The organism is Streptomyces sp. NPDC058239 (assembly GCF_042882185.1).
GTDB lineage: Bacteria > Actinomycetota > Actinomycetes > Streptomycetales > Streptomycetaceae > Streptomyces.
Genome location: NZ_JBHVWS010000017.1, coordinates 1 through 115,111, shown reverse-complemented (window position 1 = coordinate 115,111; position 115,111 = coordinate 1). Strand labels below are relative to the sequence as shown.

The 115,111-nt window shown below is 69.8% G+C and carries 98 protein-coding genes, 1 pseudogene and 1 riboswitch (1 of these 100 cut by a window edge); of the genes and pseudogenes, 29 read left to right on the top strand and 70 right to left on the bottom strand.

The window, feature by feature from the left end; translation table 11 throughout:
- From ACFVYE_RS20140 to ACFVYE_RS20130, 3 genes are all read right to left on the bottom strand, one after another.
- A protein-coding gene (locus ACFVYE_RS20140) for an ABC transporter ATP-binding protein (protein ID WP_383972939.1) crosses the window boundary here: on the bottom strand, positions 1-857 show its 5' portion. It extends 190 nt beyond the left edge of the window; the window shows 857 of its 1,047 coding nt (coding positions 1-857); the start codon lies at positions 855-857; the stop codon falls past the left edge of the window.
- A 20-nt stretch (positions 858-877) separates the two neighbouring features.
- Positions 878-2,551, bottom strand: coding sequence for an ABC transporter substrate-binding protein (locus ACFVYE_RS20135; protein ID WP_389606658.1), 1,674 nt, complete (start codon positions 2,549-2,551; stop codon positions 878-880).
- A 129-nt stretch (positions 2,552-2,680) separates the two neighbouring features.
- Complete coding sequence (locus tag ACFVYE_RS20130; protein WP_383972943.1) at positions 2,681-3,655, bottom strand: LacI family DNA-binding transcriptional regulator; 975 nt, start codon at positions 3,653-3,655, stop codon at positions 2,681-2,683.
- Positions 3,656-3,934: 279 nt separating this feature from the next.
- Here ACFVYE_RS20130 and ACFVYE_RS20125 point away from each other — a divergent pair, with 279 nt between their 5' ends.
- Positions 3,935-5,803, top strand: coding sequence for a lectin (locus ACFVYE_RS20125; RefSeq protein ID WP_389606656.1), 1,869 nt, complete (start codon positions 3,935-3,937; stop codon positions 5,801-5,803).
- Positions 5,804-5,873: 70 nt separating this feature from the next.
- Here ACFVYE_RS20125 and cimA read toward each other — a convergent pair whose 3' ends face one another.
- The 7 genes from cimA to ACFVYE_RS20090 all read right to left on the bottom strand — a co-directional run bounded on the left by cimA (position 5,874) and on the right by ACFVYE_RS20090 (position 14,152).
- A complete protein-coding gene (gene cimA, locus ACFVYE_RS20120) occupies positions 5,874-7,481 on the bottom strand; it encodes a citramalate synthase (protein WP_383976204.1) in 1,608 nt (535 codons plus the stop codon).
- 278 nt (positions 7,482-7,759) lie between these two features.
- Positions 7,760-9,100 carry an MFS transporter gene (locus ACFVYE_RS20115; RefSeq protein WP_389606654.1) on the bottom strand — a complete coding sequence of 447 codons (1,341 nt, stop codon included), beginning with the start codon at positions 9,098-9,100 and terminating at the stop codon, positions 7,760-7,762.
- A gap of 81 nt (positions 9,101-9,181) precedes the next feature.
- On the bottom strand, positions 9,182-9,808 hold the full coding sequence (locus ACFVYE_RS20110; protein ID WP_389606652.1) for a TetR/AcrR family transcriptional regulator: 627 nt from the start codon (positions 9,806-9,808) through the stop codon (positions 9,182-9,184).
- Positions 9,809-9,811: 3 nt separating this feature from the next.
- Positions 9,812-10,825 carry an agmatine/peptidylarginine deiminase gene (locus ACFVYE_RS20105; protein WP_383976198.1) on the bottom strand — a complete coding sequence of 338 codons (1,014 nt, stop codon included), beginning with the start codon at positions 10,823-10,825 and terminating at the stop codon, positions 9,812-9,814.
- A gap of 19 nt (positions 10,826-10,844) precedes the next feature.
- A complete protein-coding gene (locus tag ACFVYE_RS20100; protein WP_383976196.1) occupies positions 10,845-12,533 on the bottom strand; it encodes an urease subunit alpha in 1,689 nt (562 codons plus the stop codon).
- Positions 12,530-13,210, bottom strand: a complete 681-nt coding sequence (ureA, locus tag ACFVYE_RS20095; protein WP_266357642.1) for an urease subunit gamma — start codon at positions 13,208-13,210, stop codon at positions 12,530-12,532. Before ureA ends, ACFVYE_RS20100 begins: the two co-directional genes overlap by 4 nt.
- A gap of 240 nt (positions 13,211-13,450) precedes the next feature.
- Entirely contained in the window at positions 13,451-14,152 is a 702-nt protein-coding gene (locus tag ACFVYE_RS20090) for a TetR/AcrR family transcriptional regulator C-terminal domain-containing protein (RefSeq protein WP_383976194.1), read from the bottom strand.
- Between the two features lie 289 nt (positions 14,153-14,441).
- On the opposite strand from ACFVYE_RS20090, the gene ACFVYE_RS20085 reads away from it, so the two are divergent.
- Positions 14,442-15,731 (top strand): MFS transporter, encoded by a 1,290-nt coding sequence (locus ACFVYE_RS20085; protein WP_383976192.1) that lies wholly within the window; start codon positions 14,442-14,444, stop codon positions 15,729-15,731.
- A 93-nt stretch (positions 15,732-15,824) separates the two neighbouring features.
- Positions 15,825-17,579, top strand: a complete 1,755-nt coding sequence (locus ACFVYE_RS20080; protein ID WP_383976190.1) for a glycoside hydrolase family 3 protein — start codon at positions 15,825-15,827, stop codon at positions 17,577-17,579.
- A 302-nt stretch (positions 17,580-17,881) separates the two neighbouring features.
- Here the strand turns inward: ACFVYE_RS20080 and ACFVYE_RS20075 are convergent, their stop codons facing one another.
- Both ACFVYE_RS20075 and ACFVYE_RS20070 read right to left on the bottom strand, forming a co-directional pair.
- A complete protein-coding gene (locus ACFVYE_RS20075; protein WP_383976188.1) occupies positions 17,882-18,970 on the bottom strand; it encodes a branched-chain amino acid aminotransferase in 1,089 nt (362 codons plus the stop codon).
- A gap of 240 nt (positions 18,971-19,210) precedes the next feature.
- Entirely contained in the window at positions 19,211-20,254 is a 1,044-nt protein-coding gene (locus tag ACFVYE_RS20070; protein ID WP_383969154.1) for a 3-isopropylmalate dehydrogenase, read from the bottom strand.
- Between the two features lie 129 nt (positions 20,255-20,383).
- On the opposite strand from ACFVYE_RS20070, the gene ACFVYE_RS20065 reads away from it, so the two are divergent.
- The gene (locus tag ACFVYE_RS20065; RefSeq protein ID WP_389606647.1) at positions 20,384-21,958 is read left to right on the top strand and encodes a purple acid phosphatase family protein; all 1,575 of its coding nucleotides are present in this window, start codon (positions 20,384-20,386) and stop codon (positions 21,956-21,958) included.
- A 6-nt stretch (positions 21,959-21,964) separates the two neighbouring features.
- On the opposite strand, the gene ACFVYE_RS20060 is transcribed toward ACFVYE_RS20065, so the two are convergent.
- From ACFVYE_RS20060 to ACFVYE_RS20050, 3 genes and pseudogenes are all read right to left on the bottom strand, one after another.
- A complete protein-coding gene (locus ACFVYE_RS20060; protein ID WP_093772350.1) occupies positions 21,965-22,093 on the bottom strand; it encodes a hypothetical protein in 129 nt (42 codons plus the stop codon).
- 215 nt (positions 22,094-22,308) lie between these two features.
- Positions 22,309-22,676 (bottom strand): annotated as a pseudogene (locus tag ACFVYE_RS20055) (LysR substrate-binding domain-containing protein); the annotation flags it as partial.
- Positions 22,677-22,706: 30 nt separating this feature from the next.
- Positions 22,707-23,252 carry a GNAT family N-acetyltransferase gene (locus ACFVYE_RS20050; RefSeq protein ID WP_383969158.1) on the bottom strand — a complete coding sequence of 182 codons (546 nt, stop codon included), beginning with the start codon at positions 23,250-23,252 and terminating at the stop codon, positions 22,707-22,709.
- A gap of 100 nt (positions 23,253-23,352) precedes the next feature.
- Between ACFVYE_RS20050 and ACFVYE_RS20045 the strand changes: the two genes are divergently transcribed.
- From ACFVYE_RS20045 to ACFVYE_RS20025, 5 genes are all read left to right on the top strand, one after another.
- On the top strand, positions 23,353-23,925 hold the full coding sequence (locus tag ACFVYE_RS20045) for a CDP-alcohol phosphatidyltransferase family protein (RefSeq protein WP_383969161.1): 573 nt from the start codon (positions 23,353-23,355) through the stop codon (positions 23,923-23,925).
- Positions 23,922-24,782 (top strand): phosphatidate cytidylyltransferase, encoded by an 861-nt coding sequence (locus ACFVYE_RS20040; RefSeq protein WP_383969164.1) that lies wholly within the window; start codon positions 23,922-23,924, stop codon positions 24,780-24,782. The genes ACFVYE_RS20045 and ACFVYE_RS20040 overlap by 4 nt, the downstream gene beginning before the upstream one ends.
- Entirely contained in the window at positions 24,779-25,987 is a 1,209-nt protein-coding gene (locus tag ACFVYE_RS20035) for a lysophospholipid acyltransferase family protein (RefSeq protein ID WP_389606644.1), read from the top strand. Before ACFVYE_RS20040 ends, ACFVYE_RS20035 begins: the two co-directional genes overlap by 4 nt.
- A 166-nt stretch (positions 25,988-26,153) precedes the next feature.
- A complete protein-coding gene (locus tag ACFVYE_RS20030) occupies positions 26,154-28,058 on the top strand; it encodes a glycoside hydrolase family 97 catalytic domain-containing protein (RefSeq protein ID WP_389606642.1) in 1,905 nt (634 codons plus the stop codon).
- Positions 28,059-28,183: 125 nt separating this feature from the next.
- On the top strand, positions 28,184-28,654 hold the full coding sequence (locus ACFVYE_RS20025; RefSeq protein ID WP_383969173.1) for a hypothetical protein: 471 nt from the start codon (positions 28,184-28,186) through the stop codon (positions 28,652-28,654).
- A 101-nt stretch (positions 28,655-28,755) separates the two neighbouring features.
- On the opposite strand, the gene pruA is transcribed toward ACFVYE_RS20025, so the two are convergent.
- Both pruA and ACFVYE_RS20015 read right to left on the bottom strand, forming a co-directional pair.
- On the bottom strand, positions 28,756-30,387 hold the full coding sequence (pruA, locus tag ACFVYE_RS20020) for an L-glutamate gamma-semialdehyde dehydrogenase (protein ID WP_383969176.1): 1,632 nt from the start codon (positions 30,385-30,387) through the stop codon (positions 28,756-28,758).
- A gap of 47 nt (positions 30,388-30,434) precedes the next feature.
- Positions 30,435-31,361: a proline dehydrogenase family protein gene (locus tag ACFVYE_RS20015; protein WP_383969178.1), complete on the bottom strand. Its 927-nt coding sequence runs from the start codon at positions 31,359-31,361 to the stop codon at positions 30,435-30,437.
- A gap of 179 nt (positions 31,362-31,540) precedes the next feature.
- On the opposite strand from ACFVYE_RS20015, the gene ACFVYE_RS20010 reads away from it, so the two are divergent.
- Positions 31,541-32,683 (top strand): PucR family transcriptional regulator, encoded by a 1,143-nt coding sequence (locus ACFVYE_RS20010; RefSeq protein ID WP_383969181.1) that lies wholly within the window; start codon positions 31,541-31,543, stop codon positions 32,681-32,683.
- Positions 32,684-32,818: 135 nt separating this feature from the next.
- Here the strand turns inward: ACFVYE_RS20010 and ACFVYE_RS20005 are convergent, their stop codons facing one another.
- The 7 genes from ACFVYE_RS20005 to ACFVYE_RS19975 form a co-directional block, all read right to left on the bottom strand.
- Positions 32,819-33,409 carry a TetR/AcrR family transcriptional regulator gene (locus ACFVYE_RS20005; protein ID WP_383969184.1) on the bottom strand — a complete coding sequence of 197 codons (591 nt, stop codon included), beginning with the start codon at positions 33,407-33,409 and terminating at the stop codon, positions 32,819-32,821.
- 77 nt (positions 33,410-33,486) lie between these two features.
- Positions 33,487-35,079: a phosphoglycerate dehydrogenase gene (serA, locus tag ACFVYE_RS20000; RefSeq protein ID WP_383969187.1), complete on the bottom strand. Its 1,593-nt coding sequence runs from the start codon at positions 35,077-35,079 to the stop codon at positions 33,487-33,489.
- Positions 35,080-35,354: 275 nt separating this feature from the next.
- Positions 35,355-36,356, bottom strand: coding sequence for a ketol-acid reductoisomerase (ilvC, locus tag ACFVYE_RS19995; RefSeq protein WP_037690024.1), 1,002 nt, complete (start codon positions 36,354-36,356; stop codon positions 35,355-35,357).
- Between the two features lie 100 nt (positions 36,357-36,456).
- Positions 36,457-36,984: an acetolactate synthase small subunit gene (ilvN, locus tag ACFVYE_RS19990; protein ID WP_018102507.1), complete on the bottom strand. Its 528-nt coding sequence runs from the start codon at positions 36,982-36,984 to the stop codon at positions 36,457-36,459.
- Between the two features lie 22 nt (positions 36,985-37,006).
- Complete coding sequence (locus tag ACFVYE_RS19985; RefSeq protein WP_389606637.1) at positions 37,007-38,857, bottom strand: acetolactate synthase large subunit; 1,851 nt, start codon at positions 38,855-38,857, stop codon at positions 37,007-37,009.
- 222 nt (positions 38,858-39,079) lie between these two features.
- Positions 39,080-41,917 (bottom strand): putative bifunctional diguanylate cyclase/phosphodiesterase, encoded by a 2,838-nt coding sequence (locus ACFVYE_RS19980; RefSeq protein WP_389606635.1) that lies wholly within the window; start codon positions 41,915-41,917, stop codon positions 39,080-39,082.
- Between the two features lie 491 nt (positions 41,918-42,408).
- Entirely contained in the window at positions 42,409-43,359 is a 951-nt protein-coding gene (locus tag ACFVYE_RS19975) for a 2-hydroxyacid dehydrogenase (protein WP_389606633.1), read from the bottom strand.
- Positions 43,360-43,528: 169 nt separating this feature from the next.
- Between ACFVYE_RS19975 and ACFVYE_RS19970 the strand changes: the two genes are divergently transcribed.
- From ACFVYE_RS19970 to ACFVYE_RS19960, 3 genes are all read left to right on the top strand, one after another.
- Positions 43,529-44,485, top strand: a complete 957-nt coding sequence (locus tag ACFVYE_RS19970) for an aldo/keto reductase (protein ID WP_383969213.1) — start codon at positions 43,529-43,531, stop codon at positions 44,483-44,485.
- Positions 44,486-44,677: 192 nt separating this feature from the next.
- The gene (locus ACFVYE_RS19965; protein ID WP_389606698.1) at positions 44,678-45,838 is read left to right on the top strand and encodes a PQQ-dependent sugar dehydrogenase; all 1,161 of its coding nucleotides are present in this window, start codon (positions 44,678-44,680) and stop codon (positions 45,836-45,838) included.
- 31 nt (positions 45,839-45,869) lie between these two features.
- On the top strand, positions 45,870-46,166 hold the full coding sequence (locus ACFVYE_RS19960; protein ID WP_383969219.1) for a DUF6191 domain-containing protein: 297 nt from the start codon (positions 45,870-45,872) through the stop codon (positions 46,164-46,166).
- 21 nt (positions 46,167-46,187) lie between these two features.
- Here ACFVYE_RS19960 and ACFVYE_RS19955 read toward each other — a convergent pair whose 3' ends face one another.
- From ACFVYE_RS19955 to ACFVYE_RS19875, 17 genes are all read right to left on the bottom strand, one after another.
- Positions 46,188-49,346 (bottom strand): AAA family ATPase, encoded by a 3,159-nt coding sequence (locus tag ACFVYE_RS19955; RefSeq protein ID WP_389606631.1) that lies wholly within the window; start codon positions 49,344-49,346, stop codon positions 46,188-46,190.
- 69 nt (positions 49,347-49,415) lie between these two features.
- Entirely contained in the window at positions 49,416-49,601 is a 186-nt protein-coding gene (locus ACFVYE_RS19950) for a hypothetical protein (protein ID WP_383969202.1), read from the bottom strand.
- Positions 49,602-49,812: 211 nt separating this feature from the next.
- Positions 49,813-50,484 carry a hypothetical protein gene (locus ACFVYE_RS19945; protein ID WP_383969205.1) on the bottom strand — a complete coding sequence of 224 codons (672 nt, stop codon included), beginning with the start codon at positions 50,482-50,484 and terminating at the stop codon, positions 49,813-49,815.
- Positions 50,485-50,557: 73 nt separating this feature from the next.
- Positions 50,558-51,112, bottom strand: a complete 555-nt coding sequence (locus ACFVYE_RS19940; protein ID WP_383969222.1) for a GNAT family N-acetyltransferase — start codon at positions 51,110-51,112, stop codon at positions 50,558-50,560.
- The gene (locus ACFVYE_RS19935; RefSeq protein WP_389606629.1) at positions 51,112-53,358 is read right to left on the bottom strand and encodes an MMPL family transporter; all 2,247 of its coding nucleotides are present in this window, start codon (positions 53,356-53,358) and stop codon (positions 51,112-51,114) included. The genes ACFVYE_RS19940 and ACFVYE_RS19935 overlap by 1 nt, the downstream gene beginning before the upstream one ends.
- A gap of 184 nt (positions 53,359-53,542) precedes the next feature.
- Positions 53,543-55,018: a hypothetical protein gene (locus ACFVYE_RS19930; protein ID WP_389606627.1), complete on the bottom strand. Its 1,476-nt coding sequence runs from the start codon at positions 55,016-55,018 to the stop codon at positions 53,543-53,545.
- Positions 55,019-55,102: 84 nt separating this feature from the next.
- Positions 55,103-57,229 (bottom strand): phosphocholine-specific phospholipase C, encoded by a 2,127-nt coding sequence (locus ACFVYE_RS19925; RefSeq protein ID WP_389606625.1) that lies wholly within the window; start codon positions 57,227-57,229, stop codon positions 55,103-55,105.
- A 132-nt stretch (positions 57,230-57,361) separates the two neighbouring features.
- The gene (locus ACFVYE_RS19920; RefSeq protein WP_389606695.1) at positions 57,362-58,621 is read right to left on the bottom strand and encodes an SLC13 family permease; all 1,260 of its coding nucleotides are present in this window, start codon (positions 58,619-58,621) and stop codon (positions 57,362-57,364) included.
- Positions 58,622-58,720: 99 nt separating this feature from the next.
- Positions 58,721-60,229 (bottom strand): Asp-tRNA(Asn)/Glu-tRNA(Gln) amidotransferase subunit GatB, encoded by a 1,509-nt coding sequence (gene gatB / locus ACFVYE_RS19915; protein WP_383966378.1) that lies wholly within the window; start codon positions 60,227-60,229, stop codon positions 58,721-58,723.
- Between the two features lie 15 nt (positions 60,230-60,244).
- On the bottom strand, positions 60,245-60,484 hold the full coding sequence (locus ACFVYE_RS19910; RefSeq protein WP_266357685.1) for a hypothetical protein: 240 nt from the start codon (positions 60,482-60,484) through the stop codon (positions 60,245-60,247).
- The gene (gatA, locus tag ACFVYE_RS19905; protein WP_383966381.1) at positions 60,481-61,983 is read right to left on the bottom strand and encodes an Asp-tRNA(Asn)/Glu-tRNA(Gln) amidotransferase subunit GatA; all 1,503 of its coding nucleotides are present in this window, start codon (positions 61,981-61,983) and stop codon (positions 60,481-60,483) included. The genes ACFVYE_RS19910 and gatA overlap by 4 nt, the downstream gene beginning before the upstream one ends.
- Positions 61,984-61,988: 5 nt before the next feature.
- Positions 61,989-62,285 carry an Asp-tRNA(Asn)/Glu-tRNA(Gln) amidotransferase subunit GatC gene (gene gatC / locus ACFVYE_RS19900; RefSeq protein ID WP_015036350.1) on the bottom strand — a complete coding sequence of 99 codons (297 nt, stop codon included), beginning with the start codon at positions 62,283-62,285 and terminating at the stop codon, positions 61,989-61,991.
- A 199-nt stretch (positions 62,286-62,484) separates the two neighbouring features.
- The gene (locus tag ACFVYE_RS19895) at positions 62,485-64,647 is read right to left on the bottom strand and encodes a putative bifunctional diguanylate cyclase/phosphodiesterase (protein ID WP_389606622.1); all 2,163 of its coding nucleotides are present in this window, start codon (positions 64,645-64,647) and stop codon (positions 62,485-62,487) included.
- 357 nt (positions 64,648-65,004) lie between these two features.
- Positions 65,005-67,197 carry an NAD-dependent DNA ligase LigA gene (gene ligA / locus ACFVYE_RS19890; RefSeq protein ID WP_383966482.1) on the bottom strand — a complete coding sequence of 731 codons (2,193 nt, stop codon included), beginning with the start codon at positions 67,195-67,197 and terminating at the stop codon, positions 65,005-65,007.
- A 33-nt stretch (positions 67,198-67,230) separates the two neighbouring features.
- Complete coding sequence (locus tag ACFVYE_RS19885) at positions 67,231-68,256, bottom strand: methionine synthase (protein ID WP_383966387.1); 1,026 nt, start codon at positions 68,254-68,256, stop codon at positions 67,231-67,233.
- Between the two features lie 47 nt (positions 68,257-68,303).
- Positions 68,304-68,993 (bottom strand): SDR family oxidoreductase, encoded by a 690-nt coding sequence (locus tag ACFVYE_RS19880; protein WP_383966390.1) that lies wholly within the window; start codon positions 68,991-68,993, stop codon positions 68,304-68,306.
- A 33-nt stretch (positions 68,994-69,026) separates the two neighbouring features.
- Positions 69,027-69,566 carry a TIGR00730 family Rossman fold protein gene (locus ACFVYE_RS19875; protein ID WP_383966393.1) on the bottom strand — a complete coding sequence of 180 codons (540 nt, stop codon included), beginning with the start codon at positions 69,564-69,566 and terminating at the stop codon, positions 69,027-69,029.
- Between the two features lie 111 nt (positions 69,567-69,677).
- Between ACFVYE_RS19875 and ACFVYE_RS19870 the strand changes: the two genes are divergently transcribed.
- Together ACFVYE_RS19870 and ACFVYE_RS19865 are read left to right on the top strand one after the other, a co-directional pair.
- Entirely contained in the window at positions 69,678-70,013 is a 336-nt protein-coding gene (locus ACFVYE_RS19870) for a DUF427 domain-containing protein (RefSeq protein ID WP_114246801.1), read from the top strand.
- Between the two features lie 95 nt (positions 70,014-70,108).
- Positions 70,109-70,909 carry an alpha/beta fold hydrolase gene (locus ACFVYE_RS19865; RefSeq protein ID WP_389606619.1) on the top strand — a complete coding sequence of 267 codons (801 nt, stop codon included), beginning with the start codon at positions 70,109-70,111 and terminating at the stop codon, positions 70,907-70,909.
- A 109-nt stretch (positions 70,910-71,018) separates the two neighbouring features.
- On the opposite strand, the gene ACFVYE_RS19860 is transcribed toward ACFVYE_RS19865, so the two are convergent.
- Both ACFVYE_RS19860 and ACFVYE_RS19855 read right to left on the bottom strand, forming a co-directional pair.
- Positions 71,019-71,909, bottom strand: a complete 891-nt coding sequence (locus tag ACFVYE_RS19860) for a PhzF family phenazine biosynthesis protein (RefSeq protein WP_389606617.1) — start codon at positions 71,907-71,909, stop codon at positions 71,019-71,021.
- Between the two features lie 104 nt (positions 71,910-72,013).
- Complete coding sequence (locus ACFVYE_RS19855) at positions 72,014-73,552, bottom strand: MFS transporter (RefSeq protein WP_389606615.1); 1,539 nt, start codon at positions 73,550-73,552, stop codon at positions 72,014-72,016.
- 64 nt (positions 73,553-73,616) lie between these two features.
- Here ACFVYE_RS19855 and ACFVYE_RS19850 point away from each other — a divergent pair, with 64 nt between their 5' ends.
- A complete protein-coding gene (locus ACFVYE_RS19850; protein WP_383966405.1) occupies positions 73,617-74,414 on the top strand; it encodes an ArsR/SmtB family transcription factor in 798 nt (265 codons plus the stop codon).
- Positions 74,415-74,650: 236 nt separating this feature from the next.
- Here the strand turns inward: ACFVYE_RS19850 and ACFVYE_RS19845 are convergent, their stop codons facing one another.
- The 3 genes from ACFVYE_RS19845 to ACFVYE_RS19835 form a co-directional block, all read right to left on the bottom strand.
- Positions 74,651-75,385, bottom strand: coding sequence for a M48 family metallopeptidase (locus ACFVYE_RS19845; protein WP_389606612.1), 735 nt, complete (start codon positions 75,383-75,385; stop codon positions 74,651-74,653).
- A 49-nt stretch (positions 75,386-75,434) separates the two neighbouring features.
- Positions 75,435-78,989: a type I restriction endonuclease subunit R gene (locus ACFVYE_RS19840; protein WP_389606610.1), complete on the bottom strand. Its 3,555-nt coding sequence runs from the start codon at positions 78,987-78,989 to the stop codon at positions 75,435-75,437.
- 131 nt (positions 78,990-79,120) lie between these two features.
- On the bottom strand, positions 79,121-79,597 hold the full coding sequence (locus ACFVYE_RS19835) for an ATP-binding protein (protein WP_389606608.1): 477 nt from the start codon (positions 79,595-79,597) through the stop codon (positions 79,121-79,123).
- Positions 79,598-79,896: 299 nt separating this feature from the next.
- On the opposite strand from ACFVYE_RS19835, the gene ACFVYE_RS19830 reads away from it, so the two are divergent.
- Entirely contained in the window at positions 79,897-80,751 is an 855-nt protein-coding gene (locus tag ACFVYE_RS19830; protein ID WP_389606606.1) for a helix-turn-helix domain-containing protein, read from the top strand.
- A 12-nt stretch (positions 80,752-80,763) separates the two neighbouring features.
- Positions 80,764-80,964, top strand: coding sequence for a DUF397 domain-containing protein (locus ACFVYE_RS19825; RefSeq protein WP_389606693.1), 201 nt, complete (start codon positions 80,764-80,766; stop codon positions 80,962-80,964).
- Positions 80,965-81,003: 39 nt separating this feature from the next.
- Here ACFVYE_RS19825 and ACFVYE_RS19820 read toward each other — a convergent pair whose 3' ends face one another.
- The 5 genes from ACFVYE_RS19820 to mnmA all read right to left on the bottom strand — a co-directional run bounded on the left by ACFVYE_RS19820 (position 81,004) and on the right by mnmA (position 88,246).
- Positions 81,004-82,221 carry a restriction endonuclease subunit S gene (locus ACFVYE_RS19820; RefSeq protein WP_389606604.1) on the bottom strand — a complete coding sequence of 406 codons (1,218 nt, stop codon included), beginning with the start codon at positions 82,219-82,221 and terminating at the stop codon, positions 81,004-81,006.
- On the bottom strand, positions 82,211-84,802 hold the full coding sequence (locus tag ACFVYE_RS19815; protein WP_389606602.1) for an N-6 DNA methylase: 2,592 nt from the start codon (positions 84,800-84,802) through the stop codon (positions 82,211-82,213). Before ACFVYE_RS19815 ends, ACFVYE_RS19820 begins: the two co-directional genes overlap by 11 nt.
- 106 nt (positions 84,803-84,908) lie before the next feature.
- Complete coding sequence (locus ACFVYE_RS19810) at positions 84,909-85,739, bottom strand: RloB family protein (protein WP_389606600.1); 831 nt, start codon at positions 85,737-85,739, stop codon at positions 84,909-84,911.
- Positions 85,736-87,004, bottom strand: coding sequence for an ATP/GTP-binding protein (locus ACFVYE_RS19805; protein ID WP_389606598.1), 1,269 nt, complete (start codon positions 87,002-87,004; stop codon positions 85,736-85,738). Before ACFVYE_RS19805 ends, ACFVYE_RS19810 begins: the two co-directional genes overlap by 4 nt.
- Positions 87,005-87,115: 111 nt before the next feature.
- Positions 87,116-88,246 (bottom strand): tRNA 2-thiouridine(34) synthase MnmA, encoded by a 1,131-nt coding sequence (gene mnmA, locus ACFVYE_RS19800; RefSeq protein WP_389606596.1) that lies wholly within the window; start codon positions 88,244-88,246, stop codon positions 87,116-87,118.
- 61 nt (positions 88,247-88,307) lie between these two features.
- On the opposite strand from mnmA, the gene ACFVYE_RS19795 reads away from it, so the two are divergent.
- Positions 88,308-88,988, top strand: a complete 681-nt coding sequence (locus ACFVYE_RS19795) for an N-acetylmuramoyl-L-alanine amidase (protein ID WP_383966414.1) — start codon at positions 88,308-88,310, stop codon at positions 88,986-88,988.
- Positions 88,989-89,024: 36 nt separating this feature from the next.
- Here the strand turns inward: ACFVYE_RS19795 and ACFVYE_RS19790 are convergent, their stop codons facing one another.
- The 3 genes from ACFVYE_RS19790 to ACFVYE_RS19780 form a co-directional block, all read right to left on the bottom strand.
- Positions 89,025-90,194, bottom strand: a complete 1,170-nt coding sequence (locus ACFVYE_RS19790) for a cysteine desulfurase family protein (protein WP_389606594.1) — start codon at positions 90,192-90,194, stop codon at positions 89,025-89,027.
- 182 nt (positions 90,195-90,376) lie between these two features.
- Positions 90,377-90,757: a DUF4190 domain-containing protein gene (locus ACFVYE_RS19785; protein WP_389606592.1), complete on the bottom strand. Its 381-nt coding sequence runs from the start codon at positions 90,755-90,757 to the stop codon at positions 90,377-90,379.
- A gap of 61 nt (positions 90,758-90,818) precedes the next feature.
- Positions 90,819-90,980 (bottom strand): hypothetical protein, encoded by a 162-nt coding sequence (locus tag ACFVYE_RS19780; RefSeq protein ID WP_382942338.1) that lies wholly within the window; start codon positions 90,978-90,980, stop codon positions 90,819-90,821.
- 117 nt (positions 90,981-91,097) lie between these two features.
- On the opposite strand from ACFVYE_RS19780, the gene ACFVYE_RS19775 reads away from it, so the two are divergent.
- Positions 91,098-91,730 carry a TetR family transcriptional regulator gene (locus ACFVYE_RS19775; protein WP_383966422.1) on the top strand — a complete coding sequence of 211 codons (633 nt, stop codon included), beginning with the start codon at positions 91,098-91,100 and terminating at the stop codon, positions 91,728-91,730.
- 15 nt (positions 91,731-91,745) lie between these two features.
- Here the strand turns inward: ACFVYE_RS19775 and ACFVYE_RS19770 are convergent, their stop codons facing one another.
- The 11 genes from ACFVYE_RS19770 to ACFVYE_RS19720 form a co-directional block, all read right to left on the bottom strand.
- On the bottom strand, positions 91,746-92,777 hold the full coding sequence (locus ACFVYE_RS19770; RefSeq protein ID WP_389606589.1) for a helix-turn-helix transcriptional regulator: 1,032 nt from the start codon (positions 92,775-92,777) through the stop codon (positions 91,746-91,748).
- 52 nt (positions 92,778-92,829) lie between these two features.
- A complete protein-coding gene (locus ACFVYE_RS19765) occupies positions 92,830-93,696 on the bottom strand; it encodes a thioesterase family protein (protein WP_389606587.1) in 867 nt (288 codons plus the stop codon).
- A 220-nt stretch (positions 93,697-93,916) separates the two neighbouring features.
- The gene (locus ACFVYE_RS19760; RefSeq protein ID WP_383966431.1) at positions 93,917-94,588 is read right to left on the bottom strand and encodes a trimeric intracellular cation channel family protein; all 672 of its coding nucleotides are present in this window, start codon (positions 94,586-94,588) and stop codon (positions 93,917-93,919) included.
- Between the two features lie 18 nt (positions 94,589-94,606).
- On the bottom strand, positions 94,607-95,791 hold the full coding sequence (locus ACFVYE_RS19755; protein ID WP_383966484.1) for an ABC transporter ATP-binding protein: 1,185 nt from the start codon (positions 95,789-95,791) through the stop codon (positions 94,607-94,609).
- Positions 95,792-95,826: 35 nt separating this feature from the next.
- Positions 95,827-96,927 carry an ABC transporter ATP-binding protein gene (locus tag ACFVYE_RS19750; RefSeq protein WP_329835414.1) on the bottom strand — a complete coding sequence of 367 codons (1,101 nt, stop codon included), beginning with the start codon at positions 96,925-96,927 and terminating at the stop codon, positions 95,827-95,829.
- Positions 96,924-97,925 carry an ABC transporter permease gene (locus tag ACFVYE_RS19745; RefSeq protein ID WP_383966487.1) on the bottom strand — a complete coding sequence of 334 codons (1,002 nt, stop codon included), beginning with the start codon at positions 97,923-97,925 and terminating at the stop codon, positions 96,924-96,926. Before ACFVYE_RS19745 ends, ACFVYE_RS19750 begins: the two co-directional genes overlap by 4 nt.
- A 144-nt stretch (positions 97,926-98,069) precedes the next feature.
- Positions 98,070-99,845: an ABC transporter substrate-binding protein gene (locus tag ACFVYE_RS19740; RefSeq protein WP_389606584.1), complete on the bottom strand. Its 1,776-nt coding sequence runs from the start codon at positions 99,843-99,845 to the stop codon at positions 98,070-98,072.
- Between the two features lie 95 nt (positions 99,846-99,940).
- Positions 99,941-100,945 carry an ABC transporter permease gene (locus ACFVYE_RS19735; RefSeq protein WP_383966437.1) on the bottom strand — a complete coding sequence of 335 codons (1,005 nt, stop codon included), beginning with the start codon at positions 100,943-100,945 and terminating at the stop codon, positions 99,941-99,943.
- Between the two features lie 450 nt (positions 100,946-101,395).
- Positions 101,396-102,178 carry an enhanced serine sensitivity protein SseB C-terminal domain-containing protein gene (locus ACFVYE_RS19730; protein ID WP_383966440.1) on the bottom strand — a complete coding sequence of 261 codons (783 nt, stop codon included), beginning with the start codon at positions 102,176-102,178 and terminating at the stop codon, positions 101,396-101,398.
- A 180-nt stretch (positions 102,179-102,358) separates the two neighbouring features.
- Positions 102,359-103,129, bottom strand: a complete 771-nt coding sequence (locus tag ACFVYE_RS19725) for an enhanced serine sensitivity protein SseB (RefSeq protein WP_383966443.1) — start codon at positions 103,127-103,129, stop codon at positions 102,359-102,361.
- A gap of 82 nt (positions 103,130-103,211) precedes the next feature.
- Positions 103,212-103,889, bottom strand: coding sequence for an AAA family ATPase (locus ACFVYE_RS19720; RefSeq protein ID WP_383966446.1), 678 nt, complete (start codon positions 103,887-103,889; stop codon positions 103,212-103,214).
- 159 nt (positions 103,890-104,048) lie between these two features.
- A riboswitch (glycine riboswitch) is annotated at positions 104,049-104,146 on the top strand.
- 140 nt (positions 104,147-104,286) lie between these two features.
- Between ACFVYE_RS19720 and gcvT the strand changes: the two genes are divergently transcribed.
- From gcvT to ACFVYE_RS19700, 4 genes are all read left to right on the top strand, one after another.
- Positions 104,287-105,402: a glycine cleavage system aminomethyltransferase GcvT gene (gene gcvT / locus ACFVYE_RS19715; RefSeq protein WP_383966449.1), complete on the top strand. Its 1,116-nt coding sequence runs from the start codon at positions 104,287-104,289 to the stop codon at positions 105,400-105,402.
- A gap of 91 nt (positions 105,403-105,493) precedes the next feature.
- Positions 105,494-105,871, top strand: coding sequence for a glycine cleavage system protein GcvH (gcvH, locus tag ACFVYE_RS19710; RefSeq protein WP_327272806.1), 378 nt, complete (start codon positions 105,494-105,496; stop codon positions 105,869-105,871).
- Positions 105,872-105,890: 19 nt separating this feature from the next.
- Positions 105,891-107,150 carry a serine hydroxymethyltransferase gene (glyA, locus tag ACFVYE_RS19705; protein WP_383966453.1) on the top strand — a complete coding sequence of 420 codons (1,260 nt, stop codon included), beginning with the start codon at positions 105,891-105,893 and terminating at the stop codon, positions 107,148-107,150.
- 183 nt (positions 107,151-107,333) lie between these two features.
- Positions 107,334-108,716 (top strand): L-serine ammonia-lyase, encoded by a 1,383-nt coding sequence (locus ACFVYE_RS19700; RefSeq protein WP_383966456.1) that lies wholly within the window; start codon positions 107,334-107,336, stop codon positions 108,714-108,716.
- A 68-nt stretch (positions 108,717-108,784) separates the two neighbouring features.
- On the opposite strand, the gene ACFVYE_RS19695 is transcribed toward ACFVYE_RS19700, so the two are convergent.
- The 4 genes from ACFVYE_RS19695 to ACFVYE_RS19680 all read right to left on the bottom strand — a co-directional run bounded on the left by ACFVYE_RS19695 (position 108,785) and on the right by ACFVYE_RS19680 (position 111,653).
- Entirely contained in the window at positions 108,785-110,569 is a 1,785-nt protein-coding gene (locus ACFVYE_RS19695) for a protein kinase (protein ID WP_389606579.1), read from the bottom strand.
- 198 nt (positions 110,570-110,767) lie between these two features.
- The gene (locus ACFVYE_RS19690; RefSeq protein WP_383966462.1) at positions 110,768-111,151 is read right to left on the bottom strand and encodes a hypothetical protein; all 384 of its coding nucleotides are present in this window, start codon (positions 111,149-111,151) and stop codon (positions 110,768-110,770) included.
- Positions 111,148-111,432, bottom strand: a complete 285-nt coding sequence (locus ACFVYE_RS19685) for a hypothetical protein (RefSeq protein ID WP_383966465.1) — start codon at positions 111,430-111,432, stop codon at positions 111,148-111,150. Before ACFVYE_RS19685 ends, ACFVYE_RS19690 begins: the two co-directional genes overlap by 4 nt.
- Entirely contained in the window at positions 111,429-111,653 is a 225-nt protein-coding gene (locus ACFVYE_RS19680; RefSeq protein WP_389606577.1) for a hypothetical protein, read from the bottom strand. Before ACFVYE_RS19680 ends, ACFVYE_RS19685 begins: the two co-directional genes overlap by 4 nt.
- Before the next feature lie 169 nt (positions 111,654-111,822).
- Between ACFVYE_RS19680 and ACFVYE_RS19675 the strand changes: the two genes are divergently transcribed.
- Positions 111,823-112,665, top strand: a complete 843-nt coding sequence (locus ACFVYE_RS19675; RefSeq protein WP_383966471.1) for a helix-turn-helix domain-containing protein — start codon at positions 111,823-111,825, stop codon at positions 112,663-112,665.
- Positions 112,647-112,934, top strand: a complete 288-nt coding sequence (locus ACFVYE_RS19670; RefSeq protein ID WP_383966474.1) for a DUF397 domain-containing protein — start codon at positions 112,647-112,649, stop codon at positions 112,932-112,934. Before ACFVYE_RS19675 ends, ACFVYE_RS19670 begins: the two co-directional genes overlap by 19 nt.
- A gap of 149 nt (positions 112,935-113,083) precedes the next feature.
- On the opposite strand, the gene ACFVYE_RS19665 is transcribed toward ACFVYE_RS19670, so the two are convergent.
- Positions 113,084-113,509, bottom strand: coding sequence for a hypothetical protein (locus ACFVYE_RS19665; protein ID WP_383966476.1), 426 nt, complete (start codon positions 113,507-113,509; stop codon positions 113,084-113,086).
- Between the two features lie 405 nt (positions 113,510-113,914).
- On the opposite strand from ACFVYE_RS19665, the gene ACFVYE_RS19660 reads away from it, so the two are divergent.
- From ACFVYE_RS19660 to ACFVYE_RS19650, 3 genes are all read left to right on the top strand, one after another.
- Positions 113,915-114,247, top strand: a complete 333-nt coding sequence (locus ACFVYE_RS19660) for a hypothetical protein (RefSeq protein ID WP_114245911.1) — start codon at positions 113,915-113,917, stop codon at positions 114,245-114,247.
- Between the two features lie 21 nt (positions 114,248-114,268).
- A complete protein-coding gene (locus ACFVYE_RS19655; RefSeq protein WP_383965359.1) occupies positions 114,269-114,580 on the top strand; it encodes a pore-forming ESAT-6 family protein in 312 nt (103 codons plus the stop codon).
- Positions 114,581-114,644: 64 nt separating this feature from the next.
- Positions 114,645-115,049 carry a DUF6507 family protein gene (locus ACFVYE_RS19650; protein ID WP_389606573.1) on the top strand — a complete coding sequence of 135 codons (405 nt, stop codon included), beginning with the start codon at positions 114,645-114,647 and terminating at the stop codon, positions 115,047-115,049.
- The last annotated feature ends 62 nt before the right edge of the window (positions 115,050-115,111 follow it).

Here is a 115,111-nt window from a genome sequence, read left to right as displayed (position 1 = left end):
CCACTGCCGGTCTCCTCCTGTTCCTCCTCGGCGACCACCCGGTCCGGGTCGGGTGCCGAGGCGATGAGCAGCTGCGTATAGGGGTGGGCGGGGCGTTGGGTGACGGTCTCGCTGTCGCCGCCCTCGACGATCCTCCCCGCGTACATCACGAGAGTGGTGTCCGCGAAGTACCGGGCGGACGCGATGTCGTGGGTGATGTAGAGGATCGCCAGATGGAGGCGTTCCTTGAGGTCCCGCAGCAGGTTGAGGACGCCGAGCCGGATGGAGACGTCGAGCATCGAGACGGGCTCGTCGGCCAGGAGGACCTTCGGGTCGGCGCCGAGCGCACGGGCGATGGCGACGCGCTGGCGCTGGCCACCGGAGAGCTCGTGCGGGAACTTGTCGAGGTACTGCGCGGCAGGGGTGAGCTGCACCCGCTCCAGCAGTGCGGCGAGCTCGGTCCCGGTCGCCTCCCGCCCGTGGATCTTCAGTGACCGGGTGAGGTGGTAGCGCACGGTGTGCACCGGGTTGAGCGAGGCGAACGGGTCCTGGAAGATCAGCTGGACCTGTCGGACGTAACTGCGGAAGGACCGGCCACGGCCTGCCTTCACCGCCTTGCCCTCCAGCTGGATCTCGCCGTCGGTGAGCGGATACAGCTGGGAGAGCAGTCGGGCGACGGTGGATTTCCCGGAGCCGGACTCCCCTACCAGGGCCGTGACGGTGGAGCGCCGCAGTTGCAGCGAGACGTCGTCGACGGCGTGGACGGTGCGGCGATGGCGTGCGACGAGATCGCGGCCGGTGCGGCGGACGGGGAAGTGCTTGGTGACTCCGCGTGCTTCGAGCACGATGTCGTCGGTCTGATCGGTGGTGGTGGTCATGGCCGGTCCGTTTCCCCGTACTACTTGGAGGGCTTGAGCTTCAGCACGATCTGCAGCACGGAGGGCTGGGTGTGCTGCGGCGGGGCGTACGGGTCGGCCTCGGTGGGCCAGCCCACCCAGTTCTTCGTGGAGTACTCGGCTCCGATGGGAGCGGCGGCCGTCGGAATCATCGGCGCCTGCTCGACCATGATCTTCTGGAGCTTGTTCATGGCCGCGGTGCGGGTGGCCTCCTCGGTGGCATTGGCGAAGTCCTTGAGCGCCTGGGTCGCCTCGGGGCTCTTGAAGCGGCCGAAGTTTCCTGTCTGGGAGGCCTTGCCGATGGGCTGGAGGATCGCGCCGTCCATGATGTTCTGGTACATGTCGTACGGGGTCGCACCGCTGTTGGTCCAGTGCAGGGTGGCGTCGAAGTTGCCGTTGGCGACGTCCGCGCCCCAGGCCTCGGCGGTCTGCGTCTTGACCTTCGCCTCGATACCGAGCTGCTTGATGTTGTCCTTGATGATGGAGAGTCCGGTGATGTAGTCGTTCCAGCCGGCCGGGTCGGTGAAGGTGAGCTTGACCGGCTTGCCGCTCGGGTCCTTCAGCACCCCGCCGGAGAGCTTGAACCCGGCGTCGTCGAGAACCTTCTTGGCACCGGCCACATCGGGCGCGGTCGTGGCGCTCTTGTACTCGGGCGCCAGGAACGAGTCACCGGCGGGCAGCGGGATACCGGTCGGGTTGGTGATCTCCGGGTAGAGCGTCGCCTCGGCCTGGGTGTAGATCGCCTTGCGGTCGACGACCATCGCCATGGCCTTGCGCAGCGCCGGGTTGTCGAACGGCTTGCGGGCGGTGTTGAACCACAGTCCGTGGATGCCGAGGCCCGACGGGAACCACAGCTTGTGGTTCTTGGGGTCCTTGTTGATGAACAGCTGCTTGTAGTTCGGCATGAAGACGAACGACCACTCGAGCTTGCCGCTCGCCAGCGCCGTGGTCGCCGCGCTGTTGTCGTTGTACGCGCTGTACCGCAGCTCCTTGACCTTCGTCGCGCCCTTCCAGTACGTGGGCGTGGCGGTCAGCGTGGTGGTCTGCGGGGTGAACGTCTTGAGCTTGTACGGGCCGGAGCCGATCGGGTTCCGGTTGGGCCAGGTCTCCGGGTCCTTGACGCCTTCCCAGATGTGCTTGGGCACGATGAAGGTCTGGATGATCTTGTTCTGGTTGACGTACTGGGAGTTCTTGAAGGTCAGGACGACCTTCTTGCCCTCGACGGCCACCCCGTCGAAGGGGATGCCGTTCCAGTTGAGCGCCGAGTGCGTCTTCAGCAGGTTGAACGTGTAGGCGACGTCATCGGCGGTCAGCGGCTTGCCGTCGGCCCACTTGGCCTTGGGGTCGAGGCTGAAGGTGACCTTGGTGAAGTTGTCCTCCCACTTCCAGTCGGTCGCCAGCCACGGCTCCGCCTTGTCCGCGGGCTTGATCTGGTTCGTCATGGCCAGCGGCTCGTAGACCATGTAGCGGTAGCCGAGCGTGGCGCTCGCCGAGGTGTTCAGGAACGGGTTGCTGTTGTTGGTCTGCGGTCCGTCCGGCTTGCCCAGGGTCAGCACGCCGGAGGCGCCGCCCCCCTTGTTGGCACCCGAGTTGGCGGACGAGCAACCGGCGGCGAGCGCGACCACGGCGGTAGCGAGTGAGAGCGCTCTCAGCGTGGCATGACGTCGTACGGACATGGCGACTCCATGAGGGACTGCGGGTCTGGGAGATCCGGAAAGTGGGCAGCGCTCGGCGCGCCGGGTACAGGCGGTACGGGGCGGTGCTGGTGGTGCGGGACGCAGGCGGCCGGAGAACCGGCCGGACTGCTACGGCGCCGAGTGGCGCACGACCAGTTCGGTGGGCAGTACGACCGGTGCATCGGGTACGGCCGTGCCGCCGAGGTGGGAGAGCAGCAGCCGCGCGGCCGTCTCACCCATCTGCCGGGTGGGCTGGCGCACGGTGGTCAGCGGCGGTTCGGTGTGCTCGGCCATCGGGATGTCGTCGAAGCCGACCACTGCGATATCGTCCGGTACGGCCCGCCCGGCCGCGCGCAACGCCCGCAGCACGCCCGCCGCGCTGATGTCGTTGTGCGCGAAGACCGAGTCGAACTCGGCACCGGACGCCAGGAGTTGCTCCACGGCCAGCCGGCCGCTGCGTTCGGTGAAATCCCCGTGGACGACGAGATCGGTAGGCAGGACCGTACGGAATCCGTTCAGCCGGTCGCGCACGCAGCCGAAGTTCTGGGGGCCGGTGATGACCATGGGTCTGGTGCGTCCGGCGGCCAGCAGATGGCGGGCGGCGGACGCGCCTCCTTCGTGGTTGGTGGTCACGACGGAGGGGAATTCGGGGTGGTGGCCGCGGTCGTCGATGAGCACGATCGGCAGACCGCCGCGGTGCAGTGCGGTCAGGTGGTCGAGGGTGTTCTCGGGTTCGACGACCACCAGCCCGTCGAAGGCGCGTGCCGACACCTGGCTGGTGAAGCGCTCCACGGACTCGGCTCCACGGTTGCAGGTGAAGAGCAGCAGCCCGTAGTCGGCGGCCTCGACCGTGTCGACGACCCCCTGCAGCACTTCACCCATCCACGGCCAGGTGAGCGAGGGCACCAGCATCCCGACCGTACGGCTGCTGCCGCGGGCCAGACCGACGGCGCCCGAGCTGGGCACATAGCCGAGCTGTGCGATCACTTCACGAACACGGGCGGCCGTGGAACCGTCCACTTCGCCCTTGGCGTTGACGACCCGGGACACGGTCGTCTTGCTGACGCCGGCCTCGCGGGCGACATCGGCGATGGTGACACGCATCGGGGGCCTCCAGGACAAGGCATGACGGGGAACTGAAACCGGTACCGCAACCGGTTCCGGAACCGGTACCGGCGTTGCGGCGTGAGTTAACCGCGCTGGAACACTGCCGTCAATACTTCACACCGACATTGGTCCGGACCCATTTTCCGTGCAGGCGGGCCGCGTTGTGTGTTCAGCTTCTGAACGCACACCCTCTTGACGTGGCCACGTAAGAGCAGTTCACTCACGCCTCGTTCGCCGGCAACTCCCCCACGCCACTGCCGAGGAAGGCATCAGCCCATGATCAGATCAGGAAGAGCGGCCCGAGCTCTGCTCGCCGCCGTGCTCGCCACGGCCGGTCTCACCGGGCTCTCGTCCGGTACGGCCCAGGCCGCCGGCGAGACCGTGAACATCGCGCTGACCACCACCGACGACTCCGGCGGCCGCCATGTCACACGCGGTCTCGAAGCCCAGGCCCCGGTCGCCTTCGGCGCCGGGAACGGCGGCAGCGGTACGAACATCACGGTCGACGAGAACACCCGCTACCAGACCTTCACCGGCGGCGGCGCCTCGTTCACGGACACGGCCGCGTACCTGATGAAGAGCAGCGGGGCGCTCACCCAGGCGACCCGCGACGCCACGATGAGGAAGCTGTTCTCCCCCACCGACGGCATCGGGCTCTCTTTCGTACGCAATCCGATGGGCGGCTCGGACCTGGCGAGGTACGGCTACACCTACGACGACGTACCGGCCGGCCAGAGCGACCCCGCTCTTTCCGACTTCTCGATCGCACACGATCTGGAGGACGTGCTCCCGCTCACCAGACAGGCCAAGCAGCTCAACCCGGCGCTGACGACGGTGGCTTCGCCGTGGACGGCCCCGGCCTGGATGAAGGACAGCGGCCAGCTGAACGGCGGCTGGCTGAAGGCGGAGAACTACGGCACCTACGCCGACTACTTCGTGAAGTACCTCCAGGCCTACCGGGACCAGGGCGTTCCGGTCGACTACGTCACCGCGCAGAACGAGCCGACCTGCTGTTCCGGCTATCCGTCGATGAGCTGGAACGGCTCGGGGCTCGCGTACTTCACCAAGAGCGAGCTGCTGCCGAAGCTCCAGTCCGCGGGGCTCGCGACCAAGGTCCTGGCCCACGACTGGAACTGGGACACGTACGACGCGTACGCGGCGGCCACCGTGGACGACCCGGCCGTGCGCAACCATCCGAACTTCGGCGGGGTCGCCTGGCACGGCTACGGCGGTGACGTCGCCAAGCAGACCGCGGTGCACAACCAGTACCCGTCGATGGACGCCTTCCAGACCGAGCACTCCGGCGGCACCTGGATCGCCGACCAGCAGCGCGAGGACATGCTCAACATCATCGACTACACCCGTAACTGGGCGAAGTCGGTGACCAAGTGGTCCCTCGCCGTGGACCAGAACCGCGGCCCGCACAACGGCGGCTGCGGCACCTGCGACGGCCTGATCACCGTGCACAATGGGGACAGCAGGAACGGCCAGGTCGACTACAACATCGAGTACTACACGATGGGCCATCTGACGAAGTTCGTACGTCCCGGCGCCGCCCGGATCTCCTCGACGGCCAGCTCCACCGTGCCCAATGTCGCCTGGCGCAACCCGGACGGCTCCAAGGCGCTGATCGCGTACAACGGCTCCACCTCGGCCCAGCAGATCACGGTCAACTGGGGCGGCCAGAAGTTCGGTTACTCGCTTCCGCCCCGTACCTCGGCGACCTTCACCTGGTCGGGAACCCAGTCCGGATCCGGTGGAACCTCGGGCATCCTCTCCGGCCCGGCGGGCAAGTGCCTGGACGCGGCAGGTGGCAGCAGCGCCGACGGCACGGCCGTCCAGCTCTGGGACTGCAACGGCTCGGCGGCCCAGCGCTGGACGGTGGCGGCGGACGGTTCCATCCAGGTGCTCGGTGCCTGTCTGGACGTGACGTCGGGCTCGACGGCGAACGGAGCGAAGGTCCAGCTGTACACCTGCAACGGTTCGTCGGCGCAGCGCTGGACGTACAACTCGTCCACGGGTGACATCGTCGACACGGCCGCGGACAAGTGCCTGGACATCACCGACCAGTCGACGGCGAACGGAGCCCGCGCCCAGATCTGGACGTGCACGGGGGCGGCCAACCAGAAGTGGCACCTGCAGTAGCCGTCGTTTCTTCCTCGATCGCCGGACGGGCTCGCTTTCGAGCCCGTCCGGCGATCGAGGACCGACCGCGTTACTCCGTCGGCTCGATCCCGGCCCGCAGCAACCCGTACGTGTAAGCGTCCTCCAGCGCCTGCCAGGACGCCGCGATGACGTTCTCCGCGACGCCGACCGTCGCCCAGTCGCCGGTGCCGTCGCCCGTGGTGATGAGGACTCGGGTGGTGGACTCGGTGCCGGTGCGGCCTTCGAGGATGCGGACCTTGTAGTCGACCAGTTCCAGCTTGGCGAGCTGCGGGTAGATCCGCTCCAGCGCGACGCGCAGCGCCCGGTCGAGTGCGTTGACCGGGCCGTTGCCCTCGGCGGTGGCGACGATGCGCTCGCCCTTGGCCCAGAGCTTCACGGTCGCCTCGTTGGCGTGCGTGCCGTCGGGGCGGTCCTCGACGATGGCGCGCCAGGACTCGGTGCGGAAGTAGCGGCGTGCCCGGCCCTCGGCCTCGGCGCGCAGCAGCAGTTCGAAGGAGGCGTCGGCGGCCTCGTACGTGTAGCCCTTGAGCTCGCGCTCCTTGACGCGCTCGACGACCCGGCCGACGAGTTCGCGGTCGCCGCCGAGGTCGATGCCGAGCTCCTTGCCCTTGAGCTCGATGGAGGCGCGGCCCGCCATGTCGGAGACGAGCATCCGCATGGTGTTGCCGACCAGCGCGGGGTCGATGTGCTGGTACAGGTCGGGGTCGACCTTGATCGCGGAGGCGTGCAGTCCGGCCTTGTGGGCGAAGGCGGAAACACCCACATAGGGCTGGTGGGTGGAGGGCGTCAGGTTGACGACCTCGGCGATCGCGTGCGAGACGCGGGTCATGTCGGCGAGTGCGCCCTCGGGCAGGACGGTCTTGCCGTACTTGAGCTCCAGGGCGGCGACGACGGGGAAGAGGTTGGCGTTGCCGACCCGCTCGCCGTAGCCGTTGGCGGTGCACTGGACGTGGGTGGCGCCCGCGTCGACGGCGGCGAGGGTGTTGGCGACGGCGCAGCCGGTGTCGTCCTGGGCGTGGATGCCGAGCCGGGCTCCGGTGTCGGCGAGAACGGTGGAGACGACGGCCTGGACCTGGGCCGGGAGCATCCCGCCGTTGGTGTCGCAGAGGATGACCACATCGGCGCCGGCCTCGGAGGCGGCGCGGACGACGGCCTTGGCGTACTCGGGGTTGGCGCGGTAGCCGTCGAAGAAGTGCTCGCAGTCCACGAAGACCCGGCGGCCCTGCTCACGGAGGAAGGAGACGGTGTCGCGGACCATCTCCAGGTTCTCTTCGAGGGTGGTGCGCAGGGCGAGTTCCACATGGCGGTCGTGGGACTTGGCGACCAGTGTGATCACGGGGGCACCGGACTCCAGCAGCGCCTTGACCTGGTGGTCCTCGGCGGCCTTGCCACCGGCCCTGCGGGTCGCGCCGAAGGCGACCAGCTCGGCGTTCTTGAACTCGATCTCCTGCTGGGCGCGGGCGAAGAACTCGGTGTCCCGGGGGTTGGCGCCGGGCCAGCCGCCCTCGATGAAGCCCACGCCAAAGTTGTCCAGGTGCCGCGCAATGGTCAGCTTGTCCGCGACCGTCAGGTTGATGCCTTCACGCTGGGCTCCGTCGCGCAGTGTGGTGTCGAAGACATGGAAACTGTCGTCGGTGGCCTTGGCCTTGGTGGTCATGCTGGTCTGACTCCTGTCGGATGAGTGGATCCGGACGATCTGGCTCCACTTGCCCCCATCATCCCGCGCACCTCGCCCCGGCCGAGGTGAGGGCCGGAAAACGAAAAAACCCCTCGCGGGTGCGAGAGGTCTGCGCGCGGGTCTGGGGCACGGTGGCCGTGCCGCACATGGTGGTACGGGACGGTCACTGCGGACCGGCGCGCCTGTTGCCAATAATCATGACGAACGAGGGCACGGAGGCAGTCTTGCACAGGGCTGCCTCCGCGCCGTGGCCCGTCTCAGGATGCGGGCGTGACGCTCGTCGTTCCGGACGACTCCGCCGGGGCGGCCTGCCCTGTCCTCCGGTCGGCACCGACCCGGCCCAGGTCGATGTCGCGGGTCTCGCGCATGGTCAGGTAGACGACCAGGGAGACCGCGGCGCAGCCCGCCACGTACCAGTAGAAGCCGGACTCGACGCCCGACTTCTTGAACCAGAGCGCCACGTACTCGGCGGTTCCGCCGAAGAGCGCGTTGGCGATGGCGTACGGAAGGGCGACACCCAGGGCACGGATGCCGGTCGGGAAGAGCTCGGCCTTCACACAGGCGTTGATCGAGGTGTACCCGGTGACGACGACCAGGGCGAGGAGCGCCAGGCCGAACGCGGGCCAGAAGGTGCCCGCGTGCTTGAGCATCGTCATGATCGGCACGGTCAGGAAGGTCGAGCCGACGGCGAAGGTGATCAGCAGCGGGCGGCGGCCGATCCGGTCGGAGAGCAGTCCGGCCAGCGGCTGGATGCACATGAAGACGAACAGGGCGCAGAAGCTGACGAGCGAGGCGGTGGACTTCTCCATGCCGGCGCTCTTGGAGAGGAACTTGGTGAGATAGGTCGTGTACGTGTAGTAGGCGACGGTCCCGCCCATGGTGAGCGCCATCACCAGGAACGCCTCGCGCTTGTGCTGCCACAGCGCCTTCAGCGTGCCGCGGTCCTCCTGCTCGGCGGCGCCGGAATCCGCGTACACCTCGGTCTCCAGCATCGAACGGCGCAGATAGAAGACGATCGCGGCACCGAGCGCACCGACGATGAACGGGATGCGCCAGCCCCAGCTGTGCAGGGCCGCGTCGGACATGTTGCGCTGCAGGATGATCTGGAGGCCGAGCCCGATGAGCTGTCCCGCGGTCATGGACACGTACTGGAAGCTGGAGGCGAAGCCGCGCCGGTGGGGCGCGGACGCCTCGGTCAGATAGGTGGCGCTGGCGGCGTACTCGCCCCCGACGCTGAGGCCCTGCAGCAGCCGGGCCACCAGCAGGACGGCGACACCGCCGTATCCCGCGACGTCGTACGTCGGCGCGATGGCGATGAGGATCGCGGAGGCCGACATGAGGGTGACGGTGAGGGTGAGCGCGGCCTTGCGTCCTCGGCGGTCACCGATCCGGCCGAGCAACCAGCCACCGACCGGCCTCATGAAGAAGCCGACGGCGAAGATGCCCATGGTGTTCATGAGGTTGGCGGTCTCATTGCCTTCGGGGAAGAACGAATCCGCGAAGTAGACGGCGAAGGTCGCGTACACGAACCAGTCGAACCACTCGACCATGTTGCCGGCGGAGCCGACCCAGATTTTCTTCCACTGCTCTCGTCCCATGGTCCGCCACCGTGCCCGAACAGCCGGGAACGTAACAAGGCCGCAACGGGCAACGATCACGCGTACTTAAGTGCGTTTAGTTCACGGCAGAGCGGGCCGCTGCGGGGCGGTGAGCGAGTCGTCAATGAACTCCCGTACCTGGGCGAGGACTTGGCAGCGGCTGGTGCCGGGGATACCGACCGCGACATGGACGCTGAACCCGTCGAGCAGGGCGCGCAGCCGGGTTGCGAACCGTTCGGCGTCGACGGTACGGAACTCCCCGCGCGAGGCGCCCTCCGCCAGCAGCGCCACCAGGTCGCGGTGCCAGGCGCCCTCGATCGCGGCCTGCCGGGCGCGTGCGTCGTCGTCGGCGTTCTGCGAGCGGTTCCAGACCTCCAGCCAGAGCGTCCAGTGCGGATCGCGGTGGCCGTCGGGGAGGTAGAGATCGATGTACGCGTCGAGCCGTTCGCGGACCGCCGTCCGACCGGACAGCAGCAGGGTGCGCCGCTGCGCGCCGAGCCGGCCCTCGCTCCACTCCAGGGTCTGGAGCAGCAGCTCGTCCTTGGTGCGGAAGTAGTAGAGGAGGTGTCCGCTGCTCATGCCGACCTCACGGCCGAGCCCGGCCATGGTGAGGCCGTCGAGGCCCCGTTCGGCGATGGTGGCCATGGCGGCGGCCAGCAGTTCCTCACGGGGCGGGGCGGTGTTGCGACGGCGTGGAGCGGGGGGCACGGTTCAGACCTTCGGCTGCTGCTGCGTGATGCAGTGGATACCTCCACCGCCGGCAAAGATCGTACGGGCGTCGACGAGTGTCACCGTACGGTCGGGGAACAGCTCACCGAAGATCGCCGCTGCTTCCTTGTCGCGCGGGTCGTCGAAGGCGCAGAGAACCACGCCGTCGTTGCAGAGGTAATGGTTGATGTAGGAATAGTCGACCCACTCCCCGTCGGCCTTCAGCACGGTGGGCGCGGGGACCTCCACCACGTTCAGGGAGCGGCCCGCGGCGTCGGTGGCGGCGCGCAGGATGCGGACGGTCTCACGGGTGATCTCGTGGTCGGGGTGGGCCGGGTCCGGCTGGACATGGGCGACGACGGTGCCGGGGCGGGCGAAGGCGGCGACGATGTCGACATGACCGAGGGTGCCGTACGTGCCGTAGTCACCGGCCAGTCCGCGAGGCAGCCAGATGGCCTTCTCGGTGCCGAGCCCGGCGTGGATCTCGGCCTCGACCTGCTCGCGGGTCCAGCCGGGATTGCGTTCCTTGCCGAGCTGGACGGTCTCGGTGAGCAGGACGGTGCCCTCGCCGTCGACATGGATGGCGCCGCCCTCGTTGACGAGCGTGGAGCTGTGCACGGGGACGGCCGCGAGCTCTGCGACGGAGCGGGCGATGTGCTGGTCGTGCTCCCAGCGGGCCCACCCCTGGGCACCCCAGCCGTTGAACGTCCAATCGACGGCGGCCAGTTGACGCCCGTCACTGACGAAGGTGGGGCCGATGTCGCGCATCCAGGCGTCGTCGAGCGGGCGGACGGCCAGCTCGATGTCCGGGCCGAGAAGTGTACGGGCGCTGTCCTCCTGGCCCGGGCCGACGACCATCGTGACGGGTTCGAAGCGGCGGACGGCGCGGGCGACGGTGGCCCAGGCGCTGCGGGCCTCGTCCAGTTCGGCGTCGGTGCCGAAGGTGGGGTTGGGGCCCGGCCAGGCCATCCAGGTGCGTTCGTGCGGGGCCCACTCGGGCGGCATACGGAAGGTCATGAAGCGTCCTTGAAAGGTGTCAGAGGAAGTAGAGGCGGTTGAGGGAGACGGAGTCGGCGGGCTCGGAGCGCAGCGGGTCGCCGTCCAGGGTGACCAGACCGCTGTGGGCGTCCACCGCGACTTCTCCGGTACGGGAGTTGTGGACGAGGTCGCCGGGGCCGATGCCGCGGGTGCCGCGCACTCCGACACGGCGTCGGCGCGTGGGCATCAGGTCCGCACCGAGCTGGGTCGCGGCCTGCGAGACGAAGGCCACGGAGAGATCGGCCGCGGTGGCTCCGTACGCTCCGAACTGCGGGCCGAGGACGAGGGGTTCGCAGGTGTCGGTGGCGGCGTTCGGGTCGCCGGTGACCCCGTAGGCCGGGAAGCCGGACTTCAGCACGAGCTGCGGTTTCGCACCGAAGAACTCGGGCCGCCACAGCACGATGTCGGCGAGCTTCCCGGTCTCGATGGAGCCGATCTCGTGCGCGAGACCGTGGGCGATGGCCGGGTTGATGGTGAGCTTGGCGATGTAACGCAGCACCCGGGCGTTGTCGTCCGCGGGGCCGTCGCCGTCCATCGGGCCGAGCTCGGCCTTCATCTTCCCGGCCATCGCGAAGGTGCGGCGCACCGTCTCACCGGCCCGCCCCATGCCCTGTGCGTCGGAGGACGTGATACCGATGGCGCCCAGGTCGTGCAGGACGTCCTCGGCGCCCATCGTCCCGGCGCGGATGCGGTCGCGGGCCATGGCGGCGTCGCCCGGCAGGTCCGTCTTGAGGTCGTGTACGGAGACGATCATCCCGTAATGCTCGGCGACGGCGTCCCTGCCGAAGGGCAGCGTCGGGTTGGTGGACGAGCCGATGACGTTCTCGACGCCCGCCATCTTGAGGACGTTGGGGACGTGTCCGCCGCCGCAGCCCTCGATGTGGAAGGCGTGGATCGTGCGGCCCTCCAGGACACGCAGGGTGTCCTCGACCGACAGGCACTCGTTCAGCCCGTCGCTGTGCAGGGCGACCTGGACGTCGTGCTCCTCGGCGACCCGCAGCGCCGTGTCCAGGGCGCGGGTGTGGGCACCCATGTCCTCATGGACCTTGAAGCCGCAGGCCCCGCCCTCCGCGAGCGCCTCGACCATCGGCGCCTCGTGGGAGGACGAACCGCGCCCCAGGAAACCGATGTTGACCGGCCAGGCGTCGAACGCGTTGAAGGCATGGCGCAGGGCCCAGGGCGAGTTGACGCCGACGCCCCAGACCGGGCCGAACTCCTGGCCGATGATCGTGGTGACACCGGAGGCGAGCGACGCCTCCATGATCCGCGGCGAGAGCAGATGGACATGGGTGTCGACAGCGCCCGCCGTCGCGATCATCCCCTCACCGGAGACGATCGTCGTCCCCGTGCCGACGACGACATCGACGCCGTCGAGGGTGTCCGGGTTACCGGCCCGCCCGATCGCCGAGATCCGGCCCTCACGGATACCGATCGACACCTTGCGGATGCCCTGCACGGCGTCGATGACCAGCACATTGCTGATGACGACATCGCAGGTGTCCCGGACGGCGGCGGCCTTGAGATGCAGCCCGTCACGGGCCGTCTTACCGAAACCGGCGAGAAACTCCTCGCCGTACTTCTGCGCGTCCGACTCCACCCGGACCACCAGCCCCGAGTCACCGAGCCTGACCCGGTCCCCGGCACGCGGGCCGTGCACGGAGGCGTACTCGTACGCGTCGATACTCATCGCTCTGCTCCCAGGTATCCGCATGCCACCGCGCGCCGCAGGGCCTCTTCGCGTGCGCCGGGCGCGTCGAGCGGTCCGTCGACCAGTCCTGCGAACCCGATGGCGATCCGGTCTCCGCCGATGGGCACCAGCCCCACCTCGACCGACTCCCCGGGCCCGAAGCGGACGGAGGACCCGGCGGGGACGCAGAGCCGCATCCCGTATGCCGCCGCCCGGTCGAAGTCGAGCCGCGGGTTGGCCTCGAAGAAGTGGAAGTGCGAGGTCACGGAGACCGGCACGGTCGCGGTGTTGCGGACCGCCAGGCGCGCCGCCGGTTCCGGCTCGGGCGTGGCGGGACCGGGGACGACGGCTCCCGGTGCGTCGTCGCCGAGCCCGCCACCCAGCGGCCGGGAGACCACTGCGAGCCGCGAGCCGTCGTCGAAGACGGCCTCCACATGGACTTCGGTGACCACATCGGCGACCCCCGGAAGGACGTCGTCGGGACCGAGCACGGACCGTGCGGCCTCGATGGCCTCGGCGAGCCTGCGCCCGTCGCGGGCGGCCTCGCAGACCGTGTCCGCGATCAGAGCGGTCGCCTCGGGGACATTGAGCTTCAGCCCTCGGGCGCGGCGGGCCCGGGCCAGTTCGGCGGCGCCGAAGAGCAGCAGCCGGTCACGTTCCGTCGGGGTCAGTCGCACGCCCGCACACCTCCTGTTTAGAGCAGCACTCTAACCGTGGATCGGCGGCAACCGAACGCTCGACTTCGTCACTTTTGAGCGATGCTCCAACCGTTCCGCGGTCCGGGACACGACGAAGGCCGCGCCCGGCAGAAACCGGGCGCGGCCTTCGCGCAGACGACGGGGGGCGGACCAGGTCCTGGTACTGCAGCTGTGTTTGGCAGTACTTCCTCAAGGGCATGGGGAGGGGCGCGGCTCGCCTCAGGCCTGACGCTCGACTGCGGGGCCGGGCGAAACGGCCAAGCGCTGCTCCAGGCCCGCGATGAACGTGCTCAGGTCGAACTCGAACTGCTCGTCGGTGCCCGCCCGGGGGCGGGACAGCAGCCGGCGCAGGACGAGGACCTCGTCGTCAGGGGCGTCGTCGAGTGTGCGGCGCAGCTCGGTGAGTTGCGGGTGGTCGCCGTGGCGCTCGACGAGTACGGCGTCGCGGGCAGAGGCGTAGGTCAGCTCACCGACGAAGCCGATGGTGAGGCCGGCGGTCCGCTCGTCGAAACCCGCCTCCACCAGGGCCCGGGCGACCTGCTCCACCCGGGCCAGGGAGGCCAACCCACCGGCGGCGGACATCCGGACGTAGTCGTAGAGCACTCCGGTCTGCACGATGCTCGCGCGTACCGCCGTGGCGAAGGTGCGAAGCACCTTTTGCCAGTCGCCGTCCAACGCGGCCTCGTGTCTGCCGAGCTCGGTCTGCATGGTGTCCAGAGCGAGCAGTTCCAGCAGGCCCTCGCGGTCGCGGACGTGGTAGTGCAGCGCTTTGCGGTGCACGCCGAGGTGGTCGGCGACCGCCTGCATGGTGAGGTCCTCCGGAGCCACGAGCCGCGCGGCCGCCACGATCCGGTCCTGGTCGATCCGTGCCGGGCGCCCCCGTCGGCGCGCCCCCGGCTCACCGCTCGCCGCCTTCGACATGTGTCCCCTTCCGCCCCCACCTTGTGCGTTCACTGTGCTCAGCATATTTGCCGCCCGGCAGGAATGGCGGGCCGGCGGGCCGCATGGTTGCGGATCACCTCTTGACGGTGGCCTGCGGCGGACCTATTTTTCCCGTGCGGCAAAAATTAATCTCCGCTCAGCACGGCGGAGATACGCCCGGCAACATGCGGCGTCGGCGCGCCCGCCCGGCGTCCTGCGCAGCACCCCGTTCGTCAGCTCGTCCCCTTTGCCGCGCCCCGGTGCGCCCGCACCCTTTGAGAGGATTCCCGTGGCCACACAGTCACCGACCGGGCCGCCCCCACCGGTCCAGCCCGTCCCGTCCGCCGCATCCGCGCCGGCCAAGACCGCGCTACGCGGCCCCCTGCGGCGCTTGCTGCTCACCTCGCCGCCCGCCAACGTGAGCATGTATCTGTTGTGGGGCGCGCTTCCCGGCATCCTGCTGCCCCTGCAGGTCGCCGAGTTGGACTCCGCGCACAAGACCGGCAACCTCGCCGTGATCACCACCCTCGGTGCGCTCGCGGCGATGCTGGCCCAGCCGCTGGCCGGCGCCCTCTCCGACCGCACCCGCAGCCGCTACGGACGCCGGGGCCTGTGGATCGTCGGCGGCGCGCTCGCCGGCGGACTCGCCCTGCTCGGGATGGCCGCGGCCAACACCCTGGTGCAGATCGGTATCGCATGGGTGATGGTCCAGATCACGTACAACTTCGTGCAGGGGCCGCTGACCGCGATCATGCCGGACCGGGTGCCGAGTGCGGTGCGCGGCACCTTCTCCGCCGTCATCGGTTTCTCCGCCATGCTCGGCACGATGGGCGGGCAGATCGTCGCCACTCGGTTCGCGGACCGGATCGGCACCGGGTACGTCATCTTCGCCGGGATCGCGCTGGTCATGCTCGCCCTGTTCGTCGCACTCAACCCCGACCGGGACAACCGGGGTGATCCCCGACGCCCCATCTCCGTAGGGGAGTTGGCCCGCAGCTTCTGGTTCGACCCGCGCAAGCACCCCGACTTCGGGTGGGCGTTCCTCGGGCGGCTGCTGCTCAACCTGGGCTACTTCCTCATCACCCAGTACCAGCTGTACCTGCTGCAGGAGTACATCGGCCTGGGCGACGACGCCATCGGCTTCGTCCCCGTCCTCGGGATGGCCACGCTGTGCGCCACCCTGGTCGCCACGGCCGTCGGCGGTCCGCTCTCCGACCGGCTGGGACGGCGCAAGGTGTTCGTCTTCGCGGCCTCGGTGGTCCTCGCCGTCGCGATGGCCGTGCCCTGGGCCCTGCCGACGAAGACCGGAATGGTGCTCTACGCGGCAGCGGCGGGACTTGGCTACGGCCTGTTCGCGACGGTGGACTCCGCACTGATCAGCGAAGTCCTGCCCGCCCAGGAGGACTTCGGCAAGGACCTCGGCGTCGTCAACATCGCCGCGACCCTGCCCCAGGTCCTCGCTCCCGGCGTGGCGGGAGCGGTCGCCGTCGCGCTCGGCTACTCGGCGCTCTTCCCGGTCGGCATCGCCCTCGTCCTGTGCGGCGGCCTCGCGGTCGTCCCCATCAAGGCCGTCCGCTGACCGCCGCCCACCCCTGACTTCGGCACCACCCCGGCGCCGTCACCCCGCGTACGTGACGCACGTATCGCACCTCTCGCACGAAAGGACGCCGCCATGGCATCCCCCACCCCCGCCACCCGCTTCCCCTACCAGGACGCCTCGCTGCCCGTCGAGCGGCGGGTCGAGGACCTGCTCAGCCGCATGGCGCTGGAGGACAAGGCCGGCCTCATGTTCCAGCCGATCGCCACCATCGGGGACTTCGAGGACCGCGGGCCGTTCGACCAGCCGAGCATGAGGGAGCTGTTCGAGCGGCGCATCAACCACGCCAACATCATGTTCGCCCCGACCGCCCGCGCGATCGCGCAGTGGTACAACGTCGTGCAGGAGGCTGCGCTCGCGCGGCCGCTGGGCATCCCGTTCACCATGTCCAGCGACCCGCGGCACTCCTTCACCGACAATCCGGCGACCGCGCTGATGGCAGGCCCCTTCGCGCAGTGGCCCGAACCGCTGGGCCTGGCCGCCATCGGATCGGAGGAGCTGGTGGAGCGGTTCGCCGACCTCACCCGCCGCGAGTACGTGGCGGTCGGCATCCGCGCCGCCCTGCACCCGCAGATCGACCTGGCCACCGAGCCCCGCTGGGCGCGGCAGACGCACACCTTCGGCGAGGACTCCGGCCTGACCGCCCGACTCGGTGCCGCCTACGTCCGCGGCCTGCAGGGAGGGGAGTTGGGGACGGAGTCGGTCTCGGCGATGGCCAAGCACTTCCCCGGGGGCGGGCCGCAGCTGAACGGCGAGGACCCGCACTTCTCCTACGGCCGCGAGCAGGTCTACCCGGGCGGCCGCTTCGACCTGCACCTGGAACCGTTCAAGGCAGCCATCGCCGCCGGGGTGCGGCAGTTGATGCCGTACTACGGGATGCCCGTCGGCACCGAGCACGAGGAGGTCGGATTCGGCTTCAACAAGTCCGTCATCACCGGACTGCTGCGCGAGCAGCTCGGCTTCGACGGCATCGTCTGCACCGACTGGGGCATCCTCGGCCGCACCTTCTGGGGTGTGGAGCACCTCAGCTACGAGGAGCGCATGGCCAAGGCGCTCGACGCGGGCGTGGACCAGTTCGGCGGTGAGTCCACGGCGGACGTGCTCGTCGCACTGGTCAAGAACGGCACCGTCACCGAGGCGCGGCTCGACGTCTCCGTGCGGCGGCTGCTGCGCGAGAAGTTCGAACTCGGCCTGTTCGACGACCCGTTCGTCGACGCCGAGCGTGCGGACGCGATCGTCGGCACGGACGCCTCCCGCGCGGAGGGCCTGGCCGCGCAGGCGGCCGCGCACACCCTGCTGAAGAACGCCGAGGACGGCCCCGCCCGGCTGCCTCTTGCGCCCGGCCTGAAGATCTACGCCGAGGGCCTGGACGCCGAGACTGTGGGGGAACGGGCGACACTGGTGGCGACCCCTCAGGAGGCCGACGTGGCCGTGCTGCGGCTGCAGACGCCGTACGAGAAGCGCGGGGGCGCCGACGGCGGGGTGGAGGCGAACATCGAGTCGTTCTTCCACGCCGGGTCGCTGGAGTTCCCGGCGGAGGAGGTGGCGCGGGTCCGTGCCACCTGTGCGGCCGTGCCGACCGTGGTCGACGTCTACCTGGAGCGGCCCGCGATCGTCGGTGCCTTCGCGGACGACACCGCGTCCCTGATCGGCAACTTCGGTGCGGCGCAGGCAGCGTTCGTCCAGGTGCTGTTCGGCGAGGCCGAGCCGAAGGGGCGGCTGCCGTTCGACATCCCGTCGTCGATGGCGGCCGTCGAGGCGAGCCGCCCCGACGTCCCGTTCGACACGGAGAACCCCACCTACCGGTTCGGGCACGGCCTCGGCTACTGAGAGGCGCCCATTGGTCCCGCACGCCGGCGCGCGAACTGACGCGGGCGCCGGCGTGCGATCGTCGTGCCTGGACGCGAACCGCCTGCTCGAACCGTTGGCGCCAGGCATGCATGCAGCGTCTGGTCCTGCCCTGGTCCCACTGGCGCCGACGGCGACACCAAGCACGCCACAGCCACTACAAACGACGACGCCACAGCCCATGGGGCTGCAGCATCGTCACCTCAAACGCAGTTGCGGCACTGGTTCCTCTCGTTTGGATCATGCCGGGCTCGCGGGCCCTGGCCTGATCCAAACGAAAGCCCCTAGCCGAGCGGGTGCATCCAGCCGTGGGTGTCCTCGGCGACGCCGCGCTGGATGTCCAGCAGGCGCTCGCGCAGCTTCAGTGTGACCTCGCCGGGCGCGCCTTCGCTCTGGGTCCACTCGCCGCCCGCGGACTTGACGGTGCCGACGGGGGTGATGACGGCGGCCGTGCCACAGGCGAAGACCTCGGTGAGGGTGCCGTTCGCGGTGTCGGCGCGCCACTGGTCGATGGAGACGCGGCCCTCCTCGGACTCGTAGCCGAGGTCGCGGGCGACCTTGAGCAGCGAGTCACGGGTGACGCCGGCGAGCAGGGAGCCGGTCAGGGCCGGGGTGACGATCTTGTCCCCGTACACGAAGTAGAGGTTCATGCCGCCGAGCTCCTCGACCCACTTGTGCTCGACCGCGTCGAGGTAGGCGACCTGGTCGCAGCCCTTCTCCGCGGCCTCTGCCTGGGCAAGGAGGGACGCCGCGTAGTTGCCGCCGGTCTTGGCGTCGCCCATGCCGCCGGGGACGGCGCGGACGCGGTCCTCGGAGAGCCAGATGGAGACCGGCTTGACGCCGCCGGGGAAGTAGGCACCGGCGGGCGAGGCGATGACGATGAAGAGGTACTCGTTGGCGGGCTTCACACCGAGGCCGACCTCGGTCGCGATCATGAACGGGCGCAGGTAGAGCGACTCCTCGCCGCCGTGTGCCGGAACCCATGCCTTGTCCTGCTGGACCAGCACGTCGCACGCCTCGATGAACGTCTCGACGGGCAGTTCCGGCATGGCCAGCCGGTGCGCCGATGCCTGGAAACGCTTGGCGTTCGCCTCGGGACGGAACGTGGCGACGGAGCCGTCGGGCTGGCGATAGGCCTTGAGGCCCTCGAAGATCTCCTGCGCGTAGTGCAGGACCGTGGTCGCGGGGTCGAGGGAGAGCGGGCCGTAGGGGACGAGCTGGCCGTCGTGCCAGCCGCGGCCCTCGGTCCACCGGATCGTCACCATGTGATCGGTGAAGTAGCGGCCGAATCCGGGCTTGACCAGGATCGCCTCGCGCTCCGCGTCGGACAGCGGGTTCGAGGAGGGCTTGAGTTCGATCGTGGGCGTCGTCATGTGTGCGTGTCCTTCACCGGTTGTGTGTGTTGGACCGCGCTCACGCCGCTCCTGTCAGACAGGTGCTAGGACGTCCGAGCTTCACCGCGAGCCACGGCCCCGTTCGATTATCGCTCCCGGGTGGCCGTGCACGAAATGACGCGAATGCGGTCCAGTGGTCGATGGTGGCACCCGGGGCCGCACAGGAGAAGCCGCCGGGTGCGGTTGCGACCCGGCGGCTTCGAAAATGGAGTCGTCGGGTCAGCTCGCTACGCGTACCGCGAGCGCGTCGCCGATCTCGTCGGTGGTACGAGTCGTCGCGCTGTCGCGCTCCGCGAGGTCGGCGGAGACGGCGTCCTCGATGCGCACGGCCTCGGCCTCGTAGCCGAGGTGGCGCAGCAGGAGGGCGACGGAGAGGATCGCGGCCGTGGGGTCGGCCTTGCCCTGGCCCGCGATGTCCGGGGCGGAGCCGTGGACCGGCTCGAACATCGAGGGGAACTCGCCGCTCGGGTTGATGTTGCCCGAGGCCGCGACGCCGATGCCGCCGGAGACGGCCGCGGCAAGGTCGGTGATGATGTCGCCGAAGAGGTTGTCGGTGACGATCACGTCGAAGCGCTCGGGCTGCGTGACGAGGAAGATCGTCGCCGCGTCCACGTGCAGGTAGTCGGTGGTGACGTCCGGGAACTCGGCCGCGACCTTGTTGAAGGTGTTGGTCCACAGGTGCCCTGCGTAGGTCAGCACGTTGTTCTTGTGGACCAACGTCAGCTTCTTGCGCGGGCGTGCCTGGGCGCGGGCGAACGCGTCACGGACCACACGCTCGACGCCGAAGGCGGTGTTGACCGAGACCTCGGTGGCGACCTCGTGCGGGGTGCCGGTGCGGATCGAACCGCCATTACCGGTGTACGGGCCCTCGGTGCCCTCGCGGACCACGACGAAGTCGATCTCCGGCTGACCCTTGAGCGGGGTCGCGACACCCGGGAGGAGCTTCGACGGCCGCAGGTTCACATGGTGGTCGAAGAGGAAACGGAGCTTCAGCAGGAAGCCGCGCTCCAGGACGCCGGACGGAACCGAGGGGTCCCCGATCGCGCCGAGCAGGATCGCGTCGTGCTGCTTGAGCGCCTGGACATCCGCGTCGGTGAGGGTCTCACCGGTGGCGTGGTAGCGCTTGGCGCCGAAGTCGAACTCCTTGGTCTCCAGCTTCACATCCTGCGGGAGAACAGCATTGAGGACCTTGAGGCCCTGAGCCACTACCTCCTGGCCGATACCGTCACCAGGGATCACTGCGAGATTGATGCTGCGAGACATGTCCGCACCTTACTGCGCGTCCCACACCATGACACGTCACGTCCACCATACGGACACATGGGGAGCTGTACGTGTACCGTTCACCTATTCGACGGAACGGTGTCAGGCGACGGGTGGATGTTCTCGTCCATGGACATCCCCCGTTTCGGAATTCCCGAGAAGCTCGCAGGCCGTATGAGCATGGCCGAGCAGCACGATTACCTGCGCACCCGGCTGACCCGGCGCGGCGTGCTCCGTACGAGCGTGGCGACCGCGGCCGTCGCCGGTGCGGGTCTCGGCACCGGGCTCGTCTCCTCGCCCGCCCACGCCGCACCGACCGTTCTCACCTCGCGCCACACGTCCACCCAGGTGGACGGTTCGCTGGTTGCGCCGTTCGGCCGGCACCTGGCGTACGGCGCCGACCCGAGGACGCAGATGGCGGTCTCCTGGCAGGTCCCGTTCGCCGTGAAGCGGCCGTACATCCGGATCGGCCACAAGCCGTGGGCGCTGAGCCGCAGGATCGACGCCGAAGTGCGCCACCTCACCACCCCCGAACTGAACGGGGGCAAGATCGCGGCGGCCGAGCAGTTCTACGTACACGCGAGCCTGGAGCGGCTGCAGCCCGGCACTACGTACTACTACGGCGTCGGCCACGACGGTTTCGACCCCGCCGGCACCCGCAACCTGGGCACGCTCGGCACCTTCACCACCGCACCCTCGCACGCCGAGGCCTTCACCTTCACCGCCTTCGGCGACCAGGGTGTCAGCTACCACGCGCTGGGCAACGACCAGTTGATCCTGGGCCAGAACCCGGCGTTCCACCTGCACGCGGGCGACATCTGCTACGCCGACCCGTCCGGCTCCGGGCAGAGCACCGACACCTACGACGCCCGCACCTGGGACCAGTTCCTGGCCCAGACGGAGACCGTGTCGAAGACCGTGCCGTGGATGGTGACCACCGGCAACCACGACATGGAGGCCTGGTACTCGCCGGACGGCTACGGCGGGCAGAACGCCCGCTGGACGCTGCCCGACAACGGTCCGGACCCGGTGAACCAGCCCGGTGCGTACTCGTTCGTGCACGGCAACGTGGGGGTCGTCGCCCTCGACGCCAATGACGTCTCCTACGAGATCCCGGCCAACTTCGGGATCAGCGACGGCAGGCAGACGCGCTGGCTGGACCGGCGCCTCGGTGAGCTGCGGGCCCGTCACGACATCGACTTCCTGGTCGTCTTCTTCCACCATTGCGCCTTCTCGACGACCAACGCGCACGCCTCGGACGGCGGGGTGCGCGACGCGTGGGTGCCGCTCTTCGAGAAGCACCAGGTGGACCTGGTCATCAACGGCCACAACCACGTCTACGAGCGCACGGACGCGATCCTGAAGAACGCGGTCCAGCGCAAGGTGCCGATCGGCGAGCGCACCGACCCGACGCGGGACGGCATCGTGTACGTGACGGCGGGCGGCGCGGGCAAGGCGCTGTACAACTTCCCGGCACCGGACACCTACGAGGGACACGTCCAGGACCAGGACAGCGTGGACACCTACCACGTGGTCAAGGGCGGCGGGAAGGCGACCGAGACCGTGGAGTGGTCGCGGGTGCGCTACACCGGCTTCTCGTTCCTGGCGGTGGAGGTGCAGCCCGGGCGGCACGCCAGGATGAAGGTCACCGCACTCGCCGAGTCGGGCGAGCGCATCGACCACTTCGAGATCAGCCGCGGCTGACCGTTCTCAGTGGCCCGTGGAGCCGCCGTTGTCCCTGCGGTCGAGGGCCCGCTGCAGGGCGGCGGCGGCATTCTGGCGCTCCGACTCGGTCGGGCGGTGGGTGTGACGGACGCGGCGGACAGTCGTCTCGGCCATGGTGGATCGACTCCTTGAGATCGCGAGGATTTCGAGATCGAAAAATCGTGAACGTGATTTCGAGATCGGGATTTCGAGGCGCCGGAAGGGGCGGGGAGCGGGCGCCGCAGGGGTTGCCTGCACAGGGGCGCTCGCTCACGACCGCCAGTCGCTGGATCTAGCGAGACGTTCGGCTTCTACAAAGCTAGGACAGCTCGGCCGGTCTGTCTCCACAATTACTCGGACTTCCTACTATCTGAGACGGAGGTTTACGGACGCCCGCCCCCGGTTCCCGGGTCAGGGCCCGGACAGTGAGTGATTGTGCCTGCTCAGGGGTGGTAACACAGCCGACCGAACGCGTCGGCCGCTCCGGCCCGGGAGCCCTGATCCCGACCGTGTCCGGTGCTCCTTCGAGTGACAGCTCCGGCAGGATCGCCATGCCGGGACCACGGGACACCATGGAGAGCACCGCTCCGTCGTCCTCGGCCCCGGCCGTCGCACGCGGGATCCACTCCTGCGCGGCCCACCGGTCCCGGGTGTACGAGGTACAGCTCTCCACCCGGTCCGCCATCGGGAGCGTCCGCGGCGCCGGATGGCCGGCGGGGCGGCAGCCCTCCGGTCGGCCACCGCCCGATCACAGCACGTCCCCGTCCCGCCAGTCGAAGATCAGCGTCCCGGACGCAGGCGGCGGCACGGAGCCGGCCACACCGCGGATGTAGGTGCTGCCCTCCTCGTCCGGCAGCCGCTCCACCCCGTAGCGCCCCTGCACGCCGATCCGCCCCGGCCACACCTGCCAGCCGCGGCCCGCGTACAGCGCGGCCCCGGCAACCGATGCGGACAGGGCCCCGAAGGCGTACGCCCCGTCGACGACCTGTTCCAGCGCGGCCATCACACGCCCGCCGAGCCCTTCCCTGCGGCGGTCGGCGCGGACTGCCACGGCCTCCACGTAGCCGATCCGGTACGAACGGCCCTCATGGATCACCCGGCGCTGGACGACGCTGCCGTGCGCGAGGAGCCCGCTGCCGTCCCGTACATACGCGTGGATGCCGCCGAGGCCGTGGTCCCAGTCGTCGTCGCTGAAGTCTCCCTCGAAGGCGGTGTCCACGAAGGTGTGGATCTCGTCGAGGGCGGCCGGGGTCAGCAGGTAGGTGTGCGCGGTGCGCAGGGTCGGCTCAGTCATGTGCTCCAGCCTCCCAGGCACCGCAGCCACCAGGTACTCAGCCCGCATTTGAGTACCCGCCACGTGTCGAAGAATGGTGCGTCGCAAGAGAGTTGGGCCCATGAACGGCCTATACGCTCTCAAGCCCTGGTACGCGGACCGGCTCTCCGGTGTCCGCGCCTCGCTGGTCCGCCGTGAGGTGTCGCCCGACACTCTCACCGCAGCCGGCGTGGTCTCGGCGGCCGGTGCCGCCGCCGCACTGGCCTGGCTGCCCACCGGCCTCGCCGCCCTGCCGGTCGCCGTGCTGCTCGCGGCCCGGCTCGCCTTCGCCAACCTGGACGGCGCGCTGGCCCGCGACACGGGCCGGACGACCAGGCGCGGCGCGGTGCTCAACGAACTCGGCGACCGGCTGGCGGACCTGGTCGTGCTGGCCGGTTTCCTGGCGCTCGCCCCGCTGTGGCTGGTGGCGGCGGCCGGGCTCGCGGCGACGCTGCCGTCCTGGGTATCACTGGCCGGCGCGGCGGCGGGCGCACCCCGGCGCAACGGCGGCCCGGTCGGCAAGACCGAACGCTGTCTGCTGGTCGTGGTCGCCGCGGCGAGCGGCTGGGCCGTACCCGTCCTGATCGTGATCGCCGCCGGCTCGCTGCTCACCGCCGCACTTCGGCTGGCCTGGCTGTGGCGGGAGCCGGCATGAGCGCCGTACTGATCGCCGAGGAGGCGGCGGCACGGGCCGTGCCGCTGGTCGCGGGTGTGCTGGGGGCGGGCGGCGTCGCCGTCGCCGTACTGCCGTCGAAGGTCCGGATGCGGGCCGAGCTGCGCAAGCGGTGGCGTACCTGGGCGCTGGTCGCCCCGGTCTTCCTGGGGGCGTACTTCCTGGGCGGCGGCGGGACGTTCGCGCTGGCCGCGGGGCTCGGGGTGATCGCGGTGAGCGAGTTCGTACGGATGGCGGGGCTGAGGCGCGGCGATCACGCGGTGCTGGCGGTGGCCGCGCTCGCGCTCCCGGCGCTGGCGTGGCTCGCGCCGCAGGTCCTCGACGTACGGGCGGCTGCGCTGCTGCTGGTCGCGGCCGCACTTCCTCCGGTGCTGGCCGGGGACGACCGGGCAGGGTTCACCCGAACCGCCCGTACCGCCTTCGGGCTGCTGTGGATCCCGGTCGCGCTGACCGGTCTGGTGACGCTCGGCGATACAGGTGTCGCGGTGGGGCTCGCGGTGGCGCTCGGCGATGTCGGCGCCTGGTGCGGCGGTACGGCGCTGGGCCGCCGCGGCCCGCTCGCCCGGCCGTTGTCGCCGCTCTCCCCCAACAAGACCTGGGCGGGCGCGCTCGGCGCTGCGGTGGCAACAGCCGTACTCCTGCTCGTACTGGGCGAGTTCGCCCTCCCCCTGTGGGCTGCGGTGCTGGGCGGCTGTGTGCTCGGCGATCTGCTCGAATCGATGGTCAAGCGCGAGTCGGGGGTGAAGGACGCGGGCAGTTGGCTGCCCGGCTTCGGCGGCCTCCTCGACCGGATCGACTCCCTGCTGGTGGCCCTTCTCCTGGCGATGGTGATGACATGACCTCCACACTCCCGCGCGTCCGTGACCGGGTCGCGCTGCCCGTGCGCTCACGCTTCGCCGCCGCGCTCCGGCGCGGCCTGTGGTGGGGCGTCCTCAGCCTCACCGGCGGGGTGGAGCGGCGCGGCCGACTGCCGCGCGGCGGATGTGTCGTCGTCGCCAACCACTCCTCGCACGCGGACACGGCGGCGCTCCTCGCCGCGCTCGACGCCCGGCACACCCCGGCGATCGGCGCGGCGGCCGACTACTGGTTCGCCTCACCGTGGCGGCGCCGGATCTGCCGCAGGCTCGCGGCCGGGTTCCCGGTGCGGCGCGGCGGCGGCGGCATGGACGACCTGCTGTCCATGGCGGACGAGCTGCGGTCGGGCCGGGCGGTCGTCCTGTTCCCGGAGGGCACCCGGGGCAGGGACGGCGAGCTGGGCTCCTTCCACCGGGGCGCGCTGGTCCTCGCCGGGCAGGCGGGTGTCCCGGTCGTGCCGGTGGGGATCGCGGGCACGGACCGGCTGCTGCCCAAGCACGGCCGGCTGCGCTCGGCGCTGGTGCGAGTGTCGATCGGTGACCCGCTGCCGTCGGCGGTCACGCCCCAGGAGGCCCGTGACGCGGTGGTTGCGCTGCACTCGCGTACGGTCGCCGAGCCACTGAGGGACTCCGCGACGCGGCGCCGGGTGGCGTCGGTCGTGACCTCGCGCTGGGGCGTACCGCTGGCGTTCGGCTGGGCGCTGGCGGAGGCGCTGAGCTGGCCGTTGATGCCGGAGCTGTTGCTGGGCGCGGTCTGTGCGGCGGTGCCGCGGGTGGCACTGAAGATGTCGCTGGGCGCACTCGCCGGCAGCCTGGCCGGTGGCCTGCTGGCCCTTCAACTGGCATCCGCGGGCGTGCAGTTGCCCGCACCGCTGACCACGGACCGGATGCGCGCCGAGGTCCGCAGCGAGCTGGCCCTGGAGGGTGCGTCCGCCGTTCGCCACCAGCCGTGGAACGGAATCCCCTTCAAGGTGTACGGCGCCGAGGCGGGCCGCGCCGGAGTCCCCGCGCCCGGCTGGCTCACCGCATCGGCTGCGGCACGCGGCTCCCGGACCCTCACGGTGGGGCTCGGCTTCGCCGCCTTCGGACTGCTGATGCGCCGCCACCGTCGTCATTACGCCCACTGTCTGATCCTGCTGGGCGGCGGCTTCACGGTCGGTCTTTCGTTGATCGTGCACGGCTGGAGCTGAACGGGGACACAGTAGGAGATCCGGGACGGCTCCTCCTCCCCTCCTCTATTGACCCGACGTATTTGCCGTCAGAGACCTTGACGCCCCATCAGTCCGCCATCATTCTCCCAGTCATCGGACCAATGGTCAGGTCTGTGAACGATGAGCCTGCGGACTGGGAGAAATCGTGTCACTGCACAAGCCATGGAGAACCCGCATCGGAACGCTGTCGGCGGTCCTGTGCGGCGCGCTCGCGTCGACGCTGCTGACGGCGGCCGGCGCGCGCGCCGAGGAGAGCGCCTGGACGGTACGGGACAAGCCCGACGGACCCCGCGCGGAGCTGCGGCTCGACCGGGCGACCGGATCACTGAGCCTGACGGTGTCCCGCGAAGGCGGGACGGTCATCGCCCCGTCACCCGTGGGGATCGTGACCGAGCGGGCCGACCTCACCTCGGGGCTGGGGTTCCTCGGCCGCAGCGACCGCCCGGTCGACGAGCACTACCGCACGAACGCGGGCAAGACCCGGAGCCGCACCGTCCACATGCGTGAATCGCGCTTCCGCTTCCGTACCGCCGCAGGCGCCCGGCTCGATCTGCTCGTCCGGGCCTCCGCCGACGGTGTCGCCTACCGCTACGTCCTGCCCGGTGACACGGGCAACGTCCTGCGCGAGGCCTCCGCGTTCACCCTGCCCGAGGGTGCGTCCGCCTGGCTCGGCAACTACCGCAAGGACAACGAGAACCTCTTCAACGCGTACTCCGCCACGGGCGCCCCGGCCGGTGAGTACATGATGCAGGGGCTGTTCCGTACCGGAGGCGGCTACGCCCTGGTCGCCGAGTCCGACCTCACCGGCAGCTACTCCGGGGCCCGTCTGGTCCATGACACGGGCTCCCCCACCTACCGCGTCAAGCTCTGGGACGAGCAGGTCCAGGTGAAGGGCGCGCTCACCACGCCTTGGCGCGCCGTGGTCACCGGCGACCTGGCGACCGTCACCGAGTCCACCTTCACGGACGATCTCGCCCCGGCCTCCAAGGTCCACGACACCTCCTGGATCAAGCCGGGCCGGGCCCTGTGGACCTGGCTGGCGGGCGGGCGTCCGGCGGGCCAGAGCCTGGAGATGCAGAAGGGGTACGTCGACTACGCGGCCGCCCGCCACTGGCCGTACACCGTCGTCGACGCGGGCTGGTACTTCGACCCGGACCAGTGGGACGTCACCGACCCCGACTGGCAGTCCCACAGCTGGATTCCTGAGCTGGTGCGCTACGGCAGGGAGCGCGGCGTCGGAGTCCAGGTCTGGATCCACCACCGCGACCTGGACACCGCCGAGGAGCGCGCCCAGTGGCTGCCCACGCTGGAGAAGTGGGGCGTCAAGGGGGTGAAGATCGACTTCATGGACTCGGAGGCTCAGGAGACGTTCCAGTGGTACGACCAGATCCTCCCCGAGACGGCGGCCCACCACCTCCTGGTCAACTTCCACGGCTCCACGATCCCCAAGGGCATCCAGCGCACCTGGCCGCACGTCATGTCGCTGGAGGGTGTCAACGGCGAGGAGAAGAAGACGAACACCGCCCAGCATCTGACCACGCTCCCGTTCACCCGGAACGTGATCGGCTCCATGGACTTCACCCCCGGCGCCTTCCATCGCCCGAACCGGCCCAACGCCGCGTCCGACGCAGGTGAGCTGGGCCTGTCGGTGCTGTACGAGTCCGGGGTCCAGAACCTGGCCGGCACCCCCGAGTCGTACGAAGCCCGCCCGGTGGCCCGGCACTTCCTGGAGCAGCTGCCGGACGCCTGGGACGACACCCGGCTGCTGGCGGGCGAGCCCGGAAGCAGCGCGGTCCTGGCCCGACGCAACGGCAGCCGCTGGTTCATCGGCGCAACGTACGCGGGCACGGCGCACATCGCCGAGGTTCCCCTGCGGATCGGGTCCGGCCGGTGGCTGGTCGAAACGGTGACGGACGGGCCGACGGGGCTGGTCCGCACGGCCCGCGCGGTGCGGGGCGGGGACGCGCTGTCGGTGGATGTGGTGGCCGACGGCGGCTTCGCCGCGGTGGCCTGCCGCTGGGTCCCGGGCCGTACCTCGTGCGACCGCTGAACCGGTAGCGGACCGCAACCTCCAGCCCACCGGCTCCCCTGCCGGCCCGGGCCGTTGTCAGTGGGCGCCCCTACTGTTCATGAGCAGGGGGCCTGCGGACAGCGGCCCGGCGGGAGGGGACGACGATGAGCTTCAGCATGCAGGCACGGGCCGTTCCGGCAGCCGGGCTGCCGCAGGACTTCGCCGGGGTGACGGCGGTCTTCGGTGACACGGACGACGAGCTCGATTTTCTTCAGACGGATCTGCGCATCTCCAAGGATTTCTCCGAGGTGCACGAGTTGTTCCTCAACGCGCCGCCCGGCCACGGCAGTTGCGAGCTCCCGGTCTTCGGCGGGACCGTCCATGAGGACCCGGCCGGGATCGAGGCGCCGTCGGTGACTCTGGAGGCCGCGGGGGTGCTGGAGGCGGCGGAGTTCCTCCGCTGCCATCCGTTCGACCAGCTGTGGCGTGCGGCCGCCGGGGGCGTCGGCGCGCACTGGGGCTGGCCGGAGACCGAGGTCCGCGATGTCTTCGCCCGCCACTACCGGCAGGTGCTGGACTTCTACGGGCGTGCCGCGGAGGCGGGCGACGCGGTGGTGAAGCGGTTCCTCTACTGAGGGACGGCCCCGGAATGGAAACCGCCTCCCGGCCGGCAGGGGAACCGGGCGGGAGGCGGAAATCGTGGCGGGGCGCCGGGGGTGCGGCGCTCCGGGGGGCGTCAGCCCTGGTGGGGGTAGGTGTAGTCGGTCGGCGGAACCAGCGTCTCCTTGATGGCCCGGGTCAGGGTCCAGCGCTGCAGGTTCTGCGGGGCGCCCGCCTTGTCGTTCGTACCCGAGGCACGGCCGCCACCGAAGGGCTGCTGGCCGACGACGGCACCGGTCGACTTGTCGTTGATGTAGAAGTTGCCCGCGGCGTACCGCAGCTTCTCCATCGTGTGCGCGGCCGCGGCACGGTCGCCCGCGATGACGGAACCGGTCAGCGCGTAGTCGGAGACCGACTCCATCTGCTCCAGCATCTCGTCGTACTTGCCGTCCTCGTAGACGTGCACGGCGAGGATCGGGCCGAAGTACTCGGTCGTGAAGACCTCGTTCTCCGGGTCGCTGCACTCGATGACGGTCGGGCGGACGAAGTAGCCCACCGAGTCGTCGTAGGTGCCGCCGGCGATGATCGTGCAGGACGGGTCGGACTTGGCGCGGTCGATCGCGGCCTTGTTCTTGGCGAACGAGCGCTCGTCGATGACGGCACCGATGAAGTTCGACAGGTCGGTGACGTCACCCATGGTGATGGAGTCGACCTCGGCCGCGAACCTCTCCCTGAAACCGGAGTTCCAGATGGAGGCCGGGACGTACGCACGGGAGGAAGCCGAGCACTTCTGGCCCTGGAACTCGAAGGAGCCACGGGTGAGCGCGGTCTTCAGCACGGCGTGGTCGGCCGACGGGTGGGCGACGACGAAGTCCTTGCCGCCGGTCTCGCCGACGAGCCGCGGGTAGGTGCGGTAGTTGGCGATGTTGTTGCCGACCGTCTTCCACAGGTGCTGGAAGGTGGGGGTCGAACCGGTGAAGTGGATACCGGCCAGGTCGCGGTGGTTCAGGGCCACCTCGGAGACGGCGATGCCGTCACCGGTCACCAGGTTGATGACGCCCTTGGGCAGACCCGCCTCTTCCAGGAGCTGCATCAGCAGCACGGCGGCGTGGGTCTGCGTCGGGGACGGCTTCCACACCACGACGTTGCCCATGAGGGCGGGGGCGGTGGGCAGGTTGCCCGCGATGGCCGTGAAGTTGAACGGCGTGATCGCGTAGACGAAGCCCTCCAGCGGGCGGTGGTCCATGCGGTTCCACACGCCCGGCGAGTTGGCCGGGGGCTGCTCGGCCAGGATCTGGCGCGCGTAGTGCACGTTGAAGCGCCAGAAGTCGACGAGCTCACAGGGAGTGTCGATCTCGGCCTGCTGGGCGGTCTTCGACTGGCCGAGCATCGTGGATGCGGCCAGCGTCTCGCGCCAGGGGCCGGACAGCAGCTCGGCGGCGCGCAGGATGATCGCGGCGCGGTCGTCGAAGGACATCGCGCGCCAGGCCGGGGCGGCGGCCAGCGCGGCGTCGATCGCGTCCTGGGCGTCCTGCTCGGTGGCGCCGGCGAACGTACCGATGACGGCCTTGTGGTTGTGCGGCTGTACGACGTCGAAGCGCTCGCCGCCGCCCATCCGCTTCTCGCCACCGATGGTCATCGGAAGGTCGATCGGGTTCTGGCTGAGCTCCTTGAGCTTCGCCTCCAGGCGGGCGCGCTCCGGGGAACCCGGGGCGTAGGAGTGGACCGGCTCGTTGACCGGCGCGGGGACCTGAGTGACAGCGTCCATGAGTGCCTTGTCTCCTTGTGTCAGGGGGTGGGGGTCAGCCGGGCAGGTCAGCCCTTGGTGAGGATGGAGCGGCCGAAGAACAACAGGTTCGCCGGCTTCTCCGCGAGGCGGCGCATGAAGTAGCCGTACCAGTCGGTGCCGTACGCGGTGTACACGCGCATCCGGTGGCCCTCGGCCGCGAGCCGGATGTGCTCGTCGCTGCGGATGCCGTACAGCATCTGGAACTCGTACTCGTCCAGCTTGCGCCCGGCCTTCCGGGCCAGCTCCTGGGCGATGGCGATCAGACGCGGGTCGTGCGACCCGATCATCGGGTAGCCCTCGCCCTCCATCAGGGTCTTCAGGATACGGACGTACGCCTTGTCGATCTCGGCCTTGTCCTGGTGTGCGACGGAGGCGGGCTCCTTGTAGGCGCCCTTCACGATGCGGACGCGGCTGCCGACGGCGGCCAGGCGGCGGGCGTCCTCCTCGGTGCGGAACAGGTACGCCTGGATCACACAGCCGGTCTGCGGGAAGTCCTTCCGCAGCTCCTCGTGGATGGCGAACATCGAGTCGAGGGTGGTGTGGTCCTCGGCGTCCAGCGTGACCGTGGTGCCGATCGCGGCGGCGGCCTCGACGACCGGGCGGACGTTGGCGAGCGCCAGCTCGTGGCCGCCGTCCAGCGCCTGGCCGAACATGGAGAGCTTGACGGACATCTCGGCCTTGGTGCCCAGGCCCAGGTCCTTGAGGCGCTCGATCAGTTCGAGGTAGGCATCACGGGCGGCGGCGGCCTGCTCGGGGGTGGTGATGTCCTCGCCGACCACGTCGAGGGTGACTTCGAGGCCCTTGTCGGCTGCGTCCTCGATGATCGGGACGACCTGGTCGACGGTCTCACCGGCGATGAACCGGTCGACGACCTGCTTGGTGCCAGGTGCGGCCGAGATGAAACGGCGCATCTTGTCGCTGCGGGACGCGGCGAGAATCACGGGACCCAGCACGGGGCACCTCCACGGAAAGTACGAACGAAGGCCGTACCGGCAGATAGGGAACAGAGCGGTACAGCACGGAGAACCACCGTGAAATCTAAGGATCTCTCCGATGGTGTGCCATCGACAGCTGTCACGCATCCATTCCCGGGATCTCAGACATATGTCTGAAGGGGTGCGAGAATGGCCGGGTGAAGGGCGATTACCAGGAGCTGGTCGACGAGATCTCCGGGCTGCTCGGCGCCCCCGCGACGCTGGAGAACCGGGACTTCGGCCTGGTCGCCTTCGGCGCCCACGACAGCGACGACGACACGGCGATGGACCCGGTCCGCACCCGCTCGATCCTGACCAGGCGCTCCACGCCCGCGGTCCGCGCCTGGTTCGAGGGCTTCGGCATCGCCCGCGCCACCGGCCCGGTCCGCATTCCAGCCGCCCCGGAGGCCGGGGTGTTCCGGGGCCGTATCTGTCTGCCGGTACGCCATCGGGGTGTCGTGCTCGGTTACGTATGGCTGCTCGACGCGGACCCCGGGCCGACCGACGAGCAGCTGAGGGCGGCAATGGAGGTGGCGGCCCGGATCGGGGGGCTGCTCTCCGACGAGGCGCGGGCGGGCACGGATCTGTCCCGGGAGTTCGGTGCGGTCCTCACCGCTGGGCGGGGCTGGCAGCGCGACATGGCGGTGACCGCGCTGCACGAAGCACTGGGCCGGGACGCGGAGGGCCTGCACACGGTGGTGTGCGTGACCCCGTGGACCGACGATCCACCATCGGTCCGCACGGTGTCCTCGGCATCGGCACTGACCTCGGTCCCGGCCCCCGGGGCCGCCGGGGGCCCCTCGCTGGCCGCGCTGATCCGGCTGCGCTCCAGCGATGTCCTCGACCCGGCGCTCACCGCCGCGGACCGGCTGCGTTCCTCTGCGGGCGGGTACGCCACCGCCGGGGTCGCGGTGCCCCGCCGGGGCCTGGCGGACCTGGCCGAGGCCTGGCACGAGGCGTCGGCCGCGGCCCGCGCGGCGGCGGCCGAGTCCCGCTTCGGCCCGGTCGGCGAGTGGTCGGCGATCGGCCCGTACCGGCTGCTGACCGCGCTCCCCGCAGAAACGGCCGCGGATCCCGCGGTCCGCGCCCTGCTCACCCCGCCGCACAAGGATCTGGCCCACACCGCCGAGGTGTTCCTCGACTGCGCGGGCCAGGCGTCCCGTACGGCCACCGCACTCGGCATCCACCGCCAGACGCTCTACTACCGGCTCTCCCGGGTCCAGCGGCTCACCGGCCTCGATCTCAACGACGGCGAGGACCGGCTGTTGCTGCACATGGCACTCAAGGGCGCACGGCTCTGATCCCGCGCGCCGCCACCGAACCCGACGCGTCCGAGAGCCCCCTGTCAGCCCGCCCGGCGTCCGAGGACGGGACCGTCGCCCCGGACCCCGGACCCCGGGCACTCGGCCCGGCCTGGACGCCGACTCCAGGCCTTCCTACCGCACCCGCCCTTCGAGCACCGCCTTCAGACCATCCGTCAGATCCTGTGCGGACGGCGCCGATTCACTGTCCATCAGCCACTGCACCATCACACCCGCGAGCAGCGCCTGGCAGAACAGCCCGGCCACCCGCGCCTTTTCCGGGTCCGTCTCCGGGTCGATGCCGAGCATGTTCTCGGCGAGCCCGTCACGCCCTTCGCGCTGCGGGCCCGCCAGGGCCTTCTGCAGCTCCGGGTCCTGGTCGATCCGGGAGACGACCTCCATCTGGAGCTGCCAGACGGACCGGGTCCGCCCATAGCTGTCGATCACCCGCTCCCAGGTGTCGCGGAACTGGTCGAGCGGCGACCGGGGCCCGCCGTCGCCGCCGTCCGCGTCCACGTCCGGCCGCTCGGTGAGCACATCACCCCACTCCTCCGTCACCTTGAGAAAGGCGAGGTTGAGCAGGGCCTCCTTGGAGCCGTAGTGGTAGCCGATGGAGGCGAGGTTCGTACCGGAGGCGGCCACGATGTCGCGCGCCGTCGTCCGGGCGTATCCCTTCTCCAGCAGGCAGCGCTTGGCGCCTTCGAGCAGATCCTCACGGTGTCCCATGAAAGCAGCGTACCCGGCATGCAGACGTTTGTGTAAGACGCACGTCTAGATGCCGGGTACGCGGGGCCCTGAGGCCGTCAGTCGGTCAGGTTCACCGTACGGGCCGATGCGGCACCGATCTCCGTGGAGATCTCGGTGAGCACCGACGCCGGGACGTCGTCGTCGACGGTGAGCACGACCAGCGCCTCGCCGCCCGCGTCCGTCCGCGAGACCTGCATGCCCGCGATGTTCAGACCGGCCTCGCCAAGGATCCGGCCGACCGTGCCGACGACACCGGGACGGTCCTCGTAACGCAGCACCACCATGTGGTCGGCCAGCGCCAGGTCCACGTCGTAATCGCCGACGGCCACGATCTTCTGGAGGTGCTTGGGGCCGGCCAGCGTGCCGGAGACCGCGACCTCCTCGCCGCCCGAGAGCGTGCCGCGGACGGTGACCACATTGCGGTGGTCCGGCGACTCGGAGCTGGTGGTGAGGCGGACCTCGACACCGCGCTCCTGCGCGAAGAGCGGGGCATTCACATACGACACGGTCTCGTCGACCACGTCCTCGAAGACGCCCTTGAGCGCGGAGAGTTCGAGCACCTTGACGTCGTGCTGGGTGATCTCGCCGTACACCTCGACGTCGAGGCGGACCGCGACCTCGCCCGCGAGCGCCGTGAAGATCCGGCCGAGCTTCTCGGCGAGCGGCAGGCCCGGGCGTACGTCCTCGGCGATCACACCGCCCTGGACATTGACCGCGTCCGGCACGAGCTCACCGGCGAGGGCCAGGCGCACGGACTTGGCGACCGCGATGCCGGCCTTCTCCTGGGCCTCGTCGGTGGAGGCGCCGAGGTGCGGGGTGCAGACGACCTGGTCGAACCCGAACAGCGGGGAGTCCGTGCAGGGCTCCTTCGTGTACACGTCGAGACCGGCGCCGGCGACCCGGCCCTCCTTGAGTGCGGAGGCGAGCGCCTCCTCGTCGACGATGCCACCGCGCGCGGCGTTGACGATGCGCACCGAGGGCTTCACCTTGTGCAGCGCCTCGTCGCCGATCAGGCCCAGCGTCTCGGGGGTCTTGGGCAGGTGCACGGTGATGAAGTCGGCGACCTCGAGCAGCTCGTCCAGCGCAAGGAGCTTGACGCCCATCTGGGCGGCACGCGCGGGCTGCACATAGGGGTCGTACGCGACGATCTTCATACCGAAGGCCGACATGCGCTGAGCGACCAGGACACCGATGCGGCCGAGGCCGACGACGCCGAGGGTCTTCTCGCTCAGCTCGACGCCGGTGTACTTGGAGCGCTTCCACTCGCCGTTCTTGAGGGCGGTGTTGGCCTGCGGGATGTTGCGCGCAGTGGCGACCAGCAGACCGCAGGCCAGCTCGGCGGCGGTCACGATGTTGGAGGTCGGTGCGTTGACGACCATCACGCCGGCCTTGGTGGCGGCGGAGACGTCGACGTTGTCCAGACCGACGCCCGCGCGGGCGACGACCTTCAGCTTCTTCGCGGCGGCGACGGCCTCGGCGTCGACCTTGGTGGCGGAGCGCACCAGGATGGCGTCGACATCGGCGATCGCGGGGAGGAGCTCGGCGCGGTCCGCGCCGTTGCAGTGCCGGATTTCGAAATCCGGACCCAGGGCGTCAACCGTGGCAGGCGACAGCTCTTCAGCGATGAGTACGACAGGTTTCGAGCTCACGTGAGTCCTCACAAGTCCAGTGCGGACGGCCGTCCCGACGGCCGCAGGCGGTGGAGGGGCTTGCCGCGTGGAAGACGCACGACACTGTGGGCCTGACGCGTGTATGTGTGGAGAAGTGTAGTCATGCGCCGGCACGCGCACTGCGCCCCGATGGAAGGATCACCCACACGGGGGTGGACGACTTGTACACACGTACGACGCCGCCTCTTCCAGCGGTGAAGCAGGGGGGAACACCGCGGGGGCGGGTCAGAAGACCCGCCCCCGGGGCGAATGGGTTACGCGTCCTCGTCGTTGACCCAGCTCATGAGCTTGCGCAGCTCACGGCCCGTGGTCTCCAGGAGGTGGTCGCTGTCCGCCTTCTTGTACTCGTTGTACTTGGGCAGGCCGTTGTGGTACTCGGCCATCCAGTTCTTGGCGAAGGTGCCGTCCTGGATCTCCGCGAGGACCTTCTTCATCTCGGCCTTGGTGGCGTCCGTGATGATCCGCGGGCCGGTGACGTAGTCGCCCCACTCGGCGGTCTCCGAGATGGACCAGCGCATCTTCTCCAGGCCGCCCTCGTACATGAGGTCCACGATGAGCTTCAGCTCGTGCAGGCACTCGAAGTACGCGATCTCCGGCTGGTAACCGGCCTCGGTCAGGGTCTCGAAACCGGCCTTGACCAGGGCGGCGGTGCCACCGCAGAGGACGGCCTGCTCACCGAAGAGGTCGGTCTCGGTCTCCTCGGTGAAGGTCGTCTTGATGACGCCGGCGCGGGTGCCGCCGATGCCCTTCGCGTACGACAGGGCGAGCGCCAGGCCGTTGCCCGAGGCGTCCTGCTCGACGGCCACGATGCACGGAACGCCGCGGCCCTCCTCGTACTGACGGCGGACCAGGTGGCCCGGGCCCTTCGGGGCGACCATGCAGACGTCGACATTGGCCGGCGGCTTGATGAAGTCGAAGCGGATGTTCAGGCCGTGGCCGAAGAACAGCGCGTCGCCGTCCTTGAGGTTGTCCTTGATGGACTCCTCGTAGACCTGGGCCTGGATCGGGTCCGGGACGAGGATCATGATGACGTCGGCCTCGGCGGCGGCCTCGGACGGGGTCACCACGCGCAGGCCCTGCTCCTCGGCCTTGGCCTTGGACTTGGAGCCCTCGTGCAGACCGACACGGACGTCGACACCCGAGTCGCGCAGCGACAGCGCGTGGGCGTGGCCCTGGCTGCCGTAGCCGATGACCGCGACCTTGCGGCCCTGGATGATGGACAGGTCGGCATCGTCGTCGTAGAACAGCTCGGCCACTGGGTCTCTCCTTGGTGTGCAGGTGTTGCGTCCCACCGTACGGCGGGGTGCGTCAGATACGTTTTCGGGTCTCGCCATACGAGCGGCGAAGTGGCGGTGCCTAGGCCGAACGGTCGAGGGCGCGCAGCGAACGGTCGGTGATCGAGCGCGCGCCGCGCCCTATGGCGATGGTGCCGGACTGGACCAGCTCCTTGATGCCGTACTGCTCCAGCATCTTGAGCATGGCCTCCAGCTTGTCGGCACCGCCGGTCGCCTCGATCGTGACGGCCTCCGGGGAGACGTCCACGGTCTTGGCGCGGAACAGCTGGACGATCTCGACGATCTGGGAGCGGGTCTCGTTGTCGGCGCGGACCTTCACCAGGACGAGCTCACGCTGGATCGCAGCGGACGGCTCGAGTTCGACGATCTTCAGGACGTTCACCAGCTTGTTGAGCTGTTTGGTCACCTGCTCAAGAGGCAGGTCCTCGACATTGACGACGATGGTGATGCGCGAGATGTCGGGGTGTTCGGTGGTACCGACCGCGAGCGAGTCGATGTTGAAGCCGCGGCGGGAGAACAGTGCGGTGATCCGGGCGAGGACACCGGGCTTGTTCTCGACCAGGACGGAGAGCGTGTGCTTGGTGGACATGGAGTCGGTCTCTCTCTGTCTCTCAGTCGTCTTCGTTGTCGCCGAAGTCGGGACGGACCCCGCGGGCGGCCATGACCTCGTCGTTGGAGGTGCCGGCGGCGACCATCGGCCACACCATGGCGTCCTCGTGGACGATGAAGTCGATCACGACGGGGCGGTCGTTGATGGAATTGGCCTCTTCGATGACCTTGTCCAGGTCGGCCGGGTCCTCGCAGCGGATCGCGTGGCAGCCCATGGCCTCGGACAGCTTGACGAAGTCCGGGACGCGGGTGCCCTTCGCCGGGATGCCCTCGGTGTCGGCGCCGGAGTGCAGCACGGTGTTGGAGTACCGCTGGTTGTAGAACAGGGTCTGCCACTGGCGGACCATCCCGAGCGCCCCGTTGTTGATGATGGCGACCTTGATCGGGATGTTGTTGAGCGCGCAGGTGGTGAGTTCCTGGTTGGTCATCTGGAAGCAGCCGTCGCCGTCGATCGCCCAGACCGTGCGGTCCGGCATGCCGGCCTTGGCGCCCATCGCGGCCGGGACGGCGTAGCCCATCGTTCCGGCGCCGCCGGAGTTCAGCCAGGTGGCGGGCTGCTCGTACTGGATGAAGTGCGAGGCCCACATCTGGTGCTGGCCGACGCCCGCCGCGAAGATCGTGCCCTCGGGGGCGAGCTGACCGATGCGCTGGATGACCTGCTGCGGCGAGAGGCTGCCGTCCTCGGGCAGGTCGTAGCCGAGCGGGTAGGTGTCGCGCCAGCGGTTGAGGTCCTTCCACCAGGCGTCGTAGTCACCGACGTGACCCTCGGTGTGCTCGGCCTGGACGGCCTGGACCAGGTCGGCCAGGACCTCGCGGGCATCGCCCACGATCGGGACGTCCGCGGCGCGGTTCTTGCCGATCTCGGCCGGGTCGATGTCGGCGTGGACGATCTTGGCGTACGGGGCGAAGCTGTCCAGCTTGCCGGTGACGCGGTCGTCGAATCGGGCTCCGAGGGCGACGATCAGGTCGGCCTTCTGCAGCGCGGTGACGGCGGTGACCGCACCGTGCATGCCCGGCATTCCGACGTGCAGCGGGTGGCTGTCGGGGAATGCGCCGAGCGCCATCAGTGTGGTGGTGACGGGCGCTCCGGTGAGCTCTGCGAGGACCTTCAGTTCGGCGGTGGCCCCCGCCTTGATGACACCGCCGCCGACGTACAGCACCGGGCGCTTGGCCTGAGTGATCAGCTTGGCGGCTTCGCGGATCTGCTTGGCGTGCGGCTTGGTGACCGGGCGATAGCCGGGCAGGTCCTGGGTGGGCGGCCAGCTGAACGTGGTCTGCGCCTGCAGCGCGTCCTTGGCGATGTCGACGAGGACGGGGCCCGGACGGCCGGTGGAGGCGATGTGGAAGGCCTCGGCGATGGTGTGCGGGATGTCCTCGGCCTTGGTGACCAGGAAGTTGTGCTTGGTGACCGGCATGGTGATGCCGCAGATGTCGGCTTCCTGGAAGGCATCCGTGCCGATGGCCTTGGAGGCGACCTGGCCGGTGATCGCGACCAGCGGGACGGAGTCCATGTGGGCGTCGGCGATCGGCGTGACCAGGTTGGTGGCGCCGGGGCCGGATGTGGCCATGCAGACGCCGACCTTGCCGGTGGCCTGTGCGTAGCCGGTGGCGGCGTGTCCGGCGCCCTGCTCGTGACGGACCAGCACATGACGGACCCGGGTGGAGTCCATCATCGGGTCGTACGCCGGAAGGATGGCGCCGCCGGGAATGCCGAATACCGTGTCGGCCCCCACCTCCTCAAGAGACCGGATGAGGGACTGCGCGCCCGTGACGTGCTCAACGGTGGCGGCGGGCGATCCGCCGTTACGGGCCCGCGGCTGGGGATGGTGGGCCCCGGTGGCCTGCTCGGTCATCGCATTCTCTTCTCGAAGCTGAGGGTTTTTGCGGGTGTTTTACGAGGTTTTGCCTGGTGTTAGTGCAACAAAAAACCCCTCGTGCCGTGAGGCAAGCGAGGGGAGCGCGCCGGGGTGGTCCGCAGAGTGTCAGTGAGGGACTCTGCTTCAGCCGACGCGCTTTCCAAGTACGAGAATTCGGGTGCGCATGGCATTGACCCTCTCTCCGACGCATACAACGTGTCAAGTGGGTGGGACGGGCGTCTCAACATGTGAGCCGCTGAGGAGTGGGATCGAGCCGCCGGCCAGGACGGGCTGGGCAGTGGCACTGCCGGGCACCGGGAACTCGCCGCGGGCCAGGGCGCGGCGCAGCCGGTACTCGTCGAGCGGCCCGGAGAAGGCCATTCCCTGGCCGTGCGTACAGCCCATGGCGCGCAGCGCGAGGACCTGCTCCGGTACGTCGACACCATCGGCCACGGATTGCATGCCGAGGTCGCAGGCGATGCGCAGGAGGCCGCTGGTGATCTTGTGCAGCCGGGCGGATTCCACGACACCCTCGACGAGACCGCGGTCCAGTTTCAGTACGTCGATGGGGAGCCTGCGCAGGGCATTGATCGCGGCGTATCCGCTGCCGAAGCCGTCGAGCGCGATACGGACACCGAGCCGGCGCAGCGCGACGAGACGCTGTTCGAGTTCGTCGAAGGAGATCCGGGGGTCGCTGTCGGCGACCTCGATCATCAGGGCGCCGGAGGGCAGGCTGTGCCGGGTGAGCAGCGCCTCGACGGAGCCGAACGGCATCCCCTTGTCGAGGAGCCTGCGGGCGGAGAGCCGCACTGCGACAGAGACCGGATGGCCGGCCCTGGCCCGGTCGGCAGCCTGCTCGACAGCCTCTTCGAGGAACCAGCGGCCGAGTTCGGCGGTGCGGTCGCTGTCCTCGGCGACGCGAAGGAATTCGGCCGGGGTGAACAGGATGCCCTGGGCGGAGCGCCAGCGTGCCTGGGCGGCGACGGCGGCGACGGTGCCGCTGGCGAGATGCACCACGGGCTGATGGAGCAGGGCGAACTCGCCGTCGCGCAGAGCGGTGCGCAGCCGGGCAGCCAGCTCGGAGCGGCGTACGACTTCGGCCTGCATCTGCGGGGCGTACAGCTCGACGCGGTTCTTGCCGCCCGCCTTGGCGCGGTACATGGCGAGGTCGGCGTTGCGCATGAGGTCGCTCGGAGAGATGCCGGGCTCGGCGAAGGCGACCCCGATGGACGCTGCGACCCGGACCTCGCCGGTGCCGATGCGGTACGGCTGGGAGAGGGTGAGGCGCAGCCGGTCGGCGATCTCGTGGACCTGGCATTCCCGGGCGGACTGGTCGCGGATGCCGTCGCCGAGGATGATGGCCGCGAATTCGTCACCGCCGAGGCGGGCCGCGGTGTCGCCGGCCCGTACGGATTCATGGAGGCGGCGGGCGGCCTGGATGAGGAGCTCGTCGCCCGCCTGGTGGCCGAGTCGGTCATTGACCGCCTTGAAGCCGTCGAGGTCGATGAAGAGCACGGCGGTGCCGGGGTCGCCGGAGCGGCGGCCGCCGAGGGCCTGGCGCACCCGCTCGGTGAACAGGGCGCGGTTGGGCAGGTCGGTGAGCGGGTCGTGCTCGGCGTTGTGCTGCAACTGGGCCTGCAGCCGCACCCGTTCGGTCACATCGCGGCTGTTGAGGATCAGCCCGCCCTGGTGGCGGTTGACCGTGGATTCGACATTGAGCCAGTCGCCCGTACCGGATCTGAAACGGCACTCGATCCGGGTGGTGGGCTCCTCCCCCGGAGAGGCGGCGAGGAACCGGCGCACTTCGTGGACCACCCGCCCCAGGTCCTCGGGGTGGATGATCGAGGCGAGCTCGGCGCCGACCAGGTCGTCGGCATCGCGCCCGTACACCCCCGCGGCGGCGGGGCTGACGTAGCGCAGGACGCCGGTGGGGGCGGCGATCATGATGACATCGCTGGAGCCCTGCACCAGGGAGCGGAAGTGGTTCTCCTTCTGTGCCAGCTCCTGGGTGAGGGCGATGTTGTCGACGAGCATGATGCCCTGCCGGACGACCAGGGCGAGCACCACCGTGCAGCCGGTGAAGACCACGACGCGGTCCACCCGGCGCCCCTCGGTGACGTTGTAGAGAATGCCGAGAGTGCAGACGGCGGCGGCGAGATACGGCGTCAGCGCGGCCAGCGATCCCGCGACGGGCCGACTGGTGGAGCGCGGCGCACCCCGTGGCGGGAAGGCGTTGTCCGCTGCGTTGTTCGCACCCCAGGGCGCGTACGCGAGGAGCAGGGAACCGGCGAACCAGCCCGCGTCCAGCAACTGGCCGGAGTGGTAGGTCTGGCGCAGCAGCGGGGAGGTGAACAGGGCGTCGGAAAGGACCGTCAGGGCGAGTGCGGCAACGGCTGTGTTCACCGCGGAGCGGTTGACGTTGGACCGCCGGAAATGCAGGGCCAGCACCATGGAGACAAGCACGATGTCGAGCAGCGGATAGGCCAGCGCGAGCGCCGCGCGGGCCACGCTCGCGCCCTCGGCATCCACGAGATGCGCGGTGTGGGCGAGGGCGAGGCTCCAGGAGAGCGTGAGGAGCGATCCGCCGATCAGCCAGGAGTCCAGCGCGAGACAGAACCATCCGGCCCGGGTGACGGGGCGTTTGGCGAGGACGAGCAGCCCGACGATGGCGGGTGGTGCGAAGCAGAGGTAGAAGACATCGGCGAGGGAGGGGCTGGGCACCGAGCGCCCGAGCACGACCTCGTACCAGCCCCAGACCGCATTGCCCCCTGCGGCCATGAGCGAGGAGAGCGCGAACAGCAGCCAGGCGGGCCGGAACCGGTCGCCGCCGGTCCGCGCGTAGCGGAAGCAGGAGACGGCCGCGACCAGCGCGGCGGCGCTGAGGCCGAAATCCCCCATGATGAGCGCCAGTTCCGAAGAACCCCAGCCGAGGGCCGCCCCCACCGCGTAACCGCCGCAGACGAGGCCGACCATGATCTGCAGGGCCAGTGCGGATGCGCTGCCGCCGGTGGACCGCCGGGAGAGAAGCGCCCCGAGGGCGCCGGCCGGCGCGCTCACCGGGGCGCACCCGACGCCGCCGGGTGTGCACGCACCCGGCGCCCGGCCGGGGCCTGTTCCGGGTTTCCCGTCTGCGCCGCGACGCCCGGCACCCACTCCCCCGAGCTCTCGGCTTCGCTCGGGCAGGGGGGACCTCCTTGCCGCGTTGTCGGGCTCGTCCAAGAGCGTCCGGTACGGGGACGCCCCTCCGCCCGGCGATCGCACGCACCGGACGCCGCGTCGCCCGCCCTGCGGGCGGACGACGGGACACCCGGAACAGGCCCCGAATATCGTCGACTGCCCTGCGGTGCCGGATCGTTCGCCCATCGGCCGTACATCGCCCGTCGCCCCCTCGCGTGTCGCGTCCTCCCCGGCGCAGTCCCTTCCTCGGCTCAGCGCCCCTTTCGGGACGATACACCAGACCAGTCACTCAGGGACATAGTCCATCTACTCTCCGTGACGATCAGAGGACTTGTCGGAACGGTGTGCAGTCGTACGGACCCGCAGCGTGATCAACCGGTGGTGCGTACGACGTTCTGCACCGGCTCCCCTGCGGCGAAACGGCTCAGCTGTCCGGCCACCAGACGCTTGGCGCGCGGCCGGAACGCCGAGGTGCTGCCGCCCACATGAGGAGTGATCAGGACGTTCGGAGCATGCCAGAGGGGATGGCCGGACGGCAGCGGTTCCGGGTCGGTGACATCGAGGGCGGCGCGCAGCCGGCCGGACTCGAGTTCGAGCAGCAGCGACTTGGTGTCGACGACGCCGCCCCGTGCGACGTTCACGAGCAGCGCTCCGTCCGGCATCGCGGCGAGGAACTCCGCGCCCACCAGCCCTTGTGTGGACGGGTTCAGCGGGGTGGACAGCACGACGACGTCGGCCTCGGGCAGGAGTGCGGGCAGGTCGTCGAGTGTGTGTACGGGGCCGCGTGCTGTTGTCCGTGCAGAGCGCGCGACGCGCGCCACCCGCGCGCACTCGAAGGGCGCGAGCCGGTCCTCGATGGCGGCCCCGATCGATCCGTACCCCACGATCAGTACGGACTTGTCGGCGAGCGCGGGGTAGAAGCCGGCCCGCCACTCCTCCTTGTCCTGACCGTGGACGAACCCGGGGAAGCCGCGCAGGGAGGCGAGTATCAGGGCGAGGGCGAGCTCCGCGGTCGACGCCTCATGGACCCCCTTGGCATTGCACAGCCGCACCCCGGCCGGCAGCAGACCGAGTCCCGGCTCGACATGGTCGATGCCCGCGGAGAGCGTCTGCACGACCTGTACCTGTGCCATGCCGGCGAGCGGACGGACCGCGATCTGTGAACCCTTCATGTACGGCACGACATAGAAGGCGCAGTCGGCCGGGTCTGCCGGGTAGTCCTGCTCGCCGTCCCAGAAGTGGTAGTTGAGACTTTCGGGGAGTCCTTCGATCTCGTCGGCGGGAAACGGCATCCATACGTCGGAAGTCTTCTTCGAAGTCATGGTCAGGAGGCTAATCGCCGGGAGGCTGCGCGAGAGGCGGCGGCCGGCAGAGGTTACTTTGGGGTGCGGTGTGGTCCCGTGACGGCGGGGCCGAGGTCCTGTGGTCACGGGACCTTAGGGAGGGTTCGGGGAGTTGGAGCGCAGGAGTCTCGGTGCGGCGGCGCTCGCCGTGGGTGCGGTCGGTCTTGGCTGTATGCCGATGAGCTGGGCGTACAGCGCGTCGCAGCAGCGCGGTGACCGTGCGTTGCGTGCGGTGCACGCCGCGCTCGACGCGGGCGTCCAACTGCTGGACACGGCCGACATGTACGGCCCCTTCACCAATGAGCTGCTGGTGGGCCGGGCGCTGAAGGGCCGCAGGCCCGATGCCTTCGTCTCCACCAAGTGCGGGCTCCTGGTGGGCGATCAGCACATCGTTGCCAATGGCCGCCCCGGCTATGTGCGGCGGGCCTGTGACGCCTCGCTGCGGCGGCTGCAGACCGATGTGATCGATCTGTACCAGCTGCACCGGGCCGATCCCGAGGTGCCGGTCGAGGAGACCTGGGGCGCGATGGCGGAGCTGGTGACCGCCGGAAAGGTGCGGGCGCTCGGACTCTGTGCTGTCGGAGCGCGGGCTTCTCGCCGGCCGGGTGCCCGGATGTATGACGAAACGATCCGCCAGCTGGAGCGGGTGCAGCAGGTCTTCCCGGTGAGCGCGGTACAGGCGGAGCTCTCGGTCTGGTCGCCGCAGGCGCTGGAGTCGTTGCTTCCGTGGTGCTCGGCTCGGGGTGTGGGGCTGCTTGCGGCGATGCCCCTGGGGAACGGCTATCTGACGGGCACGCTGACCCCGGGACAGGGCTTCGAGCCCGAGGATCTGCGGGCCAGGCATCCGCGGTTCACTGCCGAGATGATGGCGGCGAACCAGCCGGTGGTGGTCGGGCTGCGGCGGATCGCGGAGCGGCACGGGGCGACTGCGGCGCAGGTGGCGTTGGCCTGGGTGCTGCGGCAGGGGCCGCATGTGGTGCCGGTGCCGGGGACCAAGCGGGAGCGGTGGGCGGTGGAGAACGCGGGGGCGGCCGGACTGACGCTGACCGCGCAGGATCTGGTGGAGATCGCCCGGTTGCCCGCGGCGCGGGGGTCGTGGGACTGACCTCCCGCCCCGCGTTCGTGATCACCGATGGAGAAAATTGGCGGGCATCGGGAACCCGGGGCGGGGCTGCGGTGTAAGAACAGTAGTCGGGTGGCCGTCGAAGGGATCGGTGCTGTGCGCGGTGTTCTGTTCGGATCTGTACAAGGCCCTGCGGGTCGTCGGGGGCGGCGTAGAGGCGTGCGCCACGCAACGGTGGCCGCGCTGGCCGCGGGCACGCTGCTGCTGACCGCGGGGTGTTCCTCGGGGGACGGTTCCGGCGGTGCTGCGGGCGTCGGACACATGCCCTCGCCGTCCCGCACCTCCGCCGCCACGGGCCCGTCGGCCTCCCCGTCCGCGTCGGTGGCCCTGCCACCGGCGAAGGGCTCGGTGGAGGTGGTCTCCACGCTCACCGAGGGCCTCGACTCGCCGTGGGGGCTGGCGGAGCTGCCCGGCGGCGATCTGCTGGTCTCCTCGCGCGACAAGGGAACGATCACCCGGGTCGACGGGAAGAGCGGCAAGAAGACCCTGCTGGGCGCCGTGCCCGGGGTGTCGCCCGGCGGGGAGGGAGGGCTGCTGGGGATCGCGGTCTCCCCCACGTACGGTTCGGACCATCTGGTGTACGCGTACTTCACGACCGAGTCCGACAACCGCATCGCGCGCATGCAGTACGACGAGAACGGCACGACGCCCGGCCGGCTGCTGGGTGCACCGGACACGATTCTGCGGGGCATCCCGAAGGGATCGATCCACAACGGCGGGCGGATCGCCTTCGGCCCGGATCACATGCTGTACGCGGGAACCGGGGAGACGGGGGACAACGGGCTCGCGCAGGACAAGAAGTCGCTGGCCGGAAAGATCCTGCGGATGACCCCGGACGGCCAGCCGCTGCACGGCAATCCGGAGGCCGACTCCGTGGTGTATTCGTACGGGCACCGCAATGTGCAGGGGCTGGCCTGGGACGGGCAGAAGCAGCTGTGGGCGTCCGAATTCGGGCAGGACACCTGGGACGAGCTGAACCGGATCGAGCCGGGTGGGAATTATGGCTGGCCGGAGGTCGAGGGCAGGGCGGGGAAGCCGGGATTCATCGACCCCGTGGCACAGTGGAAGACGTCCGAGGCGTCCCCGAGCGGGATCGCCTTCGCCGAGGGTTCGATCTGGATGGCGGGCCTGCGCGGTGAGCGGCTCTGGAGGATTCCGCTGTCCGGCAAGGAATCTCTGGCGGCCCCGCAATCGTTCCTGAAGGGGAAGTACGGGCGTCTGCGCACGGTACTCGCCGCGGGCGGCGACAAGCTCTGGCTGGTCACGAGCAACACGGACACCCGTGGCACCCCGAAGCCGGGAGACGACAGGATCCTGGTGCTGGAGGTGCGGTAGCGGCTACTGCAGGTGAAAGGGCGTGCGACCGGTGTTCAACTTCTTCGAGGAACTCTTCGCGCCGGGCCGAAAGCATGCCGCCGAGGAGCAGAAGCGGCTGGAGCTGACCCGGGTGGATCTCGGTGTCGGCGACCCGGGGCGCGGGCCGATAGACCTGGCCTCCGGAAAGGTGATCGTCAGGGCGTCCGGTACCGACGGCGGTCCTGGGGCGGACCGTGGCGCGACAGACGCGATACCGGACCCGGACCAGGCAGCGGACGGTCCCGATGAGGCGTCCGGGCCGGATACCCCGGACGCTCCGCAGGACGGTCCGGACGCGCGGCCGTAGCCGGGTCGGACGCCCCCGGGATCAGGAGGCGTTCCGGGCCGGGTACAGGCGGAGCCGGTGGGCCAGGGCGGCCGCCTCGCCGCGGCTGGAGACGCCCAGCTTGGCGAGAATGTTCGAGACGTGCACGCTCGCGGTCTTGGGTGAGATGTAGAGCTCCTCGGCGATCCTGCGGTTGGTGTGACCGGCCGCGACGAGACGGTGCACATCCTGTTCGCGTCGCGTCAGCCCGAAGGACTCCACCGCCGCCGCTGCCGCCTCGCGCAGGTGGTCCTCGGTCTGCTCCCGGCCCGCCGCCTCGTCGGTGGTGCCGTCCTGGGCGGGGACGGTGACGGCGAGCGGTATCTCCTGGGCGGCGCCGTGGGCCGCGGTCCGGTCGGAGGTGGTGAGGGTGATGCGGGCGCGTCCGGCCAGCAGTTCGATGGTCTCGGTCAACGGGCGCGCGCCGAGTCGCCCGGCGGTGCGGTGGGCCTCGCGCAGCAGGGTGGCGGCCGCGGACCGGTCGCCGGAGGCGATGAGGAGGGCCTCGGCCCAGCGGTGACGGATCTGTGCCAGCTCGTACGGGCGCTGGAGGGGGGCGAAGGCGGTGGCGGCGCGGGACCAGTGGTCGGGGGTGTCGAGACCCTCCGCCCGGGCCAGCTCGGCATCGACCAGGAGACCGTAGGCGGCCCAGATGGGAATGAGCATCGGCAGCCGCTTCAGGTGGGTCCGGATGGCGGCGAGGATCGCAGGCCGGCCCGGGTCGGCGGCGGGCAGACCCCGGGCGTCGGCCTCGGCGGCGGCGGCGACATGGAGCAGCGGCAGGGCGTACCGCTGGGTGCCGGGCGGGAAGCCCTGCTCCGACTGCGCCTCGAACGCGGCCCGGGCCTCGGGAAGCCGCCCCTGCTGCACGGCGAGGGTCATGGTGTGGCGTACGGGGGTGATGAGGTGCTGGGGCTGCGGGTCATGGGAGCCGAAAGAGCGTCGGGTCAGGGCGAGTTGAATCTCGGCCTCGGCCAGGTCGCCCTGGGCGAGGGCCAGTTCGGTACGGCGTGAGGCGACGAGCCCTTGCGCCTTGCTGGACTGGGCGGCGCGGGCCGCCGCGTCGGTGGTCGCACGGCTCTCGTCCCAGTGGCCGAGAGAGAAGAGCGAGGTCGCCTGGTTGCAGCGGACCCATGCCTCCATGTCCGCGATGCCGTGGCCGCGGCCGATCTCGATGCCGTGGTCCGCGGCGGCGACGGCCTCCAGGGAGCGGCCCATGGATTCGAGGGTGGAGGGGAGGTTGATGCCGGCCCGGCTCATGATGCCGACCAGGTGCAGTTCATCGGCGCGGTCGCGGACTGCGTACATCTCGGCGATGCCCTCGTCGACACTGCCCGCGTCGGCGGTGAGCCAGCCACGGGTGAGCCTGGCGTGCAGTTCGATGTACTCGTCACCGACGAGCCTGGCATACTCCACGGCCCGGTCGACGGCTTGCAGCGTCTCGGCGCCCGGGCGGTGCAGGGCGCCCCATCCCGCCACGCTCATCAGGACATCGGCATGCACGACGGACGGGGGCAGGCCGCGTACGAGCTCCTGGGCGGTGGCCAGTTCCTGCCATCCGTCGCCACGGGTGAGGTCCTGCATCAGCCGGGAGCGCTGGACCCAGAACCAGGCGGCGCGCAGCGGGTCGTCCTCGCCGTCCAGGACGCGCATGGCCTTCTTGGCGATGGCCAGGGCCCGTTCGCGTTCGCCGCCGAACCGGGCAGCGACGGTGGCCTCGGCCATCAGATCGAGATAGCGCAGCGGGGTGGTGTCGGGGTCGCAGCCGCAGGCCGGGTAGCTCTCCGCGTAGTCGATGGGGCGCAGGGTGCGGCGCACGTCACCGGGGGCGTCGTCCCACAGCTCCATCGCCCGTTCCAGCAGACGGAGTTGCTCGGAGAACGCGTAGCGGCGGCGGGCCTCGACCGAGGCCTTCAGTACGGCGGGCAGGGCCTTGGCGGCATCGTGTGCGCCGTACCAGTAGCTGGCGAGCCGGGTGGCCCGCTCACCGGCGCGGACGAGGGTGGGGTCGATCTCCAGGGCTTCCGCATAGCGCCGGTTGAGCCGGAAGCGCTCGCCGGGCAGCAGATCGTCGCTGATGGCCTCGCGGACCAGGGAGTGCCGGAAGCGGTAGCCGTTGCCCTCCGGGGTGGTGAGCAGCAGGTTGGCTCCGACGGCCTCCCGCAGCGCCTCGATGAGTTCGTCCTCGGTGAGCCGGGCGACTGCGGCCAGCAGTTCGTACTCGACGGTGGAGCCGCCCTCGGCGATGATCCGGGCGATCTTCTGGGCGCCGTCCGGGAGCGCTTCGACGCGGACCAGCAGCAGATCGCGCAGCGAGTCGGAGAGTCGGGAGTGGTCGCCGCTCTCCAGGCTGCAGGCGAGTTCCTCGACGAAGAAGGCGTTGCCGTCGGAGCGTTCGAAGATCTCGTCCACCAGGGCGGCCTCAGGGGTGGCGGCGAGGATGCCGGTGAGCTGGCGGCGGACCTCGGCGCGGTTGAAGCGAGCGAGTTCGATCCGGCGGACGGCACGGAGCCGGTCCAGTTCGGCGAGGAGGGGGCGCAGGGGGTGGCGGCGGTGGATGTCGTCGGAGCGGTAGGTGCCGATCACGACGAGGCGGCCGCTGCGCACGGTGCGGAAGAGATAGGCGAGGAGATGCCGGGTGGAGGCATCGGCCCAGTGCAGGTCCTCCAGGACGAGGACGACCGCGCGCTGCGCCGAGATGCGCTCCAGGAGTCTGGCGGTGAGTTCGAAGAGGCGGGCGGTGCTGTGCTCGTCGGTCGCGTCCCGGCCGTCCTCGCCGAGTTCGGGGAGCAGCCGGGCCAGTTCACCCTCCTGCCCGGCGCAGGCGGCAGCCATCTCGTCGGGCAGGGTGCGGCGCAGGGCGCGCAGGGCGGTGGAGAACGGGGCGTAGGGCAGGCCGTCGGCACCGACCTCGACGCAGCCGCCGACGGCGACGACGGCCTCGCGGCGCACCGCCGCCGCGAGGAACTCCTCGACCAGCCGGGTCTTGCCGACGCCCGCCTCGCCGCCGATGAGCAGCGCCTGCGGCTCGCCGCCGGGGCGGTCCGCCCGGCCGGTGTCCTCTGCGGCGGCGCGGGTGAGCGCATCGACGAGCGAGGCGAATTCACCTGCGCGGCCGACGAACACGGGACTGACGGACCTGGTCTCCACGTCGCCGAGCATCGCACATGGGTCCGACGGTGCGGGCCCCGGAATCGGGCCGTCCGGCATCGCGCAGCCGTCACACGACTACTACGCGGCGTGGACGAACCGGTCCCGGTCCGTACTCACCGGCCCCTCCGCCTCCTTGCGTACGGATTCACGGGCGGCCCTTCGGGCGGCGCGGCGGGCCCGACGGGCCTCCCCGACAAGCCGCTCCTGCTCGGCACGGCGCCGCAGTTCGATGTCGTTCAGCTTCTGGAGTTCGAGCGTGTACATGTGCTTCTCCCGGAGGACGACGGCCCGTTGGGACCTGGGGGGCGGCAGTGCTTCTGCCGTGCCCCCACTGTCGTCTCCCAGGGGGTGTCGCCGCATCGGGCGAGTTCCGCATCTTCGCGGGGTGGGGGGCCTTAGCCGGGTGCGGACACTGCCGCACACAGGTCGGGGCCGCCCGGGCGGATGCCTTAGACGGCCGTAGGGCGGTACGTACTCACTGGGTGGTGCCCGCGGTCGGCATAGCGACGATGAGGTCGAAGTACATGCCGGCGGAGATCACCAGGCCGAGGACACCGAGCGCGATGCCGGCGGTCGCGACGGCACGCACCCAGCCGGGCTGCGGGTGCGGGGAGGGTGCGCCGAAGGCCGGGCGGACCAGGGCGAAGATGCCGACCAGCAGGGCGAGCAGTGCGAAGAGGCCGTTGACCAGCGCGGTGGAGTGCCAGGCGTCGCCGTAGATCTCCGAGATCTGCTGGGCCGCGGTACCACCGCTCGAGGTCTTGATCTGCCCGATCAGGGTCTCGCGCTCGGCGGCGACCCTGCCGGTCCAGGACCCGCTCAGCGCTACGACACCGAGACCGGCGGCGGCCACGGCCGCGGCGGCCGAGCCGAGGCCGGACGACCCCTTGCCGGAGTCGTCGAAGTCGGAGTCGTCGAAGTCGGGGTCCGTGAAGCCGGAGTCCTCGGAATCGGGGTCCGGGGCGGAGCCCGCCCCGGCGTCGTCGGCCACCGCACGCTCTCCCTCGGCTTCGGCCGTCCCCTTGTCGAGGCTGTACGCCGCCTCCTTGGCAGTGTTCTCCTCGGCCGCGGTCTTCTCGGCGTCGAGAACAGCGGGAGCGGCGGGGCCGGTGGGAATGGTGGGGTTCTTGGGAGTTCCGGGGTTCATGTTCCGCACGCTAGGCGGCCCGGATGAGAACCCTCTTAACGTCCGTCGCCGGCCGGTCCCCCCTGCCCCGGCCTCAGGCCTTCTGCGCCCGCCACTCCCGGGCCAGTACGGACCAGATCTCCGAGTCGTGCCGCTCGCCGCGGTACAGGTAGTTCTCGCGCAGCACCGCGTCGCGTGTCATACCCAGCCGCTTGGCCACAGCGATGCTTCGGGTGTTCGCGGCGGACGCGTCCCACTCCACGCGGTGCATGCCGCGCTCGTACACCGCCCAGTCGATCAGCTTCCGTGCCGCCCGGGTGACCAGGCCACGCCCCTCCCCCGCCGGCTCCAGCCAGCAGCCGACCTCGCAGTTCCCGGATTCCGTGTCGAAGATCCGGAACAGGACACCGCCGACGAGTGTGCCGTCCAGCCAGATGCCGTAGAGCCGCCCCGTGTCGGCCGCCTGCTTCTCCGCATACCGCCGGAGCAGGGCGCGCGCCGAGTCCAGGTCGGTGGCGAACGACGCGAAGGGGATCCAGGGGTCGACGATCTCGCGGGCCCGGTCCATATGGGCGAGGAACTCCGCCGCCTGCCAGATCTCCAGCGGACGCAGTTCCGCTCCGTCGTCGCCCAGGGATATCGCGAACATCATGCTCCTTCTCGAACCGCTTCCACCACTTGCACTGCCTGCGCAGATTCCACCGGGTCCACCGGTTGTGCTGCCTGCGGGATCTTCCCATGCGGCGCGCGGCACTCGGGAGGCTCGATGCTGATCCGCGGCAGCCGCCGGTCCAGCCAGCGCGGCAGCCACCAGTTCGCTCCGCCCAGCAGATGCATCAGTGCGGGGACCAGCAGCGTACGGAGAACGAAGGCGTCGAGGGCGACCGCCGCGGCGAGCGCGATTCCGAACATGGCGATGACCCGGTCCCCGCTGAGGACGAAGGCGAGGAAGACCGAAATCATGATCACGGCCGCGGAGTTGATCACGCGGCTGGTCTCGGCGAGGCCGACCCGCACCGCCCGCCGGTTGTCACCGGTCTCCAGCCACTCCTCGTACATCCGCCCGACCAGGAACACCTGGTAGTCCATGGAGAGCCCGAAGAGCACGGACACCATGATGACCGGCAGGAACGGTTCGATGGGCCCCGAACTGCCCAGCCCCAGCAGCTCGCTCCCCCACCCCCACTGGAAGATCGCGACGACGACTCCGAACGAGGAGGCGACGGCCGCCACATTCATCGCGGCGGCCTTCAACGGAATGCCGATCGACCGGAAGGCCAGCAGCAGGAGCAGGCAGCCGAGCCCTATGACGACGCCGATGAAGAGCGGGAGCTTGCCGATGATGATCCGGGCGAAGTCGTCGTAGCCGGCCGTCACCCCGCCCACTTGGGCCCGGAGCGAGGTGTTCGCCTCCGCCTGCGGAAGGACATCCGTACGCAGTCGGCCGACGAGCGCGCTGGTCTCCTGCGACTGCGGTGACGACTTCGGTACGACGGTGATGAAGGCCGCACTGCCGCTGTTGTTGTACGTGACCGGGCCGACCGAGGCCACGCCGTCGGTGGCTCGCAGGACGTCCGGCAGGCCGTCCATCGCCAGCCGGTCGTCCGCGCCGTCGAGCTGTGCGGCGATCGTCAGGGGGCCGTTGACGCCCGGTCCGAATCCGTCGGCCAGCAGGTCGTAGGCCTGCCGGGTGGTGGACGAGGAGGCGTTGTTGCCCTGGTCGGAGGTGCCCAGATGCAGGGAGAACGTGGGCAGCGCGAGGACCAGCATCACCACAGCGGCGAACGCCCCGAGCAGCTTGGGGTGGTGTTCGACGAACGCGGACCAGCGGGCGGCGAAGCCGGTGGGCAGTTCGGGCTGCGGCCCGCGCTCGGCGAGCCTTCTGCGCTCGCGCCGGCTCAACGCCCGCATGCCGATGAAGGACAGCAGGGCGGGCAGCAGTGTCACGGAGGCGGCCACGGTCAGGACGACGGTGAGCGCGGCGGCGATCGCCACACCGTTGAGGAAGCCGAGCCGCAGGATCAGCATGCCGAGCAGCGCTGTACAGACAGTGGCTCCGGCGAAGACGACGGCCCGCCCTGTCGTCGCGACGGCGTTCTGCGCCGCCTCGGCGACGGTCATGCCCCTGCGCAGTCCTCTGCGGTGCCGGGTGACGATGAACAGCGCGTAGTCGATGCCGACGCCGAGCCCTATCAGCATGCCCAGCATGGGGGCGAAGTCGGCGACGGTCATCACATGGCCCAGCAGCACGATGCCCGCGTACGCCGTGCCGACGGAGACGAGAGCAGTGGCGATGGGCAGCATGCTGGCGGCGAGCGAGCCGAAGGCGAGGAACAGGACGACCGCCGCGACGACGACTCCGATGGCCTCGCTGAAGTGGACGGAGGGCGCCTCGGTGAGGGCGACGGCCGAGCCGCCCAGTTCCACCTGGAGGTGGTCTCCGGCGGCAGCCTTCGCTGTGTCGACGACCGCCCGGGCCTGCTGCACCGGGATGTCGTCGGACTGCTGGTCGAAGGTGATCGTGGCGTAGGCGGTGTGTCCGTCCTCGCTGATCTGCCCGGCGCCGGACGCCCCGTACGGCCCGGTGACGGCGCCGACACCGGGCAGTTCCTCGACCGCGTGCAGGGTTTGGGTCATCGTCTGCCGGACATCGGCGGCCCGCACGGTGGAGTCGGTGGTGTGCCAGACGATGGTGTCCGTGTCACCGCCGAGGTCCGTGAAACCGCTCTTGAGGAGCTCGGCGGCCCGGCCGGACTCCGTACCGGGTACCTCGTAGTCGTTGGAGTAGGCCGAACCCGCGAAGCCCGCCGCGGTGGCTGCGCCGCCGAGGGCGAAGAGCCAGATGAGGACGGCGACGAGGCGGTGCCTGATACACCAGCGGGCAATGGCAGCCAACGGACGTGCTCCTGAGGGTTCGTGGTCCTTTGCCGGGACAAAACATGAATTACCCGCAAAGAACACATGACCTGAGGATCGCCACTCTGGCAGCCGATGGTGATCCTTTGTCGCATTCGTGGCCTTACTCACAATGGCCGCAGGAATTACCGTGGCCCCGGCGTCACAACGACTGCCGACCGCCTCACTCGGCCAGTCGCTCCTCCGCCTCCAGCTCGTCCTCGAACTGCTCCTCGATCTCCGCGATGCCTCTCGCCACGGCGTCCGCCAGATGGACGGGGCAGGTCAGCACCTCGCTCCCGAAGCCCTGGCCGAAGTCCGGGCCGGGGGCGGGGCATGTGTCGGGGGCGTAGAGGTGCGCGATGCGGGCCGTGCGGTCGCAGGTGCGCTCATGGCCGGGCGCATGGCCGTCCGCGTGGGTGCATGCGCCACCGGGCAGGGTGGTGGCAGCGGTACGGAGGATGCCGAGGATCTCGCGGGCGATTCCGTACGACAGCTCCAGGGACTCGGCCGCCGTGCCCATCAGGAGCAGCAGCACGGTCCGGTCGAGCGCGGGTCCGTCGGGGCCGAGCCGCTCGTACCGCCGGGCCGCCCAGAGCGCCGCCTCCTCGGAGGCTGTCTCGTCCTCGAACGGGACATGCCGCTCGCTCAGCCGCTCGATGTCGAGGCGGCCGTCGGGGCGCAGGTACACCGGGTCCAGATGTGCCGTCTCCCGGGTTCCGAAGAGGGTGTCGACCGCTTCGCGCAGATGGTCGCGGGCCTCGACGGCGAGGGCGCGCAGGAAGGAGGTGCAGGTCCACGCCTCCAGCGAGGCCCCGTATCCGTCCTCGTGTTCCTCGCGCAGGACGGTCCGGCCGCCGGGGCTCTGCAGGTGGATGCCCTGGGCGGCCTGCTGGTCGCTGCCGGAGTTCAGTGCCGGGTGCTCGCCGTCCTCGTGCGCGCAGGTCTCGTCCGGCAGCAACGAGAGTACGGACTCCAGGCCCTCGATCATGTCGTCGAGCAGCGACCGCTGTCTGATCCGGCCCGACCCCGCGTACCAGCAGCTCGCGTGGGCGACGACGACATAGCCGGCGAGTGCGGCCCGGGAGAGGCTGCTGGGCGGTGTGGCGTGGATCTCCAGGTCCCAGAGCGGATCACCGTTCGGATAGTCGTTGAGCACACTGTCCAGGCTGCGGATGTTGTTCCGGTGGCTTTCCGGGACGATCTCGGGGATGCCGTCCGCGCTGCCCGGCAGGATCACATCGGCGGCTGTCCGCGCCCATCCGACGGCGTTGTGGGGGCATGCCTCGGCCGCGTCCCACGCAGCGAGCGGAACCTGGACGTCCGGCGCGTCGAGCAGCCCGTCCGCGTCCGTGTCCCACTCCTCCAGGCTCCCGGTGTACGGATGAGCCGCGTGCCCGCACCCGCCGGTCTGGAGGGACTGCTCGTCCATGGCCTCGACGGCGGCGCCGAGCGCGTCCACCACGGCCCGCTCGACGGGGGCGCCGCGTCGTCCGAGGACGTACCGCGCCATGTTCACCAGACCGAAGGTCAGCAGGACCGCCTGCTCGCCGTCCGGTTCGGCGGCGAGCAGGCGGGCGCACTCCAGGACGACGGGGTCCGCCTCCTCGGGGGCGGCGCCCGCCGTGACTCCGGCCCATTTCTCGATCAGTTCAGTCATGATCGAGGAAACGCCGGCCGCCCCGCGGCGGTTCCGGTGGGCGCCGAACTCCCGTACGCAATGACGGGCCTGCCGGACGGCCCGTCAGCCGGAAATGCTCGCCCGGCCGTTCTCGATGTGCCCCATCAGCCGGCGCCGGAAAACATCGTCCCCGTCGACGGTGACGGACAGGTCGTACCAGCCGTGTGCGTCGGCCGCCGAGTGCACGACCGTACGGCTGCGTCCCGGCTTGACCTTGACGGTCCTGGTCCAGTCCCGCAGGTCCGCCTCGTCGACGTACCCCAGCGGCCGTACGGTGAAGGTGAGCGTCGTCCGCCCCGTGTTGCGCAGGGTGAGATGCAGATCCCGCTCATGCGCGTCGACCCGCGAGGCGACCTCGGCCCCGGCCGAAGCGCCGTCCTTCGCAGGCCCGGCGAACTCGCGCCGGAAGCCGTTCGGCCCCGTCACCGTGAACCGGTACGCCGCACCGGTGAGGGGCACCGTCCATTGCGCCGTGCCCCTTACATCCCGGTGTTGCGGTACGAGGAACTCCCCCGCGTACGGATACAGCGCGAAGTGCGCGGACGAGCGCCCCGTGTTGCTGAGGGCCACCCGAACCGCCCCGTCCACCAGCTTCGCCTGGGCGTCCGGCTGGTACGGCAGCGCACGGGCCGGGCGGGCACCGGGCTCCTGTACGGGCATGTGCTGCACGAGCGGCGGCTTCGGCGTCCAGCGTCCGCTGAACGGAGGGATGGCGCCGGGCTGCTCCACCTCGGGCCGACGCCGCGCGCGCTTGAAGTCGAAGGCCGAGGTCAGATCGCCCGTGACGGTGCGTCGCCAGTCGCTGATGTTCGGCTCCTCGATGCCGGTCCAGCGCTCCAGGAAGCGGATCACGGAGGTGTGGTCGAAGACCTCGGAGCAGACGTAGCCGCCCACGGTCCACGGCGACACGACGAGCAGCGGCACCCGAATCCCGAGGCCGGTGGGCTTGCCCTCCCACTGCTCGTCGGTCACCTCGGGCGGCGCGACCGGCGGCGGCACGTGGTCGAAGAAGCCGTCGTTCTCGTCGTAGTTGATGAGGACGGCGGTGTGCCGCCACACATCGGGGTGCTTGCCCAGCGCGTCCAGGACCTTGTAGACGATCGTCGCGCTGTGGATCGGCGACGAGACGCTCGGGTGCTCGGAGTCGACGGCCGACGGCACCAGATAGGAGACCTCGGGCAGCGTGCCCGCCGCCACGTCCTTGGCGAACTCATCGGCCAGCGTTCCGGTCTCCACCCGGCGCAACGCACGCTCGAAGAGGCTGCGTTCGGTCTTGTCCAGGGTGACGACGCCCTCTTCGAGCAGACCGAGCAGCCGCTCGCGCTCCGTGGCGTCCGCGTCCCGTACCGCCGAGTAGAACGACTCCATGTACGTATGGCCGCCGGTCTTCGCCAGCGCCTTGCGGGCGATCGCCTTGAAGGTGGCGAAGAACTCGATCTGGTTGTCGGTGAAGTTCTCCCACTCGGTGTACGTACGCCAGCTGCGCCCGGCCTTCTCCAGCCGCTCCGCGTACGTGCCCCAGTCGTACCCGGGGTGCGTGCCCTCGTTGTACGCGTCGTTCCCGACGGCCCGCTTGCCGTTCGCCTCGTTGCCCGTCTTCCCGCTCCACAGGTGGTTGCGGTTGGGGCTGGTCGAGGTGTGGATGGAGGAGTGGTAGGCGTCGCAGACCGTAAAGGTGTCGGCCAGTTCGTAGTGCAGCGGGATGTCACGGCGGTCGTAGTACGCCATGGTGGCGGCCGTCTTCGCGGTCACCCAGCCGTTCATCCAGCCCCCGGCCCATGCCTTCCCGCCACCGCTCCAGGAGTGGTCGAGCGCGCCGATGTACTGGAGGTCCTTCTTCTGCGTCTCGGCGGCGTCCCGCACCGGGAACGGCAGCACAGAGGTGCCCAGCGGAGCGGGCTGCTCGAAGACCGGCTTTCCGGAGGGCAGTTCGAGGGCGTTGCGGTCACCGAAGCCGCGCACTCCCCGGAGCGTCCCGAAGTAGTGGTCGAAGGAACGGTTCTCCTGCATCAGGATCACCACATGCTTGATGGCTCCGAGCCCGTCACCGCCACCGGACCCCGCCGAATGTTCCGGCTGCGCGGCAATCGCGGCCTGCAGCGACGGCGGAAGCAGCGACCCCGCAGCTGCGACGCCGAGTGCACCGCCGCCGAGCGCGAAGAGCCGTCGCCGTGAAATGTCCGTGGTCAAGTGAGCCTCCCGAGTCCTGTCGTTCAGCCGGGAAACTAATCAAGCCAGGTGTCGCCGGGAAGGATTTCGTACGGCTCGGTGGTGAACGTCCAACAGGTCGGCCGGGAAAGTCCAACCGCGCCCCGCACCTGATCACACCCCGATCAGCTGCAGCGCACCCCACAGCGCGACCGTCGACACGGCCAGCGTCGCCGGTACGGTCAGCAGCCCGAGCCGGGTGAATTGGCCGAGGTCGGGCGCGGCGCCGTGGGTGTGCAGGATGCGGCGCCAGAGCAGGGTGGCGAGCGAGCCGACGTACGTGAGGTTCGGCCCGAGGTTCACGCCGATCAGGGCCGCGAGCAGCGGGCCGGGACCCGCCGCCGCGACGACCGGCAGCAGGGCGAGGATCGCGGGCAGGTTGTTGATCAGGTTGGCGAGCACCGCCGCCACCGCGGCCACCGCCAGCAGCGCGGGAAGTGACGAGCCGTGCGGCAGGAAGGTGTCGATCCCCGCACCGAGGCCGTTGTCGACCACGGCCTTGACGACGACGCCCAGCGCCAGCACGAACAGGCAGAACAGCGGGTTGGCGGAGCGGACGAGGCCCCTGACGGTGGTCTCGCGCTTCGCCAGCGCGCGGACGGCCAGTACCCCGGCACCCGCCAGCGCCGCCCACAGCGGTTCCGCACCTGCGAACGAGGTGACGACGAATCCGCCCAGGGTCAGGGCAAGGACGACGAGCGTGAAAGCGGGGATGCCCGGACGGTCCTCCCGCGGCTTCGGCGGATACGCACCCGCTGCCAGATCGGCGGCGAAGACCCGGCGGAAGACGGCGTACTCGACAGCGATGGCGGCCAGCCACGGCAGGGTCATCAGCGCGGCGAAGCGGGTGAAGGAGAGGCCGCTCGCGGTGAACGCCAGGAGGTTGGTGAGGTTGGAGACGGGCAGGAGCAGGGACGCCGAGTTGGCCAGGTGCGCACAGGCGTAGACGTACGGGCGGGGGCGGGCGCCGACGCGGGCGGCTGTGGCGAGGACGACGGGGGTCAGCAGGACCACGGTCGCGTCCAGGCTGAGCACAGCGGTGATCACGGAGGCGACGACGAAGACCCCGCCGAGCAGCGGGACGGTCCGCCCGCCGCAGGCTCGGGCGACCAGATCACCGGCGGCCGTGAACAGCCCCTCGTCCGCACAGAGCTGGGCCAGGACCAGAATCGCCGCGAGGAATCCCACGACCGGCAGCAGGCTGCCCACCTGAGCCCGGGCCTCCGGCCACGGGACCGCACCGGCCACGGTCACCAGCACCGCCACGGGCACGGCGACGGTCGCCTCCGGCAGCCCCCGGGGGCGTATGACGGCGAAGGCCAGCACGCCGAGCAGGAGGACGACGGAGACGATCTCGGCAGTGACGGTGTTCAGCGGACTTAGGACTCTCCGGATGGGTGAAGGGGCGGTGCACCCGGCTCACGGGTGCGCCGCCCCTTCAGGGACGTACGGACCGCCCACGCAGGGGACGGATCAGCCCTCGACGCCGAGCTTCTCCAGGATCAGCTCGCGCACGCGGGCCGCGTCCGCCTGGCCGCGGGTGGCCTTCATGACCGCGCCGACGAGTGCGCCCGCCGCCGCGACCTTGCCGCCGCGGATCTTGTCCGCGATGGCGGCGTTGGCGGCGATCGCCTCGTCCACGGCCGTGCCCAGCGCGCCCTCGTCGGAGACGACCTTCAGGCCGCGCTTCTCGACGACGGTGTCCGGGTCGCCCTCGCCCGCGAGGACGCCCTCGATGACCTGGCGAGCCAGCTTGTCGTTGAGGTCGCCCGAGGTGACGAGCTCGGCCACCCTGGCGACCTGCACCGGGGTGATCGGCAGCTCGTCGAGGCCGCGGCCGGTCTCGTTGGCGTTACGGGCCAGCTCGCCCATCCACCACTTGCGGGCCTGGTCCGAGGGGGCGCCCGCGTCGGTCGTGGCGACGATCAGGTCGACCGCACCGGCGTTGAGGATGGACTGCATGTCGTGCTCGGAGACACCCCACTCCTCCTTCAGCCGCTTGCGGCGCAGCCGCGGCAGCTCGGGGAGGCCGCCCCGGAGCTCCTCGACCCACTCGCGGGCCGGGGCGACCGGCACCAGGTCGGGCTCGGGGAAGTAGCGGTAGTCCTCGGCGTTGTCCTTGATGCGGCCGGCCGTGGTCGAGCCGTCCTCCTCGTGGAAGTGCCGGGTCTCCTGCACGATCGTGCCGCCCGAGCTCAGCACCGCGGCGTGGCGCTGGATCTCGAAGCGGGCGGCGCGCTCGACGGAACGCAGCGAGTTCACGTTCTTCGTCTCGGAGCGCGTACCGAACGTCTCGGTGCCGTTGGGGCGCAGCGACAGGTTGACGTCGCAGCGCATCTGGCCCATCTCCATCCGGGCCTCCGACACACCGAGCGCCTTGATGAGCTCGCGGAGCTCGGCGACGTACGCCTTGGCGACCTCGGGGGCGCGTGCGCCCGCGCCCTCGATCGGCTTGGTGACGATCTCGATGAGCGGGATGCCCGCACGGTTGTAGTCGAGCAGGGAGTGGGACGCGCCGTGGATACGGCCGGTGGCACCGCCGACGTGGGTCGACTTGCCGGTGTCCTCCTCCATGTGGGCACGCTCGATCTGCACCCGGAAGATCTCCCCGTCCTCCAGCTGGACGTCCAGATAGCCGTTGTAGGCGATCGGCTCGTCGTACTGGGAGGTCTGGAAGTTCTTCGGCATGTCCGGATAGAAGTAGTTCTTCCGGGCGAAGCGGCACCACTCGGCGATCTCGCAGTTCAGCGCGAGGCCGATCTTGATGGCGGACTCGACGCCGATCTCGTTGACGACCGGCAGTGCGCCGGGCAGGCCGAGACAGACCGGGCAGGTCTGGGAGTTGGCGTCCTGCTTGAGCTCGGTCGAGCAGCCGCAGAACATCTTGGTCTTGGTGCCGAGCTCGACATGGACCTCCAGGCCCATGACGGGGTCGTAGGACGCGAGCGCGTCCTCGTACGACACCAGGTCAGTGACAGTCACGGTGAAACTTCCCTCTCAGCCCAGCAGTACGTCGTCATCGCCGATGCGCTTGAGTTCGCGCAGCAGCAGGGCGACACCAGTGGCGATGGCGGCGGCGGAGACAACGGCGTCGATCAGTCGGAGCGTGTCGTGTTCGAAGCGGGCCTTCTTGGCCTGCTTGATGACGCCGAGCGCCCCGAAAGCGGTGGTGCCGATGGACAGGTACGTACCGGTCTTGGACTTCTTGAAGCCCTTGGCCTTGGTCAGTGCGCTCACAACGACGGAGCCTCCTCCAGCAGCGGGTGGCCCCACTTTTCCACGAAGGCGGCCTCGACGGCGGCTCCGACCTTGTACAGCCGGTCGTCCTTCATGGCGGGGGCGATGATCTGGAGTCCGACCGGCAGGCCGTCCTCCGGGGCCAGGCCGCAGGGCAGCGACATGGCGGAGTTGCCGGCGAGGTTGGTCGGAATGGTGCACAGGTCCGCGAGGTACATCGCCATCGGGTCGTCGGCGCGCTCGCCGATCGGGAAGGCGGTGGTGGGCGTCGTCGGGGAGACGATTACATCGACCTGCTCGAAGGCCTTCTCGAAGTCCTGGGTGATGAGGGTGCGGACCTTCTGCGCCGAGCCGTAGTACGCGTCGTAGTAGCCGGAGCTGAGGGCATACGTACCGAGGATGACGCGGCGCTTGACCTCGTCGCCGAAGCCGGCCTCACGGGTGAGCGCGGTGACGTCCTCGGCCGACCTCGTGCCGTCGTCGCCGACCCGCAGGCCGTAACGCATGGCGTCGAAGCGGGCCAGGTTGGAGGAGCACTCGGACGGCGCGATCAGGTAGTACGCCGACAGCGCCAGGTCGAAGGACGGGCAGTCCAGCTCGACGATCGTGGCACCGAGCGACTTCAGCAGCTCGACCGACTCGTTGAAGCGCTGGACGACACCGGCCTGGTAGCCCTCACCGGCGAACTGCTTGACGACACCGACGCGCATGCCGTCGACGCTGCCGCTCCGCGCAGCCTCGACGACCGGCGGGACCGGGGCGTCGATGGACGTCGAGTCGAGCGGGTCGTGCCCGGCGATCACCTCGTGCAGCAGGGCCGCGTCCAGGACGGTACGGGCGCAGGGCCCGCCCTGGTCCAGGGAGCTGGAGAACGCCACCATGCCGTAGCGCGAGACGCCGCCGTAGGTGGGCTTGACACCGACGGTGCCGGTGACGGCTGCGGGCTGGCGGATGGAACCGCCGGTGTCCGTGCCGATGGCGAGCGGGGCCTCGTACGACGCGAGCGCGGCCGAGGAGCCACCGCCGGAGCCGCCCGGGATACGGGTGAGGTCCCACGGGTTGCCGGTCGGGCCGTAGGCGCTGTTCTCGGTGGAGGACCCCATGGCGAACTCGTCCATGTTGGTCTTGCCGAGGATGACGACGTCGGCGGCCTTCAGCTTCTTGGTGAGGGTCGCGTCGTACGGCGGGATCCAGCCTTCGAGGATCTTGGAGCCGACGGTGGTCGGCATGCCCTCGGTGGTGAAGATGTCCTTCAGCGCGAGCGGGACACCGGCCAGCGGGCCGAGCTTCTCACCGGCCGCCTTCTTCGCGTCGACGGCACGGGCCTGCGCGAGCGCGCCCTCGCGGTCGATGTGCAGGAAGGCGTGGACCTTCTCGTCGACCGCGTCGATCCGGGCCAGGTGGGCCTCGGTGACCTCGACGGCGGTGAGCTCGCCGGACGCGATCTTCGCGGCGATCTCGGCGGCGGTGAGCTTGATGATGGAGCTGTTGTCCGTCATGGCTTTTAGTCCTCCCCCAGGATCTGCGGCACCTTGAAACGCTGCTGCTCCTGGGCCGGGGCGCCGGAGAGCGCCTGCTCGGGGGTGAGCGACGGACGGACCTCGTCCGCGCGCATGACGTTGGTCAGCGGCAGCGGGTGGGAGGTCGGCGGTACGTCTTGGTCGGCGACCTCGGAGACGCGGGCGACCGCGCCGATGATGTCGTCGAGCTGACCGGCGAAGTGATCGAGCTCTTCGCCCTTCAGCTCCAGACGCGCCAGCCGGGCGAGGTGGGCGACCTCCTCGCGCGTGATGCCAGGCATGCAGCGATCCTCAGGGGTTGGTGTGTGGTTTTGGCCCAATCCTATGGTGTCGCCCGCAGCCACTCCCGCCACCCGGGCGAACACCCTGGTCAGGCGACAGATTCAAGTCCGTCCGGCGCGCCCGGTTCAGGCCCGTCCGGCAATTGGGGACAGAGCGGCCACCGGACTTTGCCGGTGGCCACACGCCGCACCCCCGCGCTCATGTCGTCGCGGGCCGCGACTCGACCGCCCGCCCGGACGGCCGCTGCTCCAGCTCGGGCGTCGCTGCCGCTGCGGCCGCCGCAGCAGCAGCCGCAGCGGCCGCCAGCTCCGCCGGCCGCCGCCAGCCGTGCTCGCCCCGCGCCCGCAGCCAGGCCGTCGTCTCCTGCGGCGGCATCGCGGCGGCGACCAGCCACCCCTGCACCGCATCGCAGCGCAGATCCCGCAGCCGCTCCCAGGTTTCGTCGTCCTCGACCCCTTCCGCGACCACCAGCAGACCGAGCGAGTGGGCCAGGTCGATCGTGCAGCGGACGATCTCCGCGTCCTCGTTGTCGACGGCCAGCCGGGCCACGAAGGACCGGTCGATCTTCAGCTCGCTGACCGGCAGCCGGCGCAGATGGACCAGCGAGGAGTACCCCGTGCCGAAGTCGTCGAGGGACATCTTCACGCCGTGCCCGGTGAGTCCGGCGAGGGTGTCGGCGGCGCGCTGCGGGTCCTCCAGCAGCACGTGCTCCGTTATTTCCAGCTGCAGCGCCCCGGCCGGGACGCCGTGCCGGGCGAGCCGTGCCGCGACGCCGCCCGCGAATCCGGGGGTGTGGACGTCGCGCGGGGAGACGTTGACCGCGACCGGGACGAAGAGCCCCTGCGCCCGCCACCGGGCGACCTGGGCCAGCGCCGTCTCCAGGACGTACTCCGTGAGGTGCGGCATCAGGCCGGACGACTCGGCGATGGCGATGAACTCGTCCGGAGAGACCCGGCCGCGCTCCGGATGCACCCAGCGCACCAGAGCTTCGAGGCCGGCCACCTGGCCGTCGAAGCGGACCTTCGGCTGGTAGTGGAGCTCCACCTCTCCGGCGTCCAGCGCACGCCGGAGATCGCCGAGGAGCCCGAGCCGGTCCGGTGTGTTGCTGTCCCGCTTCGACTCGTACACCTCGACGCCCGTACGGTCGCGCTTGGCCTGGTACATCGCCACGTCCGCACGCCTGAGCAGCCCTTCGGCGTCCAGCGCATGGTCCGGGTAGACGGCGACTCCGGCACTCGCCTCCAGCACCAGGGTCAGACCGTCCAGGTCCAGTGGGGAGGACAGCTCGGCGACCAGATGGCGGGCGACCCGCTGGGCGCTGGTGGTGGAGTCCGCGGTCGGCAGGAGCACGGCGAATTCGTCGCCGCCCAGCCGCGCTGCCTCCGCTCCTCGCGGGAGCGCCAGTCTGAGACGTTCCGCTATCTGCAGCAGCAGCCGGTCCCCCGCCAGATGACCGAGAGTGTCGTTGACCGCACGGAAACGGTCGAGGTCGATCAGGACGAGAGCGGATCTGACGCCGGTGGACTCGGCGTCCTCCAGCGCCGCCCAGGTGCGTTCCAGCAGCCACTGCCGGTTGGGCAGCCCGGTCAGTGGGTCGCGCAGTTGCTCCTCGGCCCGGGCGCGGGCGATCCAGAGGGCGGAGTCCAGGGCGATCAGCGGGACCGCGAAGAGCGGCAGGAGTACGGGCATGGCCATCGAGACGACGCAGATCAGCGGTGCGATGCCGAGCAGGGCCACCGCGACGAGGCCCTGGCGCAACAGGGCTGTGCGGGCGACGGTCGGCAGCCCGCCGCCCTGGGGCGCCCGCGCGTACCACAGCAGGACCCGGGTCACCAGAAGGTAGGTGGCGGCGGCCAGGAGGACTTCCGGGACGGCGGCGATGCCCCAGTCGAGTGGATGCCAGGGCGATTCGACGGTCTGCACCTCACCGAACGCGGCAAGCACCAGGGCTGCCGCGCCTATCCCCAGGATGTCCACCGCGCCGTGCAGCAGCCCTTGCCACCAGCGGTGTCTGCGGGCCACACCGACGAGGACGACGACGACCAGGCTGACCAGGCCGGCGGGCACCCAGCCGTAGAGGAGCAGCACGGCAAGGGTGAGGGCGGCTCCGGAACCGGTGCCGCCCCACCAGCGGTCGCGGCCGAGCGCGACCAGATGACCGACGATGATTCCGGTGAGGACGGCGAGGGACCAGCCGGCCCTGCCGTCGGGGAAGAGTGCGTGTCCTTCACTCACTGTCCGGTAGAAACCGGTCGCGAGCTGAACAACGGCGATCACCACGACGACGGCACCCACTTTGGGCGTGAGGCCGACGAAACCTTGCAGCCGCGACACCGGTGCGGCGCTCTCGGTCGGTTTCATTCCGTCCCTCTCACAGCCGGCGGTGCCGATGTCGCACGATGGTTCAGCTCCATGCCGCCACGACCCGATTTCCCACCCCGCGGCCGGGCACGGCAGGTGCACATCTCAACAGTAGGCCGCAGAAGGCTTCTACGGGCAGCGCTCTACAGCTCTTGCCCGAATGCGAACCGACCGTCCGTCAGCATCTGCTATGCGCCGATCGGGTGAACCCGGCCCCCGACGACAACCCTTGTACCTGTCCGTCCGTCTACACCCTTTCTGCCCACTTGTTCACCACTCACCCACCGATCGAACTCATTTCGGGGTTGCCTGACGGGGTTCTGTCCCGTTGCGCCGGTTCTGTGACGGTGATCCGTGCTATTCGGCCGGTTCCTCGACAGGTACGGCCGCCTCGCGCGCGGCATCCGGCCCCTGTTCGAGCAGTACGGCGAAGCCGTCCTCGTCCAGCACGGGCACTTTCAGCTGCATCGCCTTGTCGTACTTCGAACCGGGGTTGTCGCCCACGACCACGAAGGAGGTCTTCTTCGAGACGGAACCCGTGACCTTCGCCCCCCGGCTCTGGAGCGCCTCTTTCGCGCCATCCCTGGTGTGTCCGGCCAGCGTGCCGGTGACGACGACGGTGAGTCCTTCGAGCGGGCGGGGCCCGACCTCCTCCCCCGCTCCCTCGTCCTCCATCCGGACCCCGGCCTCCCGCCACTTGCGCAGGATCTCCCGGTGCCAGTCCTCGGCGAACCACTGCTTCACCGAGGCGGCGATGATGGGGCCGACCCCGTCGGCATCGGCCAGCTGCTGTTCGGTCGCCTCGTCGATCCGGTCGATGGAGCGGAACTGACGGGCCAGCTCCTGGGCCGCGACCGGGCCCACATGACGGATGGAGAGCCCGGTGAGGATCCGGGCCAGCGGGGCGTCCTTGGCCGCGGCGATGGCGTCGAGCATGGCAAGGGCGTTCTTCTTCGGCTCGCCCTGCTGGTTCGCGAAGACCCAGGCGGTCTTCTCCTCGCCGGTCTTCGGATCGCGCTTGGGCAGTCCGCTGTCCTGGTCCAGGACATAGGCCCGGATCGGCAGGAGCTGCTCGACGGTCAGCCCGAAGAGATCGCCCTCGTCGCGCAGCGGCGGCTCGGCCGGCTCCAGGGGCTTGGTCAGGGCCGCGGCCGCGACATAACCGAAGTGGTCGATGTCGAGACACTTGCGGCCCGCGAGATAGGCGAGGCGCTCCCGCAACTGCGCAGGGCAGGAACGCGCGTTGGGACAGCGGACATCGATGTCGGCCTCCTTCATGGGCCGCAGCTCCGTACCGCACTCGGGGCAGTGCGTCGGCATCACGAACGCCTGCTCCGTGCCGTCACGCAGATCGACGACCGGGCCGAGGATCTCCGGGATCACATCACCCGCCTTGCGCAGCACCACCGTGTCCCCGATGAGGACGCCCTTCGCCTTCACCACGTTCTGGTTGTGGAGGGTGGCGAACTCGACCTCGGAGCCCGCCACCTCGACCGGCTCGACCTGGGCGTACGGGGTGACCCGGCCGGTGCGTCCGACGCCGACCCGGATGTTCACCAGCTTGGTGTTGACCTCCTCCGGCGGGTACTTCCAGGCGATCGCCCAGCGTGGGGCGCGCGAGGTGGAGCCGAGCCGGCCCTGGAGCGGGATCTCGTCGAGCTTGACGACGACGCCGTCGATCTCGTGCTCCACGGAGTGCCGGTTCTCGCCGAAGTACGCGATGAACTCCCGTACCTCGTCGAGGGATTCCACCACCTTGTTGTGCCTGGCGGTGGGCAGGCCCCATTCGTGCAGCAGCTCGTAGGCGTGCGAGAGGCAGTCGATGTCGAAGCCCTCGCGGGCGCCGATGCCGTGCACCACCATGTGCAGCGGGCGGGTGGCGGTGACCTTCGGGTCTTTCTGGCGCAGTGAACCCGCCGCCGCGTTGCGCGGGTTGGCGAATGGTTTGTCCTCGGCCTCGACGAGCCGGGCGTTGAGCTCCTCGAAGGCCTCCATCGGGAAGAAGACCTCGCCGCGGATCTCGACCAGCGCCGGAATCCGCTCACCCTTCAGCCGGTGCGGGATCTCGGCGATCGTACGGACATTGGGGGTGATGTCCTCGCCGGTGCGGCCGTCGCCACGGGTCGCGGCCCTGGTCAGCCGCCCGTGCTCATAGGTGAGGTTGACCGCGAGTCCGTCGACCTTCAGCTCGCACAGGAAGTGGTAGTCGGTGGTGCCGACGTCCTTGGCGATCCGCTCGCCCCAGGCCGCCAACTCCAGGTCGTCGAAGGCGTTGTCCAGCGAGAGCATCCGCTCGCGGTGCTCGACGGAGGTGAATTCCGTCTGGTACGGCCCCGCGACCTTCTGTGTCGGCGAATCCGGCGTGCGCAGCTGCGGATATGTCTCCTCCAGGGCCTCCAGCGCGCGCATCAGCCGGTCGAACTCGGCATCGCTCACGACCGGCTGGTCGTTCACGTAGTACCGGAAGCGGTGCTCCTCGATCTGCTCGGCAAGCAGTGCGTGCTGCTCCCGAGCCTGTGCGGGCACTGACATCTGCTGTTCGCCGGCCATCATCGTCTCGTCCTCCCGTTACCCGTTGCCCCGTTACTCAGGGTTGTCTGCGAGCGATCTCGCGGCCCGGGCGCAGTGGGCGAGCGCGGCGCGCGCATACGCGGGCGAGGCACCCGCGAGCCCGCACGACGGGGTGATCACCACGGACTCCGCCAGAGTCCCCGGATTCAGCCCCAGCCTGCGCCACAGCGTCCTGACACCCATGACGCTACCGCCCGGGTCTGACAAATCACCCGAGGCCGGGTCGGTGCCCGGCACCACCCCGAGGAAGAGCTGGGTGCCACCCTCGACCGCTTCCCCGATCGCATCCTCCTCACGCTCGGTGAGCAGCGAGAAATCGAACGAGATGCCGTCCGCCCCGGCCCGGCGCAGCAGCGCGAACGGCACATCGGGCGCACAGGTATGAACGACCGTCGCCCCGTCCCCGGCCGCCGCCAGGACATCGCGCAGGGTGCCCTCCACGACCTGGCGGTCGACGGCCCGGTAGGTGCGGTAGCCGCTCGCCGTCCTGATCCGCCCGCGCAGTACGCCGGTCAGCGACGGTTCGTCGAGCTGGAGGATCACTTCGGCGCCCGGCACCCTGCGCCGTACCTCCGCCAGGTGGGCGCGCAGTCCCTCCGCCAGTGAGCCCGCCAGGTCGCGGCAGGCCCCCGGGTCGCCGAGCACGGCCTCGCCGCCCCGCCGTTCCAGTGCGGCGGCCAGCGTCCAGGGGCCGACCGCCTGGACCTTGAGCGGCCCCTCGTACCCCTGGGTGAACTCCTCCAGCGCATCGAGATCCTCGCCGAGCCAGGACCTGGCCCGGCGGGTGTCCCGTCCGGGCCGGTCGCTGATCCGCCAGCCACTGGGCTCGACATGGCCGTACAGGTCGACGAGCAGCCCGATGGTCCGCCCGATCATGTCCGCACCGGGCCCTCGGGCCGGGAGTTCGGCCAGATACGGCAGGCCCTCGCCGCCCCCGAAGGACCCGGTGACGGTCTTCGCCGCCTCCCGGGCGTCTCCCCCGGGCATGGAACCGATGCCGGTGGCCGCGCACCCGCTGAACTTGCTCTTCTCGCTCACACGGGAAGCCTAAGGCCGCGCCCGGCCCGTCCGGTCGGCAGTGGCGGTCAGCGCCCGGGGCGCACCGTGAGGTCGTTGACCTCGGCGTCGCGCGGCAGGTCGACGGCCATCAGGATCGTGGTGGCCACCGACTCCGGGTCGATCCAGCGGGAGGGGTCGTACTCCTTGCCCTCCTGCTGGTGGACCTTGGCCTGCATGGGGCTGGCGGTGCGCCCCGGATAGACGGACGTCACCCGGACGCCGTTCGCGTGCTCCTCCTCGCGCAGCGAGTCGGCGAGCGCCTTCAGGCCGTGCTTGCTCGCGGCGTACGCGCTCCACTCGGCGTGCGCCGCGAGACCGGCGCCCGAGTTCACGAAGAGCACATGGCCGTGGGCGACCCGCAGTTGCGGCAGGAAGAGCCGGGTCAGCTCGGCGGGCGCGACCAGGTTGGCGTTGAGCTGGAAGTGCCATGCCTTGGGCGTGAGGTCACCGACCTTGCCGAGCTCGACGACGCCCGCGACGTGCAACAGCGAGTCGACCCGCTCCGGCATCGCCTGCTGGGCCAGCGCCCAGGAGAGCCGGTCCGGGTTGGAGAGGTCACCGACGAGCGTCCGGGCGCCGGGGTGGAGCTCGGCCAGCTCCTTCGCGCGGCCCGCGTCACGGGCCAGCAGCACTGTCTCGTCACCGCGCTCCAGAAGACGACGGGTGACAGCTGCGCCGATGCCGGAGCCTGCGCCGGTGATGACATGAGTGGGCATGCCCCCATGATCGCACCCGCACCCGCCGCCGCCTCACCGGAGGCCGGACCACTCCTCCAGGTAGGCCAGGGCGCCCACGCCGTCCTTCGCGAAGAACACCAGGTCGGTCAGCGGGAGGGGCAGGAAGCCCTCGTCCTCCATGCGCTGGAACTGCTGGCGCAGCCCGTCGTAGAAGCCCGCCGTATTGAGCAGGACCACCGGCTTGTCGTGCTTGCCGTGCTTCTTCAGCTCCAGGATCTCGGTCGCCTCGTCGAGCGTCCCGGTACCCCCCACCATGATCACGACCGCGTCGGCCTTCTCCAGGAGCAGCGCCTTGCGCTCGGCGAGATCGCGCGCGATCACCATCTCGTCCGCATTGGTACGCGCCTGCGCGGCCAGGAAGTCGACCGAGACCCCGACCAGCCGTCCGCCCGACTCCTGCACCCCGTCGGCGACGACCTTCATCAGCCCGCTCTCCGACCCGCCCCAGACGAGTGTGTGTCCCCCCTTGCCGAGCAGCTCGGCGAATTCACGGGCGGGCCGGGTGTAGCGGTCGTCGAGGTCGGCGGCGGAGAGGAAAACGCAGATGTTCATGCAGCAACGGTAAAGGGCACCACTGACACCCCGGTGCCGGCCGGGTGGAGAACCGGCCGGCACCGGGGAAGAAAGGGGAAGAAATCGGCCCGCGACACGGCTGTACCAGACATGACTTCCACACAAGGCCACGTGATCACCGTCGAACCCGGAACCGAGCATGTACGTGTGGTGCGCGACGGGCAGGTGCTCGCCGAGAGCCGGCGTCCGCTCGTGCTGCGCGAGACGGGCTGTCCGGTCCGCTACTACCTGCCGCCCGAGGACGTCCGCACAGAACTCCTGACGGCTTCGGACACCCACACCCACTGCCCGTTCAAGGGCGATGCCTCCTACTGGTCGCTGCCGGACGCGGCCGATCTCGTGTGGGCGTATCCGGAACCCAAGCCCGAAGTCGCCGCGATCAAGGACCACTTCTGCTTCTACGACACCGAGACGGTCTCCGACTGATCGTCAAGCACCGCTCCGATCTGGGGAATTGAAGAATCTCAAAAAACTATCGCCCGAAGCGATGACTTTTCCGCCGCATCGCAGTCAACCTTCACATGGACAAGACTCTCTCCCGCGACGGCACTTCGATCGCGTATCGGCGCCGGGGTGAAGGACCACCGGTGATCCTGGTGGGCGGGGCGCTCAGCACGGCGGCGACCGAGGCTCCCCTCGCCCGCCTCCTCGCGCCGCACTTCGAGGTGGTCACGTACGACAGGCGCGGCCGCGGCTCCAGCGGCGACAGCGGGCCGTACGCGGTGGAACGCGAGATCGGGGACCTGGCCGCGCTCGTCACAGTGATGGGCGGCCGGGCCTCGGTGTTCGGCGTCGGGGCCGGCGGGGCACTGGCCCTGGAGGCCCGGGCCGCAGGGCTGCCCGTCGACCTGCTGGCGGTCTACCAACCGCCCTACACCCCCGGGGCCTCGGGGGCGCAGTTCAAGGCCTGCTGCACGGCCCGGCTGCACCGGCTGCTGTCCGCCGGGGACCGCGGCGGGGCCGTGGAGCTGTTCCTGTCCGTGACGGGCGTCCCGGCCGACATGATCGCCCGGATGCGACGTGCACCGCTGTGGCCCGGCCTGGTGTCGTTGGCGCACACACTCGCGTACGACGACGCGCTGCTCGGGGACGGCTCGATCCCGGCCGAACGCTTCGCGTCCGTCACGGCGCGCACGCTGGTGGTCTGCGGCGGCTTCAGCCCCACCCCGGCCCGGCTCGCGACCCGCGCCCTCGCGGACGCACTCCCGCGCGCCCGCCACCGCACCCTGACGGGCCAGACCCGCGAACTGGCGCCGCAGGCGGTGGCCCCGGTCCTGGCCGAGTTCTTCGGCAGGGACATGTACGCGCGCCAGGCGTCCTGACCCCACGGTCCGCCCCGCTCGGCCACGCCCGTACAGGGGTCGGACGTGACCGAGCGGGGGCGCCGGATGCCTCTGGGCCCTCCCGGCGCCCCGCGGCCGGTCGTGCGGGCTACGGCGCGTCGGTTTCCGGGATCCGGGTGCCCGTGCCGCTCACCCGTACCCGCGCGTCGCCGACGTGCAGTTCGACGCGCAGTTCGCCCGGGCGGCCCATGTCCGCGCCCTGGTGCAGGATGAGTGCCGCCCCGTCGGGGACCAGGCCGAGTTCGCGTGCGTACGCGCCGAAGGCGGCGGCTGCGGCGCCCGTCGCCGGATCCTCGATCACGCCGCCGACGGGGAAGGGGTCGCGCACGTGGAAGACCGTCGCGGACTCGCGCCACACCAACTGCACGGTGGTGAGGTCCAGGGAGGTCATGATGTCCTTCAGCCGCTCGAAGTCGTACGAAAGATCGGCCAGTCGGGCGCGGGTCGCCGCGGCCAGGATCAGGTGGCGTGCGCCGGCGTAGCCGATCCGGGGCGGGAATGCGGGGTCGAGGTCGGTGGCGGACCAGCCGAGCGCCTCCAGCGTCTCCGTGACGTCCTTCTCCGCCGCGTCGTGCACCGCGGGCTCGACACTGGTCAGGGTCGCGTGCAGGGTGCTGTCCGGCGCCTCGGTCACCGTCACCGGGACCGTGCCGGCAGGTGTGGCCAGGACCAGGTCGCCCGCGCCGTGGCGTTCCGCGTGGGCGATGGCTGTGGCGATCGTGGCGTGTCCGCAGAAGGAGACTTCGGCTTGGGGAGAGAAGTAGCGGACGGTGTAGGCCCGTTCCTGGCCGGCGAGCTCCGCCGGCGGTGCGGTCAGGAAGGCGGTCTCGCTGTAGCCGAGGTCCGCGGCGATCGTCAGCTGGTCCTCGTCGGTCAGACCGGCGGCGTCCAGGACGACGCCGGCGGGGTTGCCTCCTGCGGGGTCGGCGGAGAACGCGGTGTAGCGGAGGATCTCGGGGCTGCGGTGCGGTGTCGTCATGGTGGTGGCACTCCTTGCGGTCCGGGGACCATGGGTGGGTGAAGCGGGGAGATGTGGTGGTGGACGCTGTCTGCGGGGGTCGGAGGGCTGTTGCTCTCCTCGGGTCAGGCCTGCGCCTCTCGGGCCCGGCGCCGGATCGACAGGGCGAGCAGGGCGCCGATGGCGAACGTGGCCGCCGCGATGCCCGCCGACAGGCGCAGGCCCGAGGTGAAGTCGTCCGCCGTGGCGGTGAACGTACCGAAGAGGGCCACGCCCACGGCGCTGCCGACCTGTCGCGACACGTTGAGGACGGCGGTGGCGATTCCCGCGTCGGCAGTCGACGCGGCTTCGACGACGGCGGCGACGGCGGCCAGGGCCGTCATGGTCTGGCCGAGGCCGGTGGCGATCAGCGCGAAGAGCAGGACGGGATACGGAGTGCCGGGCCCGGCGAGCAGCCAGCCCAGGAAGCCGACGGCGCCGAGGACGAGACCGGCGGCCATCGGGACGTACGGACCGGTACGGGCCGCGACCCGGCTGAACAGCGGCGCGGCGGCCAGCCCCATGCACACCGAGGGGAGCAGGGCCAGGCCGGTGCCCAGGGCGCTGAAGTGGCGCTCCTGCTGGAGGTACAGCGTGGCGAGGAAGAGCATGCCGTAGTAACCGAGGCTGATCAGCATCCCGATCACGGTCGTCGCGGTGAAGGCGCGGGAGCGGAACATGGACGGCCGCAGCAGCGGATCACGCCGGGTGCGGCCCCGTGCCGAGCGTGACTCCAGGGTGCGTTCCATCAGCGCGAAGGCGGCCAGGGCCGCGGTGCCGACGCCGAGGACGGACAGGACCAGGGGTGACGTCCAGCCGTGCGAGCCCGCCTCGTTGAGGCCTCCGGCCACACCGACGAGGCCGATGACGGCAAGTGTCTGGCCCACCGGATCCGTCTTTCGCGTACGCGGCCGGGGTGCGGCGGAAGGGATGTGCCGTAGTGTCAACAGGACGGCGAGTGCGCCGAACGGCAGGTTCAGCCAGAACACCGAGCGCCAGTCCGATCCCGAGACGAGCAGCCCGCCGACCGCCGGCCCCGCGCCGAAGGCGACCGACGCGACGGCTCCCCAGACGGCGATGGCCCGGGCCCGCACCGCGCGGTCGGGGAACGTGGCCTGGAGCAGTGCGAGCGAGGCGGGCACGAGCAGGGCCGCTCCGGCGCCCTGGGCGAGCCGTCCGCCGATCAGCAGGCCGGAGGTGGTGGCCAGGCCGCAGGCCACGGAGGCGGTGGTGAACAGTCCCAGGCCGGCGAGGAACACGCGCCGATGGCCGAAGCGGTCGGCGAGTCCTCCGCCGAGGAGCACCAGTGCGGCGAAGACGGTGCTGTATCCGTCGACGATCCACTGGAGCGCGGACGGACCCGTGCCCAGCGAGGCCCGGATGTCGGGGATCGCCACGTTCACGACGGTGACGTCCAGCATCACGAGGAAGTAGCCGAGACTGAGCGCGATCAGCGGGGGCAGATCGAGGGGCTTCTTCTCGTCGCCGGGCTTCTTCTCATCGAACGGCTTCTTCTCGCCGAGGGCCTTCTTCTCGCGGCCCGTCGGCGCGGGTGTCCGGTCGGCCGGTACGGGCACCCGGTCGGCCGGGCCTCGGACGCCGGCGGGAATCGCTGCTGTGGTCATGAGAAGAGCATCGGGGCCCGATACTTCGCTCCTCGACGAAGTGTCGCTGTCCTACGCTGGCTCCATGCCGAACATCAGCCACCCCGCCGGCCCGGCCGAGCGTCGGGGAGAGCCGGTCAAGCACCAGACCGACATCGCGCGCGCCGCCGCCCTCATCGCCGATCCGTCGCGCGCCCGCATCCTCAAGTGTCTGGCGGACGGCCGCGCGCTGCCCGCGAGCGCGCTGGCGGGCGAGGCGGGGATCGGCGCCGCCACCGCCAGTGTGCACCTGGCCAAGCTCGTCGAGGGACGACTCGTCACCGTCGAACAGCGGGGAAGGCACCGCTTCTACCGGCTCACCGGTCCGGATGTGAGCGCCGCGATGGAGTGCCTGGCCCTGATCGCGCCACCGCTGGCCATCACCTCGCTCAAGCAGAGCAACCGCGCCAACGCACTGCACCGGGCCCGCTCCTGCTACGACCACCTCGCCGGTGAACTCGGCGTGGCCCTGATGCGCGGGCTGCTGGAACGTGGCGTGCTCACCGGCCACGACGGCGTCCACCGGCCCGACGAGGCCGTACGGGACCGGCCGTCGTCGTACGGGCACGACGTCCGGTACGAACTCACCGGCACGGGCCGCGCGACCCTCGCCGAACTCGGCGTCGACACCGACCGGTTGCCCCCGCGCCGCCCCGCGATCCGCTACTGCGTTGACTGGAGCGAGAACCAGCACCACCTCGCCGGAGGGCTCGGCGCCGCCCTGGCCGCCCGGCTGTTCGCGCTGGACTGGGTGCGGTGGGGGCCGAGCCCGCGAGTGGTGCACCTGACCGAAGCGGGCGCGGACGGCCTGGAGCGCACCCTCGGGGTCGCGCTCACGGGCTAGGAACTGGCCGCCGGACCGTGCTTGTGGGGGCCCCGGCACGACCCGAAAACTTGCCCTCACCAGGCACTTTCGCTTTCAAGAACGCCATGGAGCGCGCACGCGAAGCCAACCGCAAGGGCCTCGGGAACGAGCCTCGTTCGGCGAAGATCCCGGGACGCCCGTGTGCTTGTCCGGCACCTTCGTAGGCAGGCCGGCATCGTCGGCGGTATCGCCGTCGCGGCCCCACACGGAGCGCGTCATCGGACCGCCCCGCGCCACAGCTCGGGCTCCGCCGCGGCGAACGCGGTCTCCCGCGCATCCGCGTCCGGCAGCACGAGTCTCAGTTGTCGGCGGAACGCCGCACCGTGCCCGCTTGCCCGCAGATGGCAGAGCTCATGAACGAGCACCAGGTCCACCAGCGACGGCGGCAACTGCAGTACCGCCCAGTGCACCGCGACGGCACCGTCCTGTCCCAGCGCCCCCCACCTGGGGCCCAGGTCACGGGCCTCGACCCGAGGCACCGGCAGCCCGACCTGTGACGCGTACGAGGGCAGCCGCCCGGAGAGCCACCGGGTGCCGCACGCCTCGTACCACTGAGCGATCCGGCGTGCGCCTTCGTCGGCCGTGTGCGGCCGGGGCAGCTCCAGCCACCCCCGGTGCAGCCTCACACGGCCGCCTTCTCCCGGGGGCAGGAGCTTGAGCCGATGCCGTCGCCCCAGATAGGTGAAGCCGGTGCCTCCGACGAGTTCCTTGACCGGCTCATCCGGTCTGGTCCGCCTGTGCCGTACCTCGCGCGCCAGACGCGGCAGCCGAACCCGTACAGCCTGCGCGACCGCAGCCGGATCGGCGTCCGGCGGTACGGCGAAGAGGACGTCCCCGCTCTCGTCGACCTCGATGCCCAGGGTGCGGCGCCGGGGCCGTACGACGACCTGCCACGTCCACTCCCCGGGCACGGGGAGCGCCGCGATCGCCTGGTGGACGGGAGTACTCACGGGGCATTCCTACCATCCGGCAACACGGATTCCCTGGGGCGCCCCTCGCTCAGCGCCCGTTCCGCTCCCCGTACCGCAGGAAGTCGTCACGGCGCTCGACGGCCAGTTCCACCAGGAGCCCGGCGAGCGGGCCGGTGTCCTCCCAGTCCAGGAAGACGTGCGTCTCCAGACTGACACGAAGCTGCTTGCGGACCCGGTCCCTGGTGTCCGTCAGGTGCACGATGTCCGGTGAGCGCACATGCCCGGCGATCTCCACGGTGAGGGCACGGGCGGCTGCCATCAGGTCGGCACCCGGCGGGGTCAGTGCACCTTCCTGCAGCTCCTGTACGAGCAGTCCGTGGACCGGCCGCTCGGTCAACGGGTCGAGTCCGCTGCCGGCACCGGTGTCCTCGGCCTCGTTCGTGTTCATGTCGCCGACCAGCTGGGTGAGCTCGGCGGCGGCCTTCTCGAAGTCGTCCTGCATCTGCTGCACGATCTCGTCGAGACGTCGGCTGAAGCGGGTGTAGCGGGCCCGGTCGGAGCCGATCTCCGCCGCGATGCGTACCTTGACTGAACCGGTCATGTAGGAGACCCGGGCACGCGGGTCGCTGTTGGCGTTGACCCGCTCCATGAAGTCCGCGGCCGTGAGGTCGACGGGCGGAACCCGCTGCTCGATCTTTGTCACCTTCAGGTGCCGCGCCATCAGCTGCCGGATCTTGGCACCGTAGCGGCGCGGGCTGAAGTCGTCGCGCCCGTCGAGGTAGCGGCGGCGAGCCAGGTACTGGACCTCGCCGAGCAGACGGGCGAACGCCTCGTACTTCAAGGCCTCAGGTCGTGGCAGTACGGCGTTGAGGGCGGTGAGGAAGTCACGTGCGAGCTCGTCGAAATCGGCGCGCAACAGCGGGTCCTCAAGCGCGGCCAGCAGGTCCTCTCGCTGTTCCTCCACCTTGAGTGAGGTGATGCCCACCCGGTCCAGGAATTCGGAGACGCTGGCACGCAGATCTGCGAGCAGGGCGTCGGCCGCGGCATCGGCCTGGAGCAGCAGACGGTCCCGGACCGGCTGGTCGCCCGTGAACGTCTTCTTGTCGAGGTGGTCGACGGACGTGTCGTAGCCGTACAGCTCGCGCAGGTGCGCCTTTTCGTACTCCCCGAGCGAGCGGGCGAGTTCCGGGCCGATCCCGATGAAGTCGACGACCTGCCCCCAACGCTTCGACCGGTACGGGCGGTTGGTACGGGCGACTGCCTGGAGCAGCCCGGCGCCCGACAGCGCGCGGTCGAGGTAGAGCACCTGCTCGACGGGGGCGTCGAAGCCGGTGAGCAGCATCGACTGCACGACCAGGAAGGCCATGGGCGCCTCGCCCGGTTCCTCCTGCTCGGCCACCGGCGGGTCCGACTGTTGCCCGTCCAGGTGCCAGACCTCCCCCGTTCCGCCGGGCGTGCCCAGTCCGGACGCCGAGGTCCCGTGGGCGGACACTTTCCACGCGGGGTCGTCGGCAGCGGCGAGCGGGTCGCCGATACCCTTCTGGAAGCGCTCGATGTAGTCGTCCTGCAGGGACTTCGAGGTCCAGCACTTCCATACCTCGGGGTCCTTGCGCCCACTGTTCGGCTGGGCCTCGGAGATCACCACGGCGGCCTCGATGGACCTGAGCAGGTCCCGGTGAGCGACCAGGTCCAGCAGCTCACGTTCCTCCCCTTCGGCCTCGAAGGCTGCCATCGGATCGTGGACGAGTTCCGGGTCGAGGGCGTCGATCCGCTCCACCAGCCGGTCTCGCGCCGCGATGAGAGCGTCCCGGTAGCGGACCGCCGCAAGCCGGGAAACGGCTGCGAGCTGGGCGCCGAAGCGGTCGGGTAGGGCGCTCATCGCCCAGTGCCGCAGCATGTAGTCGGCCTTCGCCTCGATCACGGAGGGCGCTTCGAGGATCTCCTTGCGCCGCGCGAACTTCTCCAGGACGCGCTCGCGCTCCTTGGGGTCGGCAGGCACCTTCTCGTCGAACTCGGCGTCCAGCGCCGCCTTTTCGATCACTTCCAGCGGAACGCTGTAAGCCTCGTAACGCACCGGAACCACGGCACCGTCCCGCTCGGCGTCGCGCAGGGTGTAGAGGTCGGCGAAGGGGCCGAAGATGTCCTCGGTGGTCTTCCGGTTGTCGCTGAGGATCGGGGTTCCGGTGAAGCCGACCATCATGGCGTTCGGCAGCATGGCGCGCAGTCGCGCGTGCTGCCAGCGGTCCTGTCCCCGGTGGGCCTCGTCGATCAGGACGACGATCTCGGAGCTCGTGTTCTCGGCGCTGTTGTACAGGTGGCCGTCGTCGTCGCCGTCGGGAAGCTTCTCCTCCCGGCCGTCATCCTCCGTGTCGTCCCTGCGCGCCTTCTGCAGGGTGACGAGTACGAGGTCGGGCACGTCCACCGCAAGGTAGCTGCGCGCCTGCGGCACGCTGGACGCCCGGTAGATCTTCTGGTTGCTCGCGGCGAGGCTCCCCCGGATCTGCTTCTCCAGGTCGAGCCGGTCCGTCACCACGACGACCTTGTGTTCCTTGAGACGGGGTGTGCTGCGGAGATGGCGTACGAGGAAGGCCATGGTGAGGCTCTTCCCGGAGCCCTGGGTGTGCCAGACGACTCCGCCCCGCTGGTCGACCGGCTCACCGGCGTCGATCTTCCTGCGCCGTTCCAGCAGGCGCTGGGCCAGTTTGTGCACGGCCTTGAACTGCGGGTAGCGGCCGATGATCTTGACGGTGCGCGAGCCGCTCCCGGCCTGAGTGGTGAAGTCCCGGACCAAGGAGAGCAGATGTGTCGGTCTCAGCACACCGGCCACCAGGATGTCCTGGTCGCTCAACGCGGTGCCGCTGCTCCTGCCGGTCTCCTCGCGCACCTGTTCCTCGGTGGCGGGCAGGGTGGTCCGCCAGGGCGCGAAGCGCGGCGAGTCGGCGGTGACGGTGCCGAGTTCGGCATGGTCCCGGTCCGTTCCGATCAGCACCTGGGCGAAGCGTACGAACTCCGCGACGGGCTTCGGTGCGTCCACGCCGGCGTAGCCGATGACCTGCTCGACGGCCGCGTCCAGCGCCGCGCGCTGTTCCTGCCGGGCGGACACCAAGGGTGCCTTGCACTCGATGACGACCCAGGGCAGACCGTTGACGAACAGGACGATGTCCGGGACGACGGGCTCGGCGTTCTTGCGTTCCACCCGGAACTGCGAAACAGCGAGAAAGTCGTTGCCGTTCTCGAACTCACCGTCCCAGTCGACGAGTTTGATGTGTTCCGGCTTGCCCTTGGTCCAGCCGGGAACGGTCCGGGAGTGGATCCCCGTACGCAGAAGCTCGGTCACGTCCAGGTTGCCCGCGACACCCCGTCCCGGGCTTCCGAATCCCGGCGCCGTGCCCTGGACCCGGGCGAGGAGGTGATTCAGCTGGGCGTCGGACAGCCAGGTCTTGCCATGGGGGCCAGGGTTGATCCGGGCCACTGCGTCCCGGAACCGTTGTGCGTAGACGACCTGCTCGAAGCTCGTCCGCCCGGAAGGGCCTGGCTCGGCGACCATGCCGTGTGGTGGGCCGCCTTCGAGGTGCGTCCACCCCATGGCGGTCAGCTGCCTGGTCAGCGGCTTCTCGGTCTTGTCGTACTCCGGCTGCCCCATGCCTGGTCTCCCCGCGCGCCCGTCACCGTACGTCCCACCCGCACCCGTATGGGTGTACGCGGAACTCTACCGGCGGGCACCGGATCGGCCAGGGCGGAGGGCAGGACAGGGCAGCAGAGCAGGGTCGGCGGTCAGCCGGTGAGCGCCAGCTCGAACCAGATGGTCTTGCCGCCCGAGCCCAACTCTCCTTCCCCTATGGCACATCCGCCCCAGCGGTCGGCGACGAGTTCGAGGATGGCCATGCCCCGCCCCGCTTCGGCCTCCGGGCCGACGGCCGGCCTGTAGGGCTTGGGCAGATCCGGGCTCAGGTCCCACACGCTGACTCTGAGCACCGGGTGCCGCCACTGGAGCCGTACACCGGCGGGGCCCTGGGCATGCCGCACGGAGTTGGTGGTCAGTTCGGAGGTCAACAGCTCGGCGCGATAGCTGAGTTCGGCCAGCTCATGCGCCCCGAGGACGGCCCGGAGAGTGGTACGGGCGATGCGGGGCCCTCGCGGGTCGCGGGGGAAGACGAGTTCGTAGCTCCAGGGTTCGGCGAAGGGGATGGGGGCGGGGTGGAGTGCGTACGGGGTGTCGTACGGGGCGTAGGGGGTGGGCTCGATCCTCACGGGCACCTCCTGGGGTGCGTGCGAGTGGGCTGAAGTGGACTTGCGCCAGGGGTGGTTGCGGTTGTTCCGCCGCGAGTGACGGTGGCAATGCCGGTCCTGGCCTGCCTCCCGGGTGGGCAGGGTGGATCGGTGCGCTTCCATCAGTAACGGTGAGCGAGTGGCGCTCGTCAGAGAGTAGAGGTCGAACTCATAACAGTGCTACCAAGTCACTCCGAAGGGTTAACTTCCCGGTTTCGGTGGACCGTGACGTTTCCGCCGGAAACACTGTGCGCGGGCCCAGCAGGGAACGAGGACGACACATGGCACCACGACATGCCCCCACCATCCTTCAGCGCCGATTCGGCATCGAGTTGCGGCGGCTCCGAGAAGCAGCCGGCATGACGGCCCCAGAGGCCGCGGGCCTATTGGGGACCGATCGGACGGTCATCTCCAATGTGGAGGCTGGGCGGTTCGGTATCAGCGAGGAGCGCCTGCGGCGCCTGGGCAGCATCTACGAATGCGACGAACCAGATCTGATCGACGCACTGGCGGGACTGACAGGCGGACGCAGGACGGGCTGGTGGGAGGAGTACCGAGGCAAGATCCCGCCAGGCTTTCTGGACGTGTCAGCCCTGGAGAACTACGCCGTTCGCCTGCGCACGGTCCAGACTGCGCATCTGCCCGGTCTGTTCCACACAGAAGACCACGCACGCGCCATCTTCGAACTCTTCGTCCCGTCGCTACCCCGCCTCGAAGTCGAACTACGGGTGGCGCACCGCATGGCCCGCCAGTCCGTGATCATGAGGGATCAGGGGATCCCGTACTCCGGCGTGATCCACGAAGCCGCAATCAGGATGCAGCTCGGAGGCCGCAGCGCTGCACGCGCCCAACTGCTGCACCTGTTGGATGCCGGCGAGCGCGCCAACGTAACGCTTCAGGTCATCCCGTTCACGGCGGGCGGTTACCCACTCCTCGGCGACTCCTCTGTCCTGTACGCGGAGGCCCCCAATCACCATCTGGACACAGTGCAGATGGACTCACCGACCGGGGCGGTGTTCATCGACTCCCCCACGCAGCTGGCCAACTTCCGCACCAAGCTGGACTTGGTCGAGAAGGTGGCGTTGACTCCTTCCGAGTCCAGGGGCTTTATCCACTCCGTCACCAAGGAGCTGTAAGAGGTGTCTCACATGTCCGACCTGCACTGGGTGAAGTCGTCGTTCTCCGACGCAGGGGGGAACAACTGCGTTGAGGTCGCCGCGGTGGAGCACGAGCGGGTTGCGATCCGCGAGAGCGATAGCCCGGCTGCCCTCCTGGTGACGAGTCGGACTGCGTTGGGGGCACTCGCACGGGGGCTCAAGGTGGACGGCCCCACTCCTCCGTTCGTGTAACACCGCAGGCCGACTTCGTTTGCACTCAGCCGTTGGCGCTCACACTGCGCCTCCAAGCACCTCTTCGGCCACGGCCTGCTGGACAATGCGCGTCTTCTCAATCTGCTTCATCACGCTCTCAGCGCGCTTGCGGCTGGCTGAAACCACCGCAACAACCTGCTTCTGGTCCTCCTTAGGCACGTCTGGTACCAGCAGTTGCCGCACCGCTTCTTGTCCGATGTTCTTCATGCTGCCGCTCGTTCCTGTCGCCATCGCTCTGATCTGCTTGCGGACCGCAGGGTTCAGCAGCGCCAGCTCCATGAACTGCACGTCAGCGACTGACTGATCCGGGACGAGCCTGAGAGTCTTATCGCTCAGCATCAGGCGCGGAGGAGGGGTTCGAGCGATGCACGCCAAACCGACCAGCTGCTCGGTGTTCGCTCGCGTCATGATCAAGTCGCCAGCCCGGACTTCGTATTGCGGATTGATCAAGTTGGATTCATGGATGACTTTATTCTCCGTCTCCTTGAACCAACCAGGTTGTACCGCACTCACCTTGAGTACGCCCCATTGCCTATCTCCAGCCGGGGTGTCCTCGGCCAGCGGACTCTTACCTGCCTCGATGCATTGAAGCCACGTTCCAAGAGGCACCACCCCTGGGGCTGCAGCCATTGCCCGGGCAGCAAATGAGTCGCTGACGTCCTTGAGCTTTGCCAACATCCGCTCCCACGCACCGATCCGCCGCTCGAAGGCAGCATGCACGGCGACGATCCGGCGCTGTTCGTCCATCGGCGGGACACCGATTTCCAGTTCCTTGAGGCGAGCGGTGTCCAACCGACCCGTTCCATGGCTGGTCTCTTCAACCATGCCCAGGATTTCCGGGGTCCGGACCCGGATCGCGTACGCGAGGAAGTAAGGATCAATCCCCTCACCGGGGATCAAGGCTTTGACATCCTGCCCGAATGCCACCTGCCGCTCGGCAACGCCAATCCTGAACTCCGATTTGAGGCTCATCCCTCGCACAACAAAGAGCGTTGCGCCGGGTTCGACCAGACGAGAACCGTTCTTCGCTCCCAGCATGGACAGGCGACGCGGAGAGTCGCTGACATGAAAGTTCTTCATACTTGCACCGCTGATCCAGGGAATTTCTCCGCCCCAGTACGCATCGTTCGACGTACTCGGGGTCCCACCTGACAGCCATCGCCCCGCGTCTGCCAACCGCAGACGACGCCAACAAGCCGGCCAGGCCGCCCCGACCCGCTCAGTGTCAGCGCGCATAGCCCAGCTCCTCCAGCCACTTCCCCAGCTCGCCAGCAGCCTCGCCACTCTCCGACTCCAAGTCAGTCAGCGACACCGCGTACTTCTCCACCCAGTTCCGGAACGCCGCCACCAGCTCGCGCCTCCGCCCAGCCGTAGCCGAGTCCAGGCGGCCGGACAGGTCCCCGTCCAGCACCTCCAGCACCACCCGCTCCGGGCCGCCCTCCTCCGCGTCCTTCACCACGTCCCGCGCGGCCCGCAGCTGGCGCAGGAACACCTCGTCCTGAGCCTTTCGCTTCTTCCTGGCCGCCGCCAGGGCCTTCTTGCGGGCCGCAGCATCACGGGTCAGCGCGGCGATCTCCTCCGGCGAGGCCACCGGAGCGGCGTCCTCCTCCGGCTCAACGCCGTCCGCACCCTCCGCGTCCTCGTCGCCGTCCGCCGGCTCCGGCCCCTTCGCCTCAGCCAGCGCCTCCAGCGCCGTCTTGTACGCAACGTCGGCCTCGGTGACCGCCGTATCCGCCGTCGCCACCGCGTCGAGGAACTCCGGGATCAGCACGCGCACGACCGGCTGGTCCATGGCGCGGCGGCGGTCGGTTGCCGTGACCGTCGTCTTGCGGGTAGTGGTGTCGTCGTCGGGGATCACGGGCTCGACAATCGCCTCGACCGAGTCGACCCAGCCGGTCAGCACCCGCTCGAAGCCGCCCGCCGCCAGCGCCTTCATGTCGTAGCGGTTGATGGACCACCAGTCGGCGATGATGCCGGCCGTGGTGAACTCGTCGATCACGCCGACGGCGCCGATGTCCCGCTTGAACGAGTCCAGGAGCCCGCTCCGCAGCTTCATCAGCTCACGGTCGGCCGCCAGCCCCGCGAAGAGCGGCGCGTGGGCCTTCCACCACGTGGCGTACACCTCGTCCAGCTCCGACTTCCTCTTCTCCGCCAGCCACGGGATGCGGGCCGCCGTCGCGTCGGGGCCCTCCGGCAGGAAGTCGTAGTAGTCCGGGTCGTCGTCCCGCACGGCGAACAGTTCCGTCGCGTCCACGCCGAACGAGCGGAACAGCTCGGCCCGGTCCGCTACCTCGGTCACCGGAACGCCGCCGTACAGGTGCGCCCGTACGTCCTGGGGTTCGGCGGGCGGCGAGTTGTCCACCCAGCGGCGGATGTTGAGATTGGCCTCGGCAGCCTGCAGGTCCTCGACCTCGACCTCACGCGAGTACCGGGGGATCTGGCGCCACTGCTGGTACGTGGTGACGATCTTCTCGACGTGCTCCGGGCGGAGTTCGTTCTGGTTCCGGCCCGCCGTGAAGTCCCGGTCGGCGTTGATGAACAGGACCTTGCCCGCCCGGTCCCTGTGCTTGCGATGCGGGCGGCGGAGCACCAGCACACAGGCCGGGATGCCCGTCCCGTAGAACAGGTTCGGGCCGAGGCCGATGACCGCCTCGATGCAGTCGTCCTTGAGGAGCTGCTCGCGGATGTCACGTTCCTTGCCGCCCCGGAACAGCACCCCGTGCGGCATGACGATCGCGGCGACGCCCCGCTCCTCCAGCACGGCCACCATGTGCTGGACGAACATGAGGTCGGCCTTCTTGCCGCCCTCCGGTGCCCAGTGCTTCATCCGCTTCCCGTGGTTCTTGTCGGCCTCGGCGACCAGGGAGGCGTCATAGTTCAGGGAGAACGGCGGGTTGGAGAGGACCTTGGTGAACCGGCGCAGTTGCGTGGTGCCCGGCTGGAAGTGCAGCGGTTCGGTGAGGGTGTCACCGTGCTGGAGGTCGAACTCCCGGATGCCGTGCAGCACCATGTTCATGCTGGCCATGGACCAGGAGGGGCCGTTCTTGTCCTGGCCGTTGACCGAGAGGTGCGTCGGGTCTTCGCCGTGCTCCTCCACGTGCTCACGGGCCGCGATCAGCATGCCGCCGGAGCCGGCGCACGGGTCGTAGACGGACTCCTCGGCCTTCGGGTCGACGAGCCGGACCATCATGCGGACGACAGCGCGCGGGGTGTAGAACTCCCCGCCCTTCTGCCCGGCCGAGTCGGCGAACTCCCCCAGCAGGAACTCATAAGCCGCGCCCAGCATGTCGGGGAACTCGAAGTCCTCGTTGCGCAGCCGGTAAAGCGTGAAGTGGCGGATCAGCTGGGCCAGTTCGGCATCGGTGAAGCGGGGCTTCGTGCCGACGATCTCGTTGAAGCTGATGTGCGTGGTGACGCCGGCGAGCCGGTCGTTGCCCTCGCTGAGGGCCACCATCGCCTGGTCGAGCCGCTCGCCAACCCGGCTGGTGAGGGTCTGGATGCCGGGCGCGGGGTTCTCCGGGTCCTCCAGGTCCAGGTGGGGGCCCTTCCACCAGCGTGCCCGGGGCGGCACGTAGAAGACCTGGGTGTACGAGTCCTTGTCGTTGGCCCGCCGCAGCGCCTTCGTCTCGTCCTTCGTACGCTCCAGGGCCTCGCGGTACACCCGGTCCCACTCGGGCTGGAACTCGTCCGAGGCGCGCTTCAGGAAGAGCATCCCGAAGATGTAGTCCCGGTACTCGGAGGCGTCCATCCGTCCGCGCAGGATGTCGGCGGCCGAATACAGGTGCCGTTCGAGCTCGGGCAGGGTGATTCTGGCCACGCGCCATTCCTTCGTACGTACGGTGAGGAGATCGGGATGCCATGGAAGTTTAGGCGTCCCCGGGACCCTGTGATGACGATCGGCCGGATCGGGCTGCCCCCGTTGATCAGGCGTCCACGATTTCGAGACTCACCAGCAGCCGCCAGACATCGGTGGACGGGTCACGGTCGAGGACCGGGCAGTCTACGGCGTGGCCCGAGTGCGGGATCAGTGGATCGGGGCGCTCCGGAGCGCCTTCCCACTGGTAGCGGTCCTTCCGGGTGGACTTTGCCTTGCATGCGCCATGCTCGCACTGGGCGACCAGGCTCCGCGCATGGCTGACGGCGGCGGACTCCTTCTTCGTCAACGCCGCGCGACGCCCGTCCTTGACGCTCTTGTCGTTCCGTTTGTCGAAGTTCTTGAAGGCCGGGTCCGCCTGCCGCAGCGTGTCCACCACGTGTTCGCTGCTGCCGCTGCGCTTGCCACCGAACGCCTGGAAATGGAGCAGCAGCCACAGGTCGAACGAGGGGTGCGAGAAGCAGACCTCGGTGCCCTGCTCGGCCGCCAGGCGCAGGGCCTCGGGGATGTCGTGGTGCTGATCCCGGTCGAAGAGGGCCCAGGCCTCGTCCTCCTCTGCCTTGGCCTGAACCTGGGCGACCACCCTGGCCGGGGTCAGTCCGTTCTTGGCGTACACCGGCTGGATCCGGAACCGTCGTCCGCCGGTGAGGCTGCCGTCCCCGAATCGTTCGTTCAGGTAGTTGAGGTAGTCCGGCTCGGTGGACTCGCCCTCGCAGCCGACATACAGCACCCGTTGCGCCCGCGTATCGGCCGGAGGCGGTGGCGCGGGGGCCACGAGAGGCTTCTCCTCGCCCTTGCGGCTCTTGCGCTTCCGCCGGGGCGGCTCGTCCGCCTGCCCCTGGCTACCGTGCTGTCCCTGCTGCCCACCCCGCGTACTCACGCTGTTGCCTTCTCCTCCTGCCAGGACAGTTCGCGGGCGATCTCCCCCGCGCTGACTCGGGGCACTCCGCCGTAGCGCCCGCGCAGATAGCCACGCTCCAGGTTCTCGCCGTCCTTCGGGTGGGCGGCGGTCAGCGGATAGACCTCCGTCGCACCCGACCGGTCCTTGGCCGCGATCCAGACCTGTTCGCGGGCGAGCGGGCGGTCCAGCACTTCGCTGCCGAGGAGGGTGGCGTCGTGCGTGGTGAAGATCAGCTGAGCGTTGCGCGGGTTGGCCTTCGGGTCCTGGAAGATCCGTACGACCTCCGCCGCCAGCGTCGGGTGCAAGGAGGAGTCCAGCTCGTCCACGAGCAGCACCGCCCCCTTGTCGAGCACTGCGAACATCGGCCCGAGGAAGGCGAACCAGGCGTGTGTGCCGAAAGACTCCTCGGTGAGGAAGTCCAGCGGGGTATCGGTTCCATCCGCCGTACGGTGCCGCAGTCTGACCGCCCCGGTCTCCGGGTCGATGTCCATGCCGGTGACACCGAGGTCGGCGGCGGCCAGCAGGTGCAGGACTCGCTCGCGGTACCCGTCCTTCGCGTTCTGCTCGATGAGATCCAGAGTCCACCTGGTGCGGTGCCCGACATCCTCACCGGGTGTCACCAGCCACAGGTTGTCCAGGAACCACCGGTGCAGGGCGGAGAGTTGGGGGTCGTTCAGCGTGGCGGCGGTGGACAGGAACAGGGCGTCGTCGCGGGTGACGGACTCCAGGAGTTCGCGATTCCCCTTGAAACCCTCGCCCTCGAAGACGAACTCCCCGCCCTCCGCATCGGGACGGCCCGCTTCCCGGTCGAACCAGGTCTCCCGCTTGCCCCCGGGGTAGGCGTGCAGCCATTCGGCCTCGACGCGCTCGTCCGAGAGCTCGAAGCCGTAGGTGAAGCGGGTGCCGCTGCGGCCGAGGGAGAGGTCGACCTCGTACAGGCTGGTCTCCTCCGCACACGCGGGGTCGAGCTTGAAGGGCGCGCGGGGCACACCGGGCGACTTCGTCCAGTCGGCGAACGATGTTCGGACCGCATGACGCATGTCGGACAGCGCACTGAGCATATTGCTCTTGCCGGCAGCGTTGGAGCCAAAGATGCCCAGCACCGGCAGAGCAGACACGTCGTGCCCTTCGTGGCGGAGCCCGGTCACGCGGGCGTTGCCGTCACCGGGTTCCGAGCCGATGAGCGACAGCTCGCACTCATCGCGGATCGAGCGGTGATTGGCCACCCGGAAACGCAGCAGCACCCTCTGCCTCCCGACAGGACGGGGAGGCTGACCCCGTCGTACGTACACCACCTGCGGACTATCCGCAGGTGCAGCCTATGACGGCCGCCGGGGCCGTGCCAGCCCCATGGGTCAGTTGGCAGCCGCCGCCGTCTCCCGGCGCACCGTCGTCGCGATCGTCGCCGAGCCGACCACGCGGGTGCCGTCGTACAGGACGACCGCCTGGCCGGGGGCCACGCCCCGTACCGGCTCGGTGAACGAGACGTTCAGCGTCCCGTCGACCAGTTCCGCCGTCACCTCGGTCTCGCCGCCGTGGGCGCGGAGCTGGGCGGTGTACGCACCGGGGCCGGCCGGGGCCGTGCCGCACCAGCGGGGCTTGATGGCGGTGAGCGCGGTGACGTCGAGGGACTCGACCGGGCCGACCGTCACCGTGTTGTTCACCGGGGAGATGTCCAGGACATAGCGCGGCTTGCCGTCGGGAGCGGGATGGCCGATGCGCAGGCCCTTGCGCTGGCCGATGGTGAAGCCGAAGGCACCCTCGTGGGTGCCGACCTTCGTACCCGACTCGTCGACGATGTCGCCCTCGGCCGTGCCGAGCCGGCTCGCCAGGAAGCCCTGGGTGTCGCCGTCGGCGATGAAGCAGATGTCGTGGCTGTCGGGCTTCTTGGCGACGGCGAGGCCCCGGCGCTCGGCCTCGGCGCGGATCTCGTCCTTGGTGGTGAGGGTGTCGCCGAGCGGGAACATCGCGTGGGCGAGCTGCTTCTCGTCCAGGACGCCGAGGACGTACGACTGGTCCTTGGCCATGTCGGAGGCGCGGTGCAGCTCGCGGCTGCCGTCCTCGTTCAGTACGACGGTGGCGTAGTGGCCGGTGCACACTGCGTCGAAGCCGAGGGCGAGGGCCTTGTCGAGCAGCGCGGCGAACTTGATCTTCTCGTTGCAGCGCAGACACGGGTTGGGGGTGCGCCCGGCCTCGTACTCGGCGATGAAGTCGTCCACGACATCCTCGCGGAAGCGTTCCGCCAGGTCCCAGACGTAGAACGGGATGCCGATGACATCCGCGGCGCGGCGCGCGTCGCGGGAGTCCTCGATCGTGCAACAGCCGCGCGCTCCGGTACGGAAGGACTGCGGGTTCGCGGAGAGGGCGAGGTGCACACCGGTCACGTCGTGGCCCGCCTCGGCGGCGCGGGCCGCGGCGACGGCGGAGTCGACACCGCCCGACATGGCGGCGAGCACACGGAGGGGGCGCTGGGAAGTCTCAGTCATAGCTCCACCAGAGTACGGGGCGCCGGGAACCGAACGCTCACGGACAAGCGTTGTCGATCACATGGGGACCAAGGGGACGGCGGGCGCCAAGGGCTCCGCGGGGGCGAAGTCCGGGCACGGCATCAGTCGGCGCGGACTGCTGATCGGCGCTGCCGTCACGGCCGTGGGTACGGCCGTGCTGGCGCGGGAGAAGCTGGAGCATGCCTGGTGGCGGCTGCCGGGGGTGGACAAGCCCCGGACGCCGGGCGAGGTGGACTACGCGCGGGCCGAATGGATATCGGCGTCCCCGGCGAACTGGCGGCGGGCCGACCGCCCCGCCGACTACCCGGTCGACCGGGTCGTCATCCATGTCACCCAGGGCAGCTACCGGGGCGCGGTGAAGGTATTCCAGGACCCGGGACACGGGGCGGCGGCACACTATGTGGTGCGCAAGGACGGCCATGTGACGCAGATGATCCGTGAGCTGGATGTGGCGTTCCACGCGGGGAACAGGTCGTACAACGAACGCAGTGTCGGCATCGAGCACGAGGGGTTCGTGGACCGTCCGCAGGACTTCACGGCGGCGATGTACGGGGCGTCGGCGCGGCTGACGGCGGCGATATGCCGGCGGTACGGCATGCCGGTCGACCGCGAGCACATCATCGGGCATGTGGAGGTGCCGGGCACCGACCACACCGATCCGGGGAAGCACTGGGACTGGGACCGGTATCTGAAGCTCGTCCGGGCGGCGGGCGCGCGGTGACCACGAGGCCCGCCCGATCGCCGGGCGGGCTCGATCTCAGCTGAGTCCCGCCGTCCGCGCCCGTTCCACCGCCGGGCCGATGGCGCGGGCCACCTCGTCGACGTCCTGCTTGGTGGATGTGTGACCGAGCGAGAAGCGCAGGGTGCCGCGGGCCAGGTCCGGGTCGGTGCCGGTGGCCAGCAGTACGTGGCTCGGCTGGGCGATCCCCGCGGTGCACGCGGAGCCGGTGGAGCATTCGATGCCCTGGGCGTCCAGCAGCAGGAGCAGGGAGTCGCCCTCGCAGCCGGGGAAGGTGAAGTGGGCGTTGGCGGGGAGCCGGCCGCCCGGCGCCGGGTCGCCGCCGAGGACGGCGTCGGGGGCGGCTGCCAGCACGGCCGCGACCAGGTCGTCGCGGAGTCCGCCGATCTCGTGGGCGAACTCCTCGCGCCCGTCGGCGGCCAGCCGCCCCGCGACGGCGAAGGCGGCGATGGCGGGCACATCGAGGGTGCCCGAGCGGACGTGCCGCTCCTGTCCGCCGCCGTGGAGCACGGGTACGGGGGTGTACTCGCGGCCGAGCAGCAGCGCGCCGATGCCGAACGGTCCGCCGATCTTGTGCGCGCTGACCGTCATCGCGGCAAGCCCGGACCGGGCGAAGTCGACTTCCAGCTGCCCGAACGCCTGCACCGCGTCGGCGTGCATCGGTACGTCGAACTCACGGGCCACCTCCGTCAGTTCACGCACCGGCATGATCGTGCCGATCTCGTTGTTGGCCCACATCACGGTGACCAGCGCGACATCGTCGGGGTTGCGGAGGATCGCCTCGCGCAGTGCGTCCGGGTGGACGCGTCCGTACGGGTCGACGGGGAGGTATTCGACGTTCGCGCCCTCGTGCTCGGCGAGCCAGTCGACGGCGTCCAGCACCGCGTGGTGCTCGACGGGGCTGGCCAGCACCCGGGTGCGGTGGGGGTCGGCAGCGCGGCGGGCCCAGTACAGGCCCTTCACCGCGAGGTTGTCGGCCTCGGTGCCTCCGGAGGTGAAGACCACCTCGCTGGGACGTGCGCCGAGGGCATCGGCGAGGGTCTCTCTCGACTCCTCGACGGTACGGCGGGCCCGGCGCCCGGCGGCGTGCAATGAGGACGCGTTACCGGTGACGGCGAGCTGGGCGGTCATCGCCGCGATCGCCTCCGGAAGCATCGGCGTGGTCGCGGCGTGGTCGAGGTAAGCCATGGTGGGCTCGATTCTACGAGCCTGCGGCGGGGCGTATGCCGGGCGCATCGCAGTCCGGCCCCCGCGCACCGGGCACGGCACTCGGTCGCGCGCCCCGATCCGGAGCCCGATCCGGTCAGGGACGGCGTCGGCGGAGACCGCCGGTGCGGGCCGTTCGTGCGGGACGCTCGCGTGCGGCTCGGTCAGCCGGCGAAGTTCCAGGAGACGGTGCCGGTGCCGGTGACCAGGAAGGCCAGCACCACGAGGTCGGCGACGCCGAGGGCGAGTCCGAGGCAGGCGCGGCCGCGACGGGAGGTGGAACGGGCCAGGGCGATGATCGCCATGACGATGGCGGCAGGGCCTAGCAGGAGGTTCATCACCAGCAGGCCGATGAGCCCGAGCACGAAGGAGGCGACGGCCAGTCCGTCGGCGTCCCGGCTGCGGTCCCAGCGGCTCTCGGGCCGGGTTCCGGCGTCGGCCTCCGTACCGGTCTCGCCGGTGGTCCTGTCGCCGGCCCCGGCGTTCGTCTCGGCGTCGGTGCCGGCCTCCGCGTCGGGGCGGCGGACGGATGCGGTGAGTGTCATGGTGCGGGCTCCTTCGGATCGATGGTCACAACGGTGATCGGGACTGCAATCGGACCGGCGGTCACTGGGATCTGCGCTGCGCACCCATCCGCTCCCGCACGGCGAAGATCAGCAGCCAGCAGCCGATCACGGCGGCGAGCGCGAGGGACAGCGGGAGCGGAATCTGGACCACCGCTCCGAGCACGACCCCGAGCAGGAGCAGTGCGGCGACGAGGACGATCATGTTCAGCCTTTCTGCGAGCTCTCCACGAACCTTTGAGAGTACGACTGTTCACTGACTTGTCAGTCTAGACCCGGACCCCCCTTCCCCACCCCGGAGAACAGTTGTTTACTGAATGGCATGAGTCACACCGCCGGCATCCGCCAGACCCAGAAGTTGAGAACCCGCCAGACACTGCTGGATGCCGCGCTCGGACTCCTGGAGCACCAGAGCCTCAGCAGCCTGGGGCTGCGCGAGGTGACCCGGGCCGCGGGCCTCACGCCCACCGCCTTCTACCGGCACTTCGACGACACCGCCGCCCTCGGCGTGGCGCTCGTCGAGGAGACGCTGGACAGCCTGCACGGAATGATCGGTGCGACGCTCGCCGAGACCGGCGACAGCGAGGAACGACTGGACCGCAGCGTCGAACTGATAGCACGTCATGTCCGCGAACAGCCCGCCCACTTCCGCTTCATCGCCCGTGAGCAGCACGGCGGCGTGAGCCCGGTACGCGAGGCCATAGCGGCCCAACTGCGGCAATTCGCCGAGGAGGTGGCGGCGGCGCTCGCCGAGGAACCGCAGTCCCGGGGCTGGAGCCACGAGGATCTGCTGATGCTGGGCGGCCTCTACGTCGACCACATGGTGATCACGGCCTCGGCGCTGCTGGATGCGGGTCCGGACGGCGAACAGCAGGTGGCCGGGGTGGCCCGCCGCCGGTTGAGACTGGTCACCCTCGGCAGACAGCATTGGCTGGACGGCGCGGACGGCCACTAGGGAGTCCGCAAAGCCTCACCCGCCCTGCGCACCCGCCTCCCCGTACAGCGCCACGACCGCCGCCGCGTGACGGGCGAGAACGGTCCGCGCCTGCGGCGGCGAGAGCACTTCGAGGTTCGGGCCGAAGGAGAGCAGGGAGCGGGCCCATTCCACCGAGTCCACGGCCAACTCGGCCCGCACCCAATCCCCTTGCCCCTCGCCCGACGCCCGCTCCCCTTGCCCCTCGGGCCGCACCCGCTCCCCCTGCCCCTCGGGCCACGGTTCCCCGGTCAGCACCCCGGCGTGGATGCGTACGAACAGATCGAGCCGGGAACGGTGCACGCGAACCAACAGCCGTACGCCACCCGATCGCTCCTCGACCTGCTTGCGCAGCGCGTTCCACAGGTCCACCGGCTCCACCCCGGGCCGGCGCACGACCGCATCGTCGGTGAGGGTGGCCCGCTGCACCCGGTCCGCCCTGAAGAGTTGGGGCACCCCGCCGCGGTCCGCGATCAGGTACCAGACGCCCGCTTTCACGACGAGGCCGTACGGATCGACGGTGTAGGTGCGTGGGGTCTGAGTGCCGCTGTGCCGGTAGCTCAGCCGCAACCGTCGGTCGGCGAACACGGCGTCGTGCAGTTCGGCGACATCGACGACCGGTTGCGGGCCGCTCATCCAGCGCACCGGGTCGACCAGGATCCTTCTGCTGGTCAGCTCGGCGGCGGGCCGGTGCGGTGCGGGCAGGGCCGCCATCACCTTGCGCAGCGCGGACCCGAGCGCCGCGTCGAGGCCGAGCGCGGCATGGGCGCCCTGGGCGGCGAGGACGAAGAGGGCACGCGCCTCGTCGGCGGTGAGCCCGGTGACGTCCGTACGGAATCCCGGCAGCAGCGCGATACCGCCGTGCCGCCCCCGCTCGGCGTAGACGGGGACGCCGGAGGCGGAGAGCGCCTCGATGTCGCGGTAGATGGTGCGTACGGAGACTTCGAGGCGCTCGGCGAGCTCGGTGGCGGGCACGAGGCCGCGGGTCTGGAGCAGCAGGAGGATCGAGAGCAGCCGGTCGGATTTCACGCCACCAGCTTCCCCCCTGACCCTCCGCGCCCGCCCCGCCGCTCCCGTCCGGCTATGCGCGCGGTGCCCGCGCCAGTTGGCGGGACTGGGCCACCAGCCGGTCCGCACTGTCCCAGACGTCCGCGTCCTCCTCCAGGAAGCCGCCCGCGAGGTTGCGGGTGGTGATGGAGACGCGCAGCGGGCCGGGGGCGGGGCGGCACCGGATGTGGGTGGTGAGTTCGATGGTCGGCGTCCAGCCCTTGAGGCCCAGCTCGAACGAGGTGGGCGGCAGCGCGTCGACGGCGAGCAGCAGCGAGAGCGGATCGGCGTCGCGGCCGTCCGCGAGACCGAACCAGCCGCGCATCTCACCCTTGCCGGACGGGGCACCGACGGCCCAGCCGACCGTCGCCGGGTCGATCTTGATGTCGAGCCGCTCGGTGATGGCGGAGCCGCCGGGGATCGGGGCAGGGCCGTCGGCCGGGCCGAGGCAGTGCTCCAGCGGTGGGATGGCCGGCGGCTTCGCCGATGTCCGGACCTCGTCGGACAGTGTGTCCAGGTCGCCGTAGGTGCCGAGGACGCGGATGCGCTCGATCTCGGTGCCGTCCTGCGCGAACTGGAAGAGAGATGCCTGGCCGGTCGAGAGAGTACGGCCGGAGCGGACGATCTGGGTCCGGATCACCGCGGGGCCCGGGACGGATGCGGTGAGGTAGTGCGCGGAAACCGAGAAGGGGTCCGGGTGCGGGAGAGCCTCGCCGAGTGCGCGGCCGAGCATGGCCAGCAGATAGCCGCCGTTGACGGCCCCGAGGATCGTCCATCCAGCGGAGAGTTCGGCGTCATAGACGCCGCCCTCACGAAGGGTGACCGTGGTGTCGCGGTCGAACTCGCTGTTCCCGATGGTCGCCTGAGCGGTCTGCGCCGCCTGCGCTGCTGCCTGTGCCATGCGATGCACCGTACACCGATTGTATTACTAAGCGGTAGCTTTTAGATGCCCGGAAGATGTCGGTGCACGGTGCGCAGCCCTTTCCCGGCTCACCTCGCGAAGCCCTGCCTCGGCGTCCCTCGCACACCGGGTCGCGCTTGACGGGGTGGCTGCTGACGATCCCGCGACATGCGTACGGGACTTCGCGCCCGCCCCGGCCCCGGGCGGGAGCGAAGTCGCGTCAGGTGGCCGCGGGGCCCTCCTCGGCCGTCGCCGACCGCCGGTTGTAGGCGCGCGGGGCCCGCCAGTGGTAGCGCATCGCCAGCAGCCGCAGCACGAAGGCCATGATGACCGCGGTGCCGCTGGTGAACGCGTTGAGCGCGTCGAAGCGGATGCACAGCACGATCATGGTGGCGCCGACCATCGCGGGTACCGCGTACAGGTCCCGGTCCCAGCGCAGCAGCGAAGGCACCTCGTTGGCCAGCACGTCGCGCAGCACACCGCCGCCGACCGCGGTGGCCAGCCCCAGGGCCGCCGACGCGGTGAGGCCGAGGCCGTAGTCGTACGCCTTGACCGTGCCCGTGACGCAGAACAGCCCGAGGCCGGCCGCGTCGAAGACATTGACGCCCACCTGGATCCGTTCGACGTGCGGATGCAGGAAGAACACCAGGCCCGCGGCGAGGAGCGGGGTGGTGAAGTAGCCGAGATCCGTGAACGCCGCGGGCGGGACCGCGCCGATGATGATGTCACGGAACAGCCCCCCGCCCAGCGCGGTCACCTCGGCGAGTACCGCGATGCCGAAGACATCGAAGTTCTTGCGTACGGCGAGCAGAGCGCCGGAAATCGCGAAGACGAAGATTCCGACGATGTCGAGCGCATGCTGGACGGAGGGCGTGAACAGTTCGTTGAGCACCGGGCAATTGTGCCGGTACTACTCCTTCGGGCTGTCCTCCTGCGTATCGGACGATGCGGAGCCGTCATCCGCGGCGGTCTCGTCGGCCTCCGGCTTCTGCACCTTGACGATCTCGATCGCCTCGCGCGCCGCCGCCGTCACCGTCTCGCCGGGCGCCTGGTCGGGCGCGTTCTCCGGGTGGTGGCAGGCCACCTGGTGCCCGGTCTTCAGCGCGACCAGCGGCGGTTCCTGCGTCTTGCAGATCTCCGTCGCCTTCCAGCACCGGGTGTGGAAGCGGCAGCCGCTGGGCGGCGAGATCGGCGACGGCACGTCGCCCTTCAGCAGGATGCGCTCACTCTTGGCCGAGCGGCGCTTCGGGTCCGGGATCGGGACCGCCGAGAGCAGCGCCTTGGTGTACGGGTGCATCGGTGCCTTGTAGAGCGACTCGCGGTCCGCCAGCTCCACGATCTTGCCGAGGTACATCACCGCGATCCGGTCCGACACGTGCCGTACGACCGAGAGGTCATGGGCGATGATCACGTACGTCAGGCCGAGCTCGGTCTGCAGGTCGTCCAGCAGGTTCACGACCTGCGCCTGGATCGAGACGTCCAGCGCCGACACCGGCTCGTCCGCCACGACCAGCTTGGGGTTGAGCGCGAGCGCGCGGGCGATCCCGATGCGCTGGCGCTGACCGCCGGAGAACTCGTGCGGGTAGCGGTTGTAGTGCTCGGGGTTGAGGCCCACGACCTCCAGCAGCCGCTGCACCTCCTTCTTGACGCCGCCCTCGGGCGTGACGCCCTGCAGCTTGAAGGGTGCACCCACGATCGTGCCGATCGTGTGCCGGGGGTTCAGCGAGGAGTACGGGTCCTGGAAGATCATCTGCATGTCGCGGCGCATCGGGCGCATTGCGCCGACGCCGAGGTGCGTGATGTCCCTCCCCTCGAACTCGATGTTCCCCGCGGTGGGTTCGAGCAGCCGGGTGATCAGCCGGCCCATCGTCGACTTTCCGCAGCCGGACTCCCCGACGACGCCCAGGGTCTCGCCCGAGCGCACCTCGAAGTCGATCCCGTCGACGGCCTTCACGGCACCGGCACTGCGCTGCAGCAGCCCCTTCTTGAGGGGGAAGTGCTTCTGCAGCCCGGTCACCTTGAGCAGCACCTCGCGGGAGGCTGCGTCCTTGACCGCCGCGCCGCTCCCGGCGGACCTCTGCGCCGGAACGTCCACGCCCTTGTCCTCGCTCGTCACGGCCTTGTCCTCGCTCACAGCTTGGGCGCAATCTCTTCGGTCCAGATACGCTCCCGCTGCTCCTGCGACATGTGGCAGGCCGCCCAGTGCCGGCTGCCGACCTCCTGCAGCTCGGGCCGTACGGTGCGGGTCACGTCGTCCTTGGGCACATCCGCGTACGGGCAGCGCGGGTTGAAGGCGCAGCCCGACGGGATGTTGATGAGCGACGGCGGGGAACCCTTGACCGGGATGAGCCGGTCGGTCTGGTCGCGGTCGAGGCGCGGCATCGAGCCCAGCAGACCCCAGGTGTAGGGGTGCCGGGGCTCGTAGAACACCTTCTCGGCCGGTCCGCGCTCCACGCAGCGCCCGCCGTACATCACCAGGATGTCGTCGGCGAGCTCGGCCACGACGCCCAGGTCGTGGGTGATGATGATGACCGCGGAGCCGAACTCCTTCTGCAGGTCCCGGATCAGGTCGAGGATCTGCGCCTGGACGGTCACGTCCAGCGCGGTCGTCGGCTCGTCGGCGATCAGCAGCTCGGGGTTGTTGACCAGCGACATGGCGATCATCGCGCGCTGGCGCATCCCGCCGGAGAACTCGTGCGGGTAGCTGTCGACGCGCTTGTCGGGCTGCGGGATGCCGACCCGGTCGAGCATCTCGATCGCGCGCCTGCGGGCGGTCTTCTTGTCCACGTCGTGATGGACCCGGTACGCCTCCACGATCTGCTTGCCGATCGTGTAGTACGGGTGCAGCGCGGACAGCGGGTCCTGGAAGATCATGGCCATGTCGCGGCCACGCAGCTTGCGCACCTCGTCCGGGTCCGCCGACAGCAGTTCCTTGCCGTCCAGCCAGATCTCTCCGGAGACCTGTGCCTTGCGCTTTCCGTACTGGCCCGCGGTGTGCAGGCCCATGATGCCCAGCGACGTGACGGACTTGCCGGAGCCGGACTCGCCGACGATGCCGAGGGTCTTGCCCTTCTCCAGCTGGAAGTTGAGCCCGTCGACGGACTTGACCAGACCGTCATCGGTCGGGAAGTGCACCTTGAGGTCGCGCACTTCGAGGAAGGCGGTGGGAGCGGGCGAGCCGGCCGGGGCAGGTTCGCCCAGCGCGGCACCGCTCTTGTGCAGTTCGGTCATCCCAGCCTCACTCGCGGGTCGATGACGGCGTACAGAATGTCGACGACGAGGTTGGCGACGGCGATCGCGAGAGCCGCGAACAATGTGACGCCGAGAATCACGGGCAGGTCCTTGTTGCTGATGGCCTGGACCGCCGCGAGCCCGAGCCCCGGCAGGTTGAACGTGGACTCGGTGAGGACGGCTCCACCGAGGAGCACGCCGATGTCGAGACCGAAGACGGTGAGGATCGGCGTCATCGCGGAACGCAGGGCGTGCCGGGTGATGACGCTGCCCTCGCCCAGCCCCTTGGCGCGGGCGGTGCGGATGTAGTCCTCGCCGAGCACTTCGAGCATGGTGGCTCTGGTGAGCCGGGCATACATCGCGGCGTTCAGGAAGGCGAGCACGATCCACGGCAGGATCAGTGTCTGGAACCAGGTGCCGATGCCGTCGTCCGTGGAGAGGTTGTCGGCGATGTGCACCCAGCCGAGGTTGTGCACGAAGAGGCCCATCGCGACCATGCCGGTGAAGAAGATCGGCAGGGAGACGCCGGCGAGGGCGGTGGTCATCGCGGCACGGTCCCAGATGCTGCCGCGCCGGAGCGCGGACACGACACCGGTGGCGACACCGCCGAGGAGCCACAGGACGCAGGCACCGGCGGCGAGCGCACCGGTGACGGGCAGGGCGTCCTTGAGGGTGGTCCAGACCGGTACCTCCGTGCGGAAGGAGTAGCCGAAGCAGGGAGCGGCGCAGTGGGTGATGTCGTCACCGTTCGCGTAGTCGCGCCCCATCGGGATGCCCTTGACGAAGTCCCAGAACTGGACGAGAAGGGGGTCGTCGAGACCCAGTTTGATCCGGATGCCCGCGAGCTGCTCGGCACCGGTGGCCTTGCCGGCGAAGAGGACGGCGACGTCCTGACCCGCCCACTTGGGCAGCATGAAGAAGATGGTGAAGGTCGCGAGCAGTACGACGAGCACCATGATGACTACGGCGAACAGGCGCCGGATGAGATAAGCAAGCACTGTGCGCGGCCCGGCGGTGGCCGGGAACCCCTTGTGGGGGCTCCCGGCCGTCGCCACGGCCATCACCTGCCCTTCGGACTGGCGGGTTTCGGCGGCGGTGGGGCAGTCAACCGGGTTGACTGCAAATGCTGTTGACTACAGCGACTACTTGACGACGCCGAGCGAGACGTAGTCGTAACGGCCGCTGTAGGCGTCGGACATGTAGACGTTGGTCAGTCGGTTGCCGCGCCAGGTGATGTTCTTCTCGTAGATGAAGGGCATCCAGTCGGCCTGGTCGAGGATCCGCTTGTCGAGAGCCTTGTAGATCTCGCCGGCCTTCTCCGCGTCGGTCTCCGCGATCGCGTCGTCGAAGAGCTTGTCGATCTGCGGGTCCTTGATCTGCGACTCGTTGTAGTTACCGGTCTCCGAGAGGAACCGGCTGTCCCACAGCGGCTGACCGAAGCCCTGGCCGGACGGGAAGTCCGGGCCCCAGCCGCTCATCGTCATGCCGTAGCCGCGCTTCTTCACGACGGAGGGCGAACCGGTGATGCTGGACGACTCGGCGCCGTCGATCGGGTCGACCTCGATCTTGATGCCGACCTTGCCGAGCTGCTCCTGGAGCGCCTCGGCGGTGTCGACCTCGCCCGGGTTGTTGTTACGGGCGGTGAGCTTGGTGGAGAAGCCGTTCGGCTGGCCGCACGCCTTCAGCTCTTCCTTGGCCTTGGCCTCGTCCGGCTTGCCCTTGCGGGCGAGGACGCCGTACGGGTCGTAGTCGCTGTGACCCTTGATGGAGGTCGGAAGCGTGCTGTTGGCGATCTCGCCACCGGCGATCTCGCCACCACGGGTCTGCTGAAGGCTGGCGAAGTCCGTGGCGTAGAAGACGGCCTTGCGGCAGTGGACGTCGTCCAGCGGCTTCGTCGTGTGGACGAGCGCGACGTAGCGGACGAAGGACGTCAGCATGTTGTCGACGCTGTCCTTGTGGTCCGAGACGGCGGTGACGCGGCCCGACTGGGTCATGCCGGTGCCGTTGAGGTCGACGTCGTAGTCGCCCTCCATCAGCTTCTTGTCGTTCTCCTCCAGGTTGGCGGAGATCGTCACGGTGACCTTGTCCGGCAGCGCGGCGCGCACCGGGTCCGAGGACTTCTGCCACTTGTCGTTGCGGACGAGCACGATGCTCTTGCCCGGCTTGTACGACTCGAACTTGTATGGGCCCGAGGAGAACGGCCGCTGGGTGTACTTCGCCTTGGTGTCCTTCGAGGCCTTCACGGGCGTGCCGGACGGCATGGCGAGGAACTGCTCGAAGTCACCGTTGGGCTTGGGCAGCTTGAAGATGACGGTGCTGTCGTCGGGCGTCTCGATCGCCTTCAGGCCGAGCTTGTCCGCGGACGAGTCCTTGTAGGGGCCCTTGTACTCGCCCTTGGGGTCCAGCGTCTGCTTCAGGTACTGCGGGCCACCGGTGATGGTGTCCGTCGCCCAGATGCGCTCGATGCCGTACTTGACGTCCTTGGACGTCAGCTTGGAGCCGTCCTCCCAGGTGATGCCGGGACGCAGCTTGTACGTGTACGTCTTGCCGCCGTCCGAGATCACACCGGGGCCGGTGGCGAGGTCGCCGACCAGCTTGGTGGAGGCGGCGCCCGGCTTGGTGTCGTACGTGACCAGCTGGCGGGTGTAGAAGCGCATGAAGTCCCAGGCCATGCCGTAGTAGGCACGCTGGGGGTCGGCGGAGTCGAGGTCCTGCTTGCCGACCATCTTCAGCGTTCCACCCTTCTTGGTGGACGCGTTGGCGACCTTGTTGAACGCGGCGTTGAAGCCGGCGCCCTTCGCCTTGCTGTCGCCGCTGCCGCCGTCGTCGCCGCCGCCGCACGCCGTGGTGGTCATCAGCGCCGCGACCACGAGGGCCGCACCAGCGGTGAGCCGTCGTTTCGAGGTAACTGTGGACATTTTCTCGCAACCTCCGAGATCGCGGTCCCAGGCCATTGCTTGCCGGAGAACCATGGGAAGAGCCACCTGACAGTGCGGCAGGGGCAAGTCGTGGGTTATCGGGTCCCCTTGGGATCCAGGGCGTCGCGCAGCCCGTCCCCGAAGAGGTTGAAGGCCAGTACGGTGATGAAGATCGTCACGCCGGGGAAGACCATGAACATCGGGTCGTGCTCGTACGTCTCCAGGGCGTCCCGCAGCATTCCGCCCCAGGAGGCCGTGGGCGGCCGCACACCGGCGCCGAGGAAGCTGAGGGCCGCTTCGGTCAGGATGTTGGTGGGGATCATGAGCGTCGCGTAGACGGTGATCGGCGCCACCAGGTTCGGCAGCAGCTCACGGAAGAGGATGTGCGTCCGCCCGCCGCCGAGACTGCGCGCCGCTTCCACGTACTCGCGTTCACGCAGCGAAAGCGTCTGGCCGCGAACGATGCGTCCCACGTACGGCCAGCCGAAGAAGCCGATGACCGCGACGAGTACGGCGATGCGCACCCCGCTGCCGGTGAGGCCGAGCAGGTCGTCGGGGAGGACCGAGACGAGGGAAATGATGAAGAGGAGCTGCGGGAAGGACAGCAGCACGTCCATCACCCGGCTGATCACCGCGTCCACCCAGCCGCCGAAGTAACCGGCGATGATCCCGAAGAACGTGCCGAGCGCCACGGCGACCAGGGCCGCCAGGAACGCCACGAGCAGCGAGATCCTGGCGCCGTAGACGATCCGGCTGAAGATGTCGCGCCCCTTGTTGGGCTCGACACCGAAGAGGAAGTCGCCACTCACGCCGCCGAGGGGTCCCGTGGGGAGATTGGTCAGCGGATCGAGCTTGTCCTGGTGGAAATCGTTCGGCGGGTGTCCCAGCAGGCCAACGATCAGGGGCGCGAAGACGGCCACCACGATCAGGACGAGGACAACGATGCCACCCGTCAGAGCGACCTTGTCCTGCTTGAGGCGGTTCCAGGCAATCTGCTTGAGGGAGCGCCCCTCGACCTTCTTCACCCCGGAGTCGGCTGCGGGACCGCCGGTCGCGATCGGATCCGCTTCCGTGGTCGGCTCGTGCAGTGGTGCCGTCATCGTGGCAAGGACCCCTCTCAACCGGCGGTGGCCGGGCCGAACTGGCCGCTGTGGCGGCTCGATCAGTCAGTCGTACGCAGAGGCGGCAAGACGCCCTTGCTGCGGGAGTCTTCATTGCTGTCGCGCGAGGTAGCCATACCGTCAGGCGAATGGATGCCTAACCGTGATGCGGTCAGGGGTGTTCCGTTATCCGGACGCATGTGAACGCCCCTCGAACACAGGTCAGTTGAGGTGGAAGGGGGCACGCGCGTAGATTCGCGTCGCTTTCACCATCAGACACCCCCAGCACGGAGATCTCGGACATGCGGGAGTTCCGGCCCGTGGGCGGATGTCCGGGCGACGTGCCGCTTCACCCGGGCACGGACGGGAACGAGTCGCCGCATCCCGGAAGTCGGATGCGTACAGCGACATTTCGGGTGCCGGGGAGGCGCGACTCCGCTGCCGGCAGGATCAGTACGCGCCCTGCGGCGGCGGATAGCCGTAGCCCGCCACCGGGTCCGCCGGTGCGTGGGCCTCGCGGTCGTAGAACGGACGGGAGTTGGCACGCAGCCACATCGCGACCGGGTCGTACTCGTCGGACATCGCGACGGTGGAGACGGGCAGCCCCTCCGGGACCGCGCCGATCGACTGCTGCATCATCGCGCGCACCGCGTCGACCGAGGTCTGGCTCGTGTCGTAGAGGTCGAGACCGATGGCGAGATACGGGACGCCGAGCGCGGGCTGGACCCAGGCGCGGCGCAGCGAGCGGATCGCGGGGGTGTGATGGGCGTTCTGTGAGAGCAGGGCGTAGAACTGCGGGATCTCGATGGCCGGCTCGGTGAGCCGGAGCGGGCCCGCGGGCATCCGGTCGAGGCCGGTGGCGATCCGGCGCAGATCCAGCCAGGGGATGCCCACGCCGCCGCCCGGGGCGTGCGGGTTGAGCCAGATGCCCCATCGGTCGGGGAAGAGGGCGCGGGCGATGTCGCGGCCGCCGACCAGTTCATGGGCCCGGTTCCAGCCGCTGGCCGAGAGCTCCTGGGCGGAGGTCACACAGGGCGCGTAGCCGAGGCCGTCGATCTCCATGTTCCCGTACTGGGCGTCGGGCGAGCCCGCCTGGCCGTGCCAGAGGAGCATCCAGATCCGGCCGTTCGCGAGGGCCTGCAGCAGCGCCTCGTACGCGTCGTAGCGCCCGGGCGTCACTTGGCGCAGCATGTGCTCGACCTGCCCGGCCGCCGCGGTGCCTGACGCACTCACCTGGTCCCGCCCCTCTTCGATCCACTGTGTCGGCCCGCCGCTCCCGGGGCACACGGGTGCGGCATGGTGCCGTGGCACCAGCCATCAAACCAGCTTATGCGCCGGTCCTGACACCGACTTGACGCCTTGGGTCGACGCGGTGATCCGCCCCGAAGGCGTCCGCGGGCGCCGCGCCGGGCGCTACTGGCCCGCGCGCCGGTAGAACGGCCGGACCTTCTCCCGCATCCAGTCGCCGACCGGGTCCTGCGCCACATCGAGCAGGACCAGATTGACCGGCCAGGGCACCTCGACCCGGCCGAGCGCACGGCCGAGGGCGTCCATCGGGGCGTTGCGCCCGGCGCCCTCCCAGGTGGAGAACTCGACGCCGATGAAGAGAACGGGCTCGCCGCCCTCGATGCTGGCCAGCGCCCGGCGGGCGGTGAGCACGACACCGCTCTCCTCGAATTCGCCGGCCGCCGCGGAGAGGAAGTCGACGGGCTCCTCCTGCCAGGTCGGCTCGTACAGCCGGACCCTGCCTCCGCTGGCCGGCCCGTCCAGCGGGGTGCGTCCGGCGCGGCAGAGCTCGGCCACGGCGGGCGGCGGCAGCGGCATCCCGACGGCGCCGCCCGGGTTCACGGCGATGCCGAGCTGCGGGGGCAGACCGCGGGCGAACTCACGGGCGGGCGCGACGGTGAAGGACATATGGGTACCGACGCAGCCGAGGAACTGCTGTTCGGAGCTGAACACGGGAACGTATGGTGCGCCCTCGATCTCCAGCGTGGGCAGGTCCAGTTCGGAGGAGTCGGGTCCGCCTCCGCCCGGCAGAGGCACCCAGACGTGGCTGCGCCCGAGCACCTCGACGAGCCGTCCGCCCGCCTCCGGGCTGCCCACCGAGGCCATCAGAACTTCTTCGAGCTCATTGGCCGGCCATCCGCTCTGCGGATGGGACTGGACCTGTGCCGGAATGTCCACTGCTTCCCCTTCTTGCCCGAGCCTTCCGGCAGAAGATTAACGCCCGGCCGCCGGGTCCTTCGGCCCCTCGCCCCCCAAGGCCCTATGCGTCCGCGAACGCGATCCGGCCCAACTTCCCCGCCGCTTCCCGGTCCAGCAGCACCGCCGAGACGCACCCGGGCGGCAGCAGGCCGGTCTCGGTGTTCCGCAGCAGCCTCCCCACCGCCCTGCGGTGCCGGGCGAACGCATATCCGGAGACCCCGCGTCCACGCTCCCGCTGGCCCTCCCTCGCCGTCTGCGGTGTGACGTCGAGCAGGACGAGGTGGAGGACGCGGCCCCGGCGCCGCGCGTCACGGGCCAGCCAGCCGCGTACCCACGCCTGGGTTCCGCAGTCGTGGACGACGACGGACTCGCCGGAGCGCAGCGCCCGCCACAGTCCCCAGTAGTGGGCGACGCGGACGAGGGGGCGATAGAGGGCGTACGGGAGTAAACGGGGCATCAGCCTCGCCCAGCGGTCCCGGGTGTCCTGGGAGTCGATGGCACGGGCCGTTGTGACCGCCCGCCGGATGAGCGTCGATTTGCCGCTGCCTGGCAGCCCGGAGACCACCACCACGTCGCCCGCCGCGAAGTGCAGGCTGTGCGGGCTGCGCCCGGCCCGCTCCCGCAGATCCCGTACGACGGGCGCGTGCGTGCCGAGCGTCTCCGTGGCCGGAGCCCCTGGCTGTGCGGGCATCGCGCCGTGCGCGATCTCCGCGGTCGTCGCGTACCGCTGCAACGTCATCGCCCTCCCCCTAGTCGGGTCACCCCACGTATGCCCATGAAGTGTAAAGAAAAGGTAATGCGGCACAACCGTCCACGCCGCTGATTTCCGTGAGGGACCCGGGCCCCACTCCAGTGCGATGCATGCGATGATGACCCGGCCAACTGCATAAAGGCCGCTTGAATCCGCGCGGGAGAGTTCCGGTCACTGCATGTGCCGGGCGCCGAAGGAGCAAGTTCCTCCCTTGAATCTCTCAGGCCCCGTACCGCGTGGATGAGGCAGATCTGAAAAGCGGGCCGCTCTGCGGCTCCACCCAAGGTGCAAGCCGAACCCTTCAGGGGATCTCGGCGAACCTCTCAGGTTCCGATGACAGATGGGGAGGGATTGTCCTCGTCGTCATGCCCTGGGAGCCACATCCATGAGCACCGCCCCCCGTCTCACCGCCCTCGATGCCCTGCACCGTTCGCTGGGCGCGACCATGACCGACTTCGCGGGCTGGGACATGCCCCTGCGGTACGCCAGCGAGCGCGACGAGCACAACGCGGTGCGCACCAGGGCCGGTCTCTTCGACCTGTCGCACATGGGCGAGATCACCGTCACCGGCCCCGCGGCCGCGGCCTTCCTGAACTTCGCGCTGGTCGGCAACATCGGCACCGTGGCCGTGGGCCGCGCCCGCTACACGATGATCTGCGCCGAGGACGGCGGGATCCTGGACGACCTCATCGTCTACCGCCTGGGTGACACCGAATACATGGTCGTCGCCAACGCCGGGAACGCCCAGATCGTGCTGGACGCGCTGACCGCGCGGGCCGACGGCTTCGACGCCGAGGTGCGCGACGACCGCGACGCGTACGCGCTGCTCGCCGTCCAGGGCCCCGAGTCCCCCGCCATCCTGGCCTCCGTCACCGATGCCGACCTGGACGGTCTGAAGTACTACGCCGGTCTGCCCGGCACGGTCGCCGGTGTCCCCGCCCTGATCGCCCGTACCGGCTACACCGGCGAGGACGGCTTCGAGCTGTTCGTCGCCCCCGAGCACGCCGAGCGCCTGTGGAAGGCCCTCACCGAGGCGGGCGCCTCCCACGGCCTGATCCCGTGCGGGCTCTCCTGTCGCGACACGCTGCGCCTGGAGGCCGGCATGCCGCTCTACGGGCACGAGCTGACCACCGAGCTGACCCCCTTCGACGCCGGTCTGGGCCGGGTCGTGAAGTTCGAGAAGGAGGGCGACTTCGTCGGCCGCAAGGCCCTCCAGGCCGCCGCCGAGCGCGCCGAGACCGCTCCGCCCCGCAAGCTGGTCGGGCTGATCGCCGAGGGCCGCCGGGTGCCGCGCGCCGGTTTCTCCGTTGTCGCCGGCGGCCAGGTCGTCGGCGAGGTCACCTCGGGCGCCCCGTCGCCCACCCTGGGCAAGCCGATCGCCATCGCGTACGTGGACGCCGCGCACGCCACGCCCGGTACCGCGGGCGTCGGAGTGGACATCCGGGGCAGCCACGAGCCGTACGAGGTCGTGGCACTGCCGTTCTACAAGCGCCAGAAGTGACGTCCGCGCACCTCGGAAGTGACGCAGTCGCGTCTCACACCGTAAGACCACCGTTCATCAGCACTCCCCCGCGTACAGGAGAATTCAGGTCATGAGCAACCCCCAGCAGCTGCGTTACAGCAAGGAGCACGAGTGGCTGTCGGCCGTCGAGGACGGTGTGGCCACGATCGGTATCACCGAGTTCGCCGCCAACGCGCTCGGCGATGTCGTCTACGCCCAGCTCCCCGAGGTCGGTGACACGGTGACCGCGGGCGAGACCTGCGGTGAGCTGGAGTCGACCAAGTCGGTGAGCGACCTGTACTCGCCGGTGACCGGTGAGGTCACCGCCGCGAACCAGGACGTCGTGGACGATCCGTCGCTGGTGAACTCCGCTCCCTTCGAGGGCGGCTGGCTGTTCAAGGTACGTATGGCGGAGGAGCCGAAGGACCTGCTCTCCGCCGACGAGTACACCGAGTTCTCCGGCAACTGAGACCCAAAGGGACCACCTGATGTCGCTTCTCAACTCCTCCCTCCACGAGCTGGACCCGGACGTCGCCGCCGCTGTCGACGCCGAGCTCCACCGTCAGCAGTCCACCCTCGAAATGATCGCCTCGGAGAACTTCGCTCCGGTCGCGGTCATGGAGGCCCAGGGCTCCGTCCTCACCAACAAGTACGCCGAGGGCTACCCCGGCCGCCGCTACTACGGCGGCTGTGAGCACGTCGACGTCGTCGAGCAGATCGCCATCGACCGCATCAAGGCGCTGTTCGGCGCCGAGGCCGCGAACGTCCAGCCGCACTCCGGTGCGCAGGCCAACGCCGCCGCAATGTTCGCGCTGCTGAAGCCGGGCGACACGATCATGGGCCTGAGCCTGGCCCACGGCGGCCACCTGACCCACGGCATGAAGATCAACTTCTCCGGCAAGCTCTACAACGTGGTCCCTTACCACGTCGACGAGACCGGCGTCGTGGACATGGCCGAGGTCGAGCGTCTGGCCAAGGAGTCCAAGCCGAAGCTGATCGTCGCCGGCTGGTCCGCGTACCCCCGTCAGCTGGACTTCGCCGCCTTCCGCCGCATCGCGGACGAGGTCGGCGCTTACCTGATGGTCGACATGGCGCACTTCGCCGGCCTGGTGGCCGCGGGCCTGCACCCCAACCCGGTGCCGCACGCCCATGTCGTCACGACCACCACGCACAAGACCCTCGGCGGTCCGCGCGGTGGCGTCATCCTGTCGACGCAGGAGCTCGCCAAGAAGATCAACTCCGCGGTCTTCCCGGGCCAGCAGGGTGGTCCGCTGGAGCACGTGATCGCGGCCAAGGCGGTCTCGTTCAAGGTCGCGGCGACCGAGGAGTTCAAGGAGCGCCAGCAGCGCACCCTGGACGGCGCCCGCATCCTCGCCGAGCGCCTGGTCCAGCCGGACGTCACCGAGGTCGGTGTCTCCGTGCTGTCCGGCGGTACGGACGTCCACCTGGTCCTCGTCGACCTGCGCAACTCCGAGCTGGACGGCCAGCAGGCCGAGGACCGGCTGCACGAGCTGGGCATCACGGTCAACCGGAACGCCATCCCGAACGACCCGCGGCCGCCGATGGTCACCTCGGGTCTGCGGATCGGTACGCCGGCCCTGGCCACCCGTGGTTTCCAGGCCGAGGACTTCACCGAGGTCGCGGAGATCATCGCGTCGGCGCTCAAGCCGTCCTACGACGCGGACAACCTGAAGGCCCGCGTCGTCGCGCTGGCCGAGAAGTTCCCGCTGTATCCCGGCCTGAAGTAGTCCGGGTCACAGGTTGTCCTGAGTAATCCGGGACACAGTTCGTCACGTTTCGGGCGGGGCACCGCGCACACTGGACAGTGGGCGCGGTGCCCCATCCCTTGTCCCCGCTGCTCTTCGGGCCGACCGGCCCGTACCGCATCACCCGGCAGACAACGGCGTCTACCAACCCTTAGGAGTCACCCCGTGGCCATCTCGGTCTTCGACCTGTTCTCGATCGGCATCGGCCCGTCCAGCTCCCATACGGTCGGCCCGATGCGCGCCGCCCGTATGTTCGCGCGCCGACTGAAGAACGAGGGCCTCATCGCCCACACCGCCTCCATACGCGCCGAGCTGTACGGCTCGCTCGGCGCGACCGGTCATGGCCACGGCACCCCCAAGGCCGTTCTGCTCGGCCTGGAGGGCGAGTCGCCCCGTACCGTCGACGTGGAGTCCGCCGACGACCGGGTGGAGCGGATCCGTACCACCGGCCGGATCAACCTCCTCGGCATGCACGAGATCGACTTCGACGCCGACGAGCAGTTGATCCTGCACCGACGCAAGGCGCTTCCGTACCACGCCAACGGCATGACGATCTTCGCCTTCGACCACGAGGGCGCCCCTCTCCTGGAGAAGACCTACTACTCCGTCGGCGGCGGCTTCGTCGTCGACGAGGACGCGGTGGGCGAGGACCGGATCGTCCTCGACGACACCGTGCTGAAGCACCCCTTCCGCACCGGCGACGAACTGCTGCGGCTCTCGAAGGACACCGGTCTGTCCATCTCCTCGCTGATGCTGGAGAACGAGAAGGCCTGGCGCACCGAGGACGAGATCCGCTCGGGTCTGCTGGACATCTGGCGCGTCATGCAGGCCTGCGTCGCGCGCGGCATGTCCCGCGAGGGCATCCTGCCCGGCGGCCTCAAGGTCCGCCGCCGCGCCGCGAACACCGCACGCCAGCTGCGCGCCGAGGGCGACCCGCAGACCCTCGCGATGGAGTGGATCACGCTCTACGCGATGGCGGTCAACGAGGAGAACGCCGCGGGCGGCCGCGTCGTCACCGCACCCACCAACGGCGCCGCGGGCATCATCCCGGCCGTGCTGCACTACTACATGAACTTCGCGGCCGGTGGCGCCACCGAGGCGGAGAAGGAGGACAGCGTCGTCCGCTTCCTCCTCGCCGCCGGAGCCATCGGCATGCTGTTCAAGGAGAACGCCTCCATCTCCGGCGCCGAGGTCGGCTGCCAGGGCGAGGTCGGCTCCGCCTGTTCCATGGCCGCGGGCGCCCTCGCCGAGGTCCTCGGCGGCTCCGCCGAGCAGGTCGAGAACGCCGCCGAGATCGGCATGGAACACAACCTCGGCCTGACCTGCGACCCGGTCGGCGGTCTCGTCCAGATCCCGTGCATCGAGCGCAACGGCATGGCCGCGGTCAAGGCCGTCACGGCGGCGAAGATGGCGCTGCGCGGCGACGGCAGCCACAAGGTCTCCCTCGACAAGGTCATCAAGACCATGAAGGAGACGGGCGCGGACATGAGCGTGAAGTACAAGGAGACGGCGCGGGGCGGGCTCGCGGTGAACATCATCGAGTGCTAGGCAAATAGGCCCTGACCAGCGCGTTCGTTTCTTTCAGCGCTGTCAGGGCCTTCCTACGCGAAGGGCGCTCAGAGCTGGTGGGTGAGCGAGGAGCCGTCGAACTGCCAGACGGTGCTTCCGGCGCCGTTCTTGCTGGTGGGCGAGGGGGTCGCGCCGGCGTGGACGGGGCCGGGGGTCTGGGGACGGGAGCTCATGGGACCGCACTCCTTGGTCTCTCCGGGCTTCAGCGTCACGGTGCAGCGCTGGCGATTGCTGATGAAGATGTCGTCGGCGACGCTCGGGTCCTCGTCCGCGCGGCCCAGGTAGTAGTAGACGGTGACGGTCTGGGCCGTGGGTGAGCTGACGAGGACCTTGTAGCCGACCTGTCCCGGCGCCCATGTGGTGACGCAGGGGTTGAAGTTGAACCCCTTGCCCGGTTCGGTCACCCATTGGCTGCGGCAGTGCCACTTCAGCACCGGAATGTCCGGAGCGTCGGGGGCATCGTCGTCGTCGGCTTGCGCGGAACGGGCCGGGCGCCCGGGTTCGTCGGCGACTGCGCCGGCCGACGGGGTGTCGCTCTTGCTGGGGGACGCGGTGACGGACGGGGAGCGCGAAGGCTTGTCGGTGGAGGGCTTGGGAGTGGCGGAGGTGTCCGGGCCGGTCGCGGCGGCCGGGGTTTCGTGGATGTCCTCGCGCTGGGTCCACCACCAGCCGCCGGCGGCCAGCAGGACCAAGGCGACGACGGCGGCGGTGAGGGCGGGGACGGCCCGGCGGCGTCCGCTGCGGTCGGCGGCGTCGCGGCCGTCGCGCGGTGCGGCCCGGTGGCTGCGGGAGGAGACGGTGGTGCCGGAACCGGCGTCGGGGGACGCGGCTCCGGTGGAGGACGGCGAACCGGGCGTGGACGGGGCGGCGGTCGAGGCGTCGGCGACAGGCGGTGCGTCCGGTTCGGTGAGGGGGGCGGTGGCCCGGAGGTACGCGCCGGTGCCTTCGGCGGCGCGTCGGGCGGCCAACTCGGCGACCGGCGGCGGGAGCCAGGCGTCGGTGCCGAGGACGCTGACCACGTCGTCGGTGGGCTCGACCAGTTGCCGGAGCAATACGGCCGTGGTCGGCCGGGCGGCCGGGTCCTTGGCGAGGCAGGCCCCGACGACGGCGCGGAGGTCGGCGGGCAGGTCGTCCAGGGCCGGATGCTCGTGCAGGGTGCGGTAGAAGAGGAGGTTGCGGTCGGTGCTGTACCGGCCGAAGGGGTTGTGGCCGGTGGCCGCGTGGGCGAGCAGTACGCCGAGGGAGAAGATGTCGGAGGGCTCGCTGACGGGCTGGTCCAGGATCTGCTCCGGCGAGGCGAAGCCCGGCGTGCCGAGGAACGCACCGGGGGCGGTCATCGTGGAGGCGTCGGCCACCACGGAGATACCGAAGTCGATGACGCGAGGGCCGTTCGAGGTGAGGATGACGTTCGACGGCTTGAGGTCCCGGTGGACGACCCCGGCGGCGTGGATCGCGGAGAGCGCCTCCACCAGGCCGGCGCCGAGGGCGCGGACCGACGCCGTCGGCCAGGGGCCGTGCTGCCGCAGCGCCTGGTCCAGAGGGACTCCGGCGACGTGCACGGTGGCCAGCCAGGGTTCGTCGGCCTCCGGGTCGGCATCGACGACGGCCGCGGTGTAGGCGCTGTTGACCTGGCGGGCGGCCTGCACCTCGCGCGCGAAGCGACGACGGAACTCGGCGTCGTCGGCACGGTGGGGGCGGATCACCTTCACGGCGACCTTCATCCCGCCGGGGCTGCGGCCCATGTAGACCTGGCCCATGCCTCCCTGGCCGAGGCGCGCGACGATGCGGTACTGCCCGATACGGTCCGGCAGCGGAGAATTGTCCCAGTCCACGGTCGATTCCCTGTCAATTTCCGTGCACTCAACAGCAGTTGCGCGCATGTATGGGACTCGGGAGTCTGCCGAACAGCAGTCTGAGCTGTCCATTCCGGTTCTGACACCGTTCTGTTCCACGTCGGTTCCGGACCGGGTGGGGTCGGAGGACTTCGGCGTAGTCGGCGAACGTGCGAACGTCCGGTTGCCGGCGTCCAGTCACAGGTAGAGCTGTCGTTCGCAGCTGCGGCAGTGGGTCTTGCCGTCGCGCTTCTCGGTCTGCGGGTGTTCGCACGCCTCGGATGTGTTCTCGGTCCTGGTCCCGGCCATGGCCTTCTTCCTGGCCTCCGTCCCGGCAGGCGCGTCCCTGCCGTGCGCCTGGACGCGCACCATGTGGTCGAGTTCCGCGACGCACGGGCCGCACGCGTACAGGTCACCCATCGCACCAGGAGTGTTCACGGAGCCGACCCACAGCACGCGCACGCCCTCGCGGCGGCAGTACAGCCAGCAGTCGCCCGTCACCCACGCGTTGCCGTCGTCCGTCCGCGCGACCAGCGGCCACGCATCGCGCCACGGACGTTCGACGGTCGGAGCGAAGCTCACACCGTGCTCCCGCCCGCCCGCGCCGGCTCACCCGGCTCACTCGACCCGGCCGTCGGCCGCATGACCGCGTAGTCGCGGAAGTGCCGGTGGTAGCGCCGGTGCCGGGTCTCCTGCGTGTGCCGGCGCTGCCACTCCTCGACCGGTGCCGGATGGCTGTATGTGCCGGACCGCGCGCCGCACTCGGCTTCGTCGCCGGACACGCAGCGGACCTCGTACTCCGGCTCCGCCGTCGCGTCCTGCTCGATGGTGAACGGTACGTAGCGGAACACGCGCCGGGTCACCGCGCCGCTCCCTTCTCGATGACCGCTGCCAGCGCGCGGGCCACGGGCGCGGAGCACTCACCGAGGGTCACCAAGGAGTATCCGGATGCGTCGGTGCGCGGCACGGGACGGACGTCCAGCGCAGGAAGCTGGATGCCTGCCCGCCGAAGCGCCGCACCGAGTGCGTCGCGCGCTTCCTCGGCTTCGTCGATCTTCCTGACCGCTCGCCGCTGCGTCGTCATGAGTTCCGCTCCGTTCGTCCAACACCTGCGTGAGATGTGAGGACTTCGACTACCGTGCGTGTTCCGGGCACTACGAGAATGGACCCGGAACGGGGAACGGACACCACCGGCGGGCTGTACTTCCCGGCCGTGTGACGGTAGTTCCACACCTTCCACGGAGGAGTACGTCATGCCGCCGAGACGGGTGGTCACAGGTCGGAGCCAGCAACCACGTCAGCGGTTCGCCGAGGAGCTGCGGTTACTCCGCTCGCAGAACGGTGACAGCCTGCGCAGGCTCGGCGATGTGCTCGGCTGGGACTGGTCGCTGTTCGGCAAGATGGAGAGCGGGGAAACCCTCGGCGGCCCGGAGGTCGTGCAGGCGCTCGACCAGCACTACGGAACGCCTGGCCTGCTGCTCACGCTGTGGGAACTGGCGGTCGGCGACCCAACCCAGTTCCGCGAGCAGTACCGCCGGTACATGATCTTGGAGGCCGAGGCGGTGAGCCTGTGGCACTACGCAGTGAGCGCACCGCCGGGCCTGCTCCAGACGAGCAAGTACGCGCGCGAGGCGCTCGCGGCGGACGGCACCAGAGGCGAAGAGTTGAACCAGCAGGTCGAAGCGCGCATAGGACGACGGAAGCTGCTGGAGGAGGACGACGCACCACCGTTCCGCGTCATCCTCTCCGAGGCGGTGCTGCGCACGCAGCTGCGTGACGCGCAGGCGTGGCGGGAGCAGCTGGAGTATCTGGCCGAGACCTCGGACCGCTCGAACATCACCCTCCACGTACTGCCGTTCAGCGCCGGTCCGCACGGTCTGATGAACACCGCCGTGAAGTTCCTGCGGCTGTCGGACGGCCGCACGGTGGCCTACACCGAGAACGACGTACGTGGTGAACTGATCGAGGAAACAGACAGGGTCGAGCCCTTGCAGCGCCTTTATGATGCGGTGCGTGACCTGGCGCTGTCCCCGGTCAAGTCACGGAAGTTCATCATGCGGATGTTGGAGGAAGTACCGTGCGAGCCATCGACCTGAGCAACGTGACGTGGCGCAAGAGCAGCTACAGCAACACAGACGGCGGCCAGTGCATCGAGGTCTCCGACGACTTCCTGAGCGCCGCCGCCTGGCGCAAGTCCAGCTACAGCAACACGAACGGCGGCGACTGCGTCGAGGTGGCCGACGGCTTCCCCGCCGTCGTGCCCGTACGTGACAGCAAGAACCCGGGCGGCCCCGCGCTCATCTTCGCGTCGGCCGCCTGGTCGTCGTTCGTGACCGCCGCCAAGGGCGGGGAGTTCACCGTCTGAGCCACGCAACAGCCTCCGAACGATCCGGCCCTCGCCAAGTGGCGGGGGCCGTTGTCGTACTGGGCTCTGCGCTCCGGGCGGTGAGGTGTACGGAAGCGGCCGGGCAGTTACCGCAACGGACCCTGGCACGACTGCGTCACTCGTTTGGTTCAACGTGCCTCGCGTGCGGCTGATTCGAGGCCGTGGACGATCAGACACCAGAGGACGAAGACGTCCATCGCGATGATGAGCGCGGACCACAAGGGGTAGACCGTGAAGAACAGCAGCTGCCCCAGTACGTTCAGCATGACAACAACGAGCGCCGCCATCCGGGCCCAGCTGCGCCCCGTGATCAGGCCCAGACTGGTCAGAATCTGCAAGGCTCCGATGATCAAGTGGATCCAGCCCCAGGAATTGAAATCGAAGATCAGGATTCCGGATCCCGCATCGACGAAGACGGCTTCCTTGAAGATCGCCGCCAGGCCCTCGATCACATTGAACGCACCGATGAGCAGGAGCAGGATCCCGGCGAAGAAGAGCCGCTCGTTCCGGGCTGGTGCGGTACTCGCCTGTGGTGTCGGCGTCGTGCGGCTCACGGCGGCTCCCTGGGGGATGTGCGGTCGGACAAGACAGTCACCAGTTGAATCGAGCCCCGTCGAAACCGCCCGCCGAGCTGCGGCGATCAGGTGACACCCCGGTCGCCTCCCGTCGCGATCGGGTGGATGCGGCAGCTGCCGGGCGAGCGAACGGCCGTCGTCCGTGACCGTGCGTACGGCGTGAAGATCGGCTGAAGATCTTCGGGAGACCGGTCGCGCCGGGGAGACCCTCTGCCCGCCGAGGCCGGATCAAGTACGCCGTCGTCGCACCTCATTGCACGCGCCGGACCGCCGGCGGCTCTGTCGCAGCCTCTCCACAGCCCTGAGGACCTCGATTGCTTCCGGCGCCGTGCAGTTGATAGGCATGGCAGCACATTTGTTTGCACAGCTCGGCAGGGGGACTGGATGAAGTTCGACATGGGGGCGCAGGTTCTTTCGACGCTGTCGTCGAAGTCGCGTGGGTCGAGTACTGATCTGGGGACGTTGATTCGTCAGCTGGTGCAGGCCGCAGCGCCGTTGGAGGGGAAGTTCAACGGTGCGGGGCGTGCGGCGTTCGATTCGTTCAAGGGGCGGTCGGACGAGATCACGGCGGCGTTGAACGGTTCGCTGTCGGCTCTCCTCGGTGGTCAGTCGGGGATGGAGGCGGCGTTCAGCTCGGGTGATCAGGAGCAGGGCGACAACGCGCGGCAGCAGATGTCGGCGGCGAATTTCGATGCGGCGCGCTTCGGCGGCCGCTGACAGACGGGGGTTGGGTTTCTGATGGCTGCTCAGAGTGATCGTCGTTCGTACGACACGGGTGCGTCCGCGGATGCGCAGGGCAATATCCAGGTGGTGATCGCGCAGCTGGAGGAAGTGATCGCGGCGCGTGACGCGCAGGTGAAGGCCGCGATGGCGGACTTCGCGGCGGATGGCGTGGCGGATGAGTACCACGGCAAGGAACTGCGGTGGAACCGTTCGTCGCAGGAGGTCAAGAACATCATCCAGCTGCTGAAGACGACGCTGGAGAAGAACGACGGAACGGCTCAGCACACGATCACGCGCGCGAAGGCCGCGGTCGACAACATCGGCTGACTCGCCGTGGCCTGCCTGGGGGTGGGTCGGGGGCGGGCCGGTAACGGGGAGCATGAGGTAGCGCATGGCCGGGTGGGATCTGAAGCCGCAGGGTATTTCGGGCGTGCTGAAGACGACGGGTGAGGCAGCGGGGAAGATCCAGACGTATGCGACGTCGTACGGGGATCATCTGACGTCCGCGGCGTCGAGTGCGGGCACGATCACCGCCGAGGGCGGCGACGGCGGCGGTGGCAAGGACGGGGAGAAGGCCGCGGGCGGCCTCGTCGCGCTCGCGCTGTCGCAGTTCGCGGAACACACGACGTCCGACCTGAAGTTCATCGCGGCACGGGCCGGGAAGTCCCTGCAGGGCGCGGTCGACGCGACGACCGCCTACCTGAACGGTGACCTGGACATGGCCGCCGAGGCCCAGCGAAAAGCGCTCGGTGCGGTGGATCTGGATCCGAAGAAGCCCGGGGTGCAGGACAAGTGATCAAGCCCGAGGCGATACCGCAGTACACCGGTGATCTGGGCCAGCTGGAAATGGACCACGCC

Excerpts from the sequence above, each read along its gene's own strand:
- ilvN (WP_018102507.1), bottom strand. The coding sequence starts at position 36,984 with ATGTCCACCAAGCACACGCTCTCCGTCCTGGTCGAGAACAAGCCCGGT.
- ACFVYE_RS19720 (WP_383966446.1), bottom strand. The coding sequence starts at position 103,889 with ATGACGTTGCAGCGGTACGCGACGACCGCGGAGATCGCGCACGGCGCG.
- gcvT (WP_383966449.1), top strand. The coding sequence starts at position 104,287 with ATGAGCACCGCCCCCCGTCTCACCGCCCTCGATGCCCTGCACCGTTCG.
- ACFVYE_RS19950 (WP_383969202.1), bottom strand. The coding sequence starts at position 49,601 with ATGTACACGCTCGAACTCCAGAAGCTGAACGACATCGAACTGCGGCGC.
- ACFVYE_RS20135 (WP_389606658.1), bottom strand. The coding sequence starts at position 2,551 with ATGTCCGTACGACGTCATGCCACGCTGAGAGCGCTCTCACTCGCTACC.
- cimA (WP_383976204.1), bottom strand. The coding sequence starts at position 7,481 with ATGACCACCAAGGCCAAGGCCACCGACGACAGTTTCCATGTCTTCGAC.
- ACFVYE_RS19985 (WP_389606637.1), bottom strand. The coding sequence starts at position 38,857 with ATGACCGAGCAGGCCACCGGGGCCCACCATCCCCAGCCGCGGGCCCGT.
- ACFVYE_RS19840 (WP_389606610.1), bottom strand. The coding sequence starts at position 78,989 with ATGGGGCAGCCGGAGTACGACAAGACCGAGAAGCCGCTGACCAGGCAG.
- ACFVYE_RS19785 (WP_389606592.1), bottom strand. The coding sequence starts at position 90,757 with ATGACACTCACCGCATCCGTCCGCCGCCCCGACGCGGAGGCCGGCACC.
- ACFVYE_RS19870 (WP_114246801.1), top strand. The coding sequence starts at position 69,678 with ATGACTTCCACACAAGGCCACGTGATCACCGTCGAACCCGGAACCGAG.
- ACFVYE_RS19660 (WP_114245911.1), top strand. The coding sequence starts at position 113,915 with ATGAAGTTCGACATGGGGGCGCAGGTTCTTTCGACGCTGTCGTCGAAG.
- ACFVYE_RS19860 (WP_389606617.1), bottom strand. The coding sequence starts at position 71,909 with ATGACGACACCGCACCGCAGCCCCGAGATCCTCCGCTACACCGCGTTC.
- ACFVYE_RS20130 (WP_383972943.1), bottom strand. The coding sequence starts at position 3,655 with ATGCGTGTCACCATCGCCGATGTCGCCCGCGAGGCCGGCGTCAGCAAG.
- ACFVYE_RS20005 (WP_383969184.1), bottom strand. The coding sequence starts at position 33,409 with ATGGGACACCGTGAGGATCTGCTCGAAGGCGCCAAGCGCTGCCTGCTG.
- ACFVYE_RS19780 (WP_382942338.1), bottom strand. The coding sequence starts at position 90,980 with ATGATCGTCCTCGTCGCCGCACTGCTCCTGCTCGGGGTCGTGCTCGGA.
- ACFVYE_RS19945 (WP_383969205.1), bottom strand. The coding sequence starts at position 50,484 with ATGAACCCCGGAACTCCCAAGAACCCCACCATTCCCACCGGCCCCGCC.
- ACFVYE_RS19940 (WP_383969222.1), bottom strand. The coding sequence starts at position 51,112 with ATGTTCGCGATATCCCTGGGCGACGACGGAGCGGAACTGCGTCCGCTG.
- ACFVYE_RS20070 (WP_383969154.1), bottom strand. The coding sequence starts at position 20,254 with ATGTCTCGCAGCATCAATCTCGCAGTGATCCCTGGTGACGGTATCGGC.
- ACFVYE_RS19680 (WP_389606577.1), bottom strand. The coding sequence starts at position 111,653 with ATGACGACGCAGCGGCGAGCGGTCAGGAAGATCGACGAAGCCGAGGAA.
- ACFVYE_RS19790 (WP_389606594.1), bottom strand. The coding sequence starts at position 90,194 with ATGGCTTACCTCGACCACGCCGCGACCACGCCGATGCTTCCGGAGGCG.
- ACFVYE_RS20100 (WP_383976196.1), bottom strand. The coding sequence starts at position 12,533 with ATGAGTATCGACGCGTACGAGTACGCCTCCGTGCACGGCCCGCGTGCC.
- ACFVYE_RS20115 (WP_389606654.1), bottom strand. The coding sequence starts at position 9,100 with ATGGGACGAGAGCAGTGGAAGAAAATCTGGGTCGGCTCCGCCGGCAAC.
- ACFVYE_RS19830 (WP_389606606.1), top strand. The coding sequence starts at position 79,897 with ATGGCACCACGACATGCCCCCACCATCCTTCAGCGCCGATTCGGCATC.
- ACFVYE_RS19855 (WP_389606615.1), bottom strand. The coding sequence starts at position 73,552 with ATGACCACAGCAGCGATTCCCGCCGGCGTCCGAGGCCCGGCCGACCGG.
- ACFVYE_RS20050 (WP_383969158.1), bottom strand. The coding sequence starts at position 23,252 with ATGACTGAGCCGACCCTGCGCACCGCGCACACCTACCTGCTGACCCCG.
- ACFVYE_RS19895 (WP_389606622.1), bottom strand. The coding sequence starts at position 64,647 with ATGAAACCGACCGAGAGCGCCGCACCGGTGTCGCGGCTGCAAGGTTTC.
- ACFVYE_RS20090 (WP_383976194.1), bottom strand. The coding sequence starts at position 14,152 with ATGTCGAAGGCGGCGAGCGGTGAGCCGGGGGCGCGCCGACGGGGGCGC.
- ACFVYE_RS20125 (WP_389606656.1), top strand. The coding sequence starts at position 3,935 with ATGATCAGATCAGGAAGAGCGGCCCGAGCTCTGCTCGCCGCCGTGCTC.
- ACFVYE_RS20060 (WP_093772350.1), bottom strand. The coding sequence starts at position 22,093 with ATGGCCGAGACGACTGTCCGCCGCGTCCGTCACACCCACCGCCCGACC.
- ACFVYE_RS19930 (WP_389606627.1), bottom strand. The coding sequence starts at position 55,018 with ATGACTGAACTGATCGAGAAATGGGCCGGAGTCACGGCGGGCGCCGCC.
- ACFVYE_RS19750 (WP_329835414.1), bottom strand. The coding sequence starts at position 96,927 with ATGACCGAACTGCACAAGAGCGGTGCCGCGCTGGGCGAACCTGCCCCG.
- ACFVYE_RS20045 (WP_383969161.1), top strand. The coding sequence starts at position 23,353 with ATGAACGGCCTATACGCTCTCAAGCCCTGGTACGCGGACCGGCTCTCC.
- glyA (WP_383966453.1), top strand. The coding sequence starts at position 105,891 with ATGTCGCTTCTCAACTCCTCCCTCCACGAGCTGGACCCGGACGTCGCC.
- ACFVYE_RS20105 (WP_383976198.1), bottom strand. The coding sequence starts at position 10,825 with ATGACCTTCCGTATGCCGCCCGAGTGGGCCCCGCACGAACGCACCTGG.
- ACFVYE_RS19650 (WP_389606573.1), top strand. The coding sequence starts at position 114,645 with ATGGCCGGGTGGGATCTGAAGCCGCAGGGTATTTCGGGCGTGCTGAAG.
- pruA (WP_383969176.1), bottom strand. The coding sequence starts at position 30,387 with ATGGACGCTGTCACTCAGGTCCCCGCGCCGGTCAACGAGCCGGTCCAC.
- ACFVYE_RS19765 (WP_389606587.1), bottom strand. The coding sequence starts at position 93,696 with ATGGCACAGGCAGCAGCGCAGGCGGCGCAGACCGCTCAGGCGACCATC.
- mnmA (WP_389606596.1), bottom strand. The coding sequence starts at position 88,246 with ATGACTGAGACTTCCCAGCGCCCCCTCCGTGTGCTCGCCGCCATGTCG.
- ACFVYE_RS20040 (WP_383969164.1), top strand. The coding sequence starts at position 23,922 with ATGAGCGCCGTACTGATCGCCGAGGAGGCGGCGGCACGGGCCGTGCCG.
- ACFVYE_RS19975 (WP_389606633.1), bottom strand. The coding sequence starts at position 43,359 with ATGACTTCGAAGAAGACTTCCGACGTATGGATGCCGTTTCCCGCCGAC.
- ACFVYE_RS20035 (WP_389606644.1), top strand. The coding sequence starts at position 24,779 with ATGACCTCCACACTCCCGCGCGTCCGTGACCGGGTCGCGCTGCCCGTG.
- ACFVYE_RS19775 (WP_383966422.1), top strand. The coding sequence starts at position 91,098 with ATGAGTCACACCGCCGGCATCCGCCAGACCCAGAAGTTGAGAACCCGC.
- ACFVYE_RS19675 (WP_383966471.1), top strand. The coding sequence starts at position 111,823 with ATGCCGCCGAGACGGGTGGTCACAGGTCGGAGCCAGCAACCACGTCAG.
- ACFVYE_RS20065 (WP_389606647.1), top strand. The coding sequence starts at position 20,384 with ATGGACATCCCCCGTTTCGGAATTCCCGAGAAGCTCGCAGGCCGTATG.
- ACFVYE_RS19825 (WP_389606693.1), top strand. The coding sequence starts at position 80,764 with ATGTCCGACCTGCACTGGGTGAAGTCGTCGTTCTCCGACGCAGGGGGG.
- ACFVYE_RS19820 (WP_389606604.1), bottom strand. The coding sequence starts at position 82,221 with ATGCGCGCTGACACTGAGCGGGTCGGGGCGGCCTGGCCGGCTTGTTGG.
- ACFVYE_RS19740 (WP_389606584.1), bottom strand. The coding sequence starts at position 99,845 with ATGTCCACAGTTACCTCGAAACGACGGCTCACCGCTGGTGCGGCCCTC.
- ACFVYE_RS19735 (WP_383966437.1), bottom strand. The coding sequence starts at position 100,945 with ATGACGGCACCACTGCACGAGCCGACCACGGAAGCGGATCCGATCGCG.
- ACFVYE_RS19880 (WP_383966390.1), bottom strand. The coding sequence starts at position 68,993 with ATGCCCACTCATGTCATCACCGGCGCAGGCTCCGGCATCGGCGCAGCT.
- gcvH (WP_327272806.1), top strand. The coding sequence starts at position 105,494 with ATGAGCAACCCCCAGCAGCTGCGTTACAGCAAGGAGCACGAGTGGCTG.
- gatA (WP_383966381.1), bottom strand. The coding sequence starts at position 61,983 with ATGACGGACAACAGCTCCATCATCAAGCTCACCGCCGCCGAGATCGCC.
- ACFVYE_RS19655 (WP_383965359.1), top strand. The coding sequence starts at position 114,269 with ATGGCTGCTCAGAGTGATCGTCGTTCGTACGACACGGGTGCGTCCGCG.
- ACFVYE_RS19955 (WP_389606631.1), bottom strand. The coding sequence starts at position 49,346 with ATGCTCGGCGACGTGGAGACCAGGTCCGTCAGTCCCGTGTTCGTCGGC.
- ACFVYE_RS19865 (WP_389606619.1), top strand. The coding sequence starts at position 70,109 with ATGGACAAGACTCTCTCCCGCGACGGCACTTCGATCGCGTATCGGCGC.
- ACFVYE_RS19850 (WP_383966405.1), top strand. The coding sequence starts at position 73,617 with ATGCCGAACATCAGCCACCCCGCCGGCCCGGCCGAGCGTCGGGGAGAG.
- ligA (WP_383966482.1), bottom strand. The coding sequence starts at position 67,197 with ATGGCCGGCGAACAGCAGATGTCAGTGCCCGCACAGGCTCGGGAGCAG.
- ACFVYE_RS19795 (WP_383966414.1), top strand. The coding sequence starts at position 88,308 with ATGGGGACCAAGGGGACGGCGGGCGCCAAGGGCTCCGCGGGGGCGAAG.
- ACFVYE_RS19875 (WP_383966393.1), bottom strand. The coding sequence starts at position 69,566 with ATGAACATCTGCGTTTTCCTCTCCGCCGCCGACCTCGACGACCGCTAC.
- gatC (WP_015036350.1), bottom strand. The coding sequence starts at position 62,285 with ATGCCTGGCATCACGCGCGAGGAGGTCGCCCACCTCGCCCGGCTGGCG.
- ACFVYE_RS20075 (WP_383976188.1), bottom strand. The coding sequence starts at position 18,970 with ATGACGACGCCCACGATCGAACTCAAGCCCTCCTCGAACCCGCTGTCC.
- ACFVYE_RS20080 (WP_383976190.1), top strand. The coding sequence starts at position 15,825 with ATGGCATCCCCCACCCCCGCCACCCGCTTCCCCTACCAGGACGCCTCG.
- ACFVYE_RS20025 (WP_383969173.1), top strand. The coding sequence starts at position 28,184 with ATGAGCTTCAGCATGCAGGCACGGGCCGTTCCGGCAGCCGGGCTGCCG.